This is a genomic window from Pseudomonas palleroniana, from assembly GCF_022836895.1.
GTDB lineage: Bacteria > Pseudomonadota > Gammaproteobacteria > Pseudomonadales > Pseudomonadaceae > Aquipseudomonas > Aquipseudomonas palleroniana.
In genome coordinates this window covers 747,227-859,042 of sequence record NZ_CP092411.1, presented here as the reverse complement: position 1 = coordinate 859,042, position 111,816 = coordinate 747,227, and the positions used below count along the sequence as shown (strand labels likewise).

Sequence of the window (111,816 nt, the reverse complement as noted above, 5' to 3'; positions counted from 1 at the left end):
AGCAAGCCCCCTCCCACAAGTTATTCATCGTCCGTTCTATCACTTAACTAACTGGCATTAGGGCTTGCCCCCTCCCACATGGAGTGTCAGAAGTTAGGTTTTTTGAACACGTAGAACAGGTTCGGCTCGCTGACCAGGTACAACGTACCTGTGTCATCCATGGCGATCCCTTCGGCCTGCGGCACCCGCTTTGTCAGGTCATGGCGCCCGCTGAGCAATGACAGACTGCTCAGCGGGCGACCGTCGATATCCAGCTCCAACACCAGGAACGACTCATCCGACAGCGCCAGCAGATGGCCGCTGCGCTCGTCGTATTGCAGGCTCGACAGGTCGCGCACAAACATCCCCGCATCACGCTTGGGGTTGTTGATCACGTGTACCGAGTAGGTTTTTTCCGGTTGACAATGGGGAAAGCCGCGCACCTCGTAGATCAGCATCGGGTCGCGCTCTTTGGCCACGAACAGGCGCTTGCCCACCGAATCGTAGGCCAGCCCTTCAAACCCTTTGTTACTGCCGCTGTGCACGCCCAACGTCATCTGCTCCGCATCGGCGGCGTCGAGAAACTGGGTGTCGTCGTTCACATGTACTTTGATCAGCCGCTGTTGGCGCTCATCGCTGATCACGTAGATGTTGTCGCTGATGAACTCCACGGCCTCGGCATCGCCAAATCCGATCAGCGGGATACGCCGCACAATCACGCCGTCCAGGGACAGTTCGATCAACTCGGGGTTTTTATTGGTCACCGTGAACAGGCTTTTACGCACCGGATCATAGGTGAGCGCCGAGACATCATCATCGAGCCCTTCGATGACCTTGGCCTCAAGGGTGACGCGGTAATCGGCCAGGCCAATGGAGCGCTCGTCAGCCGGATGACGCCACGTCTGGAGGTTGAACCAGGCCCGCTCTAACAAGCGAAAGTGCTGCGCGACCAGCCCGGTACAAACCAGGCCGGCCAGCAAGAGCAAGAACAACGCGGGTCTGGGACGGGCAAGTCGACGCATCAGGGAGTCTATTTCTGCTTTTCGAAGCGATAGAACAGGTTCGGCTCACTGACGATATACACCGTACCGTCCTCATCCATCGTGACACCTTCCGCACGCGGGATGGTGTGCTTGAGGCCGTTGAAACCACCGAGCAGGGTCATGAAGCTGACTTGCTTGCCCTTTTCATCCAACTCCAGGAGCAGGTGGGAGTCCGCCGACAGCACCAGCATGTGGCCGGTACGCGGGTCAATCGCCAGGGCGGACAGGTTGCGCATGTCCAACTCGGTGCTGGCAAGCTTTTGCTTGTCGCCCGTCAAGGTGGTGCCATCGGTTTTCCAGGTAAACAGCGCCGGTGGGCGCTCTTCGCCGAGTACGATCTGCTGGTTGCGCTTGTCCCAGGTGACACCCTCAAAGGCTTTGTTCTGATCCTTGGACGGCCCCAGGTCATAGCTGGTGAAATCTGCTTTGTTCAGCTGGGTGGTGGCGGCATCGACCTTGACGACGGTGAGGCTGTGGTCGCGTTCGTCAACCACCGCCATCAGGCCATTTTCCATCACCGTCACGCCTTCCGGGTTGCTCCAGCCATTGAGCGGCATCTTGCGCAGCACATCGCCCTGCAGGCTTAACTCGACGAGGAAGGCGTTCTTGCCCATGACCGAGAACAGGGTTTTGGTCTGCGGATTGTAGGAGACATCCGAAGCCTCATCCTTTTCCATGCCGGGCAGCAACTTGGCGTCAATCACCGCGTGATAGTCAGGCAGCCATACGCTGGCCTGACGCTCGAACGGCGTCTCGAAGCGTTCGGCAACCCACAACACGCCCCGATCATCCCAATGCATCGCCCAGGCGACGCCATAGGTGATCGTGCCAGCCAAAAACAGCCAGGAATACCAGCGCAGGGCAAAGCGTGAGCGAAGCTTGGGTTTCGACGAGGGGAGACACACGGCCATTGAGCGCTTTCCAGAAAGACAGCTATAGGAGATAGCACAGGATCAGAAAACCCGCGCGCAGGAGGCTACGGATTATCCGGATGGCGTGTGAAAAAAATGCAAAACCTTTACTGCAGCGGCGAGTGAGAGGCCGGATGTGTCGCCAAGAAGCGAGCTCGCTCCTTGGCGGCACATCCGCAGGCAATCAGCGAACGCTGCTTTCGAACTGGCTCACGCCCGGCAACTCCAGCACCAACTCATCACCCACGTTCAGTGGCCCCACGCCGGCCGGGGTGCCGGTGAGGATCACGTCGCCGGCCTGCAGCGAGAAACAGCCGGCCATGTGCTGGATCATCGGAATGATCGGGTTGAGCATCTGCGAACTGTTGCCGTCCTGACGCACTTCACCGTTGATGGTCAGGCGAATACCGATATCGGTCACGTCCGGGAAGGTGCTGCCGACCACGAATGGTGCAATCACCGCCGCGCCGTCAAAGGACTTGGCGATTTCCCACGGCAGGCCCTTGGCTTTCAGCTCGGCTTGCTTGTCGCGCAAGGTCAGGTCCAGGGCCGGGGCGAAGCCGGAGATCGCGTCGAGCACTTCTTCGCGGCTGGGCTTGTTCGACAGCGGTTTGCCGATCAGCACCGCGATCTCCGCTTCGTAATGCACCGAACCGCGTTCGGTCGGAATGCTGAAACCGCCTTCCAGCGGCACCACGCAGCTGCCCGGCTTGATGAACAGCAACGGCTCGGTCGGCACCGGGTTATCCAGCTCCTTGGCGTGTTCAGCGTAGTTGCGCCCAATACACACCACTTTACCCAGCGGAAAGTGGATGTTGGTGCCGTCGACATACTTGTGCTGATAGCTCATGAAACGACTCCTTCGGGGCGGTTAAACAGCGAAGATCTTGCCAGGGTTCATGATCCCGTTCGGGTCGAACACCGCCTTCACTGCTTTCATGTATTCGATCTCAACCGGCGAGCGGCTGTAAGTCAGGTAATCACGCTTGGTCATGCCCACGCCGTGCTCGGCGGAGATCGAGCCGTTGTATTTCTGGACGGTTTCGAACACCCACTTGTTCACGGTAGCGCACTTGGCAAAGAACTCATCCTTGCTCAGGTTTTCCGGCTTGAGGATATTCAGGTGCAGGTTGCCGTCGCCGATGTGGCCAAACCAGACAATTTCGAAATCCGGATAATGTTCGCCGACGATTGCGTCAATTTCCTGCAGGAACGCCGGTACTTTGGAGACAGTGACCGAAATATCGTTTTTGTACGGCGTCCAGTGGGAAATGGTTTCGGAGATGTACTCGCGCAGTTTCCACAGGTTGTGCAGCTGGGTTTCGCTCTGGCTCATCACGCCGTCCAGCACCCAGCCCTGCTCGACGCAGTGCTCGAAGGTTTCCAGGGCGTGGTTGGCGACTTCTTCGGTCGTCGCTTCGAATTCCAGCAGTGCGTAGAACGGGCACTCGGTTTCGAACGGCGCCGGCACGTCGCCACGCCCCAGGACTTTGGCCAGGGCCTTGTCGGAGAAGAACTCGAACGCAGTCAGGTCCAGCTTGCTCTGGAACGCATGCAATACCGGCATGATCGAGTCGAAATCGGTGGTACCCAGCACCATCGCGGTGAGGTTCTTCGGCGCACGGTCCAGGCGCATGGTGGCTTCAACCACGAAGCCCAGGGTGCCTTCAGCGCCGATAAACAGTTGACGCATGTCGTAGCCGGTGGCGTTCTTGATCAGGTCGCGGTTCAGTTCCAGCACATCACCCTTGCCGGTGACTACTTTCATGCCGGCGACCCAATTGCGGGTCATGCCGTAGCGAATCACCTTGATCCCGCCGGCATTGGTGCCGATATTGCCGCCAATCTGGCTGGAACCGGACGAAGCGAAGTCCACCGGATAGTACAGGCCATGTTCTTCGGCAGCGTTCTGCAACTGCTTGGTGACCACGCCCGGCTGGCACACGGCGGTACGGTCGGTGAGGTTCACGTCGAGGATCTGGTTCATATAGTCGAACGACACCACCACTTCGCCATTTGCCGCCACCGCTGCCGCCGACAGGCCGGTACGACCGCCGGACGGCACCAGCGCCACCTTGTGCGTGTTGGCCCAGCGGACGATGGCTTGCACCTGCTCGATGGTCTTGGGGAAGACGATGGCGGTAGGCGCAGGTGCGAAGTGCTTGGTCCAATCCTTGCCGTAAGCCTCCAGGGAGTCTGCATCGGTCAGCACTTTGCCGGGCTCAACCAGGGTCTTCAGCTCATCAATCAGGGCAAGATGGGTCATCGACAGAACTCTCGAACAATTCATGGTCATCCTGAGAACGCTTCACGTCGCAGGAATGAGTGTTAGCGGGGCGCGTATGCTAGCATACCGCCCCCGCAGGACAGAGCCCAAGGGCGTTTCTGCGGTGACGGCTTTCCTGCCGTCCGGGTCAGCTTGCGCTGCTCGACTCCCTGCCATTTTTCTCCGGGATACAGGTTTACGCAGATGAGCAAGACTTCTCTCGATAAGAGCAAGATCAAGTTCCTTCTTCTGGAAGGCGTCCACCCATCGGCTGTCGACGTTCTGAAAGCCGCCGGGTACACCAGCATTGAGTACATCACCAGTTCTCTGCCGGAAGCCCAGCTCAAGGAAAAGATCGCCGACGCGCACTTTATCGGCATTCGCTCCCGCACTCAGCTGACCGAAGAGATCTTCGATCACGCCAAGAAACTCGTGGCGGTCGGCTGTTTCTGCATCGGCACCAACCAGGTCGACCTCAACGCAGCGCGCGAGCGCGGCATCGCGGTGTTCAACGCACCGTACTCCAATACCCGTTCCGTGGCGGAACTGGTGCTGGCCGAGGCCATCCTGCTGTTGCGCGGTATTCCTGAGAAGAACGCATCCTGCCACCGTGGCGGCTGGATCAAGAGCGCGGCCAACTCCTTCGAAATCCGCGGCAAGAAGCTGGGTATCGTCGGTTACGGCTCGATCGGCACTCAGCTGTCGGTCCTGGCTGAAGGCTTGGGGATGCAGGTGTTCTTCTACGACACCCTGACCAAACTGCCGTTGGGCAATGCCACCCAAGTGGGCAGCCTGACCGAGTTGCTGGGCATGTCCGACATCGTGACCCTGCATGTTCCGGAAACCGCCGAAACCCAGTGGATGATCGGCGAGAAGGAAATCCGTGCGATCAAGAAAGGCGGCATCCTGATCAACGCCGCACGCGGCACCGTGGTCGAACTGGATGCCCTGGCTGCTGCGATCAAGGACAAGCACCTGATCGGCGCCGCCATCGATGTGTTCCCGGTAGAGCCTCGCTCCAACGATGACATCTTCGAAAGCCCGCTGCGCGGCCTGGACAACGTGATCCTGACCCCACACATCGGTGGTTCCACCGCTGAAGCCCAAGCCAACATCGGCCTGGAAGTGTCGGAGAAGCTGGTCAAGTACAGCGACAACGGTACATCCGTATCGTCGGTGAACTTCCCGGAAGTGGCCCTGCCGGCTCACCCTGGCAAGCACCGTCTGCTGCACATCCACCAGAACATCCCTGGCGTGCTGATGGAGATCAACAAGGTCTTCGCAGAGAACGGCATCAACATCTCCGGTCAGTTCCTGCAGACCAACGAGAAGGTCGGTTACGTGGTGATCGACGTCGACGCCGAGTACTCGGACCTGGCGCAAGAGAAGTTGCAGCACATCAAGGGCACGATTCGTAGCCGCGTTCTGTTCTAAGAACCCGCGCCTACCAATAAAAATGGGAGACCCGCAGGGGTCTCCCATTTTTTTGTCTGAACAAATCTTACTTGACGTTAACCGTGATCACTTTCGAGGCTACAGTCGGGTTGAACTGCATATGCAGTTTGTCGCCGGCCACCAATTGCAAGGTGTGCTTGCCTGGGGTGAGGGTCAACTCGGTCTCGGTCTGGGCCTTGCCGTAGTGGATCACGGTGTCGGTGGCCGGGATCGGTACGCTGGCGTCAGGCAGCTCTTTCTGGTCAACCAGCAGATGGTGGTGGCCGGTGCCCGGGGTCTGGTCAGTGGCCGGCGCGAGCTTCAAGCCTTCCATGCCGAATTTGACGGTAAAGGTTTTATCCACAGTGGCGCCATCTTTGGGCGACACGATAAACACTTTGGCACCTTCAGGTGGCGCGCTACGCGGGATGCCATCGGCGGCGGTGGCCAACATCGAGGCACCCAGCAACAGGCTGGCAATCGTTGCACGGGCGGATGTTGCTCGGACTGATAGGGCTTTCATTCGCTTCTCCAGTTTCTGCAGGAAATCTGTTGGGTTATGACAACTTCGCGACAAATTGCTGTCCAAGGCACTCAACACAATAGCAAAGCGATGCTGGACGGTGCCTCGTACAGCTCAATTCCTTAGGAGCGACCATGCGCTTTTCGCCTGGCCTTGTACTTTTACTGCCTCTTTTGAGCCCCTTGGCTCATGCCGAACTGATCGACGATGTGTTTGATCGCGGCGAACTGCGCATCGCAGTGCAAGCCAACACCCCGCCATTCAACTTCAAGGACGACAATAAGCTAACCGGCTTTGAAGTGGAGTTGGGTGAAGAATTGGCCAAGGAACTGGACGTGCGCCCCTCCTTTATCACCACCGATGACAGCGACCTGCTACCAGGCGTTGAAACCGGCAAATATGACGTGGCCATCAACCATATCGCTATGACTGCGCAGTTGCAGGATCGGTTCGATTTCAGCGAGGCTTACCTGGAAAAGCCGGAGCTGGCGATTCCGTTTCAGAAGGGCAACCCGGCGTTCAAGACCAGCCTGGACAGGGCGCTGCAGCAGATCAAGGCCGATGGCCGCTTGAAAGCGCTCTCGCATAAGTGGTTCAAGGACCAACCGCCTGCAATTGCGCCAATGCCTGAGCCGCTTCAGGCAACTCCTGCTCACTGAACACCAACACCCCATGGCGCTTGAGCAGCGCCGCAGTCACGCCCTCGCCGCTCACCTTGACGGCACTGAAGGTGCCGTCATAGATCAGCCGGTTGCCACAGGATGGGCTGTTGGCCTTGAGGATGGCAATGCGGATACCGTGGCGCTGCGCCAATGCCAACGCCTGGCGGGCGCCCTCGACGAAGGCGCCGCTGAAGTCTTCGCCCTCGGCGGTCAGCACTCGGGCACGCCCATCCCATACATCGATGCCCTGCCCACCCGCAATCTCGGCGGGTGGGCGTGGCGTCGGCAAGCCACCCGCCACCTCCGGGCAGATCGCGACCACACGCCCCTCGGCCTGCCACTGCGTCAATAGGTCGAACGTGCCACTGGCGCCACCGTCGTAGCGCACCTTGTGCCCAAGCAGGCAACGGCTGACGAGAATTTTTTCCATGTTTAAAACGGCTCGTTGCCCCGTCGACGAAACCAGCCGGTCAAGGACAAGCGCTCACGCGTGGCGGGCAGCACTTCGTGAGGGACTTCACCCGAGAGGAACACTACCAGGCAACCGCCGGTGGGCTGCACATCGTATTCCACGCCATCCTTGAGGTACATGCGCAGCTGGCCGCCATGCTCAGGCAACCAGGCGTCGTTCAAATAGACCACTGCCGACACCGTGCGCCGGTCATCATCGCGAAAACGGTCCAGATGCTTGAGATAAAACGCACCCGGCGGGTACATCGCGAAGTGGCTTTCGAAGTCTTCAAGGCCCAGGAACAGATGGCGGTTCATGGCCAGCCGCAGGCTGTCCATCAACCCCATGTAGGTCTCGCACACCGGCGCGTCGCCCTCTTCCAGCCACTGGATATGGTCACCGCGAATCCCCTCGCGGATTTCCTGGGCCGGCCCGCGCCCGACAGCGGCAGGCGCCAGCTCACCTTCGGCCGCACGTTTACGGCACTCGGCCGCCAGCTCCAGGGTCAGAGCCTGGGGCAGGAAGCCATTTTGCTGCGACCAGCCTTTTTCGGCCAGGTCGTCGACGATACGTTGCAGCAGCGGGTGATCGAGGGATATTTGCATGGCGCGCATAGTATCCATACGCCTGTGAATTCGACAGAGCCGCCGAGCGTCTGAATACACTTTAGTCAGGTGACTGATAGGACTTCTCGACAAATCCTACGCCTGACACGGACAATAGTGGCCGACTGACAGGAGTCCCTATGCGTCGTTTGTTTTTTTCCGTGCTGATGTTCTGCGTTTTGCCCGCCTGGGCAGACAGCCATGACCAGTTGTACAAGGTCGCCGGCTGGGCCGAACAACGTGCGCACTTCAATGACGCCCTCAGTGCCGCCCAACAACGCTACCGCAATAGCCTGCCGCCGGCGGTGTACCAGGCGCTGGTGGACAACAGCAACAAACGCTTTGCCGCCCAGGCCATGGACCAGCGCGCCGAAGCGCAATTGCGCCAGCACCTGGCAGACCCGAAGCCCGCGCTGGCGTTTTTTCAGTCGCCCCTGGGCCGCAAGATTGTCGACGCCGAACTGCTCGCCACCCGCCGCGACCAGTTGGCGAAAAACGCCCAGGGCTTGCCGCACATGGAAGCCGATGCAACCCGCAGCCTGATCATCGGCCACCTGGCCCAGGCCCTGCCGGCGCGCGAAGCTGGCGCGGAAGTCAGCCTGGCGATTGCCGGTGTCGCGGCTGACAGTTTGAGCCAGATGATTCCCGGCCTGCTGGGCGGCGGCCAGGCCCAGGGCATGTTGAATGGGCAGCGCGAGCGCCTGATGCGGCAGATCGGCAATGACCTGAACAACACGCTGTTGTACGTCTATCGGAACCTGTCCGACCCGGAGCTGGAAGAGTTCGCGACATTTGCCGAGTCGCCGGAGGGTAAGGCGTATTACCAGGCTGCCCTTGCCGCCATTCGCGCAGGGCTTGCAGTCGGGCAAAGCACCTCCAGCCTGTCGCAATAACCCATGTGGGAGGGGGCTTGCTCCCGATGGTGGTGGTTCAGCTGCACATTAGGTGACTGATATACCGCTATCGGGAGCAAGCCCCCTCCCACTGTTGGATTGTGCTACTTCAGATGCTCCGTGAGGAAACTGAAGTATTGCCGGCGGATCTCTGGAATTTCATTGGCCAGATGATGCCTTCCACGCGGCAGCATCAACACCTCAGGCTGATCGAACTTGCCCCGCAGCACCTGCAAGTTGTGCTGCCAGTCCACCGTCATATCCTCCTCGCCTTGCACGATCACTGGCCGCCGTGGGCTGCGCGGAGCGGCTTCGATGCGCTTGATCCAGCTCGCCAACGCGCCGACCCACGCCGTGGGCAGTTGGCGGGGTTGCAACGGGTCGGCTTCCAGGAACGGTTTGAAATCCGGATCATGGGTGTTCTCGCTGAACCGGCGGGCGATGCCTTTTACAAACGGGCGCAGCAGGTAATAGCTGACCTGCGACCAGCCCCAGGCGCGCGGCCGCACCAAGGGCGACAGCAGGAAGGTCTTGCCTTGGGCCGGGCTGTCGACGCCCTGGTTGAGCAAGTGGTCGACCACCACTGCACCGCCGGTGCTTTGCCCGAACAGGTGCCAGGGTTGCGGCAGTTGCAGGGTTTGAGCCTGGGCGAACAGCGCCTGCACCACCGCCTGGTACACCGCAAAATCATCGATGCTGGCACGGGCGCCACTGGACAAGCCATGGCCCGGCAAATCGCAGGCGATCACCACAAACCCCTGGTCCAGCGCCCAATCCACAACGTGGCGGTACAGTCCCATATGGTCGTAGAAGCCATGGAACATGAACATCGTCGCCACCGGCTGTGCCGGCCACCACACCTGCGCCACCACTTGGAAGCCTTGCACCTCGAAGCGCCCCAGGCGACTCACCGCCGGCACTTTGCGCGCAGGCAGGTCCAGCCCGTAGAAACGCTGGTAGACCCGGGCCTCCACAGAAAGCGGCTGCGCATCCACCAGGGGCCGCAAGCTTTCGCGTAGATGATCGGGGTCAAAAGTGACGGGCATAAAGGCTTCCAGACTGAGGGTGAAGATGAATATCGACCTGCGATATTCATCTGTCAGAGCAAGCATGGCAAGCTACGCGACCTCCGAGGATAGATCCGAATGCGACAGCACCTGCGCACTGCCCTGTTCGCCAGCCTGATTCTGGCCATTTGCACCGGTGTGCTGTGGACGGCCTATGACTGGTTCCAGGGCCGCTACCTGCGCGCCTTCAGCGAACACACGGCGGTGTTCTCCGGCGACACTCTGCGCCTGCCCGCCGAACTCGCGGGCCCGGGGCCGATCCGCCTGGTGCACTTCTGGGACCCGGCGTGCCCGTGCAACGTGGGCAACCAGCAGCATCTGGGCGAGCTGATCGAGCAGTACGCGCCTCAGGGCGTGGAGTTTTATGCCCTGCAAAAGGCCGGCAGCCACGGTCAACTGCCCGACAACCTGAACAGGATGAAAACGCTTGCCGCCCTGCCCGGCGCCGATCAGGTGCCGGCGACACCTGCCGTGGGTATCTGGGACCGCACGGGCAAGCTCGCGTATTTCGGCCCCTACAGTGAAGGGCTGACCTGTAATTCCAGTAACAGCTTTATCGAACCGATCTTGAAAGCCCTCGAGGCCGGGCGCGAAGTTGACGCCACCCACACCCTGGCAGTGGGCTGCTATTGCCAGTGGAACAAGACATCAAACTGAACACAGGCTGTTCGACCGGCAAACTCCAGTCACCCCGGCGACAGGCTACTGTATCGTACGTTTTCGGCAGGATTGTAAGCATAGGAACACATGAGCCAATTAACCATTATCCTCTGGATACTCAACGTCATCGTCGATACATCCGGCCAGTTGGCGTTCAAGGCAGCGGCTTCAGCCAGCGCCGAGCATGACGGCCTGGCCCACTGGAAACACATGCTCAAGCGGCCGTGGATCTGGATTGGCGTTCTCTGCTATGTCTTCGAATTCGTGTTGTGGCTGGCGTTCCTGACATTGGTGCCGTTGTCGGTCGGCGTGATGCTGGGCTCCATCAACATTGTGGTGATCATGATTGCCGGTCGCTTCCTGTTCAAGGAAAGCCTGAGCAAATGGCGGTTGATCGGCATCATGCTGATCGCCTGTGGCGTGACCGTCGTGGGGTTTGAATAATGAAACGCTTTTATATCCTGGGTTTTCTCGCGCTGATCATTTTCGACACCTTGGCGCAGGTCAGTTTCAAGTTCGCCTCGGTGCATGCAGAACCCCTGACGATGGACACCGCCTGGCTGATACGCGTATTTGGCGCCCCATGGATCTACGGCGCCTTCGTGGGTTATATCGGCGCTTTCTTCACGTGGATGACCTTGCTCAAATACGCCCCGGTGGGCCCGGCTTTTGCGGCCTCTCACCTGGAACTGATCAGCGTCACGCTGATTTCCGTGTGGCTGTTCGATGACAGCCTGACCCTGCCGAAAATCATCGGCGGCGCGTTGATCATTGCCGGCATTCTGTGCCTGGCACGCAGTGAAGACGAAGCCGGAAAAGTCATCGGTGCCGGTCGCTCCGAGACGCTTGCCTGATGATGCCTCGCGAGATTCCGCCCACCGCAGGGCTGCCCCTGCGCTGGCGGGACCTGCTCGGCCTCTCGGGCGACCTGGCCCCTGCCCTGGCCCGTCAACTGTCGATTCCGCTGCCGGCGCTGGCGTGCTCCGGGACCGCCGCACTGGTGATCGCCCTACGGGTTTTGCAACAGCGCATGCCGGGCCGCACCCGGCTCATCGTGCCGGCCTATACCTGCCCGCTGGTCGCCTTGGCCGCCCATTACTGCCCACCGTTGCAGGTGGTGCCCTGTGATTTGCAGCCCGACAGCATTGACCTGGACGAACAGCACCTGGCGCAGTTGTGCGACGAAACTACCCTGGCGGTGGTGGTCACCCATCTGGCCGGACGCGTGGCTGATGTCGACACCGCCAAGCGCATTGCCGGCGCCATCGGCGCAGCGGTCATCGAAGATGCCGCGCAAGCCATGGGCGCGCTGGACGATGGGCAGAGCGTCGGGCTCAAAGGCGACGTGGGCTTTTTCAGCATGGCGCTGGGTAAAGGCCTGACGACGGCAGAAGGCGGAGTGTTGTTCAGCCGTGACCCGGTGTTGCATCAAGCGCTGCATCGCCAATCTCGCCAGGACCTGCCCTTCAGCCTGCGCTGGGAGTTGCAGCGCAGCGCCGAGCTGTGGGGATACGCCCTGCTTTATCGGCCGTACGGCTTGTATTACGTGTATGGCAAGGCCTTGCGCACGGCGCTGGCGCAAGGCGATGAAGTCGCCGCCGTGGGTGATGATTTTTCGGTCAACGACATTCCGCTGCATGCCCTGGGTGGCTATCGCCGCAGGGTCGGCGCGGCGGCGCTGGCTCGCTTGCCCGATCACCTGCAACAAGGGCGCACTCGCGCGTTGCGCCGCGCCGCACGCTTGAATGCCTTGCCCGGTGTCTCGGTCATCCTGGACCGACCCGGGCAGCAAGGCACCTGGCCTTTTCTGATGGTGGTGATGCCCTCGGCACAGGCCCGGGATACGGCGATGGCGCAGCTCTGGACCGCGGGGCTGGGCGTGACGCGCCTGTTCATTCACACCTTGCCGGATTACCCCGACGTGGCCCCCTTGCTGGTGCCTGGCAGCCCGCTCCCCCAGGCCCAAGCTTTCGCCCGCCGCACCCTGTCGATCAGCAACAGCCATTGGCTGACCGACGAACACTTCGAACAGGTCCTCGCCCAGCTGAAGGTTATCGTTTCCAACCCTGATTGATGCGTGCGACCAAGCGACCATTCAACGCGTTCTGCTGTTGCTGCCAGATCTGCACCTGCGCCTCAGGCAGTTCTTCCTGACCATCGGATGCACTCAACCAGCGCTTGAACTTGCTTTCATAGTGGTAGGCCGATACGTCACCCGTGACGTCCGCGCCAATGATCTGGCCTTGGCAGGCGTCGATCAGGTCATTCAAATGCTGCTCCAGAAACTCACCCTGGTCCCAGTTGGTGTTCACCACCTGGGGGCTCAGCACATCTTTGTCGATGGACAGATAAACCGGCAGCGAACGATCAAGCTGCGCCAGGAACGTACGCATCAACTCATCCGGATGGCCGAACGCACGATTGCTCGATCCGGCGCCGATCCAGTTCATCCAGCGCGTATCGACGTTGACGTTCCAGTAGGTCAGCTTGCGCTTGAGCAGTGGCGACCAGTGATTCTCCCAGGCGTGGCCCAAGGCAATGTCCTGCGAACCGATCCCCAGCACATGCACATGCTCGACCTGAGGCAGACGGCTGGCCCAATACACCCACGAACCGCAGTGGATGCCGAACGGGTAGCGCATGTTGTCGGGGTGGTTGTCGCAGATGATCAGTTGGTACTTCTGCTGCGCGGGCAGGCGGTTCAACAGGAGCTGGCTGAGATGGTGATAGTCGCCGCTGCCGGTAAACACGCAACCGTAATCGCTGGGCATCTGCGCGTGCAGGGCGGTTTCCAGTTCCTTGAACTGGGCCCAACGGCAGCCGAAGCGGATTTTCTCCTGCCAGGCTTGCAACGGTAAGGTGATCGCGCCAGCAATGTCGCTGACGGCACCATCGAAATCGAGAATCAGCGGTGCTCGGTCCAGGCTCATGCGGTGTGCTCCTGGTGCCATTGGTTGTCGCTTTCAAAATGATGACGCAAGCGGTTGCCCAGCTTGCGCAACAACGGGTTGCGCACCCATACCAAGTGGCGCGTGAAGGTGAAGTCGGCACCGAGGTTGGCCTTGACCTGCGGGTCGGTCCAGCCCGCCACATAAAACTTCAGTCCGTTCGCCACCGCGTACTCCAGGTTCACGAACCAGCTGACGAAGTACAGGTTGAACTCCAGCGCCTGCGGGTAATTGAGCCCGATGTACTTGTCGAGCAGCTTGTCGCCCTCCACGTAGCACAGGTTGTAGCCGATCAGTTCGTCGCAGTGCCAGTAGCAGAACACGCGCCCGTCAGTACCGGCGTCCCTGAGCAAGCCGGTGAAAAACTCCGGCGTGAGCAGGTCAAAATGGATCTCGCTCTGGTCGTACACCGCCTTGTACAAACCGTACAACTGCATCAGCCAGGCATCATCGTTGAAGCGCTCATCGCCGGTGTCGAGGATTTCCACGCGCAACGCTTCGCGGCTGCGCAGTTTGCGTCGGATATTGCGCCGACGGCTGTGGGACAAGCGCCCAAGGTATTCGTCGATGGTGGTGAAGTTGATCGGAACATAAGCCAGTGCCTGGCCCTCGAGGCTGATGAAACCACGCCGCGTGCACTCATCGATCAAGGCTTGCGCGTAGCGGTTGTCGGCCTCGCTGAGCAGCGGGGAATCCTGAGGCACGTCTTTGACGATGGTGAGTTTGCACTGCGGGACGCATTCCTCTTGCAGCCACTGCGCAAGCTCCTGGGGCGATACACCCTGGGGGAACGGCGCATATTCACTGACCGTGGTGCCCACAAAGCAGCTGTCGATACGCAACCATGAATGCCACAAGGCATAGCCTGGCCAGCCGCGCACACGCTTCACGAAGTCCTCGTCGGCAGTGGTCAACAGGTCGAATGGCGTGAAGAAGTACGGCAACCCTTGGTCAGACAGCCGGGCGTCAAAGCCTGCCGGCGGATGCTGCAAAAAGCGGCTGATCAGCGATTGCGCTTCCAGGCTGCAGGCGTAGGTCACGCCTGAAGGGCTGGGAACTGGCTTGGGTTGCGTGGCGCAGGTCATGAAAAAAGGCTCAAGGACGACGGGCGCAATAGTAGCTCATCGGCAGCGCTGGCCGCTTGAACCTTGGCTGTCACAACGGCGCATCAGCATTTCCCTCAGTCGCCAACAAACCGATTAGACTCCGTTGACCTTCCAGGTGACTGACTCAAGGACCGTCCATGAAACGCAGCCTGACCGTGCTCGCCCTACTGATTACCGCCCTCCTGGCCGGCGCCGGCTGGTATGTCTACAGCAAGCAACCCACGCGTCAGGGCACGGTCATGCTCAACCATCTGCAAGGCTCCGTCACGGTGCGTTACGACGACCGTGGCGTGCCGCACATTCGCGCCGAGAACGAGGCCGACCTGTATCGCGCCCTGGGCTATGTGCATGCCCAGGACCGCCTGTTCCAGATGGAGATCATGCGGCGCCTGGCCCGTGGCGAGCTGGCCGAGGTGCTCGGCCCCAAGTTGCTGGAAACCGACAAACTGTTCCGCAGCCTGCGTATTCGTGAACGGGCCTTGAGCTACGTGGAACACATCGACCACGACTCGAACGCCTGGAAGGCCCTGCAAGCCTATCTGGACGGGATCAACCAATATCAGGACAGCCACGCCAGCCCCATGGAGTTCGATGTGCTGGGCATCACCAAGCGACCCTTTACACCCGAAGACACCATCAGCGTCGCCGGGTACATGGCCTACAGTTTTGCCGTCGCGTTTCGTACCGAACCTGTGCTGACTTATGTACGCGACCAGCTGGGTAGCGATTACCTGAAAGTCTTCGACCTGGACTGGCAACCCAAGGGCGCGCTCAACCTGGCCGCCGGCGACTGGAAAAGCCTCGGCGCCCTCGCCGCTCTGAGTGACAGGGCCTTGGCCGATAACGGCCTGCCGCAGTTCGAGGGCAGCAACGCCTGGGCCATCAGCGGCAGCCGCACCCAAAGCGGCAAACCGTTGCTGGCAGGTGACCCGCATATCCGCTTCTCGGTGCCATCGGTGTGGTACGAGGCGCAACTGTCGGCGCCGGGCTTTGAGCTGTACGGCTACCACAACGCGCTGGTGCCGGTGGCGTTCCTGGGGCACAACCTGGATTTCGGCTGGAGCCTGACCATGTTCCAGAACGACGATCTCGACCTGATCGCCGAAAAGGTCAACCCGGATAACCCCAACCAGATCTGGTACCACGGCCAATGGACCGACCTGACCAGCAGCGAACAGCAGATTGCCGTCAAAGGCCAGGAGCCGGTCATCCTGACGCTGCGCAGCTCGCCCCACGGTCCGATCATCAATGATGTACTCGGCGAAAATGCCGGCAAGACGCCGATTGCCATGTGGTGGGCGTTCCTCGACACCGAAAACCCGATCCTCGAAGGCTTCTACGAACTCAACCGTGCCGACACCCTGGCCAAGGCCCGTGCGGCAGCCGCCAAGGTTTCGGCCCCCGGGCTGAATATCGTGTGGGCAAATGCCATGGGCGATATCGGTTGGTGGGCCGCGGCGCAATTGCCGATCCGCCCGGCTGGGGTCAACCCGGCATTCATCCTCGACGGTAGCACCGCCCAGGCTGACAAGCCGGGCTTCTACCCGTTCAGCGCCAACCCTCAGGAAGAGAATCCGGCGCGCGGCTATGTGGTGTCGGCCAATGCCCAGCCGGCCTCACCCACCGGCATGGAAATCCCCGGCTATTACAACCTGGCCGACCGTGGGCAACAGTTGAATACACAGTTGAGCGACAACAGCGTGAAGTGGGACGTGAACAACAGCCAGGCCTTGCAGCTGGGCACCACCACCGCCTACGGCCCACGGTTGCTGGCGCCGTTGCTGCCGGTGTTGCGTGACGTCGTCAAGGATCCGGCCCAGTTGAAACTGGTGGAACAGCTTGCAAACTGGAAGGGCGACTATCCGCTGGGCTCCACCAGCGCCACGCTGTTCAACCAGTTCCTGTTCAACCTCACCGACGCCACCTTCCACCCGAAGCTGGGCGACGCCCTGTTCAAGACCCTGCTCACCACCCGGATGATCGACGCCGCATTGCCCCGCCTGGCCGCTTCAGCGGATTCGCCGTGGTGGAACGGCACGCGTGCCGACACCGTCAAGCTCGCCTGGGACAATAGCCTGGCGCACCTCAAGGCCACGCTCGGCGATGACCCCGGCCAGTGGCAGTGGGGTAAAGCGCACACCTTGACCCACGGGCACCCGCTGGGCATGCAGAAGCCCTTGGACAAGCTTTTCAACGTCGGCCCATTCCCCGCCCCCGGTACCCACGAGGTACCCAACAACCAATCGGCGATGATCGGCCCCGCGCCCTGGCCGGTGACCTATGGCCCGTCGACCCGCCGCCTGATCGACTTCGCCGATCCGGCCCACGCCCTGACCATCAACCCGGTGGGGCAAAGCGGCGTGCCGTTTGATCGACACTATAGTGATCAGGCGCAAACCTACATCGAGGGTGGGTATGAACAGGCACATTTCAGTGATGAGGAAGTCATGGCCAATACCCGTGGCACCCTGAAACTATTGCCCGCCCGATAACTCGATCAATGTGGGAGCAAGCCCCCTCCCACACTTGGATCTGCGTTCTATCAGCGACTACTGTGCCCGCATCCGCCCTGGCGCTTCGCCGTAGGTTTCCTTGGATTTCTTGCTGAACGCCGCCTGGAACTGGTAGCCCACTTGCGCGGCGATATCCATCAGGCTCAGGCGCGACTGGCGCAGCAGGTTGAACGCCAGCTCCATACACTGCGCGCCCTGGAAGCCTACGACACGCTCAAACCGGCGCCGCAAAGTTAAGCCGGAACTGTTGCGGGGTCACGCCCAGCCGGCGATTGAATACACTGCGCATGTGCTGGGCATCGCGAAAGCCACACTGGTAGGCCACCGTCTTGAGGGGTGCGGAGCTGCTTTCGAGCATCACCCGCGCCGCATCCACCCGGGCTCGCTCGACAAACTCAGCCGGCGTTATCCGTGCTTCACGGGCAAATACCCGGGAGAAATTGCGTGCACTCATATTGGCCGCCTTGGCCAGATCGGCGATGGTCAAATCCCCCGTCAGGTTCGCCAACACGTACAACTGCACCAGCGCCACCGCCGAGGTGTCTTCGGCGTGGGGCGTGAGGAACGGGCTGAACTGCGACTGCCCACCGGAACGCTGGGTGAACACCACCAGACGCTTGGCCACGCTCAGCGCGACTTCCGGGCCATGGTCCTGGGCCAACAGGTACAGCGACAAGTCGATGCCTGCGGTCACACCCGCCGACGTGTAAAGGTTGCCGTCCTGTGCGTAGAGGCGATCGGCATCGACCTGGGCTGTAGGGCACAGACGCACCAGATCTGCGGCGTCGTTCCAGTGGGTGGTGACGGTTTTTCCATCCAGCAGGCCAGCGCGGGCCAGCAGGAAGGCGCCGTTGCAGATCGAACCGAAGCGTTGTGCTCTCTGTGTTGCACCGCGTAGCCAGTCACCGAAGGGGGCACCGAAGTCCTCGAAGGGTAATTGCGGGCCGCCAGCGACCAGCAGCAAGTCGTAGGGTTCAAGGGCTTCGCGGTAATGCCGATGGGCCTGTAGTGACAGGCCGTTGGAGGCCGCCATCGTGCCATGGCCAAGGCCGATGACTTCCAACTGGTAATGGTCCTGCGGCGGCAAAAAGCGGTTGGCCTCGCAAAACACATCCATCGGCCCCGTCACATCCAGCGACTGGACGCCGGGAAAGATCAGAATGGCAACGGTTTTTTGCATGAGTAAACCTTATCTCTGGACTGGCGCGAATTCCTGTGGGAGCCGGGCTTGCCTGCGATGCAGGCGCCTCGGTGTGTCAGGTATACCCAGAGGTGATGCTATCGCACATTTGATCGCGTACAGCCTTGGCACGATGTGCAACCACATTGGCCGGGATCGCTCCCTCGCCGCGATGGCCCCTTTGCAGGCACACGACCAGACTGGAATCTTTCCAGAGGAGAGCCATCATGAGCACCACCATCGCCGGTATCCAGATCCCCGACAGCGCACTGGCCAAGGCCACCACCGAATACATTCGCGACGTCGAATCCGACCTGCTTTATCACCACTCCCGCCGCGTGTTCCTGTTCGGCGCCTTAAGCGGTGAACGCAAACAACTCGCTTACAACCCGGAGTTGCTCTACGTCGGCGCGATGTTCCATGACCTGGGCCTGGTCGAAGGCCATCGCAGTGACAACGAACGTTTCGAAGTGGACGGCGCCAATGCGGCGGCCACGTTTCTCAAGCCTTACGGGCTGAGTGACGACGACATCGAACAGGTGTGGCTATCCATCGCCCTGCATACCACGCCGGGCGTGCCGCAGCATCTACGCCCAACCGTTGCGCTGGTGACGGCCGGCGTCGAGATGGATGTCCTGGGTATGGATTACGCAGCGTTTTCCAGCGTGCAGCGCGAGGCGGTGGTGCATGCGCATCCACGGGGTGAAGGGTTCAAGGAGTGCATCATCTGCGCCTTTGCCGACGGCTTGCGCCATCGCCCACAGACCACGTTCGGCAACGTGAAGACGGATGTACTGGTGGATCAGGAGCCGGGGTTCAAGCCGATGAATTTTGTTGAAGTCATCCGCAAATCGCCCTGGGCTTGAAATGCAAACAACTGTGGGAGCGGGCTTGGCCGCTCCCACAGTTTGATCCAGTTTCTTCAGGTAGACCTGATTAGACCGGTGCTGCCGCGCGGCGCTTGTCCGGCTGCTGCCAGCCATCCGCCGCCGCTTCTTCGATGGCTTGCTGGATGGCTTTCTTGCGGTGCTCTTCGGCACGACGGCTGAAGAACCACACCAGGAAGGTCACCAGCGACACCGCCAACAGAATCAGGCTGGCCACGGCGTTGATCTCGGGTTTGACCCCAAGGCGCACCGCCGAGAACACTTCCATCGGCAAGGTCGTCGAGCCCGGGCCCGATACGAAGCTGGCCAATACCAGGTCATCCAGGGACAACGCGAACGACATCATGCCGCCCGCTGCCAACGATGGCGCGATCATCGGGATCGTGATCAGGAAGAACACCTTCCACGGTCGCGCCCCCAGGTCCATCGCCGCCTCTTCAATCGACAGGTCCAGCTCACGCAGGCGCGCCGACACCACCACCGCCACATACGCCGCACAGAAAGTGGTGTGGGCGATCCAGATGGTGACGATGCCACGCTCCTGGGGCCAGCCGATCATTTGCGCCATGGCCACAAACAGCAGCAACAGCGACAGACCGGTGATCACTTCCGGCATCACCAACGGCGCGGTCACCAGACCGCCGAACAGCGTGCGGCCCTTGAACTGGCTGATGCGCGTCAGCACGAAGGCTGCCAGGGTGCCCAGGGCCACCGCAGCCACCGCCGTATAGCAGGCGATTTCCAGCGAGCGGGCCACCGAGCCCATCAACTGGGTGTTGTCCAACAGGCCGACGTACCACTTGATCGACCAACCACCCCAGACTGTCACCAGCTTGGATTCGTTGAACGAGTAGATCACCAGGATCAGCATCGGCAGGTAGATGAACAGCAACCCCGCCACCAGCATGAAGCTTGAGAAACTGACGCGCTTCATATCTTGCCCTCCATCTCTTTGGCTTGGCTGCGGTTGAACAGGATGATCGGCACGATCAGGATCGCCAGCATCACCACCGCCAGGGCAGAGGCCACCGGCCAGTCACGGTTATTGAAGAACTCTTGCCACAACACTTTACCGATCATCAGGGTTTCCGGGCCGCCCAGCAGTTCCGGGATCACGAACTCGCCCACTACCGGGATAAACACCAGCATGCAACCGGCGATGATGCCGTTCTTGGACAGCGGCACGGTGATCTTCCAGAAGCTGTTGAAGGTGCTCGACCCCAGGTCGGACGCGGCTTCCAGCAAGCTCTGATCATGTTTGACCAGGTTGGCATACAGCGGCAGGATCATGAACGGCAGGTACGAATAGACCACGCCGATATACACCGCAATATTGGTATTGAGGATCTGCAGCGGCTCGTTGATCAACCCGATGGACATCAGGAAGCCGTTGAGCAAACCGTTGTTGCTGAGGATGCCCATCCACGCATACACACGGATCAGAATCGCGGTCCAGGTCGGCATCATGATCAGCAGCACCAGCACGGTCTGCATCTCTTTGCGCGCGCTGGCGATGGCGTAGGCCATCGGATAGCCGATCAACAGACACAGGAGCGTGCTGAAAAACGCCATCTTCAACGAGCCCAGGTATGCGGCGATGTACAACTCGTCGTCACCCAACATCGAGTAGTTGGCCAGGTTGAGCACCACCTGCAGTTTCTGCTCAACGAAGGTGTAGATCTCGGTGTAAGGCGGGATCGCGACGTCGGCTTCGGCAAAGCTGATCTTCAAGACGATGAAGAACGGCAGCATGAAGAACAGGAACAACCAAAGAAATGGAATCCCGATAACCACGTGTCGACCATCGGGAGTTATTCGTTGCAACTGGCGCTTGAGCTTCTTCATGTTCATGAGCGAAGTACCACGCCGCTGTCGTCTTCCCACCACACGTAGACCTGGTCGCCCCAGGTCGGACGCTGGCCACGGCGTTCGGCGTTAGCCACGAAGGACTGCACCAGTTTGCCGCTCGGCAGTTCCACGTAGAACACCGAATGGCCACCCAGGTAGGCAATGTCGTGCACTTTGCCGCTGGACCAGTTGTGCTCGCAGGTCGGCATTTCGGTGGTGACCAGCAGTTTTTCCGGGCGAATGGCATAAGTCACGGATTTGTCTTCCACCGAGGTGGCGATGCCGTAGCCCACGTAGATGTCGCGGTCCAGGTCCGGGCACTTGAGCACCGCGTGGCCTTCGGCGTCATCCACCACCTGGGTGTCGAAGATGTTGACGTTGCCGATGAATTCGCACACCAGGCGGCTGGTCGGGGTTTCGTAGATATCGATCGGGCTGCCGATCTGGGCGATCCAGCCCAGGTGCATGATCGCGATGCGTTCAGCCATGGTCATGGCCTCTTCCTGGTCGTGGGTCACCATGACGCAGGTCACACCCACGCGCTCGATGATCTCAACCAGTTCAAGCTGCATCTGCGAACGCAGTTTCTTGTCCAGCGCGCCCATCGGCTCATCGAGCAGCAGCAGTTTCGGGCGCTTGGCCAGGGAGCGGGCCAGGGCCACACGCTGACGCTGACCACCGGACAACTGGTGCGGCTTGCGCTTGGCGTACTGGCTCATCTGTACCAGCTTGAGCATCTCGGCCACCCGGGCGTCGATTTCGGCCTTGGGGATCTTGTCCTGTTGCAGGCCGAAGGCGATGTTCTGCGCCACGGTCATGTGAGGGAACAAGGCGTAGGACTGGAACATCATGTTGATCGGCCGCTCGTACGGCGGCATGTCGGTGATGTCCACACCGTCGAGGTAGATGCGACCTTCCGTTGGGCGCTCGAAGCCTGCGAGCATGCGCAGCAAGGTGGATTTGCCTGAGCCCGAACCGCCGAGCAAGGCGAAGATCTCGCCTTTCTTGATTTCCAGGGACACATCGTCCACGGCAATCGTCTCGTCGAACTTCTTCGTGACCCGGTCGATTTTGACCAACACCTTTTTCGGTGTCTGGTCGCCCTCGAGGGCTTTCTTATAGGCGCCGGAGGCAACTGCCATTTGCGAAACTCCCAACAAAGTTTTCTGTTCGACCAACACGGACGAAACCTTGGATAGTTTGAGCCTTACTTGCCCGTCTTGACCTTGGTCCAGCTACGGGTCATCAAACGCTGCACTTTCGGGGGTAACTCGAAGTTGACGAATGTCCGGTCGAGAACCGCCTGCGGTGGGTAAACCGCTGCGTCAGTGCGTATCGATTGATCCATCAGTTTGTCCGCCCCTGGGTTAGGGTTGGCATAACCGACGACATCACTGACCTGAGCGATCACCTCAGGTTGCAGTAAATAGTTGATGAAGGCGTGGGCCTCTTTGACGTTGGTGGCGTCCTTGGGGATCGCCAGCACGTCAAACCACAGGTTGCCGCCTTCTTTCGGAATCACGTAGGCAATGTTCACGCCCTTGCCCGCTTCAGCCGCGCGAGACCTGGCCTGGAACACATCGCCGGAGAAGCCTGCCGCCACGCAGATGTTGCCGTTGGCCAGGTCGGAAATGTATTTGGAAGAATGGAAATAGGTCACGTAGGGCCGCACTTTGAGCAGCTTTTCTTCGGCCTTCTTGTAGTCTTCGGGGTTGGTGCTGTTAGGGTTCAAGCCCATGTAGTTGAGCACCGCCGGCAGCATTTCATCCGCCGAGTCCATGAACGATACGCCGCAAGTGGCCAGCTTCTTCATGTTTTCCGGTTCGAACAGCACGGCCCAGGAGTCAATATGATCGACGCCGAGCACTTCCTTGACCTTGTCGACGTTGTAACCGATGCCATTGGTGCCCCACAGATACGGCACTGCGTACTGGTTACCCGGATCGTTCTTTTCCAGACGCTTGAGCAGCGCCGGGTCAAGATTGGAATAGTTCGTCAGTAAAGACTTGTCGAGTTTCTGGAACGCCCCGGCCTTGATCTGCTTGCCGAGGAAGTGGTTGGACGGCACGACCACGTCGTAGCCGGTACGCCCGGCCAGCAACTTGCCTTCCAGGGTTTCGTTGGAATCGAACACGTCATACACGGGCTTGATGCCGGTAGCCTTTTCGAAATTGGCCAGCGTGTCGGTGCCGATGTAGTCCGACCAGTTATAAATATGCACAGTCGGGGCGGCCTGCACGCTGACAGCCAGCGTGATACCTGCACCCACCAGCAAGGCTTTGCGAAATAAAGAAATTGGCAAGTGGAGGTCCTCTTAAATAGTTGGGCCCAAAAGTTGTTGCCCGGCAACAAAACCGGCGCGCAACTTACCCTCGATAAACCGATCCGGCAAAACTTTCTGTCATTTAAATGTGTGGGAGCGGGTCATGTGGGAGGGGGCTTGCTCCCGATAGCGGTCAATCGGATACCCATATGTTGGTTGATACACCGCTATCGGGAGCAAGCCCCCTCCCACACTCCCCTCCGGTTTAAGGCTTATTTACCGGATTTGATCTTGGTCCAGCTGCGTGTCATTTCACGCTGGGTCGCAGCCGGCAAGTCAGCAATGGCGTAGAGCTTGGCCTGCACATCGGCTGGCGGGTAGATGCCTGGGTCGCTGGTGATTTCCTTGTCGACCAGTGCGGTAGCCTTCTCGTTACCGTTCGGGAAACGCACGCTGTCGGTGATCGCAGCCATGACCTCCGGCTTGAGCAGGTAGTTCATGAACTTGTAGGCGGCGTCGACGTTTTCGGCATCTTTAGGGATGGCGACCATGTCATAGAAACTGCCTGCACCTTCTTTCGGAATATCGTAGGCCACCTTGACCTTGCCGCCGGCTTCGGCCGCACGGGACTTGGCCTGCTGGATATCACCCGAGTAACCCACGGCGACACAGATGTTGCCGTTGGCCAGGTCCGAGATGTACTTGGACGAGTGGAAGTAGCTGATCGACGGACGGATTTTCAGGAACAGGTCTTCGGCTTGCTTGAGCTGTTTTTTATCCTGAGTGTCGGTTGGCAGGCCCAGGTAGTGCAGAGCCACCGGCAGCATTTCGGTCGGCGAGTCGAGGAAGCTCACGCCGCAGCTCTTGAGCTTGGCAATGTTTTCAGGCTTGAGCAGCACGTCCCACGAATCGATCTTGTCCACGCCCAGCGCGGCCTTGACCTTCTCCGGGTTGTAGCCGATGCCGATCGAGCCCCACATGTAAGGGAAGGCGTGCTTGTTGTCTGGGTCGCTGACCGACACGGCTTTAAGCAGGGATTTGTTCAGGTTGTCGTAGTTGGACAGCTTGGACTTGTCCAGCTCCTGGTAGACACCGGCCTTGATCTGCTTGGCGAGGAAGTTGTTCGACGGAACGACGATGTCGTAGCCGGACTTGCCTGCCAGCAGCTTGGCTTCCAGGGTTTCGTTACTGTCGAAAACGTCGTACACCACTTTGATGCCCGACTCTTTTTCAAAGTTGGCGATGGTGTCCGGTGCAATGTAGTCAGACCAGTTGTAGACGTGCAGCACTTTATCGTCTGCCTGGGCCGCACCCGCCATTGCGCCCATCAGGGACAAGGCGAGGAGAGTCTTGCCAGCGTTCTTCAAACCTAATGCCTTCATTATGGTGATGCTCCAATTTTTCTTTTTTGGGCCACGTTCTTTTATGTTCGGCGGCCCTTCCGGAGGGCAACAAAACAGGGGGACAGTCTGGCAAGTTCAGGGGCCGGCTTTCAACCAAGGCCCCTACATTTATAACTGCTCAGTGAACCGCGTACTGAGCCTAGCACTTAGCCCTGCAATGCCGCCAAAGTCAGGTCCAGGCACGTCCGCGCCTTGGTCACCAGTTCGTCGATTTCGGCCTTGCTGATCACCAGCGACGGCGAAATGATCATGGTGTCACCCACGGCGCGCATGATCAGCCCGTTGTTGAAGCAGAAGTTGCGGCAAATCATGCCCACGCCTTTGCCTTCATAGCGCTTGCGGGTGGCCTTGTCCTGGACCAGCTCGATCGCACCCAGCATGCCTGCACCGCGAACTTCACCCACCAACGGGTGGTCAGCCAGTTCCCTCAGACGTTTCTGCAAATACGGTGCCGTTTCTTCGTGCACGCGATCCACGATTTTTTCATCGCGCAGGATGCGGATGTTTTCCAGGGCCACCGCCGCTGCCACCGGGTGCCCGGAATAAGTAAAACCGTGGTTGAAATCACCCCCTTCGTTCAACACGGCAACTACATCGTCGTGCACGATCAGGCCGCCCATGGGCACGTAGCCCGAGGTCAGGCCCTTGGCGATGGTCATCATGTGCGGCTTGAGGTCATAGAAGTCGCTGCCGAACCACTCACCGGTACGGCCGAAGCCGCAGATCACTTCGTCGGCGACAAACAGGATGTCGTACTTGGCCAGGATTTCCTTGATGCGCGGCCAGTAGGTATCCGGCGGCACGATCACTCCACCAGCGCCCTGGATCGGCTCGGCAATAAAGGCACCGACGTTGTCCACGCCCAGTTCCAGAATCTTCTCTTCCAGTTGGTTGGCGGCCCAGACCCCGAACTCCTCGGGACTCATGTCGCCGCCTTCGCCGAACCAGTAAGGCTGGGCGATATGGGTAATGCCCGGGATCGGCAAGTCGCCCTGTTCATGCATATACGTCATGCCGCCCAGGCTCGCGCCGGCCACGGTGGAACCGTGGTAGCCGTTCTTGCGGCTGATGATGACTTTTTTATTCGGTTGGCCCTTGATCGCCCAGTAGTGGCGGACCATGCGCAACATGGTGTCGTTGCCTTCGGAGCCGGAACCGGTGAAGAACACATGGTTCATGCCGGCCGGTGCAATGTCGGCAATCACCTTGGCCAGTTCCAGTACCGGCGGGTGAGCCGTCTGGAAGAACAGGTTGTAGTACGGCAGCTCTTTCATCTGCTTGGCGGCGGCGTCAGCCAGCTCATCACGACCGTAACCGACCGCCACGCACCACAGGCCGGCCATGCCGTCGAGGATCTTGTTGCCTTCGCTGTCCCACAGGTAAACACCGTGGGCTTTGGTGATGATCCGTGGGCCCTTCTCTTTCAATTGCTTGAAATCGCTGAACGGCGCCAAGTGATGATCGCTGCTCAAGGCTTGCCATTCACGGGTTTGCGGGTTGTTGCTGGACATACCAATCTCCTAGACTTTTCAGTGAAGGGCGCGCTGTTCCCACAGTGCGCCCGGCGCGTCAGACGGCGAAGAGCAGGAATTCCCGCTCCCATGAACTGATCACGCGCTTGAAGTTTTCATGCTCGGCCCGCTTGACCGCGACGTAGCCTGTGATGAATTTGCGACCCAGGTATTTCTCGATGGTCTTGCTGTTTTCCATGCGTTCCAAGGCATCTTCGATGGTCAACGGCAGGCGCAGATTGCGTCGCTCGTAACCACGGCCCACCACGGGCGCGCTTGGGTTATGGCCTTCGACCATGCCGATGAAGCCACACAGCAAACTGGCGGCAATGGCCAGGTACGGGTTGGCGTCGGCGCCCGGCAGGCGGTTTTCCACGCGGCGGTTCTGCGGGCCGGCATCCGGCACACGCAAACCGACGGTGCGGTTTTCTTCGCCCCATTCCACGTTGACCGGCGCCGAGGTGTCGGGCAGGAAACGGCGGAACGAGTTCACGTTAGGGGCAAACAGCGGCAGCAATTCAGGGATGAATTTCTGCAGGCCGCCAATGTGGTTGAGGAACAGCTGGCTCATGGTCCCGTCTTCATTGGAGAAGACGTTCTTGCCGGTGGCGATGTCGATGATGCTCTGGTGCAAGTGCATCGCGCTGCCGGGCTCGCCGGTCATCGGCTTGGCCATGAAGGTGGCGGCCACGTCGTGCTTGAGCGCGGCTTCGCGCATTGTGCGCTTGAACACCAGGATCTGGTCGGCCAGGGACAGGGCATCGCCATGACGGAAGTTGATTTCCATCTGCGCAGTGCCGTCTTCGTGGATCAGGGTGTCGAGGTCCAGTTCCTGCAGTTCGCACCAGTCGTAGACGTCTTCGAACAGCGGGTCGAATTCGTTGGCCGCTTCTATAGAGAAGGACTGGCGACCGGTTTCCGGGCGACCGGAACGGCCAATCGGCGGTTGCAGCGGGAAGTCCGGGTCTTCGCAGCGCTTGGTCAGGTAGAACTCCATCTCCGGCGCCACAATGGGCTGCCAGCCTTTATCGGCATAGAGCTTGAGGACTTTCTTGAGTACGTTGCGCGGCGACAGCTCGATCGGGTTGCCTTGCTTGTCGTAGGTGTCGTGGATCACCTGGGCGGTCGGTTCAATGGCCCAAGGCACCAGGAATACGGCGTTCTGGTCGGGGCGGCAGATCATGTCGATGTCGGCCGGGTCGAGCAATTCGTAATAGATGTCGTCTTCGACGTAGTCGCCGGTGACGGTCTGCAGCAGCACGCTCTCGGGCAGACGCATGCCTTTCTCGGCGATGAACTTGTTGGTCGGCGAGATCTTGCCCCGGGTGATGCCGGTGAGGTCGCCAATCATGCATTCGACTTCTGTGATCTTGTGGTCTTTCAACCAATCGGTGAGCTGGTCGAGGTTGTTACTCATAAATGCCTCTGGGCTGGGTTTCCTGACATCCATTAAAGGTCAGGCGTTGGTTGACGCAGCATCCGCGTCGCTTTTTCGTTCAGGGTAGGAGCTTACCCGTCATTTGCTGCTGCGTTGCATTCCTCAGGCCAAAGTTGTGCAGAATCATGATCGGCAGCGTGGACGGCAGCCGGTCAGTCACAGTTGAGAAGGCAAAAAGGAGGTCGGACAGGCCGTCAAGAATATTGGCCGGTACGCGGGCATTCACGCGGGGTGAACGGACTGCGGACAACGCCTGGCGCAAGCAGGCAAAGACGCCGAATGGCGGCAGGTGAAACATGAAACACCCCGGTATTATTGCTGTTATGGGTTTGAATCGAGCTTAGCCTTGTTCATTTTTTTACACAACACCCCCGTAAAAAATACAACACGGCCCGCTCAAGCCTGCGAGTCCCAAGCCCTTCAAACCCAAAAAACCGCCCCAAAAAGCCCCAAAAATGCCCTCGTGGCGCTTTTTTAGGGCGAAAAATGCCTCGCTTGACTTCGGCATGCCGTTCGGGTTGACTGAAACCAGAAAAGATCAATGATTGATATTTTTAACAACAAAGGTGTTGCATCATGTCGGTACCCCCGCGTGCCGTTCAGCTTAACGAAGCGAACGCGTTCCTTAAGGATCATCCTGAGGTTCTGTACGTAGACCTTCTAATTGCGGATATGAATGGTGTGGTGCGCGGCAAGCGCATCGAACGCACCAGCCTCCACAAGGTTTACGAGAAGGGCATCAACCTGCCTGCCTCTTTATTTGCCCTGGATATCAACGGCTCGACGGTGGAAAGCACCGGCCTGGGCCTGGACATCGGTGATGCTGACCGAATCTGTTATCCAATCCCCGATACCCTGTGCAATGAACCTTGGCAAAAGCGCCCAACCGCGCAACTGCTGATGACCATGCACGAACTTGAAGGTGAACCTTTCTTCGCCGATCCGCGCGAAGTGCTTCGCCAGGTTGTCAGCAAATTCGACGACCTCGGCCTGACGATCTGCGCCGCCTTCGAACTTGAGTTCTACCTGATCGACCAGGAGAACGTGAATGGCCGCCCACAACCGCCCCGCTCGCCGATCTCCGGCAAACGCCCGCACTCGACACAGGTCTACCTGATCGACGACCTCGACGAATACGTCGACTGCCTCCAGGACATTCTGGAAGGTGCCAAAGAGCAAGGCATCCCGGCCGACGCCATCGTCAAGGAAAGTGCCCCGGCGCAGTTCGAAGTGAACCTGCACCACGTGGCCGACCCGATCAAGGCTTGCGACTACGCCGTACTGCTCAAGCGCCTGATCAAGAACATCGCCTACGACCATGAGATGGACACCACCTTCATGGCCAAGCCTTACCCAGGCCAGGCAGGCAACGGTTTGCACGTACACATTTCGATCCTGGACAAGGACGGCAAGAACATCTTTGCCAGCGAGGATCCCGAGCAGAACGCCGCATTGCGTCACGCGATCGGCGGTGTGCTCGAGACCCTACCCGCCCAAATGGCGTTCCTGTGCCCCAACGTCAACTCCTACCGGCGTTTCGGCGCGCAGTTCTATGTGCCGAACTCGCCGTGCTGGGGCCTGGACAACCGCACCGTGGCGATTCGCGTACCGACCGGCTCGTCCGATGCCGTACGTATCGAACACCGTGTGGCCGGCGCCGACGCCAACCCCTACCTGCTGATGGCTTCGGTCCTGGCAGGCGTGCACCACGGCCTGACCAACAAGATCGAGCCTAATGCACCGGTGGAAGGCAACAGCTACGAGCAGAACGAGCAGAGCCTGCCGAACAACCTGCGCGATGCCCTGCGTGAGTTGGATGACAGCGAGGTGATGGCCAAGTACATCGATCCTAAATACATCGATATCTTCGTCGCCTGTAAGGAAAGTGAGCTGGAAGAGTTCGAACACTCCATCTCCGACCTTGAGTACAACTGGTACCTGCATACCGTATAAACGGTTGCTGCGCTGATAACGAACGCTGCCGACTTTGGTCGGCGGCGTTTTTTTATGCGTTTCTGCTAGGACACTGGGTTGGCCTCATCGGGAGCAAGCCTCCTCCCACACTTGAATGTATTCACAAATCAAACTGTGGGAGGGGGCTTGCTCCCGATGGCGGCCTGGAAGACAACACAGATTCCTGCTCATACAATGCCCGCTGCCTTGTAGGAGACGTCCATGACTACCCGCCCCACCGCCCCTCGCAAACCCCGCGCCCGCAGCCAGGCCCGGATTGATGCGATCCTCGACGCCGCCCGCACCTTGCTGGCCGCCGAAGGCGTGGCGAGTCTGTCGATCTACAGCGTGGCCGAGCGAGCACAGATCCCGCCGTCGTCGGTGTATCACTTCTTCGCCAGCGTGCCGGCGCTGCTGGAAGCGCTGACCGCCGATGTGCACGCCGCTTTCCGGGCCGCCATCCAGGCACCCATCGAGCATGAGTCTCTCAAGCACTGGCGCGACCTGTCCTACATCGTCGAACAGCGCATGCTGGCCATCTACGACCAGGACGCCGCCGCTCGCCAGCTGATCCTGGCCCAGCACGGGCTGACCGAAGTGACCCAGGCCGACCGTCAGCATGATCTGGAATTGGGCGACTTGATGCTCACCGTGTTCAATCGGCATTTCGAGGTGCCGACCTTACCCGCCGATGTGGATGTGTTTGCACTGGCACTGGAGCTGAGCGACCGCGTCTATGCGCGCTCGGTGCATCAGCATGGGCTGATTACGCCGCGCATGGCGGAAGAAGGAATGCGGGTGTTTGACGCGTATGTGGGGTTGTACCTGCCGGCTTACCTGCCCAAGCGTTGAGTTCCGGGGTGGTTGAAAGGGCCTCATCGGGGGCAAGCCCCCTCCCACACTTTGAATCTATTCACAGATCAAATGTGCGAGGGGGCTGCCCCGATGGCGGCCTCAAGAACGATCACAACTTGGCGATCGACACCTCGGTGGATTTCACAAAGGCAATCACTTCACTGCCAATCACCAGCTCCAGCTCTTTGACCGAACGGGTGGTGATCACGGACGTGACGATGCCCGATGCGGTCTGTACGTCAATTTCCGACAGCACATCGCCTTCGACGATTTCCTTGATGGTGCCTTTGAACTGGTTACGCACGTTGATAGCTTTAATAGTCATGGTCTTCTTCCTTCATGGGACAAGTGAGTTATTGAGCCCATCGCAATTGCGTAGGCAGCGGTGAAACAGGTTCCGGTTCCGGCGGCGAGCCAGGCAGCGACAGCACACGGTTGAGCACTTCGGCTTCGAGTGCGGCCAGGCGGTGCGAGCCTCGGGCTCGTGGGCGTGGCAGGTCGACAACGAGGTCCAGGCCGATTTCACCGTCTTCGATCAGGATCACCCGGTCGGCAATGGCCACGGCTTCGCTGACATCGTGGGTCACCAGCAACACGGTAAAGCCGTGCTTGCGCCAAAGGTTTTCGATCAGTTGCTGCATCTCAATGCGGGTCAGCGCGTCCAACGCGCCCAGCGGCTCGTCGAGCAGCAACAGGCGCGGCTGGTGAATCAACGCGCGAGCCAGGGCCACGCGCTGCTTCTGGCCACCGGACAAGGCCGCCGGCCACTCATTGGCACGTTCGGCCAGGCCCACTGCGTCCAACGCTTCCAGGGCCTGGGGACGCCAGTTGCCCTTGAGGCCGAGGCCCACGTTGTCGATGATCTTTTTCCATGGCAGCAAGCGCGCTTCCTGGAACATCAACCGCGTATCTTCAATCGCTTCATCAAGCGGCGCGGAACCCGCCAACAGCTCACCGCCACTGGCTTTGTCCAGGCCCGCCAACAGGCGCAGCAAGGTGCTTTTACCGCATCCGCTGCGGCCAACCACGGCCACAAACTGGCCAGCCGGGATATGCAGGTCTATTTCTTTGAGCACTTCCCGCGCACCAAAGGCCTTGCGCAATTTGCGCACCGCCAGCGGGATGCCTTTAAGCAGGCGCGGGGGTTGTTGAGCCGTCATGCCGCACCTCCTTTATTGACTTGGTAAGCCGGGTGCCAACGCAGCCACACACGTTCCAGGCCACGGGCGGCGAGGTCGGCCAGTTTGCCGAGGACCGCGTAAAGCACGATGGCCAGCACCACCACGTCGGTTTGCAGGAATTCGCGGGCGTTCATGGCCAGATAACCGATGCCGGAGCTGGCCGAGATGGTTTCCGCCACGATCAGCGTCAGCCACATGAAGCCCAAGGCAAAGCGCACCCCCACCAGAATCGACGGCAGCGCCCCCGGCAGGATCACCTGACGGAACAGGCTGAACCCGGACAGGCCATAGCTGCGCGACATTTCCACCAGCGCCGGGTCGACGTTGCGGATGCCGTGGTAGGTGTTCAGGTAGATCGGGAACAACGTGCCGAGCGCCACCAGGAAAATCTTCGCCGTCTCGTCAATGCCGAACCACAGGATCACCAACGGAATCAGCGCCAGGTGCGGCACGTTGCGGATCATCTGCACCGAACTGTCCAGCAGGCGCTCGCCCCATTTCGACAAACCGGTGATAAAGCCCAGGGCCAGGCCGATGCTGCCACCGATCAAGAACCCAAGGCCCGCACGCCAGCCACTGATCGCCAAATGCGTCCAGATTTCGCCGCTGCGCACCAGGTTGATCCCGGCTTCGATCACCGCGCTCGGCGCCGGCAGAATGCGCGTGGACAACCAGCCCGCCGACACCGACAACTGCCAGACCGCCAACAACAGGATCGGCAGCAGCCACGGCGCGATGCGCTGGCTCAATTTTTCAAGATTCATGGCGCCGCCTCAGCTCTGTGATGCAGCTTTGGGAAGGATGTCGTTGGCGACCATCTCACCGAACGGGCTGACGTAACCGGCGCTTTTCGGCAATTCGGGGCGTTCGATATCCAGGTGCGGGAACAACAGCTCGGCCACCCGATACGACTCTTCCAGGTGGGGATAACCCGAGAAGATAAACGTATCGATACCCAGGTCTGCGTATTCCTTGACCCGCGCCGCTACCGTCGGGCCATCGCCCACCAGTGCCGTACCGGCACCGCCGCGCACCAGGCCGACGCCGGCCCACAGGTTGGGGCTGACTTCGAGATTGTCGCGGCTGCCGCCGTGCAGCGCGGCCATGCGCTGTTGGCCAACCGAATCAAAGCGCGCCAGGGAAGCCTGGGCACGGGCAATGGTGTCGTCGTCCAGATGGGAGATCAGCTTGTCGGCGGCTTTCCAGGCTTCCTCATTGGTTTCGCGCACGATCACATGCAGGCGGATACCGAAGCGCACGGTGCGCCCAAGCTTGGCGGCCTTGGCGCGTACCTGTTCGATTTTCTCGGCGACGGCAGCAGGTGGCTCGCCCCAGGTGAGCACCATTTCCACCTGTTCGGCAGCCAGGTCCTGGGCCGCTTCGGAGGAGCCGCCAAAATACAGCGGCGGGCGCGGTTGCTGGATGGGTGGGTAGAGCAACTTGGCGCCTTTGACGCTGATGTGCTCGCCGTCGTAATCCACCGTTTCGCCTTCCAGCACGCGGCGCCAGATCCGAGTGAACTCCACCGAGGCCTGATAGCGCTCTTCGTGGCTGAGGAACAAGCCGTCACCGGCCAATTCTTCCGGATCGCCACCCGTGACCAGGTTGAACAGCGCACGACCACCGGACAGGCGATCCAGCGTCGCCGCCTGACGCGCGGCCACCGTCGGGGAAATGATCCCGGGGCGTAGCGCGACCAGGAATTTCAGACGCTGGGTCACGGGGATCAGCGAAGCGGCTACCAGCCAGGAATCTTCGCAGGAACGACCAGTGGGAATCAGCACGCCGCCGAAGCCCAGGCGGTCGGCGGCCTGGGCCACTTGCTGCAAATAACCGTGGTCGACGGCGCGAGCGCCTTCGGCGGTGCCAAGGTAATGGCCGTCGCCATGGGTAGGCAGAAACCAGAAAATATTGAGGCTCATGGAGTTGTCTCCTGAAGAAGTCGGATTACGGCGCTTTGGCGACGGCGGCGGGTGGAGTCCAGATCACGTCCTTGATGCTCAAGGGTTTGGGGATCAATTTGAGTTGGTAGAAGCTGTCGGCGATTTTCTGCTGAGCGGCGACCACCGCCGGCGTCAGGAACAATGCGCCGTAGCCTTGGCGCTTGACTGAGGTCAGGGTGATGTCGGCCGGCAGGCCAAGCAGCGGTGCGACCTGTTCGGTGACCTCCTGCGGGTTGGCCTTGGACCACTCGCCCACCGCACGCACTTCTTCCACCAGCGCCTTGATGACGTCCGGGTGCTGTGTGGCATAAGGCTTGGTGGCGAGGTAGAACTGATGGTTGTCGGCAATGCCGGTGCCGTCACGCAGGGTGCGCGCTTGCAGTTGTTTTTCAGCGGCGGCCTGGTAAGGGTCCCAGATCACCCAGGCATCCACGCTGCCACGCTCGAAAGCAGCACGGGCATCGGCGGGCGGCAGGAATACGGTTTGCACGTCGGTGTATTTGAGGCCGGCGTCTTCCAGTGCACGCACCAGCAGGTAGTGCACGTTGGAGCCTTTATTGAGCACAATTTTCTTGCCCTTGAGCTCGGCCACCGATTGGATCGACGAATACTTCGGCACCAGGATCGCTTCGCTGGTGGGCGCCGGTGGCTCGTAGGCGACGTAGAGCAGATCGGCACCAGCCGCCTGGGCGAAGACCGGCGGGGTTTCACCGGTGACGCCGAAGTCGATCGAGCCGACGTTCAAGCCTTCCAGCAATTGCGGGCCACCGGGGAATTCAGTCCATTGCACTTGCACGCCCTGGGCGGCCAGGCGCTTTTCCAGGGTGCCCTTGGCCTTGAGCAACACCAAGGTGCCGTACTTCTGATAACCGATCCGCAAGGTCTCGGCCGCTTGAGCTTGAACAATGGCGCCGAAGGACACAGCCGCAGCAAACAGTGCGACCAGACCACGACGCAAGATGACAGTGCGCATGGCGCTCTCTCCAATTTGCGATGAGGGGGTTGGCTGCACCTGCTTGGCCGTTGGCGGCTGAGTAAGGTGAGTACTACAAAAAACGGTACGGCTTAAATGCTCCAGCGAGCACTCAACAAACGTTCATTCAACACGTGGGGGTCCAGCGGTTTCGGGCGACGGGCCATGGCGTCGTAGAGTGTCTCCAGGGCCTCATGCAAACGCTGTTCGAGCACGGGCACCAGTTGCGCCTGGGCACTGCCTTCGCCGTAGGCGATCTGGCTGTCTTCGGCAAAGATGCCGTGCAGCAATTCTTGGGCTTTCAGGGCCGAGAGCACGGGCTTCAGGGCGTAATCCACCGCCAGCATGTGGGCGATGCTGCCACCGGTAGCCATGGGCAATACGATCTTGTGCGCCAGGGCGCGTTCGGGCAGCAAATCGAGCACGGTTTTCAGCGCGCCGGAAAATGAAGCCTTGTACACCGGCGTGGCGATGACCAGGCCGTCGGCGTTGGCCACTTGCTGCAACAGGTCGATGACTTTGGGGCTGTCGAAGCGGGCGTGCAGCAAGTCTTCGGCCGGGAAGTCCCGTACCTGATAACTCACCACTTCCACGCCTTTTTGCTGTAGCCACTGACGGGTTTTCTCCAGCAAGACCCCAGAGCGGGAACGCTGGCTGGGGCTGCCTCCAAGTGTTACGACCAGCATGCAGGTATTCCTTGAGCAAGTGTCGGCGGTTCGCTGGGTGGCGATTGCGCCAAGATGGTAGAGACCATATCAGCTGATTTATATATCTATAAATCTTATTTTTTCATTTATTTATTCCATAAATATATATGCAGTCCGTATTTCTCGAGGCGAAAAAAAAGGCCGTCGAAACGGCCTGAAATCCCCTGCTATGTGAGACTCGAAATGCGATTCAACTGTGGGAGGGGGCTTGCTCCCGATGGCGGTGTGTCAGTAGTGGATGTATTGACTGACACCCCGCCATCGGGAGCAAGCCCCCTCCACATAGGTCCTGTGTTAACGGTTGGGTTGCGGGGTGAGGCGCAGGTATGGCTTCACCGCCCGGTAGCCTTTGGGAAAGCGCTTCTTGATTTCTTCTTCATCCTTGAGCGACGGCACGATCACCACTTCATCACCGTCCTGCCAGTTGGCGGGGGTGGCGACCTTGTGGTTGTCGGTCAACTGCAACGAGTCGATGACCCGCAGGATTTCGTGGAAGTTGCGACCGGTGCTGGCCGGGTAGGTAATCGTCAGGCGAATCTTCTTGTTCGGGTCGATGACGAACAGGGAACGCACGGTGAGGGTGTCACTGGCGTTCGGATGGATCAGGTCGTAGAGGTCCGACACCTTGCGATCGGCGTCGGCCAGGATCGGGAAGTTGACGACCGTGTTCTGGGTTTCGTTGATGTCTTCGATCCACTTGTGATGCGAGTCCACCGGGTCGACCGACAGGGCAATCGCCTTGACGCCGCGCTGGGCAAATTCGTCCTTGAGCTTGGCGGTGAAACCCAGCTCGGTGGTGCACACCGGCGTGAAGTCCGCCGGGTGGGAAAACAGCACACCCCAGCTATCGCCCAGCCACTCATGGAAACGAATCTTGCCGGCGCTGGAATCCTGTTCGAAGTCGGGGGCGATGTCGCCCAGTCTTAGGCTCATGGTGTGGCTCCTGGTGAATGCTTATGGAGCCTACTGTGCATGGGTTGGAGATTATTTAAAAAGAATAAATATCGATTTATCTAGACGATAAAAGAATATTAAAAATCTGTTCATTGGACTTGGCGACGGGCGAGGATCAACATCGGTTTCAAGGTTCGAGAAGGCCTTGAGACGCTGTACAAAGAGGGGTTTCGGGAAGGGCTTGCGGGGGTTGAGCCCGACTTGAAAGCAAGACACCTTGCCCGGCATTGCGCCGGGCAAGGCTTTAAGCACTTACAACAGTGGAATCGAGTAGCTGACGATCAGACGGTTTTCGTCCTGGGAACGGGTGTTCGCCAGGTCGGTACGCCACATCGCGTTTTTCCAGGCAACGCCCAGGTTTTTCAGTGGGCCTTCCGGGATTACGTAGGCAACGGTGATGTCGCGTTCCCACTCGGATTGACCGGTCAGCTCGGCACGCGAGGCAGTAACGGTGTCGATATTGCTACCCTTGAGGTAGACAACACCGGCGGTCAGGCCAGGTACGCCAACCTTGGCGAAGTCGTAAGCGTAGCGAGCTTGCCAGGTACGCTCGCCGGCACGGGCGAACTTCTGGATTTGCATGTCAGTGGTGATGTAGGCCGACGAACCGTCGCCCTGGTTCAACCAAGGGAAGTCGCTGCTGCCATTGCTGACCTGGTAACCACCACCGAAGGTGTGACCGGCAACGGTGTACAGGAACAGGCCGCTGTACAGGTTGTTATCGACCTTGCCTTTACCCGAGGCAAAACCTTGGTAGTTACCGCTGGAATAGTAAGCGGCGGTATCACCGTTTTTACCATCGTCAGTGCTGTGGAAATAACGCAGGTCAGACTTCAAGACGCCCGGGCCGATTGCCCAGTTGTGGGTCAGACCCAGGAAGTGCTGCTTGTAGAAGTCTTCCAGATTGCCGTAGTAGTACTGGGCAGTCAGGTCCTTGGTCAGCTTGTAGTCGCCACCGGCGTAGTAGAACTTGTTGCTGAACCTGCCGGCATTGTAGTTGGAGCTGGCGTTGGCACCGCCGATCGACAGGTTTTCGTTGTTGCTGGAGTTACGGCCCTTGGCTTTTTCTACCTGACCGGCAACCAAGGTCAGATCCTTGATGTCGTTGGTAGTGATCTGGCCACCTTGGAAGGTTTGCGGCAGCAGACGGCCATCGTTGGTCACGATAACTGGCAGCTTAGGCTGCAGAGTGCCGAGTTTCAGTTCGGTTTGGGAGACCTTCACCTTGCCGGTCACGCCCAGGCTGGCGTAATCGTCGACAGCCTTGTTGCCGTCGCTCGGGAAGACGGTGCCGCCGGAAGCAGTGCCGGAATAGTTGCCGTGGTTTTCGCGGCTGGAATCCAGACGCACGCCGTACAGGCCAATGGCGTCAACACCAAACTGAACGGTACCTTGGGTGTAACCCGAGATGAAACGCAGGTCGAAGCCTTGGCCCCATTCAGCGTTCTTGCTGCGGCTGCTCGCTGTAGGAGCGCCATCGCGGTTGTCAGTGTTGATGTAGAAGTTACGCAGACCCAAAGTGGCCTTGCTGTCTTCGATGAAACCGGCGGAGTGTGCCTGTTGTGCAATTGCAGCCACAGCCACGGCCAACGCCAATGTTGACTTCTTCATGTACCGCTCCTCTCATTTCTAATTTTTGTATTTCTAAGGTCTCGGGTCTGACGCCCGTGATCCACAGATGCGCGATTAGCGCCAGATAGTGACTACCAAGTCAATCGTAACCTGATATGTCTACTACCTTCGTCTAATCGCAGTTAATTTGGTCCCTGCAGGGTAATGAGTTTTTCATACACCCAAAAAGAATTATTTCATTCTTTTTCATACGATTCAGGAATAAGCCTGGCCGATGAGCGAGATGGTCAGCGTAGACCAATCGCTCCAAAAGCTAATACCTGAATAGTCTTTACCAGCCTTTTTTTAGATCGATTTGTGTGGCCGTACCTTTGCATACGTCACCCACGATCAAAAAGGCGACGCCATCATGGCCAAAGGCACATCCTCCCGTCAATTTGTTACAGTTTTTGTGTCACTAATAATTTCTTTTGCTGTCAAAGCGCCCCGCCCCATGAGCAGCCGACGGCGCCCGCCCCCTCGCAAAGGCGCGGCTTCACGCAATCTATCGAATGTGATGTTTATCGTATCGGCGCAGAACAATGCTTCTGAAGTGCTAGTGATGCGCAACGACGAAAGCCGCTGGGGTGGCAAGGCATAAGGGAGGGGCAGGTCTAATGCCTGTCAGTTAAGCGATAGAGCAGACGATGGATAACCTGTGGGAGGGGCGGTGCCCTCCCTCCTTAATTGAGGGCCTAGAGCGCTTTCTCGAAAATCTTCGAATTACGCTGGTAGTTGTACAGCGACGCCCGCGCCGACGGCAGGCGATCCACGCTGCTTGGCACAAAACCGCGCTCGCGGAACCAGTGAGCGGTGCGGGTGGTGAGAACAAACAGCGTCTTCAGCCCCTGCGCCCGGGCACGGGTCTGGATGCGTTCGAGCAACACGTCACCCCGCGCACCGTGACGGTACTCCGGGTTCACCGCCAGACACGCCAGCTCACCGGCATCCGAATCCGCGATCGGATATAACGCCGCGCAGGCGATGATCATGCCTTCACGCTCGACCACGCTGAACTGCTCGATTTCACGCTCCAGCACTTCACGCGAGCGGCGCACCAGAATGCCCTGCTCTTCCAACGGGCTGATCAGGTCGAGCAAGCCGCCGACGTCTTCAATCGCCGCCTCGCGCACCTGTTCGAATTGTTCCTGGGCCACCAGCGTACCGCCGCCGTCGCGGGTGAACAGCTCCGTGAGCAGAGCGCCGTCTTCGGCGTAGCTGACGATATGACTGCGCCCTACTCCACCGCGGCAAGCCTCGGCAGCGGCATCGAGCAATTCGGCCTGATAGTTGTTCGCGCCCAGGCGTTGCAAATGCGCCGGTACTTGCTGCGGGCGCAGTTCGCGCACCAGCCGGCCGTTTTCATCGATCAGGCCCATGTCGGCGCCGAACAGCAACAGCTTGTCGGCACCCAGGTCGATGGCGGCGCGGGTGGCGACGTCTTCGCAGGCCAGGTTGAAGATCTCACCGGTGGGCGAGTAGCCCAAGGGCGACAACAGCACAATGGAGCGCTCGTCCAACAGACGGTTGATGCCCTTGCGATCGACCCGGCGCACTTCGCCGGTGTGGTGGTAATCCACGCCTTCGAGCACGCCGATAGGGCGGGCAGTCACCAGGTTGCCACTGGCGACACGCAGGCGCGAACCCTGCATCGGTGAAGAGGCCATGTCCATGGACAGGCGCGCTTCGATGGCAATACGCAGGTGGCCAACGGCGTCGATCACACATTCCAGCGTCGCAGCATCAGTGATGCGCAAGCCTTCATGGTAGGCCGGGGTCAGGCCGCGGGCCGCAAGGCGCGTTTCGATCTGAGGGCGCGAACCGTGTACCAGCACCAGCCGCACACCCAGGCTGTGCAGCAGCACAAGGTCGTGGACGATATTGCCGAAGTTCGGATGCTCTACACCATCGCCAGGCAGCATGACCACAAAGGTACAGTCGCGGTGGGCGTTGATATAGGGCGAAGCGTGACGAAGCCAATTGACGTATTCGGGCATAAAACCTGGGCCTGTAATAAGTAGCAGCCAAACAAGGATGAATCGTGAAAGCGCACAGCGGGCTGATGGTTATCGTCGGAACAGGCTTGGCGACACGCTCGCTCTCCTTCTATGTACGAATGGGCAGGGGGTAAATTATGCGGGTTTCAGGCAGTAATGCTCGATCAGCTCCCGCAATAGACGCACTGTAGGCGTCAAGCGTGACATTTCGAGGTACTCGCCCGGTTGATGGGCGCAGGCGATGTCGCCGGGGCCCAGCACCAGGGTTTCACAACCAAGGCGCTGAAGATAAGGCGCTTCGGTGCCGAACGCTACTGCTTCGGCACGATGGCCGGTCAATCGCTGAGCGACCCGGACCAGTTCGGCGTCTTCCGGCTGCTCGAACGGGGGGACTTCGGGGAACAACGGCGCGTAGTCGATCTTGACCTGATGGCGCTCGGCCACGGGTTGCAGCTTTTGCCGGATCGCATCACGCAGCACCTGGGGGTCCATGCCCGGCAGGGGCCGCAGGTCGAACTCCAGGGAACATTGGCCGCAGATGCGATTAGGGTTGTCGCCACCATGGATACAACCGAAATTCAGGGTCGGCTGGGGCACGCTGAATTGCGGGTTGCGGTACTCACGCTGCCAGGCCAGGCGCAGGCCGCGCAATTCGCCAATGGCATCATGCATGGCTTCAAGGGCGCTATGGCCCAGGCTCGGGTCCGAGGAGTGGCCGCTTTGGCCAAGGATATCGATGCGTTCCATCATTACGCCTTTGTGCAGGCGGATCGGCTTGAGGCCGGTGGGCTCACCAATCACCGCCGCACGCCCCAACGGGCGGCCCGCTTCGGCCAGCGCGCGGGCGCCGGACATCGAGCTTTCTTCGTCACAGGTCGCGAGGATCAGCAACGGTTGCTTGAACGGTTGATCCAGCAGCGGCAATACGGCTTCGATTGCCAGCGCAAAAAAGCCTTTCATGTCACAGCTGCCCAGTCCTACCCAACGGCCATCGACTTCCGTCAGCTTCAACGGATCGGTCTTCCACAAGGCCGCATCATAAGGAACGGTGTCGCTATGCCCCGCCAGCACCAGGCCACCCGGGCCGCTGCCGAAACTGGCGAGCAGGTTGAATTTACCGGGGCTGACTTGCTGGATGTCAATGGCAAAACCCAGGTCGCCCAGCCAGCCGGCGAGCAAATCGATCACCGGGCGGTTGGTCTGGTCGAGAGACGCTTGGGTGCAACTGACCGACGGTGCGGCAATCAGCGCAGCGAATTGCTCTTTCAGGGTAGGTAACGGCATACGCGGTCTCTCAACTTCCCGGATGAGCCCCACTATAGAGCCATCTGCACAACACAATAAACCGTTGCGGCGCGTTGCCGGGCTCAGTCCTGTACACTGCACGACCTTGGCAGCCACTCTTTTCCCCGGCTGCGCTCCCGATCCTGGATGTTCCGGCCATGCAAAAAGAAACCGAAATCAAGCTCCGCGTCAGCCGCGAGACCCTCGCCGCGTTGCGTGAGCACCCGCTCCTGAAAAAACGCAACAAAAGTGGCTGGGAACGCCGTGAGTTGATGAATCAGTACTTCGACACCCCAGAGCGTGACCTGGCCCAGGCCAAAGTCGCCCTGCGCCTGCGCAAGGACGGTGACGACATCATCCAGACCCTCAAGACCCGTGGCCAGAGTGTCGCCGGCTTGTCGGAACGTAACGAATACAACTGGGATTTGCCCAAAGCCAAGCTCGACGTGAAGAAACTCGACGGCGAGTGCTGGCCCGAGCAACTGGCCGAGCTGGACAAAAAGACCCTCAAGCCGATCTTCACCACCGACTTTGTCCGCGAACGCGCCGAAATCGCCTGGGGCCGCGGTAAAGCCAAGGTGGTCATCGAGGCCGCCCTGGACCTGGGGCATGTTGTCGTCGGCAAGCAGAAAGAAGAAATCTGCGAACTGGAACTGGAATTGCGCGAAGGCGAACCGGCCGCCCTGCTGGAACTGGCCGCCGAACTGGCCGCAACCCTGGCGCTGATGCCTTGCGATATCAGCAAGGCCGAGCGCGGCTACCGTCTGTACGACGCCGGCAGTTATTCGCTGAGCCTGCCGGCGCCGCAGATTCACGCCGAAATGCCGTTGGACGACGCCTTCGCCGCCATCATGTGGCATCTGCTGGGCAGCAGCCAGCGCCTGGCGGAGCAGTACCGCTTCAATGGCCACTGGCGGCTGTTGCAGGACTGGGTCGACAACCTCGGCGAATTGCGCGCCCTGGTCGGCAGCCTCGGCCAGGCTGCACCGCGTCAATCCACCAGCGAGCTGCGCAGCGCACTGGATGCATTGCTGGAAGACTGGCGCCCGCTGGTACAGGCCGGTGACGATGATGAAGACATCCGCAAAGCGGCGCCGGAACAATTCATCGAAGAATTGGAAGACGTGCGCTGGGGCCTGTTCTCGCTGAACGCTTCCCGCTGGCTGCTGGCCCGCACCTGGACCACCGACCGCAATGTGCGGGGCAACCGCCAGGGCGCCGCGCAGATCACCAACTGGCTGCCACGCCTGCTGGCCGAAGATGCTGTCGCCCTGCAACTGCCACGCTACCAGCAACAACCGGAAGACCTGGCCGAGCAACTGCCGCGCCTCGAACGCATCCAGGCCTGGCTGCATCATGCACGTCAGGTGGTGGATATTCCGGAACTGGACCGCCTGTACGGCGAGCTGAACAAGTTGGTGCAACTGGCCAACCAGCCGATCACCGATGAATCCCTGGATGCGCGTATGCATCAGGCGATTGCGGTGTATCAGAATCGCGCCTGGAAAACCTTGCTGCGCCTGTAAGGGCGCTTTCGCGAGCAAGCCCGCTTCCACATTGGCATGTATTCACACATCAAAATGTGGAAAGGGGCTTGCTCCCGATGAGGTGCGCCTTGTCAGCGCAACACTGGCAGGCTGGTGGTGGATTTGATCTCCGACAACGCCACAATCGAATTGACCTCCTGAATACCCGGCACCATTGAGAGTTTCTCGAAGAAAAACCGCTCATACGCCTCGATGTCCGACGTCACGATGCGCAGCAGGAAATCCACCGCCCCCATCAGCACATAACACTCCAACACTTCCGAAAACCCGCGAATCGCCTCGGTGAACTCGGTGAAGTTGGAACGACCGTGGGCGTTGAGTTTGACCTCGGCAAAGATCTGCGTGTTGAGGCCGATCTTCTTGCGATCCAGCAAGGTGACCTGACCACGAATCACCCCCTCTTCTTTAAGCCGTTGAATGCGCCGCCAGCAAGGTGACTGCGACAGGCCCACCTGTTCGGCGACCTGCGCACTGGACAGCGAAGCATCCTCTTGCAGCAAGGCCAGGATACGGCGGTCGTACGCGTCCAATTCACTGTGCATAAAAATACTCATTTTGAAGAATGGATTGAATTGATCCATTCAATTAATCGCTATTTATGCTCATTTTAGATAAGAAATCTCCGCTGACGAATGTAAAAATTTCTCCAACCTGATTTGGAGATTTCCCATGCACGCCGTCGAAGCCACCCAACCTGCTGCCCGCGTCGATGCCTGGGCCGTCAACAGCGCCCATTGCCAGGCGCATTACCGCATCATTGCCGAGGCTGAGCCCGATGTGTTGTGCCGTGTGCTCAACTATTTCGCTTTGCAATGCCTGACGCCACGGCAGGTACACCTGAACCGCGAGGACGACCTGTTGAGCCTCGATATCGTGATGGATGGTTTGAGCTGGCACCGTGCCCAAGTGATCGGCGAAAAGATTCGAAACCTGATCAGCGTGTGCTCGCTGGACCTATGGCCAGCTGATTCTGCGCAGCCTCCAGCGCGATTGGCGGCCGCTCAGTAAAGGTATGAAATACACGCGGGCAGAAGAATGTTCAGGGGCTGGCTAGCCTGGGGTTGACCTCCACTGCCCCCAGGAAAATCCACCATGCCCGTCGATCAACGATTGGAACTTCACCCGATGCTGCCGGCATTGATCGACGCCGGGCTGATCACATCCGACGTGGCGCAGCGCTTGGCGAGGGTACCGGCCGACAACACCCAGCACCCCCTTGAATGTATCGCTGCCCATGGCCCCTGCCTGGAAACCCTGACCCAATGGCTGGCCCGCCACACCGGGCAGCCCTATTGGCGTATCGACCCGCTGAAGATCGACGTGGCGGCGGTCGTGCCATTGATGTCCCACGCCTTCGCACAACGCCACACCATACTCGCGGTGGCCGTCGACGCGCAGACCGTCACCGTCGCCAGCGCACAGCCCTATGTCACCGGTTGGGAGGCCGGGTTGGCGCAAGTACTCAAGCGCTCGATCAAACGCGTAGTCGCCAACCCCCAGGATATTCAGCGCTGCATCGCCGAGTTCTACCGGCTGGCCAGGTCGGTCAGCGGCGCAGATCAGAAGGCGGCGGCGCCCGGTAACTTCGAGCTGCTCAACCTGAGTGCCTGCGACGAGGAGCCGGATGCCAACGATGCGCATATCGTCAACATCGTCGACTGGCTGCTGCAGTACGCCTTTGCCCAACGGGCCAGCGATATCCATATCGAACCCTGCCGCGACCAGAGCCGTGTGCGTTTTCGTATCGACGGGTTATTGCACGACGTCTACCAGTTCCCGCCGCAGGTCACCATGGCGGTGGTCAGCCGCTTGAAAAGCCTGGGCCGGATGAATGTGGCAGAAAAACGCAAACCCCAGGACGGTCGGGTCAAAACCAAGAGCACGACGGGCGCGGAAGTAGAACTGCGCCTTTCCACCTTGCCGACGGCCTTTGGCGAAAAGCTGGTGATGCGGATTTTCGACCCGCAGGTATTGCTCAAGGATTTTGATCAATTGGGCTTGTCGCCCGCAGATCAGCAGCGCTGGCACGCGATGACCGGCCAAGCCAACGGCATCATTCTGGTCACCGGCCCTACCGGCTCGGGCAAGACCAGCACGCTTTACGCCACGCTCAAGCAACTGGCGACCCGCGAGGTCAACCTGTGCACGGTCGAGGACCCGATCGAGATGGTCGAACCCGCCTTCAACCAGATGCAGGTGCAGCACAAAATCGGCCTGACCTTCGCCAGCGGCATACGCGCACTGCTGCGTCAGGACCCGGATATCATCATGATCGGCGAAATTCGCGACCAGGAAACCGCAGAAATGGCGATCCAGGCCGCGCTTACCGGGCACCTGGTGCTGTCGACCTTACACACCAACGATGCCCCCAGCGCCATCAGCCGCCTGCAGGAATTGGGCATTGCTCATTATTTGATCAAAGCTACGCTGATAGGAGTGATGGCGCAGCGTTTGGTGCGCCTCTTGTGCCCTCACTGCAAGCAAAGAGTAAATGCACCGGAAACTGCCCACGAGGCGGTCGGATGCGTGGAATGTCGCGACAGCGGATATAGAGGCCGAGCCGGGCTCTACGAAATCATGCTGATGGACGAACCGCTCAAGGGATTGATCACGCCCGGGGCCGACGTGCAGGCGTTGCGCCGGGCGGCTGTCGAGCGCGGCATGTGCAGCCTGCGCATGGCCGGCCTGGAGAAAGTGAATGCCGGCCTGACCACACTGGCGGAAGTGTTACGGGTCACGCCTGGGGATTCAGAAACAAATCCTTTGATTGTGCAGCCGTGAAACCGTCCTTATCCGTGACCAGACCGTTACAATCGGTCGAACATCGTTTTACTGACACCTTCAGATAGGGAATCGCCATGCAGATCGGAACCGTACTGCTTTTGTTCGTGGGGTTGGCCGCCGCCATCCTGTTCATGGGTTTTAAAGTGGTGCCCCAGGGCTACCAGTGGACAGTCGAGCGTTTCGGCCGCTACACCAACACCCTCAAACCCGGCCTCAACATCATCATCCCGGTCATGGACCGCATCGGTCGCAAGATCAACGTGATGGAAAGCGTGCTGGATATTCCCCCTCAGGAAGTGATCACCGCCGACAACGCCACCGTGCAGATCGACGCCGTGTGCTTCTTCCAGGTGGTCAACACCGCCCAGGCGGCCTACGAGGTCAACAACCTCGAACACGCCATCCGCAACCTGCTGCAAACCAATATTCGTACCGTGCTCGGCTCCATGGAGCTGGATGCCATGTTGAGCCAGCGTGACGGCATCAACGAAAAACTGCTGCGCACCGTCGATGAAGCGACGGCACCTTGGGGCATCAAGATCACCCGCATCGAGATCAAGGACATCAGCCCACCTGCCGACCTGATGGCCGCCATGTCGGGCCAGATGAAGGCCGAGCGGATCAAGCGTGCGCAAATCCTGGAGGCCGAGGGCCTGCGGGCATCGGCGATCCTGACTGCCGAAGGCAAGAAGCAGGCGCAGATCCTTGAGGCCGAGGGTAGCCGTCAGGCGGCGTTCCTGGAGTCCGAAGCCCGTGAGCGTCAGGCCGAAGCGGAAGCCCGTGCGACCCAGGTGGTTTCGCAGGCTATCGCGTCGGGCGACGTGCAGGCGGTGAACTACTTCGTCGCGCAAAAATACATCGATGCGCTGGGCAAACTGGCTTCGGCCAACAACAGCAAGGTGATCCTGATGCCTCTGGAGGCCAGCCAAGTGATCGGCGCCGTCGGTGGCATCGGCGAAATCGTCAAGGCCACCTTCGACAACAAGAAAGGCTGAGGCACTCGTCATGTGGGATTTCCTGCAGCATCTGTCGTTCTGGGATTGGCTGGCACTGGGCACGGTGTTGTTGATCCTTGAGGTCTTCGGCGCCGGTGGTTACCTGCTGTGGATGGGCATCGCGGCGGCGGCCGTGGGCGTGATCAAGTTCCTGATCCCGCCGCTCGGGCTGGAATGGCAACTGCTGCTGTTCGCCGTGTTGTCGATCCTGACAGCGGTGTACTGGTGGAAACGCCAGCGCAGCAGCGCCAAGGTCAGCGATCAGCCGGGGCTGAACATGCGTGGTTCGGAGTTGATCGGTCGCACATTTGTGGTGCACCAGGCCATCGTCGATGGCCGGGGCAAGATAAAAGTCGGCGATGGGGTGTGGATGGTGACCGGGCCGGACAGCGCCGTAGGCGCTCAAGTACGCGTTACCGCGCAGAACGGGGCAGTTTTGCAAGTCGAAACTGTTTAGTCAGTGATGGAACTCGGTTGGGTTAACTACAATCAAATCGTTCAGATAACCCACCCGGAGTCACCCATCATGCGTCTTAAATATGCTGTCGCAACCCTTGCCGTGCTTTCTCTTCCTGTCGGCTCAGCCATGGCCGACAGCTTCTGGCGTAACGTCATCTCATCGGGTGCTACCACCGGCTCGACCTACCTGACCTTCAAGGACCACAAGATGGTCGTTGCCGCGCAAGACGACGCCGGCAGCTTCGTTGCCAGCGATGGTGGTATTCGCGGCCCGTACCTGGAAGCCGCCATGCAGAAAGTCCGCGCCGACAACCCTGGCCTGAAGGCCACCGACATGGAACTGGCTAACGCCATCCTGGCGAAAAATGCCGTTACCGAGTAATAGCACTCGCTGAAAAAATGCCGCTTTTTGAAGCGGCATTTTTTTGCCCGTACCATGACGATTCATTCACGTGTGACAGCCTATATTCAGTCAAACCGTGCAACCATGCGGTATTGATACGTCTATTATTCATCGTTTACCTGAAACGGATGCCTTCTTCGTCATGAGCCAACAGCCTTTTCTGCCGTTCTCCAAACCTACCATTGATGAAGCCACCATCGCGGCAGTCGGCGATGTACTGCGCTCCGGCTGGATCACCAGCGGGCCGAAGGTGCAGGCATTCGAGGCTCAGCTATCGGAGTACTTTGGTGGCCGCCCGGTGCGCACTTTCAACTCGGGCACCTGCACCATGGAGATCGCCTTGCGCATCGCCGGTATCGGTGCCGGGGACGAAGTCATCACCACTCCGATCTCCTGGGTCGCTACAGCCAACGTGATCCTGGAAGTGGGCGCCAAGCCGGTGTTTGCCGATATCGACCCGGTCACCCGCAATATCGACCTGGCTCAGGTAGAAGCTGCAATTACCCCGCGCACCAAGGCGATCATCCCGGTGTTCCTGGCGGGTCTGCCCCTGGACATGCCAATGCTTTATGCGCTGGCCAACAAGTACAACCTGCGCATCATCGAAGACGCCGCTCAGGCGTTGGGTTCCAGCTGGGACGGCGAACGTATCGGCGCTACCGGTGACTTCGTGTCGTTCAGCTTCCAGGCCAACAAAAACATCACCTCTTCTGAAGGCGGTTGCCTGGTGTTGAACAACGCCGAGGAAGCGCGCCTGGCAGAAAAATATCGCCTGCAGGGCGTGACGCGTACAGGTTTCGATGGCCTGGACGTCGACGTGCTGGGCGGCAAGTTCAACATGACCGACATCGCCGCCGCCATCGGCCTTGGGCAGTTCGCTCATATCGAGAAGATCACCGCCCATCGCCAGAACCTGGCACGACACTACTTCAAATGCTTCGGCAGCGATTTTGAAGATAAATACGGCGCACAACTGCCACCCGCGGATTTCGAAAACAGCAACTGGCACCTGTTCCAACTCGTGCTGCCTGAGCGCCAGGACGGCCTGCCGGCACGTGCGACATTCATGGAGCAGATGCAGGCCCACGGCGTCGGCATTGGCTACCACTACCCGCCGATCCACCTGCTGAGCCTGTATCGGGCACAGGGGTTCAAGGAAGGCATGTTCCCGGTAGCCGAGCGTGTTGGACGTTTGATCGTGTCGTTGCCGATGTTCACGGCGATGACAGAGGCGGATGTCGAGCGGTCTGTAGCCGCTGTAAAAGCGGTATTGCAGCGCTGAAAAGCGTCGCTGGAGCCGGGTTGCCCGGCTCCAGCGGCAGCATCACTCGCCGATGGCGGCCTTGTAGCCGGCGGCATCCAGCAGTTTTTCCAGATCAGCCGGGTTGCTTGGCTTGAGCTTGAAGATCCATGCGCCGTAAGGATCGGAGTTCAACAATTCAGGGCTGGCACTCAGCTCTTCGTTGACCGCAATCACTTCGCCAGCAATCGGCGAGTAGATATCCGAAGCCGCTTTCACCGACTCGACCACCCCCGCCTGGGCCTCTGCGGCAAACACGTTGCCGACTTCCGTCAGCTCAACGAACACCACATCACCCAGCGCTTCCTGAGCATGGTCAGAGATCCCGACGGTCACCGTGCCGTCAGCTTCCAGACGGGCCCATTCGTGGCTTTCGGCAAAACGCAGTTCGGCAGGGATATCACTCATAGTCTGTGTCCTCAAGAAGAAATGTCAGCGGCCTTCGGCCTGCCGGAAATAGGTTAGATCAAGGTTTTGCCATGGCGCACGAAGGTCGGCTTGACCACTCGAACCGGGTACCACTTGCCGCGGATTTCCACTTCGGCCCGATCGGCGGTGGCCGTCGGTACACGCGCCAAGGCAATGGATTTACTCAGCGTAGGAGAGAAACTACCACTGGTGATCTCTCCTTCGCCAACATTGGCGATACGAACCACTTGATGAGCGCGCAAAACCCCGCGTTCCTCCAGCACCAGCCCGACCAATTTGAACTGCACACCTGCGGCTTTTTCCGCCTCCAGTGCCGCGCGGCCGATGAAATTGCGCTCGACAGGCTCCCAGGCAATGCTCCACGCCATATTGGCCGCGAGCGGTGAAACGTCCTGGTGAATATCCTGGCCATACAGGTTCATACCGGCTTCCAGGCGCAACGTATCGCGGGCGCCAAGGCCGATCGGTGAAATGCCGGCGCCGACCAGGTCGTTGAAAAAGCCCGGAGCCTGATCGGCAGGCAGGACAATCTCCAGGCCGTCTTCACCGGTATAACCCGTGCGGGCAATAAACCAGTCGCCGTCGGCCTGACCCTCAAACGGCTTGAGCTGGTGGATCAGGTTGCTGCGGGACTGGGTCACCAGTTCGGCGATTTTCTGCCGGGCATGCGGGCCTTGGATAGCCAGCATGGCCAACTCGGACCGCTCCTGCAGCTGTACCGAAAAATGCCCCAGCTGCGCCTGCATCCAGGCCATGTCCTGGTCGCGGGTGGCGGCATTGACCACCAGCCGGTAACCGGTTTCGGTGCGGTAGACGATCATGTCGTCGACCACCCCGCCCTGCTCGTTGAGCATGGCGCTGTACAACGCACGGCCGCAGCCGTGCAAACGATCCACATCATTGGCCAGTAAATACTGAAGCCATTCCTTGGCCTGACGGCCTGTGACATCGATCACGGTCATATGGGATACATCGAACACCCCGCAGTCGCGTCGCACCTGGTGGTGTTCTTCAACTTGCGAACCGTAATGCAGAGGCATATCCCAACCGCCAAAATCGACCATTTTCGCGCCGAGGGCGAGATGCAGGTCATACAGAGGCGTACGCTGTCCCATGGGTTTCTCCTTCCGGGCTTGGCGAAGGTGCGCGGAGCAGCTGTTCGCGCCTGAACGCCTTGAATTACAAGGCCCGCAGCCACGTCCAGCGACCCGCTCCGAAAGACGAAGCGCACCGAATGCCGCGCATTGTAGCCGCAAGCCGTAGTACTGACACCTAACCGATTTGCCTCGCAGACCTGCGGATCAGCCCAATTACCGGCAAAAGGCCAACCAGTACCAGCGTCAGCGCCGGCAAGGAGGCCCGTGCCCATTCGCCCTCGCTGGTCATTTCAAAGATGCGCACCGCCAAGGTATCCCAGCCGAACGGGCGCATCAGCAAGGTAGCGGGCATTTCCTTGAGGACATCCACGAACACCAGCAGTGCTGCGCTCAACGCCCCGGGCAGCAATAACGGCAGATACACTTTGAAAAACAGTCGCGGGCCACCGACGCCGAGACTGCGTGACGCTTCCGGCAACGATGGGCGTATTCGCGCCAGGCTGCTTTCCAACGGCCCGTAGGCCACCGCCAGGAACCGCACCAGATACGCCAACACCAACGCCGACAAACTACCCAGCAACAGCGGCTTGCCCGCGCCACCCAACCAGCCTGACAGCGGCACCACCAGCTCACGGTCCAGATAACTGAACGCGAGCATGATCGACACCGCCAGTACCGAGCCCGGCAAGGCATAGCCGACATTGGCCAGGCTGATGCCGGAGCGAATCGTTCGTGTCGGTGCCAGACGGTTAGCGAAGGCCAGGATCAACGCCACGCTGACCGTTATCAGCGCCGCAATGCCCCCTAGGTAGAGCGTGTGAACAATCAGCCCGGCGTAGCGCTCATCCAGGTCGAACCGGCCTCGCTGCCAGAACCAGGCAATCAGTTGCAGCATCGGAATCACAAACGCGCAGGCGAACACCAGCACGCACCAGCCGCTGGCCGCCAGGGCCTTGAACCCGTGCAGTTGATACAGCGCCTTGCCCCGCGGCCGCTCGTTGCTCGGTCGACTCGCGCCACGGGCGCGCCGTTCGCCGTAGAGCACCAACATGACGACCAGCAACAACAAGCTGGCAAGCTGTGCCGCGCTGGACAGGCTGAAAAATCCGTACCAGGTTTTGTAGATCGCGGTGGTGAAGGTATCGAAATTGAACACCGATACCGCGCCAAAATCCGCCAGTGTCTCCATCAGGGCCAAGGCGACGCCGGCGCCAATCGCCGGCCTGGCCATGGGCAACGCCACGCGCCAGAACGCTTGCCACGGCGACTGCCCCAACACGCGCGCGGCCTCCATCAAGCCTTTGCCTTGGGCGAGAAAAGCGGTGCGCGCCAGCAGGTAGACATACGGGTAGAACACCAGCACCAGCACGATAATCACACCGCTGGTGGAACGCACCCGTGGCAGGCGCAAGCCCGCGCCGAACCACTCACGCAACAGCGTTTGCACCGGGCCTGCGAAGTCCAGCAGGCCGACAAACACAAAGGCCAGCACGTAGGCGGGAATCGCAAAGGGCAGCATCAGCGCCCAGTCGAGCCAGCGGCGTCCGGGGAATTCACACAGGCTGGTCAACCACGCCAGGCTGACACCCAGCAGCGTCACGCCAACACCCACGCCCAGCACCAAGGTCAAGGTATTGCCCAGCAGGCGTGGCATCTGGGTTTCCCAGAGGTGGGACCAGATCTGCGGGTCGATGCTTTGCCAGGACAACAGCAGCACGCTCAGCGGTAGCACCACCAGCGCCGCTACGGTGAAGACCGGCAGGTACCAGCGGCGTTGGGCGGGGTGGGCCAAAATCAGTGCTCAGTCAATAAATTGCATGCCATCACCGCAGTCCGATGTGGGAGGGGGCACCCCCTCTCACATTTGCAACTGCGGTGCCGTTCAGTTCCAGCCGGCGCGGTCCATCAACCGAATGGCCTCGGCCTGACGCTTGCCCGCCACTTCAACCGGCAAGGTGTCCGCCACGAATTTGCCCCAGGTCGCCACTTCGGCCGAAGGGGGCACCGCCGGGTTGGCTGGGAACTCCTGGTTCACATCCGCAAAGATCTGCTGAGCTTCGGGCGTGGTCATCCATTCCACCAGCGCCTTGGCCGCTTCCGGGTGAGGTGCGTGCCGGGTCAGGCCGATGCCCGACAAGTTCACATGCACGCCACGGTCGCCCTGGTTCGGCCAGAACAGTTTCACCGCCAGGTTCGGGTTCTGCTTATGCAGGCGGCCGTAGTAGTAGGTGTTGACGATACCCACGTCGCACTGCCCGGCGTTGATGGCTTCGAGCACGGCAATGTCATCGGAGAACACGTCGGTGGACAGGTTGTTGACCCAGCCCTTGACGATTTCTTCGGTCTTGGCCGCGCCATGGGTTTCGATCAACGTGGCGGTCAGCGACTGGTTATAGACCTTCTTCGCCGTGCGCAGGCACAGGCGGCCTTCCCAATGCTTGTCGGCCAGGGCTTCGTAGGTGGTGAGGTCGCCCGGTTTTACCCGGTCGGTGGAATAGGCGATGGTCCGCGCGCGCAGGCTCAAGCCGGTCCAGGTGTGCTTGGACGAGCGGTATTGCAGGGGAATGTTCTTATCGATCACCGGGGAAGTGAACGGTTGCAGGATGCCCATTTGCTCAGCCTGCCAGAGGTTGCCGGCATCGACGGTGAGCAGCAGGTCGGCGGTGGCATTTTCACCTTCGGCCTTGATGCGCTGCATCAACGGAGCTTCCTTATCGGTGATGAACTTCACCTGCACACCGGTCTTCTGGGTGTAGGCGTCGAACACCGGCTTGATCAGTTCGTCGATGCGCGAGGAGTAGACCACGACTTCGTCGGCGGCCTGCACGGTGGTGCTGCCGATGAGGGTGAGTGCCAGGGCAGTCAGGAGGCGCTTGGGTGCCAACATGGGTGCGGTCTCTCATTTGCAAAAAGAGGGCAAATGATAAGGACTCACATTTGGTAGCGCTCAGCGGAGGCGTTACCAGATGTTGCACATCGGCCTCAGGGCCTGGCCAGCTCCGGCAGATCTCCGCTCAATCCCAAAGCCTGGCGCACAAACACCGCCTTGGCCTCAGGCATCTGGTCGACCATTTTCAAGCCTGCATTACGCAGCCAGCGCAACGGCAGCTGGTCGGCCTGGAACAACCGCTCAAACCCTTCCATCGCCGCCATCAGCGCCAGGTTATGCGGCATACGCCGACGCTCGTAACGACTCAGTACCTTCACATCCGCCAGACGCTCACCACGCTCGGCGGCCGACAACAACACTTCGGCCAGCACCGCTGCATCGAGAAAGCCCAGGTTCACGCCCTGCCCCGCCAGCGGGTGGATCACATGGGCCGCGTCGCCGATCAATGCCAGGCCTTCGGCTACGTAGCGCTTGGCATGACGCTGGCGCAACGGCACGCAGACACGTGGGTCGGCGCTGACCACCGTGCCGAGACGCCCTTCAAAGGCACGCTCCAGCTCACGGCAGAAGCCTTCATCATCCAGCGCCATCAGGCGTTCAGACTCAGCCGGTGTAGTCGACCAGACGATCGAACACCAATCCTCCTGCCCATCACGCACCAAGGGCAGGAACGCCAGCGGCCCGGTATCGGTAAATCGCTGCCACGCCGTGCGCTGATGCGATTGGCTGCTGCGCACGCTGGTGACGATGGCGTTATGCAGGTAATCCCATTCACGGGTCGGCGTGCCGGTCAGGCGGCGCACGGCAGAGTTGGCGCCATCGGCGGCGATCACCAGTGGCGCACGCAACATGCGGCCGTCGGCCAGGGTCAGCAGCCAGTCATCGCCGGAGCGGCGCATCTGTTCCAGGCGCGCATTGGCCAACAGGCCCAGGTCGCAGTCATGCAGCCGGTCGAGCAAGGCATCCTGAACCACGCGGTTCTCGACGATATGCCCCAGTACGTCAGCGTGCACGCTGGCCGCCGAAAAGTGGATCTGCCCCGTACCGCTGCCATCCCACACCTGCATCTCGCCGTAGGGGCTGGCACGCCGTTCGACGATGCCTTCCCACACGCCAAGTCGCTCGAGAATGCGCTGGCTGGCGGCCGACAAGGCGCTCACGCGAGGCTCGAAGGCCGCCTCAAGGTCGAACGGCTTGACACTCAGCGGGCTGCCGTCGAGCAACAGCACCTGCAGGCCACTGCCCTGCAACGCCAGCGCGAGCGCGCTTCCGACCATTCCGGCCCCGACAATCAGCACATCTGCGCGCATGTCCATGCTTTAAGCCTTGTCTCGTGTGCGGCACAGGCCGCGAATAAAGAAGTGGGCCGGTTCAAACATCGGGACGCGTGCCCAGCCCCATGGCCTGGCGGGCGAACCAGCGTTTGGCCGGTGGCAGTAGATCCAGCCCCAGCAGCCCGAGGTTGCGGCCCAAGGCCACTACCGGTTGTGCGCTGCCAAACAAACGCGTGACCTGGTCGGAGAAGCCCACGGTCAGGTTCTGGTCCAGGCGCTGGCGCTCGCGATAGCGCTGCAGGGTCGCCAGGTCACCCGGTATCGCCGGCCCGGCCAACAACGCCTCGGCCAGGGCACTGGCATCGCGCAGGGACAGGTTGAACCCTTGCCCGGCGATCGGGTGCAGGCTGTGGGCGGCATTACCGAGGATGACCAGGTGCGAACGTACCTGCTCTTCGGCCTCCACCAACGTCAATGGGTACAGGTGACGGGCGCCGACTTGCTTGAGGGTACCCAGGCGATAGCCGAACACGCCCTGCAGCTCGCTCAGGAAACTGCGCTCGTCGAGGTTGGCCAAGCGCTGGGCGTCCATGCCAAGCCGCGTCCAGACCAGTGCGCAACGATTGTCCGGCAACGGCAGCAGGGCCATCGGGCCTTCATCGGTGAAGCGTTCGAAGGCCTCGCCGTTGTGAGCTTCGCTCGGCGTGATGTTGGCGATCAAGGCGCTCTGGTTGTAGGGGCGGGTTTTGACTCCGATGCCCAGTTGCTCGCGCAAACCGGAGCGGCCACCGTCGGCCAGCACCGCCAGGTCGCATTCCAGCACGGTCTCATCGTTGAGCGTCAGGCGATAGCCGTCGGGCAGCGGCTCCAGGCGGGTCACTTCCGCCGGGCAGCGCCAGCTGATCACGTCTTTGTCCAGACCTTGCCACAGGCATTGGCCGAGCCAGGCGTTTTCCACCACGTAACCCAGGGCAGGCACGCCCTCCTCCAACGCGGACAACCGCGCGGTGGAGAAACGGCCACGGTCCGACACATGAATCTGCTTGATCGGCTCGGCGCGTCGGGAGATTTGCTGCCACAGGCCCAGGCGCTGATAAATCTGCCGGGCACCAAACGACAGCGCCGATGAACGCGCGTCATAGCTGGGTTGGTAAGTGTCACCGGGGGCGAACGGCTCGATCAGCACGATCTTCCAGCCCCGTGCCTTGGCCCCGGCCTGCAGGGCCAGCGCCAGGCTGGCACCTACCAGGCCGCCACCGATAATCGCCAGGTTGACGCGGCTCATCGGGCAGCCGCCATCAACGCTTCGATGTCAGCGACGGTCTTGGGCACGCCGCCGGTCAGGATTTCACAGCCTTGCTTGGTCACTACCACGTCGTCCTCGATGCGTACGCCAATGCCACGCCACTTCTTTGCCACGTTCTGGTTGTCCGGCGCGATATAAATCCCCGGCTCCACGGTCAATGCCATGCCGACTTCCAGCACACGCCATTCACCGCCCACCCTGTATTCGCCCACATCGTGCACATCCATGCCCAGCCAATGGCCGGCGCGATGCATGTAGAACGCGCGGTAGGCCTCGCTGGCGATCAGTTCATCGACATCGCCCTGTAACAACCCCAGGTCCACCAGCCCCGTAGTGATGACGCGCACCGTCGCCTCATGGGCCTGATTCCAATGCTTGTTCGGCGCGATCTCGGCAAAGGCGGCTTCCTGGGAGGCCAGCACAATTTCGTAGATCGCCTTTTGCTCGGGCGAAAACTTGCCGTTGACCGGCCAGGTGCGGGTGATGTCACTGGCATAGCAGTCGATTTCGCAACCGGCGTCGATCAGCACCAGGTCACCGTCCTTGAGCAGTGCGTCATTGCGCTGGTAATGCAGGATGCAGCTGTTGCGCCCGGCGGCGACGATGGAGCCATAGGCCGGCATCTTGGCACCGCCCTTGCGGAACTCGTAATCCAGCTCGGCTTCCAGGCTGAACTCATACAAGCCGGCGCGACTGGCCTGCATCGCCTTCACGTGGGCCGCACAGGAGATACGTGCAGCCTCACGCATCACCTTCACTTCTGCCGCCGATTTATACAGGCGCATGTCGTGCAGCAGATGATCCAGGGCAACAAATTCGTTCGGCGGCTGCGCGCCCAGGTGCGCTTTGGAGCGGATCACGTTGATCCACTCCATCAGGTGCCGGTCGAACTCGGCGTTGCTGCCCATGGCCGAATACACCCGGTCGCGGCCTTCGATCAGGCCGGGCAGGATGTCGTCGATATCGGTGATGGGAAAGGCGTCGTCGGCGCCAAAGTCACGCACTGCGCCTTCGGTGCCGGCGCGCAGGCCGTCCCACAATTCGCGTTCGGCATTGCGCTCGCGGCAGAACAGCACGTACTCGCCGTGCAGGCGACCGGGCATCAGCACAATCACCGCTTCAGGCTCGGGGAAGCCGCTCAGGTACTGGAAGTCGCTGTCCTGGCGGTATACGTGCTCGACATCACGGTTGCGGATCGCCACGGCGGCGGCCGGCAGTATCGCGATGCTGTTGGGTTCCATCTGCGCCATCAGCGCCTTGCGGCGCCGGGTGTATTCCGCTCTGGGGATATGAATCATGGGCAGATGGGCGTCCTTTCTTAATGCAGCGAAGGCTTGGGGGCAGCCGGCTCAGCGGACTTGCGGGTCTCGGTGAACAGCAGCAGCGGAGCGACGCGCAGGTATTCCATCACTTCCATATAGTCGCTTTCACCGTCTTCGGACTCTTCCAGGGCGTCTTGCACCTGGGAGATGGCTGCCAGGTCCTGCAACACCTCCTTGGCGTCGGTGCTCAACTCCAGGCCGGCGGCGTTGACGCCAAAACCGTGGAGGAAGCCCTGGCACCATTGGCCCAGCGCTGCAGCGCGCTCGGTGAGTGGCGCGTCGTCGGTCGGCAGCAGCAGCACCACGGTGACATCGTCTCCCGTCAGCTCGCCCTTGACCATTTCCTGCAGGCCGATCAGCGCGTTGCGCACGTTATCTTCTGGCTCTTTCTCCAGCAGCTCGGCCACATCGGCCAGCCAATTGTCCGCGTCAAAGCCGACACCTGTGCAGCTGCGGCCCACGAGCACACCGTGCAGTTCGGCAGGCGAGCAAGGATGACCGCTGGTGCTCAGCAGTTTGGAAAAAGCATCATACGGGGAGTTCTGAATAGGCATGGTGAGCTAGGCGCCAGCCGGCGCAATGTCTAGAATGAAGCGCTGTATCCTAGCACCGGCAGACGTACCAAGACTATCGAGGGCGTCAGATCGTTTATCCTGAAGTTGCCATTCATCAGACAAATCCAGTGGAACCCAATGGAAGACACCGACCTGCAAGCGCTGATGGCCAGACTCGAACTGCTAATTGATCGGGTCGAGCAACTTAAGAGTCAAAACGGACTCCTATTAGCTCAGGAAAAGACCTGGCGCGAGGAACGCGCTCACCTCATTGAAAAAAACGAAATCGCCCGGCGTAAGGTCGAATCGATGATTTCGCGCCTGAAGGCCCTGGAGCAAGACTCATGAGTTCAAGCAATAGCGTAACCGTGCAGATCCTCGATAAAGAATATTCGATCATTTGCCCCCAGGAAGAGCGCAATAACCTGGTGAGCGCCGCCCGTTACCTGGATGGCAAGATGCGTGAGATCCGCAGCAGCGGCAAAGTGATCGGTGCCGACCGTATCGCGGTGATGGCCGCGCTGAATATTACCCACGACTTGCTGCATAAGCAGGAACGGCCTGACGTACAGGCCAGCGGGTCGACGCGTGAGCAGGTGCGTGACCTGCTGGAACGCGTGGATCTGGTGCTTTCCAGCGATTCGGACGCACCCAAGGGCTGATTGACGCCTCGGTTTAAGGTATACTCGCCCCACTCCCTGGCGTGTTTGCCAGTCGGCGATGTCCCTGAGCCGATTCGCACTACCCTGGAAGTTGCACGTTGGGCTGGTGTGCATGTCCGCTAGACGGAAAGCCTTAAAGCCTACTGCTTCTTCCACCTTGAACTTTCGGGTTCAAGGGCTAAGTCGACAGCGGCTCTGTCGGGGAGCCTGAATTCCCAAACTCAATGCCAGTCTCAGGACTGGCATTGTTTTATGAGCCGAAAAACCATGACCGAACCTGCGCCGCTTTCCCGTCCGCAACTTCGACGCATGTTGCGCAAGGCCCGCCGCGAACTATCGCCGAGCGAGCAGCGCAAGGCCGCCCATGGCTTGTATCGGCAACTGGCACAGCATCCGCTGTTTCGCCGGGCCAGGCATATCTCCTTGTATCTACCGACAGACGGCGAAATCGATCCGCGCTTGCTCTTGCGCGCCGCTCAGCGTAGGGGCAAGGCCACCTATCTACCGGTACTCAGCGCCTGGCCACGGACCAAAATGGTGTTCCAGCGTGTGCGACCTGGGGATAAGTTGTCGCCTAATCGCTTTCGCATTCTTGAACCGCAAGTGAATGCCAACCGCCAACGCCAGGTCTGGGCGCTGGATCTGGTGCTGTTACCGCTGGTGGGGTTCGATGATGTGGGCGGGCGCCTGGGCATGGGCGGTGGGTTTTATGATCGCAGCCTGGCTTACCTGTCGCGCCGTCAGGGCTGGCGCAAGCCGACGCTGTTGGGGCTGGCCCACGAATGTCAGAAAGTCGATCGCCTGGCGCAGGCAAGCTGGGATGTGCCGCTGGCGGGCACCGTCACCGATAGGCAGTGGTATGTCGCGCAAGCGCCGCTGCAAACAGCGACGCCTTGAAAGGAAGGGTTAACGCTTGAACGGTTGCTGCTGAGCCAATTCAATCGGCGCATCGGTCTTGTTCGACCACAGGCTCTGGGCATATCCCGTGGTCACGACGCCCAGACCAAACAAAATAACCAAAATCCATAGTAAATCCGGTTTACGTTGCATCGATTGCCCCCCTTCAGGCACCTCGTACACGATGACAACAACGTTCCAAAGTAGTCCGTTGCAGCTGCGTCAAGCTTTAAAAGGCGGCATTCTGCGATAACGTGAACCAACACGCAAACCTTGACGCCAACCGACTGTCGGTTTGTCATGGAATTGCCTGACAACTTGCCCAATGCCTTTTTCAGGAGCCTAAAAATGGCCTATTGGCTGATGAAATCCGAGCCCGATGAACTCTCCATCAACGGCCTGGAAAAGCTCGGCGAAGCCCGCTGGGACGGGGTGCGCAACTATCAGGCGCGAAACTTCCTACGAGCCATGGCCGTGGGCGATGAGTTTTTCTTCTACCACTCCAGTTGCCCCGAGCCGGGCATTGCCGGCATCGGCAAAATCATCGAAGCGGCGTATCCAGACCCGACGGCACTGGAACCTGAAAGCCACTATTTCGACGCCAAGGCCAGCGCGGAAAAAAATCCGTGGAGCGCCATCAACGTCGCTCACGTGAAAACCTTTCCCAAAGTACTGAGCCTCGGCTACCTGAAACAGCAAGCGGCTCTTGCCGAACTGCCATTGGTGCAAAAAGGCAGCCGCCTTTCAGTGATGGCCGTCACGCCTGAGCAATGGGCCGCCGTGATCAATCTGCTTTAACTGACCGGCATCAAGTCCTCGCCAGGGCACACCGGTCACACTAGGACGTTAATGCCGCAGGATGCAGCCATGTCAACGAACCACACTCTGTCGCGCCTGTTTGCCATCGCCCTGATAGCCCTGCTGATCGGTGCCGGTGGCTTCGGTTACTGGCGCTCCACCCAGGACCGCTTGCCCGCCGGCTTGAGCATGGGCAACGGTCGCCTGGAATCCACCGAAGTGCAGATCGCCGCCAAGATCCCCGGACGCCTGGCCGAAGTGCGGGTGGATGAAGGCGACAAAGTGCTCAAAGGCCAACTCCTGGCGCGCATGGACACCCGCACCCTTGAAGCCCAACGCGCCCAGGCCGAAGCCGAAGTACTGCGCGCCAAGGAAAACTTCGCGGCCGCCGAGGCCAATGTGCAATTGCGCCAAAGCGAGCAACTGCTGGCCAACCAGGAACTCAAGCGTACCCAGGAGCTGTACAAGCGGGGCTTCGCCAGCAGCCAGTTGATCGACCAACAGCAGGCGCGCCAAAACACCGGCAATGCTGCCGTGATTGCCGCACAAGCCCAGGTCAACTCAGTGAAGGCCGCCATCGGCGCCGCCGAGGCCCAAGTCGCCCAGCTCACCAGCGAGATTGACGACAGCAGCCTGCGCGCGCCCATCGACGGGATTATTCAGCTCCGCCTGGCCGAACCTGGCGAAGTGCTTGGCGCGGGTGGACGCGTGTTGTTGCTGATCGATCCGAATGATCAGTACATGAACCTGTACCTGCCCGCCTCCGTCACCGGGCGCCTGACCGTCGGCAGTGACGCACGCATCGTGCTCGACGCCCTCCCTCAGCAACCGCTGCCGGCAACCATCAGCTTTGTTGCCGCCAAATCCCAGTTCACCCCCAAAGAGGTGGAAACCCGTGACGAACGCCAGAAGCTGGTGTTTCGCGTCAAATTGCGCCTGACCCAACCCAGTGCCGTGCCCCAAGCCAAACCAGGCATGCCCGGTGCCGGCTATGTGCGCACCGCTGACATCGCCTGGCCGGCCAATCTGCAATGACCGGCCTGGCGCTGCATGCCACGGGGATCAACCACCGCTACGGCAAGCAACCGGCACTGGTCAACATCGCCTTCAGCCTGCCCGCCGGCACCCGCTGCGGGTTGATCGGCCCGGATGGTGCCGGCAAATCGAGCCTGCTGGGGTTGATCGCCGGAGTCAAAAAACTCCAGGAAGGCCAACTGGAAGTACTCGGCGGCTCCATCGAAGACCGCCGCCACCGTAACAGCCTGTACCCGCGCATCGCCTTCATGCCCCAGGGCTTGGGCGGCAACCTGTACCCCGAGTTGTCCATCAACGAAAACATCCGCTTCTTCGCCACGCTGTTCGGCCTGTCGCAAGCCGATTGCGAACAGCGCATGCACAACCTGCTGCTGGCCACCGACCTCGCACGCTTCGCCGAGCGCCCCGCCGGTAAACTCTCCGGCGGCATGAAACAAAAGCTCGGCCTGTGTTGCGCGCTGATCCATGACCCGGACGTGTTGATCCTCGACGAGCCCACGACGGGCGTCGACCCACTGTCACGCCGACGCTTCTGGGAACTGGTTGAAACCGTACGTAGCCAACGCCCACAGCTGACACTGCTGGTGGCCACGGCCTACATGGAGGAAGCCGAGCAGTTCGAACACTGCCTGATGCTTGATCGCGGCAAGCTGATTGCGGACGGCCTGAGCCGCGAGCTGGCCTCCGCCACGCCCAGCGGCAAACTGGACGATGCCTTCACTCACTTCCAGGGTGACAGCGCCCACGACAACCAGCCGCTGGTGATTCCATCGCGTGCAGGCGACAACGCCGCAATCGCCATCGAAGCCCACGACCTGACCCTGCGCTTCGGCGACTTCACTGCCATCGATAAAGTCAGTTTCGCCATCGGTCGTGGCGAGATTTTTGGCTTCCTCGGCTCCAACGGCTGCGGCAAGACCACCACCATGAAAGTGCTCACCGGGCTGATGCCGGCCACCGAAGGCAGCGCGACGCTGCTGGGCAACCCGGTGAACGCCAAGGACCTGGCGACCCGCAAGCGCGTGGGGTTCATGTCGCAAAGCTTCTCGCTGTACGGCGAACTCAGCGTGCGGCAAAACCTGGTGCTTCATGCGCAATTGTTCGACTTGCCCAAGGCCGACAGCGGCCCACGCATTGATGAACTGATCCAGCGCTTCGACCTGGGGGATGTGGCCGAGCAACCTTCCGGCGAATTACCCCTCGGCCTGCGCCAGCGCTTGTCGCTGGCCGTGGCGGTGCTGCATCGCCCTGAAGTGCTGATCCTCGATGAACCGACCTCGGGCGTCGACCCGGCCGCCCGGGATGACTTCTGGCGGCTGCTGATTGAGCTGTCCCGGGAGCAGGGCGTGACGATCTTCCTGTCCACCCACTTCATGAACGAAGCCCAGCGCTGCGACCGTATTTCCCTGATGCACGCGGGTAAAGTGCTGGCCTGTGACACACCCCAGGCACTGCAACAGCAGTTCCACGGCGACACCCTCGAAGCAGCCTTCGTCACCTGCCTGGAGCAGGCCCAAGGTGGGCCGGAACCCACCGCACCCAGCGCCACCGTCAGCGAAGCCGGCGCGCCGCCCGTCAGCAAGCGCGGTTTCAGCCTGGCCCGGCTGTTGGCCGTGGCCAGTCGCGAAGGCAAGGAGTTGCTGCGCGACAAAGTGCGCATGGCCTTCGCCCTGCTCGGGGCGATGTTCATGATGGTGATCTTCGGCTACGGCATTTCCCTGGACGTGGAAAACCTCGCCTTCGCCGTCTATGACCAGGATCAGAGCCCACAAAGCCGCGCCTACCTGGAAGCCTTTCGCAGCTCGCGCTACTTCGCCGAACAAGCGCCGATTCACGACGCCAACGAACTGCACCGGCGCCTGCAACGCTCGCAAATCAAACTGGCCCTGGAGATCCCACCCGGTTTTGGCCGCGACCTCTATGCCGGGCGTCAGCCCACGGTGGCCGCCTGGCTCGACGGCGGCATGCCGTTTCGTGCGGAAACCAGCCGCAACTATGTAGAGGCGGTGCACCTGGGCAATCTCCAACAGTTGGCCGAACTGAGTAGCCTGCCTCGTGGCAATCAGGCCGCGGCCAAGCTGGAAACGCGCTTTCGCTACAACCAGGACGTGGTCAGCGTCAATGCCATCGGCCCGGGAGTAATGGCACTGATTCTGGCGTTTATCCCAGCCATGCTCACGGCCCTGGGCATTGTGCGCGAAAAAGAATTGGGCTCGATCACCAACTTCTATGCCACGCCCCTGACGCGCCTGGAGTTCCTGCTGGGCAAGCAGGCACCGTACCTGGCCGTCAGCCTGGTCAACCTGGCGCTGCTGGTGGCGATGAACCGTTGGTTGTTCGGCGTGCCCTTCAAGGGCAGCGGTGTGGCCCTGGCATTCGGCGGTTTGTTGTATGTGCTGGCCACCACCAGCATGGGTCTGCTGATTTCTGCGTTCACCCGCACCCAGATCGCGGCGATCCTAGGCACCATGATTATCACCAGCCTGCCGACCATCCAGTTTTCCGGGCTGATCGTGCCACGTTCGTCCCTGGAAGGCGCGGCCGCGTTGATGGGCACGCTGTTCCCGGCGGGACACTTCCTGGACATCGCCGTAGGCACCTTCACCAAAGCCCTGGACCTGCGCCAGTTGTGGCCACAGTGCCTGGCGCTGTTCGGGTTTTTCGTCGGGTTCACCGGGTTGAGCCTGATCATGCTCAAGAAGCAGGAGGCCTGATGCACAGGTTCGCGCATATCCTGCGCCTGGGGATCAAGGAACTGACCAGCCTGCGCCACGACAGCGTGTTGCTGTTGTTTCTGTTCTACGCCTTCACGGTGGCCATCTACATGCCCGCCGCCGGTTCGGTGATCGGTGTGCATAACGCCAGCGTGGCCATTGTCGATGAGGACCACAGCGCGCTCTCGCGGCAGATGGCCGAAGCGTTGCAGCCGCCCGAGTTTCAGCCGCCTGTACCGTTGGCCTACGATCAGTTGGACAAGGTCATGGATAGCGGCGCGTACACCTTTGTGATCAATGTGCCGGCCAACTTCCAGTCGGACCTGTTGGCGGGTCGCCAACCGGACATCCAAGTGAACGTCGACGCCACGGCGATGAGCCAGGCATTCATGGGCGCAGGCTATATCGGCAGGATTTTCCAGCGTGAACTGCAGCGCTACAGCGACCAGGCCAATGCCGCCGGCAAGGTACCGGCGCAACTGACCACGCGCGCATTATTCAACACCAACCTGGAAGGTGGCTGGTTCCTGGCGGTGATCCAGATCGTCAACAACATCACCATCCTCGCCATCGTATTGACCGGCACCGCGCTGCTGCGTGAGCGTGAACACGGCACCCTCGACCATTTGCTGGTGCTGCCACTGACCGCTCTGGAAATCATGCTGGCGAAAATCTGGAGCAACATGCTGGTGGTGGTGCTGTGTACCTGGCTGTCCGTGGAATGGGTGGTCAAGGGCCTGCTCGGTGTGCCGCTGGCCGGTTCCCTGAGCCTGTTCCTGCTGGTCACGGCGCTGTATCTGTTTGCCAGCACCGCCCTGGGAATTTTCCTCGCCACCCTCGCCCGCTCGACGCCCCAATTCGGCTTGCTGGCGATCCCGGTGATCATCCCGATGCTGCTGCTCTCCGGTGGCAGCACGCCGCTGGACAGCATGCCCGAATGGTTGCAGTGGGTGATGCAGGGCTCGCCGTCGACGCACTTTGTGAGCCTCAGTGCAGCGATCCTGTTCAGGGATGCCGGCGTGAGCGTGGTGTGGCCGGACCTGTTGGCACTGGCGGGAATCGGGCTGGTGTTCTTTGCGGTGGCGTTGGCCAGGTTTCGTAAAAGCCTGGCTTCCTGAGGCACCTGTACCGCCGTCATCGGGGGCAAGCCCCCTCCCACACCCGAGCAAATGTGGGAGGGGGCTTGCTCCCGATAGTCGCGCAGCGACTTACTGGATGATCAGGTTGTTGAACAACAGGTCTTCCACCATCGGCTTACCGGTTTCGTCGTTCATGACTTGCTGGGTCTGCTTCAAGGCTTCCTGGCGCAGTTTCTCTTTGCCTTCGACCGTGCTCATGGCCTCGTTGGTCTGCTGGGTGAACAGCGCCACCAATTGGTTACGAATCAATGCATCGTTGGCTTTGACCGCAGCAGCGGCTTCAGGCCCGGTCACACGCAGCGCGATGTCGGCCTTGTACACCTTGAGTTTCGCCGTGCCGTCCAGGCCGTAGTTGCCCACGAACGGCGGCGTCAGGCTGATATAGCTGACCTTCGGCGCCTCGCCTTCTTTGGCTTCTTCGGCCTGGGCCGCCATCGGCAAGGTCAGGGCCAGCATCAACAGAATCCACGCTTTCACAGTTCAATCCTCACATTCGATTGCCCGGTAGCATAACGCTAGCAAGGCTGAGCACAAGCTTATGGCGGCTTATCAGGCCCGGGCATGCTCGTTGACCCACCGGCGTACCCTCCTACACTTATCGGCCACGACGCCAAAAGGAATAGTCCGATGAAAGCTGTGCTGTGCAAAGCCTTCGGCCCCGCCGAAACCCTGGTGCTGGAAGAGATCGAGAGCCCGGCGCTCAAGAAGAACGAAGTCCTGCTGGACGTGCACGCTGCCGGGGTGAACTTTCCGGACACCTTGATCATCGAGGGTAAATATCAGTTCAAGCCGCCCTTCCCATTCTCGCCGGGTGGCGAAGCGGCAGGCGTCATCAGTACGGTCGGTGAAAACGTCAGCCACTTGAAAGTCGGTGACCGGGTCATGGCGCTGACGGGCTGGGGCAGCTTTGCCGAGCAGGTCGCTGTGCCGGGCTACAACGTGCTGCCGATTCCACCGAGTATGGATTTCAACACCGCCGCCGCATTCAGCATGACCTACGGCACCTCGATGCACGCCCTGAAACAACGCGCCCACCTGCAACCCGGTGAAACCCTGCTGGTGCTCGGTGCCTCCGGTGGCGTGGGCCTGGCGGCCGTGGAGATCGGCAAGGCCATGGGCGCCCGCGTGATCGCCGCCGCCAGCAGCGCCGATAAACTGGCCGTGGCCAAGGCCGCCGGCGCCGATGAGCTGATCAACTACAGCGAGGCGAGCCTCAAGGAAGAAATCAAACGCCTGACCAACGGTAACGGCGTCGATGTGATTTACGACCCGGTGGGCGGCGATCTATTTGATCAGGCCATTCGCTCGATTGCCTGGAACGGCCGCCTGCTGGTGGTGGGTTTTGCCAGTGGGCGCATTCCCGAACTGCCGGTGAACCTGGCCCTGCTCAAGGGCGCGGCCGTGGTCGGGGTGTTCTGGGGCTCGTTCGCCCAGCGCCAGCCACAGGACAATGCGGCGAACTTCCAGCAATTGTTCACCTGGCATGGCGAGGGCAAGTTGAAGCCGTTGGTGTCGCAGGTGTACCCGCTGGAGCAAGCGGCTCAGGCGATCAATGACTTGGGGCAGCGCAAGGCAGTGGGCAAAGTGGTCGTCCAAACCCGCTAATCAACTTGAAATGCGGGCAAATGTGGGAGGGGGCTTGCTCCCGATAGCAGGGTGTCAGTCACTGTATTTATTGACTGACCCACCGTTATCGGGGGCAAGCCCCCTCCCACATTTTGATCTGTATTATTGCTAAGAAGCAGATTACGACCCACGCTTATCTATTAGCGACATGTTCGTAAGAGAACATGCAATCGCTCCGTTTTCCTGTGTTTGCAGATAAGAGGCGATGCTATTTTCGGTAACGAAACTGTAACATTCGCATCCGCAGTCAAAACAAGAAATTTGGAGCTCTTGAATGTTTGCTTTCTTTCGTCCTGCCGCACACCAGGCACCCCTGCCTGAAGAAAAAATAGACAGTACCTACCGACGGCTGCGCTGGCAGATCTTCGCCGGTATCTTCTTCGGTTACGCCGGGTACTACCTGCTGCGTAAAAACTTCTCGCTGGCCATGCCCTACCTGATCGACGAGGGTTACACCCGTGGCGAACTGGGCCTGGCGATGTCGGCGATCGCGATTGCCTACGGTCTGTCCAAGTTCCTGATGGGCCTGGTGTCCGACCGCTCCAACCCCCGCTACTTCCTGACCTTCGGCCTGCTGGTCTCAGCGGGGGTGATGTTCATTTTCGGTTTCGCACCTTGGGCAACGTCCAGCGTGACCATGATGTTCATTTTGCTGTTCATCAACGGCTGGGCCCAGGGCATGGGCTGGCCACCCAGTGGCCGGACCATGGTGCACTGGTGGTCGCAGAAAGAACGCGGCGGCGTGGTATCGGTATGGAACGTGGCGCATAACGTCGGCGGCGGTTTGATCGGCCCGCTGTTCCTGCTGGGCATGGCCTGGTTCAATGACTGGCACGCGGCGTTCTACGTCCCGGCCACCGTGGCATTGCTGGTGGCGGCCTTTGCCTTCATTACCATGCGCGACACGCCGCAATCGGTGGGCCTGCCACCGATCGAGCAATACAAGAACGATTACCCGGAAGGCTACAGCGCCAGCCACGAAGAAGAGTTCAGCGCCAAGGAAATCTTCGTCAAATACGTGCTGCGCAACAAAATGCTGTGGTACATCGCCTTCGCCAACGTGTTTGTCTACCTGCTGCGCTACGGCGTATTGGACTGGGCACCGACGTACCTCAAGGAAGCCAAGCACTTCGACGTGGACAAAACCTCGTGGGCGTACTTCTTCTACGAGTGGGCCGGTATTCCCGGTACTCTGCTGTGCGGCTGGATGTCGGACAAGATCTTCCGTGGCAATCGTGGCCTGACCGGCGTGGTGTTCATGGCGCTGGTGACCGTGGCGACCCTGGTTTACTGGCTCAACCCAGCGGGCAACCCGACCATCGATATGATCGCGCTGTTTTCCATCGGTTTCCTGATCTACGGCCCGGTCATGCTGATCGGCCTGCAGGCGCTCGAACTGGCGCCGAAGAAAGCTGCGGGAACCGCTGCGGGTTTCACCGGGCTGTTCGGTTACCTGGGGGGCTCGGTGGCGGCGAGCGCGGCCATGGGCTACACCGTCGACCATTTCGGCTGGAACGGTGGGTTTGTGTTGTTGGTAGGCGCGTGCCTGCTGGCCATCGCGTTCCTGGTTCCTACGCTGTGGCATACCAACAGCGTCAGCGAAGCGCGATCAGCTACCGCTTGAGCAATCCTTGGTACAACGCTTGAGCCGCGCCTCCAGATTCTTATCTGGCATGGCGTGGCTACGCAGGGCGTTCACGGTCTGCTCGACATAATCGCGAGTAGTGCCGTAACGCCCGCAAGCGCTTTGCAGCACATGATTGAGTACGATATCCGGCAAGTTTCCGGCATAGCTGGGTAAATGCCGCTCCAACACAAACCCCAGCGCCTGCACCTGCTTGCCATCTTCCAGGCGGCAACTGAGCCAGTGCGGCCGGTACGAGGGGTAAGGCATTTCGCGCTGCCATAAGGCGTACAACGAGGCTTCCAGTTGGTCTTCCGGCAAACGGTAGGCAAACCCGCTGCAGGAACCCCCGCGATCCAGGCCAAACACCAACCCCGGCAATTCCGGCGTGCCACGGTGCTCGTGAGACCACAGGTACAGGCCGCGGTGATAACCGTGGACTCGCGCCCGCACCCGCTCGGTCGACGAACATTCAGGACGCCAGATCAGCGAACCATAAGCAAATAGCCAGACCGGCCCTCCCTTATGCCGAGCCATAGTGGCCTGCATGGAGCTCATCAATTGTTCGTGAGTCAGTTGCGGCCCCAGATCGAGCCGCGGAGGGTAAGCCAATTGCAAAAGATCGGTTTCAATGGCGGTCATGGCGAAAAACAGTGCGCCCCCTGTGTATTACCAGTTGTAAGCAACTTTACCGTAATAAAACGCGCCGCTGTAACCGTACGGCGAAAAAGTGCTGTAGGCGAGATTGCCGCCGCTGCTGGCGTATGCATTGACTTTCTCCGGGTATTTGTCGGTGATGTTGTCGCCGCCCAGGGTGAAGGTCCAGTTCTTCAACTTGTAGTCCGCCGAAAGGTCGAGCACCCAGGCGGCCTTGAAGGTCTGGTCGTTGACCTTGTCCGCCTGGTAACTGGTGAACTCGCCATAGCGCACCAGGTTGCTGTGCAGTGCCCAGTTGCCATAGGTGAAATCGTTGCCCAGGCTCAACTTGTGCTGCGGTGTGGTATCGCCGAGCAAACCGATGCGCTCACGACGATCAACCCGCACCAGGTTGGCTCCCAGGCTGTCCAGGATCGCCGGGTTGGCTTTCACGTCAGTAACCTGGGTGTGGTTGTAGTTGTAGCCGACGGTGCTGTTCCAACGAATGCCGTTATCGAACAGGTAGCGATAGTTGGCCACCAGGTCGACGCCGTCGGTGCTGGTGTCAGTGGCATTGGTGAAGTAACGGGCGCTGGTGTAGTTGATGTTGCCGACACCGTTGGCTTGCAGGTACGCGATGGTCGCCGGGTTCAGGTTGAGGTTGGAGGACAGACTGATGCGGTCGCGGATATCGATGCGGTAGACGTCGAGCGTCACGGTCAGGTCATCGGTCGGCTCCAGCACCAGGCCGAGACTGTAGTTGCGCGATTTCTCGGGCTTCAGGTCTTCAGCACCGAGCAAGCGGGCGACTTGGCTGCTGGCCGGAAAGGTGCCGGCCTCCTGGACAGTGCTGCCGATCAGTTGCGACGAGGTGTAGGCAAAGTTCTGTTGGGCCAGGGACGGCGCGCGGAAACCGTTGGAAACGCTGCCGCGCAAGGCCACTTGCGGGGTGAAGTCATAGCGGGCCGACAGCGAACCGCTGACGTTGGAGCCGAAATCGCTGTAGTCCTCATGCCGCACGGCGGCCGAGGCGCTGAGTTTTTCGGTGAAATTGGTTTCCAGGTCCAGGTATTGCGCCCAGTTATGACGAGAGGTGCTGCCGGCGTCGGCATCGCGGAACCCACCTAATCCCGAACTGCCGGTCTGATAGTAGGACGCCGGCTCGCCCGCTTCGATTTGATAACCCTGGCGCAGGTATTCGCCACCCAAGGCCACCGAGACAGGATAGGGCAAGAACCCCACGTCGAACTCACGCGACAGGTCCAGGCTGACTTGGCGCTGGTCGTTGCTCAGGGTGCCGTTGTTGAATTTGCGCGGCGTGGCCAGGCCAAGGGAGGTGTTGATGGTTTCGGTCCCCAACTCGTATTGGTTCTTGCCGTAGTTGGCCGACAGGTCGTAATGCCAGTCATAGGCCAGCAAGCCGCGCAAGCCCACGACCAGTGAGGTATCTTCCAGGTTGCCTTTGATCAACGGCAGGTAGCCATTAGGGTTGAGCGCCGCAATGTTGTTGGACGCATTGCTCGCCCGGTAAAACGCAGCCGTCTCGCCGCGCCGCTTGCTGTAGCCGCCAAAGCTATAGAGTTCGGCCGCATCGCTGAACGCATATTCGCCGTTGAACTGGAACTTGCCTTCATCCGTGGCCGGTTCGCCCTGGCGGAACACTCGTTGGCCATAGGTCGTGGAGCCTATGCTGGCGGGGCGAAAATCATGGCCGGCGCGGTTGGTGTAATCGTTGTCGGCCCCTTCGCCCGAGAGATTGATAAAGCCGTTATCGCCCAGCGCCAGCCCGGTATTGCCACTGACGTTGCGCTGGATGCCATCACCTTTTTTGTATTGGCCGAATTTGCTGGAGATCGAGCCGCCGTGGTCGGCGTGCTTGAGGATTACGTTGATCACCCCGGCAATCGCATCCGAGCCATAACGGGCGGACGCGCCATCGCGCAGCACTTCGATATGGTCTATCGCCGACAGCGGGATCGCATTCAAATCCGCCGGCGCAGAACCACGCCCCACGGCACCGCCGAGATTGACGAAAGCGCTGGTATGCCGCCGTTTTCCGTTAACCAGCACCAGGACTTGATCCGGCGACAGGCCGCGTAACTGTGCCGGGCGCACCAGTTCGGCACCGTCCACCAGGCTCGGACGGGGGAAGTTGATCGATGGAATCAACCGTGCGAGTACCGCGCCCAACTCATCGGAGCCGGTGCTGCGCAGGGCTTCACCGGAAATCACATCGACAGGCGACAGCGATGCGCTGGCGGTGCGCTCTTGGGCGCGGGTGCCGGTGACGATCACGGTATCGAGTTTCGGTGCCTCAGCGGCGGCTTCGGCCGCGTGGACTGGATTAAATCCCACAGCGGTCAGCAAATTGGCCGACAAAAGTGCTGTGTACAACCTGTACGTCTTGTAGCTCCCCATACCGCTCCCCTTGGAATCTACTCGGAACTTCAATGCTCTGAGTTCTGACGATCGATCCGGCTGGCGGGCGGTGGCGGTCATTTATTGGTTATTGGCAGAAAGTCGGTAGTCCGTTGCTTATAGCTTAATAAGATATTTCTTACTTAAAAAATACCGAAATTGCATAAGCATAGGCGACCTGATTGTCAGCTCAGGTTCAGGCCACGCAGGACGCCAACCGTCAAACTGTAGGCGTTCAGCGACCCACCCTAGCCGCCCCTTCAAACGACTACCGAGGTCGAACCATGAAATATCTTATTACCGGTCTGCTGCTATTGGCGCCGGCTGCCACAACGCTGGCCAGCGAAGACGAAAAAGGTTTCTGGTACGCACAGACCAGCCTGTACACCCGGCATTTTTCACCGGATCCACAGCACAATAACCATCAGGATCTGATCAACCTGGAGCGTAACGAAGCATCAGGGCGGGTATATGGCGCAGCGACGTTTCGTAACTCGTTCAGTCAGCGCTCTTACTATATCTACGCCGGCAAGCGCTACGATCTTGCTCAATCACCGCTCTACGTGAAGGTGACAGCGGGCGCACTCCAGGGTTATCGCGGCCAATACCGCGATAAAATACCGCTCAACCGATTCGGCGTGGCCCCGGCGATCATCCCCTCAGTGGGCGTGCATGTCGGCCCGGTGGCCAGTGAGTTCGTGCTGCTGGGTTTCAATGCCGCAATGCTCACGGCCGGCGCGCGTTTTTAAGGGCGAGGTGCGTAGGCAAATACGTCGGCACGCATCTGGTGTGCATCCATGCCGGCCTCGACCAGCGCATCCAAAGTGCCATAGATCATGGCCGGAGAGCCGCTGGCGTAGACATGGACGGCCTTGAGGTCGGCAATGTCTTCACACACGGCTTCATGCAACAACCCGCAACGCCCTTCCCAGCCGCATAGATCGCTGACCACTTTGTGCAGGAACAGGTTGGGCAGTTGCTGCCACTGTGGCCAGTGTTCGATTTCGTAGAAGTCTTCGGGTCGGCGCACGCCCCAATAGAGATGTACCGGGTGCTTGAAGCCAGAGGCGCGGCAATGCTCGATCAGGCTGTGCATCTGCGCCATGCCGGTACCGGCGGCGATCAACACCAGCGGCCCGTCGGGCAATTCGGCCAAGTGAGTGTCACCAAATGGCAGTTCGACGCGAGCCATCTGGTTACGCTGCAACTGGTCCAGCAGGTTGCGGGCACTGTCTTCGCGCGCCAGTACATGCAGCTCCAGATCGCGCCCGGCGTGGGGCGCTGAAGCCAGGGAGAATGCCGATTTCTCGCCGTTCTCCCGCTCGATCATCAGGTACTGGCCGGCGTGGTAACGCACCGCCTTACCGGCCGGCGCACGCAGGCGTACACGCCATACATCGCCGCCCACCTCCACGCACTCGCTCAGCTGGCACGACAATTTGCGCAACGGCAACTCTCCCGGCGCCAGCACGCCATCCCACAACACAATGCAATCTTCCAGCGGTTCTGCGATGCACGTGTAGAACTCACCGTGGTCACGCACCTCACCGGCCTGCCGCACGCGGCCCTCCACCAACAGCGCCGCACACACATGGCACACGCCATTGCGACAGGCCTGAGGGCACTCATAGCCGAGGCGGCGCGCGCCTTCGAGGATTCGCTCGCCAGGGACCAGCTCCAGCACGGCGCCGGAAGGTTGCAGGGTTACACGCATCAATCTATTCCCAATTCTTTCCAGATCGCATCGACACGGGCAGTGACGGCCTCATCCTTGACGATTACTCGGCCCCACTCGCGGGTGGTCTCACCCGGCCATTTGTGGGTGGCATCCAGCCCCATCTTCGAGCCCAGGCCCGATACCGGCGAGGCGAAGTCGAGATAGTCGATCGGCGTGTTGTCGATCATCACCGTGTCGCGCTTGGGGTCCATGCGCGTGGTGATGGCCCAGATCACGTCGTTCCAGTCGCGGGCATTGATGTCGTCGTCGGTGACGATAACGAACTTGGTGTACATGAACTGTCGTAAAAACGACCATACACCCAGCATTACCCGCTTGGCATGCCCTGGGTATGACTTCTTCATGGTCACAACGGCCATGCGGTACGAACAGCCTTCCGGCGGCAGGTAGAAGTCGGTGATCTCCGGGAATTGCTTTTGCAGGATCGGGACAAACACTTCGTTCAATGCCACGCCGAGAATGGCCGGCTCATCCGGCGGACGGCCGGTGTAGGTGCTGTGGTAGATCGGCTTGATCCGGTGAGTGATGCGCTCCACGGTGAACACCGGGAAGCTATCGACTTCATTGTAATAACCGGTGTGGTCGCCGTAGGGGCCTTCATCGGCCATCTCGCCTGGATGAATCACGCCTTCAAGGATGATTTCCGCGGTGGCTGGTACTTGCAGGTCATTGCCACGGCACTTCACCAGTTCGGTACGGTTACCGCGCAGCAGGCCGGCGAACGCATATTCGGACAAGCTGTCAGGCACCGGGGTCACGGCGCCCAGGATGGTGGCCGGGTCAGCGCCGAGGGCCACGGAAACAGGGAACGGTTTACCCGGGTGTTTTTCGCACCATTCACGGTAATCCAGGGCGCCGCCACGATGGCTCAGCCAGCGCATGATGACCTTGTTACGGCCAATCACTTGCTGACGGTAGATGCCGAGGTTCTGACGTTCCTTGTTCGGGCCTTTGGTGACGGTCAGGCCCCAGGTGATCAGGGGGCCGACATCGCCGGGCCAGCAGGTCTGCACCGGGAGCATGGCCAGGTCGACGTCGTCGCCTTCGATGACCACTTCCTGGCAGACCGCGTCCTTGACCACTTTAGGGGCCATGGCGATGATCTTGCGGAAGATCGGCAGCTTCGACCAGGCATCCTTCAAGCCCTTCGGCGGCTCGGGCTCCTTGAGGAAGGCCAGCAGCTTGCCGATCTCGCGCAACTCGCTGACCGACTCGGCGCCCATGCCAAAGGCCACGCGCTCGGGTGTGCCGAACAGGTTGCCGAGCACCGGGATATCAAACCCGGTCGGGTTCTCGAACAGCAGCGCCGGGCCCTTGTTACGCAAGGTGCGGTCGCAAATCTCAGTCATTTCCAGCACCGGCGAAATCGGCATCTGGATACGTCTCAACTCTCCGCGCTGCTCAAGTTGCTGCACGAAATCCCGAAGATCCTTGAATTTCATTAACCATGCCACCCGTAAAATAGGCGTACATCCTACCTGCTCTGAGGGCGGCTGGCAGCTTATTGCACGCCATTATCCGTCACGGCAGAGGCATGCGACGCGTTGAACAAGGGTTCGAGGAACGCCTCGACAAACCGCGCGCCCACATCCGAGAGGTGATTGTCGTCGGTGTACAAGGAATGCCCCTCAAGTTCGACGCCGCACCATCCCCCGGCGTCGCACAGCCTGGAGGCCGGGTCCAGCAACATGACACCGGAGTCCGCCTTGGCAAGCTGCTCGAACACATCATTGATATAGGCTTGACGCTGGAGGTGATCCGCGACAGGCATGCCTTCTCTATCCGTCGGTCGCCCCAGCATTGCCAGGCGACTCAGACGATAAGGCGCGCTGAAGGGCAGCAGCGGCACCTCTTTGACCAACCACACCCGATGGCCGCCGGCGCGCAGCCGCTGGACTTGTGCACGCACAGCAGCGGCAAAAAGCTGCTCGGCGACAGCACGGTCATACTTGCCGGTCGCCGGGTCGTGAATCGAGGCGCCGGTATCACCGGAGTGTTCGCCATAGACATAGAGGCTCCAGCGCGCGGCCAGAACCACGTCGCTGAACGCCCCCTGCTCCAGCACTTTGGCGACGCGCTGATTGAACGCCTGGCATCCCGGTGTGCTTTCCTTGCGGTAGAACGGCGTACAACCTGAATACCCGGCCTGGGTAATGCTCAAGCCGTACCTGCTTGCGCCATCCTTGAGTGCGGGAATCAAGGCCGAAGCATGACTGTCGCCCCAGACCAGAACACGGCTGGTGGAGTCCGGGCCAAAATGACATAGCTCTCGATGATCGTTTTTCTTGTCATCCGACAGGCAATTCATCAGTTTAGGGCTCCAGACCCGCGCCTGGGCGAACTGCAACGCCTGCGGCGATAGCCGCCAAGGCGCGCCGTCCGTCCAGGTCATGCTTTTGCCGACAAGCCCCAGGCCGACCAACCCGATAACCGCCGCAACCAGAATTGAGCGCCGCCCAGCCAACAGCCGCTTCTCACGAAACGGCGCCTCGACGAAACGCCAGGACATATAACCCAAGACCATACTCAAACCCAGCAATCCGCCAAGTTCCCATGCCGCCAGACCATCAAGGCTGGCGTATTTGCCATAGACCAGCACAGGCCAATGCCACAGGTACCACGAGTAGGAGATCAGCCCTATACCCACCATCACCCGGCTGCCCAGCAATTGCCCGACCAGTGTGACTTGCTGGCCGTTGGCCCAGATCAGCCCTACCACGCCCAATACCGGCAACAGCGCGGCAGCCCCCGGAAAATCCGTGGTGGCGTCATAACCGAACACCGCCACCAGGATCAGGGCCAGGCTGGCAAGACTGATACCTTGAGCCAATATTGGGCTTGCTCGATATGCCCGCAGCGGCATCACCGCCAGCAGGGATCCGGCCAGCAGCTCCCAGGCCCGCATGGGCAGCAGGTAAAAAGCTTTTTCTGGATAACGGGGCAGTGTCCAGACACAGGCGGCAAAGGACGCCAGCGCCAGGACCAACAAAGCCATGCGCCAGCGCTTTACCTGACTCGAGAGCAACGTCAGTAACAGCGGAAAAACAATGTAGAACTGTTCTTCAACCGACAGCGACCACGTATGCAGCATGGGCTTCATATCGGACGCTACATCGAAGTAGCCATCCTGGCGCATGAAAAACAGGTTTGAGATGAAAATTACCTGGTTGTGAATCGAACGCCCCAGTTCCTCGTAGTCCTTGGGCGCCAGCAGGAACCAGCCCACAACCACTGCCGTCAGCATCATCACGCACAGCGCCGGCAGGATACGTCGGGCGCGCCGGGCCCAAAAATCCACAAAGCTGAAACGCCCGGCTTCACGCTCGCGCCAAATGATCGTAGTGATCAGATAACCGGAAATCACAAAGAAAACATCAACGCCGACAAAGCCGCCAGTGAAGCCCGGCACGCCGAAATGAAACAGCACGACCGCAAGCACTGCGATGGCACGTAACCCGTCAATGTCTCGTCGATAAGCAAGGGTGGTCATAAATCAGTGAGCCAGTCAGGTAAAAAGTACAAAGATTAACAATGAAAGAGATTTTTTTGTTTCTTAACTGACACGTTCACGATGAAAAGCTCCCTTTCTCGATAAAAAAAAGGCGCCCCTGGGGGCGCCATTCTTTCAGACCTGAAACGTCGTATTACTTACGCTTCATCGACAAGAAGAACTCGTCGTTGGTCTTGGTGGTTTTCAGCTTGTCGACCAGGAACTCGATGGCGGCGACTTCGTCCATCGGGTGCAGCAACTTGCGCAGAATCCACATGCGTTGCAGTTCGTCGTCGGCGGTCAGCAACTCTTCACGGCGGGTGCCGGAACGGTTGATGTTGATCGCCGGGAACACACGTTTCTCGGCAATACGACGGTCCAGGGGCAGTTCCATGTTGCCGGTACCCTTGAACTCTTCGTAGATCACTTCGTCCATCTTCGAGCCGGTTTCAACCAGCGCGGTGGCGATAATGGTCAGCGAGCCGCCTTCTTCGATGTTCCGCGCAGCGCCGAAGAAACGTTTCGGTTTCTCCAGGGCGTGGGCATCGACACCACCGGTCAATACTTTGCCGGAGCTTGGGATCACAGTGTTGTAGGCACGGGCCAGACGGGTGATGGAGTCGAGCAGGATCACCACGTCTTTCTTGTGTTCAACCAGGCGCTTGGCCTTCTCGATCACCATTTCGGCAACCTGCACGTGGCGGGTTGGCGGCTCATCGAACGTCGAGGCGACCACTTCGCCGCGCACGGTGCGCTGCATTTCAGTCACTTCTTCCGGACGCTCATCGATCAACAGCACGATCAGATGAACTTCAGGATTGTTACGTGCGATGTTCGCTGCAATGTTCTGCAGCATGATGGTCTTACCGGCTTTCGGCGGTGCGACGATCAGACCACGCTGGCCTTTGCCGATCGGGGCGCACAGGTCGATTACACGACCGGTCAAGTCTTCGGTGGAGCCGTTACCGGCCTCCATCTTCATGCGCACAGTCGGGAACAGCGGGGTCAGGTTCTCGAAGAGAATCTTGTTTTTCGCGTTCTCGGGACGATCGAAGTTGATCGTGTCGACCTTGAGCAGGGCGAAATAACGCTCGCCTTCCTTCGGAGGACGGATCTTGCCAACGATGGTGTCACCGGTACGCAAGTTGAAGCGACGGATCTGGCTCGGCGAGACATAAATATCGTCAGGGCCGGCGAGATAGGAAGCGTCTGCAGAGCGGAGGAAGCCGAAGCCGTCCTGGAGAATCTCCAGCACGCCATCACCGGAGATTTCCTCGCCGCTTTTCGCGTGCTTTTTCAGCAGGGAGAAAATCACGTCCTGCTTGCGCGAACGGGCCATATTTTCTATGCCCATCTGTTCGGCCAATTCGAGCAGTTCGGTAATCGGCTTTTGCTTGAGTTCAGTCAGATTCATATAGGAATGACGTAATCATTTATGGAGGGGGGAAATTAAGCTTTTGGCTTAATGAGGCCGCGCCGCAGAGAAGGCGACAGGATCGCGTACTAATCGAAAAGGAATGCGTCGGCGACGGCTTGCAGGGGGCAGTGGAGAAACCAGTGCGGGGCCGAATGTACCACCTGAGTTTCGGAGCGTCTAGCCCTGTTTAACGAAAAAGCCCCGCGATTTGCGGGGCTTTTTTCACGACGCTTAGATGTTTGCGTCGAGGAAAGCTTGCAACTGGGACTTCGACAGCGCGCCCACTTTAGTAGCCGCAACCTCACCGTCCTTGAACAGCATCAGGGTCGGGATACCACGTACGCCATGCTTGGCCGGGGTTTCCTGGTTGTCGTCGATGTTCAGCTTGGCAATGGTCAACTTGCCTTCGTAAGTGGTTGCAATGTCGTCCAGGACCGGAGCGATCATTTTGCAAGGGCCGCACCATTCAGCCCAGTAGTCAACCAGCACCGGGCCTTGAGCCTTGAGTACTTCGGCCTCAAAGGTCGCGTCGGTGACGTGCTTGATAAGATCGTTGCTCATGGATGTCTCCGGATTGTAAGCAAAAAAAACGTTGCCCATCATAGCCGCCCTTCCCCCGTTCAGGAAGCCGCCTCTGATTGAGTCTTCCTATGACGGCGCATGAGTTTGGGTATAGCCCAACTCACGGCGCTACCGGGGTGACGAAGGCGATACCGGTACGCAACGCCGCGTTGCGCACGTGCTCCTGCATGCTTTTCTGCGCCGCCGCACTGGCGCGCCGCGCCAGGGCACGCAGGATCCTGCGGTGCTCCTGCCAGGTTTCCATGGCACGCTCCGGCCGGATGAACGGTAGTTTCTGGCTTTCCAGGAACACGTCGGCGCTGGCGCTCAGGATGCTCACCATCGCCTGATTACCACTGGCCAGCAAGATGCGTTGATGGAATTCGAAGTCCAGCCGGGCGGCGGCTTCAAAGTCTCCCGCCTTGAGCACCTTGCGCATCGCCTCAAGGTTATCTTCCAACGTGTCCAGTTCATCAATCGTCAACATGACCGCCGCCAACCCCGCGGCAAACCCTTCAAGGGCATAGCGCAATTGGAAGATATCCAACGGCGTGGCCTGGGCGGCGAAGGGCCAGGCAAACCCCGGGGTCTCCTGTACCTCTTGAACGAACACGCCTTTACCTGGCTGCACACTGACCACGCCCAAGGCACTCAAGGATGACAACGCCTCACGCAACGAGGCTCGGCTCACGCCCAACTGCACCGCCAGGTCGCGTTGGGACGGCAGCGCATCACCGGCGGCGAAGCCCTGCTCCTTGATCAGTTTACGGATGGCCTGCAGGGCCGCTTCCGGTACGGCTTGGGCGATGGAATTCATAGAAGACTCAAGGTTCCAGAGAGCTGAGCAGCTAGTTGTAAAGCTATTCGCAGCCCTCGGCAAGCCACGCCCCAAAGGGGCTCGCGCGGTTTTGGCAGCGCTCGAAAAGGGTGCGAAACGCCAGCCGACTGTTCAGACCAGTAAGACCACAAGACTCAACAAACTCCAGCGTTCCAGAGCATTGGCAGTGTCATGGCATGGGCCGTGCAATAGCTCCAGACAGAACATTCCCCCGTATCTTCCGGAGAGTTGCCATGACCAAGCGCTACAGCGCCCTGCTCACTGCCTTGTTTGCCAGCCTGATGCTGGGCCAGGCACCCGCCCAGGCCAACGGTCTGGACGATATCGTTGCCCGCGGCACCCTCAAGGTCGCCGTACCCCAGGATTTCCCCCCCTTCGGCTCGGTCGGCCCCGATATGAAGCCTCGCGGCCTGGACATTGATACCGCCAAGCTGGTGGCCGACCAGCTCAAGGTCAAGCTGGAGCTGACCCCGGTCAACAGCACCAACCGCATCCCGTTTCTCACCACCGGCAAGGTCGACCTGGTGATTTCCAGCCTGGGCAAGAACCCCGAGCGAGAAAAAGTCATCGATTTCTCCAAGGCCTACGCGCCGTTCTACCTGGCCGTGTTCGGCCCGCCTGACGCCCCCATCAGCACCACCGACGACCTCAAGGGCAAGACCATCAGCGTGACCCGCGGCGCCATTGAAGACATCGAGCTGACCGCCGTGGCGCCCAAGGAAGCCACCATCAAACGCTTCGAAGACAACAACTCGACCATCGCTGCTTACCTTGCCGGCCAGGTCGATCTGATCGCCAGCGGCAACGTGGTGATGGTGGCAATCAGCGAGCGCAACCCGAAACGCGTACCGGCGCTGAAGGTGAAACTCAAGGACTCGCCGGTGTATGTGGGGGTGAACAAAAACGAGCCGGCCCTGCTGGAGAAGGTCAATCAGATTCTGGTCGCGGCCAAGGCTGACGGCAGCCTGGAAAAGAACGCGATGCAATGGCTCAAAGAGCCGTTGCCTGCCGATCTCTGAAGCGGAGCTGATCCATGGCCTATCAATTCGACTTTGTGCCGGTGCTGGCCAATACCGATCTGCTGTTGCGTGGCGCCTTGTTCACCCTTGAGCTGACAGCCATCGGCGCAATCCTGGGGGTGGCCCTGGGCACAGTCGGTGCCGTGGCGCGGGCGTGGAAGATTCAGCCATTTGCCTGGCTGTTCGGTGTGTATGTCGAGTTGATCCGCAACACGCCGTTCCTGGTGCAGTTGTTTTTCATCTTTTTCGGCCTGCCGTCCCTGGGGCTGAAAATCACCGAGTGGCAAGCCGCCGTGCTGGCAATGGTGATCAACCTGGGCGCTTACTCAACCGAGATCATCCGCGCCGGTATCCAGGCCATCCCTCGCGGGCAACTGGAAGCCGCCGCCGCGCTGGCAATGACGCGCTTCGAAGCGTTTCGCCACGTGGTATTGCTGCCGGCGCTGGGCAAAGTCTGGCCGGCCCTGAGCAGCCAGATCATTATCGTGATGCTCGGTTCGGCGGTGTGTTCGCAGATCGCCACGGAGGAACTCAGCTTTGCCGCCAACTTTATCCAGTCGCGCAACTTCCGAGCCTTTGAAACCTATGCCCTGACCACCTTGGTCTACCTGTGCATGGCACTGATGATTCGTCAGTTGCTCAACTGGATCGGTCGCCGATTTGTGATGAGGAACAGCCGATGAGTGATTTTTCCTTCTGGGATATCGTGCGCAACCTGGCCACCGGCCTGCAGTGGACCTTGATATTGTCGCTGGTGGCATTCATCGGCGGCGGCGTGATCGGCCTGCTGGTCATGACGATGCGTATCAGCCGCAAGGCCTTCCCGCGCAATGTCGCCCGTACCTACATCGAACTGTTTCAGGGCACGCCGCTGCTGATGCAACTGTTCCTGGTGTTTTTCGGCATCGCCCTGCTCGGGGTGGATATCTCACCGTGGCTGGCGGCGGCGATTGCCCTGACCCTGTTCACCAGCGCCTACCTCGCTGAAATCTGGCGCGGCTGCGTCGACTCCATCGCCCATGGGCAGTGGGAAGCGTCGGCCAGCCTGGCGCTGAACCCGCTTGAACAACTGCGCTACGTGATTCTGCCCCAGGCCCTGCGCATTGCAGTGGCCCCCACCGTGGGTTTCTCGGTGCAAGTGGTCAAAGGCACCGCCGTGACTTCGATCATCGGCTTCACCGAATTGACCAAGACCGGCGGCATGCTCGCCAACGCCACCTTCGAGCCCTTCATGGTCTATGGCCTGGTGGCCCTTGGTTACTTTTTGCTCTGCTACCCCTTGTCCCTCAGTGCGCGCTACCTGGAAAGGAGACTGCATGCCTCTGCTTAGAATTTCCGCCCTGCATAAGTATTACGGCGACCATCATGTACTCAAGGGCATCGACCTGACGGTGGATGAAGGCCAAGTGGTAGCCATCATCGGCCGCAGCGGCTCGGGTAAATCCACCCTGCTGCGCACCCTCAATGGTCTGGAGTCGATTAACGATGGCGTGATCGAAGTCGATGGCGAGTACCTGGACGCCGCCCGCGCCGACCTGCGCAGCCTGCGACAGAAAGTCGGCATGGTGTTCCAGCAATTCAACCTGTTCCCGCACCTGACGGTCGGTGAGAATGTGATGCTGGCACCCCAGGTGGTGCAGAAAGTGCCCAAGGCCAAGGCGGCACAACTGGCCCGCCAGATGCTGGAGCGGGTCGGCCTTGGGGAAAAATTCGACGCATTCCCCGATCGCCTCTCTGGTGGCCAACAACAGCGAGTAGCGATTGCCCGTGCCCTGGCCATGTCGCCCAAAGTGTTGCTGTGTGATGAGATCACCTCGGCCCTCGACCCGGAGCTGGTCAATGAAGTACTCAGCGTCGTGCGCCAACTGGCCAAGGACGGCATGACCTTGATCATGGTGACCCACGAAATGCGCTTTGCCCGGGAAGTCGGCGACAAGCTGGTGTTCATGCACCAGGGCAAAGTGCATGAAGTGGGCGATCCCAAGGTGTTGTTTGCCAACCCGCAAACCCCGGAGTTCGCCAATTTCATCGGCTCAGTGGAACAGCCGGACTGACCAGTTCGAAACTGCCCTGGCTTTCCAGTACCGTCTGATAGCGCACCTCAAAGGCATCGGCAGGCAGGTCAGTGTCGACATCGACCTGGGCCGTCAGCCTTTTGCCCAACGCTCGTGCCACCAGGACCTGGCCCGGTAACAACTGCCCGCGAGTGGCCTCACCGGGCAGGTGTGCCAGCCCCCAATCGACGGCGCGCCCATCCATCAGGGCATGCTTGAGACTCAGCCGCAGGCGCCCCTGTTGCCCGAACCGGAAACCTCGCCCATCTGCCGCGCCAATGAATCGCAACGCGATGGCCGAAGGCTCTGCACACAGCACGCTCAAGTGCAGCGTGCGCGAACCGAGCGTCACCGTCGGGCTTTCGCGCAACGCCTCGCGGTGAACAACGCCATAGTCGATGCGCGACTGGCTCAGCGAGAGCCGACAGTTTTCTGCTCGAACGCCCTGGGCCACCGATACCGTGCAGAACAGTGCAAGCCCCATGCATTTCAGCTTAACGGCCATGGCACACCGCCGAGGCTGTCTCGTAGAACTTGTCATTGTCGGGCTGGGCATTTACGGCAAGGTCCAACACACACGAGGAAGAGTCCGACAAGGAAACCCGCAAATCTTGCGCGTCGTTAAGGTCGTTCAGGAAAATCATGCCCTCTCCCACCACACTGGTCAGAAAACGATTGTGCTTGTCGAAGACCGCAGCCCCCTGGGGCAGAGGTCGACCTTGTGAGTCACTGGCAGTCAGCAGGACGCGGCGCACTTTGACCACCTCGAACGCCACGGTATTGACCGACCCTCGCCCGGCCGCGAGCACCTGGGTGCCGTTCTTCAAGTCAACACGCTTGGGCAAGGACCGGGTCTGAACTTCAAGACGGCTGCTGGTGTACGCGGGCAAGCCAGGGATCACCGCCTGCCCTTTGAAATCGGTCCACACCGGCCCCTGCGGGGTGTCGATTCTTGCAGCGCCGATGTCGCCCACCGAGGCGATCCCAAACGTGTCCTGCACGGTGTAAGGCGAGAATGTCAGCCCGCCGGCGTGGGCCACGACGCCTCCTTGCAACTGCCCTGTATAGCTACTGCCCTGGGCATCTCGGCTGACACCCAGACCGAGTCGGGTATAACGGGGCGTCAGGTCCACCTGGCCACGAACCGACTGCTCCCGATTACTGAGGTCACGCTCGGTGCCCACCTCGTAACGCACGTAGTCATTGACCCGCTCACTGAACGCAGTGCCGGCACGGGCCTGATTCCCACGCCGGCTGACGTAACTGTTTACACGGCGCTCGCCACCCAGGGGCATGCTGACCTGCAGTCGCACGGACAAGTCATTGTCCAGGTCACGCTCACGGCGGCGGTCATCGCGCCCGGCGTCATGGCGGGACTGAGAGCCACCCACCTGTGAATCAGCGACCAACGCCACATCGGCGTAGCGGAACGACTTGTTCCAGGCAGCAAACACATGCTCGGCGGTTTGCCCGTCAAATTGAGCACTGCGGGTATAGCCCAGGGAGAACACTCCCAACGTAGGTTCAACCCAGCTCACACCCGCCGTGTACTGATGCTTGAAGCGCGACCCCAGCTCATCGGCCGTGGTTCGGCGGCCCGCTTCAACGACCTCGCGGTAACCCCGGGTCTGCTGGGTCGAACTGAGGTTGAGATCAACGTTGGCGGCCACCGGGCTGCTTACGGTGACGCTGCTGCGCGAGCCGGATACCGCGTTGCGACTGTCCCGGGACAGGTTATGACGTGCCCCGACGGAAACCCGCTGGAAAAATACACTGCTCAGCGTACCGCCGGCCGCCCCGTATTCAGCGGTGCCCAACACACCGAACCCGGCTGACGAATCGCGCCCCAAACCCCAAGTGCCACTGCCCATGGCGACGACGGGTGATGGCGCCTCATCCAGCGTGTTATCCCGTATCTTGCCGAGGGAAAAATAGTAACCGGGCGCAGCCGGGGCAGCTCCCGCGAAAGAGGCCGCGGGCACCACGAAGTTGCGCTTGGCGCCACGCACATCGATGACGCTGACCTCCAGGTCGCTGGTACCGTTGAGCAGAGGCAAGCCCGTAAGCCTGAAAGGCCCTTCAGGCACCAGCGTGCTGTGGATCAAGACGCCCGACTGACGCACCTCAATTCGCGACTGGCTTTGGGCCAGCCCCTCCACCACGGCGTTGTTGCTGCCTGCCGGCGCTCGCGACTGGCCATCAGGAGAAAACTGCACACCCGATAACTGGATACCGCCAAACAGCGGGTTATTCGTGGAAATCTGGCCGGCCTGGAAAGTCGACTGCAGTGCAGCGATGTCCCGCTGGGCGTAAGCATAGAGATGCTCGGTTCGGGCGTTCCCGTTGTCGGATACATAGAATTGACGACTGCGAACAATCCAATCGCCCAAGTTGAAACCTGCCTCGGTATAGGCCGAAACGAATCGGCTCGGCCCGCTGCGCGAGCGGCTGTCAAACCCCTGCACGTCATAGTTGAACAACGCCGCGGCGCCGCCTCGGGAAAAGTCTGCGGCTTCCCATTGCGGCTCACGCAGTGATTGAGTGGGTACCACCAGCGCCACTTCATTGCTGCCGGGCCGAAGCCGTACCATCGTCGTCGGGAAGGCGCCAAGGAAATCATGGCAGGCCGCACTCGAGGCGTCGCCTTCACGGACAAGACCGGCGGGCTTCACCAAGCCTGCTTTATCCAGCAAGCCCGGGGTAAAACACAGCTGCCCTTGTGCGTCGAACTGCGCATCCACCAACCCAAGCGGGTTTCCATTGATCCGCAATCCCACCCCATGCACACCTTCGCGAAAACGCGCGGCACTGCGAAAGTAGTCGGAAACCTTCGGATCAATACCGTGCGTGGTCAGCGCCGCCAAGTCGAAACCTTCCCCCAGCTCCAGTGCGGGGACGAGGCCGGGCAAGCTCCATAGCGTCGCAACCCCCACAAACAGGCTGGGTCGCCTGGGCCATAACGATGCGACAAGTCTGTTACTCGATGTCATGGGTCAATCAACCCCACTGACATTGATAGGGGCCCGATAGCTGTCCGCCGAAAACCCATAGACCGTGGCCGGTTGAATCTCGACCTCAGTCAAGCCCTCTAGCCCGCCGTCAACCCTCACCGTCAGGGTTTCACCCGGCAAAATGTAGGTCCGTGGCAAAGTAGCCGCAGACCTTCGTGGCAGTAATTGCACCTCCGGCGCAAGGCGCACCACATAAAGGCTGTCGTTGTGAACGGTGAGGCGCTCCCCCGCCTGTACCCACTTCAGCAGTTCCCAAGGAGTTTGATGTACCGGCAGGTCTCGCGGATGCAGGATCAGCGGTAAATTCTGCCGCAGGGTGATACCAATGGTCGCACCACCCGCCGCACGTGCCTGGGGAATCCCCTCGAAGGTCACTCGCTTCAGCCGCTGGGCCTGGAGTGGCGCCTCAAGGGTACTGATGAAACGCACCAACTGAGTCTCACCGGCCTCCACACGCGTAATGGGCGGTGTAACAATCAATAGCGGCTCAGGATCTTCCGGTATGTTTTCAATGACCGAATGCAGCAGCGCCGGCGTCGCATCGGTATTTTTTATATTGATGGTGGCTTCGCCCTGCGCTTCATAAAGCACAACCACTGTAGTTTCCGGCAACATACCGTCCGCAGTTGCAACGCCGATAAAACACAAGAACAACCCTGCATATAACAACCACGAATGACTTACTACTGAAAGACTGGGCACTCAGTACGCTCCACGACAGGGAAGTGACAATTGATAAACTGAAATCCACTTAGAAACAGCCGACAAGAAACGAGTCAGTTTCCTGATCGGCTGTATTCCAGTCGCTTAGATGTAGCTCAGTTCAAGTGTCGCGCGCCCATCCAGGGTAATGTCGCGACTCAGGTCCAGATCCTGGCCTTTATTGATCACCGCCCTGACAGCGATAGTCCCGGTCAGTTGTGCGACCGGAGCGGGAACGGCAGTGACGCCGGATCGCCAGGAGTATTGGGTAGGCGACTGCGCGACTTTTCCGTCACTGTTCTGCCAGGCACCGGCGCCGATACGCATGATGGGGTTGAGCACAACGGCCGAAGCCCTGAGATCCTTCAGGGTGACGGCAAAACCGCCGGTCTTGCGGCCAGACACAAGGCCCAGGCCAAAGTTATGCGTCTCGGTATAGCCCGCGCCAAGCGCATTCAGGATGCCAGGCACCTTGCTGCCGGCCTGCAGGTCGACAAATTTCAGCCCGAACTTGGCGGGCGTGGTACCGCAACTGACGGTCAGCGGGGTAGTCCTTTCCGCAAGCGGATTGAATGCCGTCGGGAGCAGTTGACCCGAAGGAATTTCGCCGTAGTTGATAATGCCGCCGCCGGTCATGCTGAGGTTACACGCCGCCGGTTTGATCGTACCCCTGACGATCAGCTCGGCAGTAGTGGAAGCCTGTGCATTGAGGGTTGCGGCCAGGCAAGCGATACCAAGAGTCAATCCAACAATTTTTTTCATATTCAACCTGTCACAAAAAGTTATCAGGTGTATTTATTTTTCTTTACAAGACAAGCCATAAATAAATAACACCACGGCAAAATTGCCGAGTGACAGTCTGTTCGCTTGGTAGTTGACTAAAGAATAAGACGGCACCTCAATTATTGTGGGAGCGGTAAAAAGAAACTGTCAGCGTGGCAACCTCCAACGGTAGGTTCAACTAACATAAGGAATAAAAACTGCACGCCTGGATTGTAGGCAAAATCATAATCGGACTTAAAACCTACACTAGTTAAATATCCTACGCCGCCCCAGAAGCACTTCTACAAAAGCCTGGAAAGACAACCTACATTTCCTACAAAAAAGTCTCACATACAGCCTCAGAGAAATTCCCGAAGCACAACGCGTTGGCGCCAGCGGTCGATCGTGGCACGATGGCAAGGTTATCGACCGAGACCCCAAACCATGCCGCAATCCCAAGCCAAGAATCTGTCCCTGATCGCCGCCATCGACCTGGGCTCCAACAGCTTTCACATGGTCGTGGCCAAGGCCCAGAACGGCGAAATCCGCATCCTCGAGCGGCTCGGCGAAAAAGTACAGCTGGCTGCCGGGATCGACGACGAGCGTCAACTCAATGAAGAATCCATGCAGCGCGGGCTCGACTGCCTCAAGCGCTTTGCCCAACTGATCAACGGAATGCCCCCGGGCTCCGTACGGATCGTGGGCACCAACGCATTGCGCGAAGCGCGTAACCGCAACGACTTCATCCATCGCGCCGAAGAAATCCTCGGGCACCCGGTAGAAGTCATCTCCGGCCGTGAAGAAGCCCGCCTGATCTACCTCGGCGTTTCCCACACCCTGGCCGACACTCCGGGCAAACGCCTGGTGGCGGACATCGGCGGCGGCAGTACCGAGTTCATCATCGGCCAGCGCTTCGAACCACTGCTGCGTGAAAGCCTGCAGATGGGTTGCGTCAGTTACACCCAGCGTTATTTCAAGGACGGCAAGATCACCCCGGCGCGCTACGCCCAGGCCTACACGGCGGCACGGTTGGAGATCATGAGCATCGAGCACGCCCTGCACCGCCTGACCTGGGATGAGGCCATCGGCTCGTCCGGCACCATCCGCGCCATCGGCCTGGCCTTGAAAGCCGGCGGCCATGGCACCGGCGAGGTCAACGCCGAAGGGCTGGCGTGGCTCAAGCGCAAATTGTTCAAGCTGGGCGATGCCGAGAAAATCGACTTCGATGGCATCAAGCCCGACCGTCGCACCATCTTCCCGGCCGGCCTTGCGATTCTCGAAGCGATCTTCGACGCCCTCGAACTGCAACGCATGGACCACTGCGATGGCGCCCTGCGCGAAGGCGTGCTCTATGACCTGTTGGGGCGCCATCACCATGAGGACGTGCGTGAGCGTACCCTCAGCTCGCTGATGGAGCGCTACCACGTCGACCTGGAACAAGCGATTCGCGTAGAGCGCAAGGCTTTGCATGCGTTCGACCAGGTGGCCGCGGATTGGGACCTGGAAGACGGCGTATGGCGCGAGTTGCTCGGCTGGGCCGCCAAGGTGCATGAAGTGGGTCTGGACATCGCCCACTATCATTACCACAAGCACGGCGCCTACCTGATCGAGCACTCCGACCTCGCAGGCTTCTCGCGGGAAGACCAGCAGATGCTCGCCCTCCTGGTGCGCGGCCACCGCCGCAATATTCCCAAGGACAAGTTTGCCGAATTCGGCGACGACGGCATCAAGCTGATACGCCTGTGTGCGCTGCTGCGCTTTGCGATCCTGTTCCACCACATCCGTGGCACCCAGGAAATGCCTCAAGTGACCCTGAGGGCCAACGGCGACAGCCTCGACGTGGTATTCCCCAAAGGCTGGCTGGATGAAAACCAGTTGACCCAGGCGGATTTCGCCCAGGAAGCGGAGTGGCTGACGCGGGTGGGGTTCAGCCTGAACGTGCGCTGACCCAAAGAACAAAACAAATTGTGGGAGGGGGCTTGCCCCCTCCCACACTTTTTAGTTCACGGTGAGAATCGGGCTACCCAACTTCTCCAGCAACGTCGCCTGCGCACTGCGCGGGTTCTGGTTGCCGGTTGGCGTGTTGCGCACGTAGCGGCCGTCCGATTGCAGGCTCCAGCTATGCGTGTTGTCGGTGAGGTAGCTTTCCAGCTCCTTCTTGACCCGCATGATCAGCTTCTTGCCTTCCACCGGGAAGCATGTCTCTACACGCTTATCGAGGTTGCGCTCCATCCAGTCGGCGCTGGAGAGGAACATCTGCTCTTCGCCTCCGTTGAGGAAGTAGAAGACCCGCGTGTGCTCCAGGAAACGACCGATGATCGAGCGCACATGGATGTTATGCGACACCCCCACAATGCCTGGGCGCAGGCAGCACATGCCACGCACCACCAGGTCGATGCGCACACCAGACTGGCTGGCCTTGTAGAGCGCGCGGATGATTTTCGGATCGGTCAGCGAGTTGAACTTGGCGATGATGTGCGCCGGCTTGCCGTCGAGGGCGAACTGGGTCTCGCGGGCAATCATGTCGAGCATGCCCTTCTTGAGCGTAAACGGCGCATGCAGCAGCTTCTTCATGCGCAGGGTCTTGCCCATGCCGATCAACTGGCTGAACAACTTGCCAACGTCTTCACACAACGCATCGTCGGAGGTCAGCAGGCTGTAGTCGGTATAGAGCTTCGCGTTGCCGGCGTGGTAGTTACCGGTACCCAAGTGGGCATAACGGACGATCTCACCGGCTTCGCGGCGCAGGATCAGCATCATCTTGGCGTGGGTCTTGAAACCGACCACACCGTAGATCACCACCGCACCGGCCGCTTGCAGGCGGCTGGCCAGTTGCAGGTTGGACTCTTCGTCAAAGCGTGCACGCAGTTCGATCACCGCGGTGACTTCCTTGCCGTTACGCGCAGCGTCGACCAATGCATCCACGATTTCCGAGTTGGCGCCGGAACGGTACAGCGTCTGGCGCACAGCGAGCACATGCGGGTCCTTGGCAGCCTGGCGCAGCAGGTCGACCACCGGGGTGAAGGACTCGAACGGGTGCAGCAGCAGGATGTCCTGCTTGCTCACGACGTTGAAGATGTTCTCGCTGTTTTGCAGCAGTTTCGGGATCTGCGGGGTGAACGGCGTGTATTGCAGCTCCGGGTGGCTGTCCAGGCCGGTGATGCTGAACAGGCGCGTCAGGTTCACAGGGCCATTGACCTGATACAGCTCGGTCTCGCCCAGGTTGAACTGCTTGAGCAAATAGTCCGACAGGTGTTTCGGGCAGGTATCGGCCACTTCCAGGCGCACCGCATCGCCGTAGCGCCGCGAGAACAGCTCACCGCGCAGGGCACGGGCCAAGTCTTCGACGTCTTCGGAATCCAGCGCCAGGTCGGCGTTACGGGTCAGGCGGAACTGGTAGCAGCCCTTGACCTTCATGCCCTGGAACAGGTCATCGGCGTGTGCATGGATCATCGACGACAGGAATACATAGTTGTCGCCAGCCCCACCGACCTCTTCCGGTACCTTGATGATCCGTGGCAGCAAGCGCGGCGCCGGGATAATCGCCAGGCCCGAGTCGCGACCGAAGGCGTCGATGCCTTCGAGTTCCACGATGAAGTTCAGGCTTTTGTTCACCAGCAACGGGAACGGGTGCGTCGGGTCGAGGCCAATCGGGGTGATGATCGGTGAAATCTCGTCGCGGAAGTAGCGGCGCACCCAGGTCTTGATCTTGGTGGTCCAGTGACGACGACGGATAAAACGGACCTGATGCTTCTCCAGTTCCGGCAACAGGATGTCATTGAGGATCGCGTACTGGCGATCCACTTGGCCGTGAACCAGCTCGCTGATGCGGGCCAGGGCCTGATGCGGCTGCAGGCCATCGGCACCGGCTTGCTCGCGGGCGAAAGTGATCTGTTTCTTGAGGCCGGCGACACGGATCTCGAAGAACTCGTCCAGGTTGCTGGAGAAGATCAGCAGGAACTTGAGCCGCTCCAGCAGCGGGTAGGACTCATCCAGCGCCTGCTCCAGCACGCGGATGTTGAATTGCAGTTGCGACAGCTCGCGGTGGATGTACAGGCTGCTGTCATCCAGGTTGGTCACGACGGGAACCGGAGCCGGCACAGGTGGCTCAGTCGCCACGGCAGGCGGTGCCGGCTCCAGCTCCGGCGGGGTCTCGGTGACTTGTTCAACCACCGGGTGAGCGTCTTTTACGGCAACTTCTGTAAGTCCTTCGGTATTCATCGAGTGTTCCTGTGAGGGCTATTGTTGCTCTCTAAGCAATTGGGCAGCGCGGGCGGCGAAGTAGGTCAGAATGCCATCGGCGCCGGCACGTTTAAAGGCTGTCAGGGATTCGAGGATCACCCCTTCACTCAACCAACCATTCTGGATCGCGGCCATGTGCATGGCGTATTCACCGCTGACCTGATAGACAAAGGTCGGCACCTTGAATTCCTCTTTGACCCGGTAAAGGATGTCCAGGTAAGGCATCCCTGGCTTGACCATGACCATGTCGGCGCCTTCGGCCAGGTCGGCCGCCACTTCGTGCAGGGCTTCATGGCTGTTGGCCGGGTCCATCTGGTACGAAGCCTTGTTGGCCTTGCCCAGGTTCAGCGCCGAACCCACCGCATCGCGGAATGGGCCGTAATAGGCACTGGCGTACTTGGCCGAATAGGCCATGATCCGCACATTGACGTGGCCGGCCAGTTCCAGGGCTTCGCGAATCGCCTGGATGCGGCCATCCATCATGTCCGAGGGCGCAACGACCTGGGCACCTGCCGCAGCGTGGGACAATGCCTGTTTGACCAGCGCATCGACAGTGATGTCGTTCTGAACATAGCCGTCTTCGTCAAGAATGCCATCCTGCCCGTGGGTGGTGAACGGGTCCAGGGCCACGTCGGTGATCACCCCCAACTCCGGGAACCGTTCACGCAGGGCGCGGGTAGCGCGCTGGGCGATCCCGTCGGGGTTCCAGGCTTGCGCAGCATCCAGCGACTTGAGTTCAGGTGGGGTCACGGGGAACAGCGCCAACGCCGGGATCCCCAATTCAACCCAACCGGCGGCTTCTTCAAGCAGCAAATCAATGGTCAAGCGCTCCACACCCGGCATCGAGGCCACTGTTTCCCGACGATTTTCCCCGTCCAGCACAAAGACCGGCAAGATCAGATCATTCGTAGTCAGTACATTTTCACGCACCAGACGGCGGGAAAAATCATCACGACGATTGCGACGCAGACGGGTGGCGGGAAACAGGCGATGGGCAGGGGTAAAGCTCACGACAGACTCCTGAGCCCGCGTTTACGGGCGAGCGTTGCAGTTATAAGCGGCCATTATGACGAAGGAATGACAGTTGTGCTTATCGATGCGACCTGTAGTCGCATTCGTCGTTTATGTAGGATTTGTTCACTTCGTGACACATCTCGATACTTTCATGAATGTTCGCGAAGGCGTAGGCTGCGCGTTCATTTCGCCAGCATCCCCAGACCATGCTTCAACAATTTCTGCATGACTTCGGCTACTTTGCGCTCTTCCTGGGCACCTTTTTCGAAGGCGAGACCATTCTGGTCCTCGCAGGCTTCCTGGCTTTCCGTGGCTACATGGATATCAACCTGGTGGTCGTCGTTGCCTTTTTCGGCAGCTACGCCGGTGACCAGCTTTGGTACTACATGGGCCGCAAACACGGTCGCAAGCTGCTGGCGCGCAAACCGCGCTGGCAATTGATGGGCGACAAGGCCCTGGAACATATCCGCAAACATCCGGATATCTGGGTGCTGAGTTTCCGCTTCGTCTACGGGTTGCGCACGGTAATGCCCGTGGCGATTGGCCTTTCCGGCTACCCGCCGTTGCGCTACCTGATCCTCAACGGTATTGGCGCCGCTGTGTGGGCGGTGGCCCTGGGCGCTGCGGCGTACCACTTCGGCGCAGTGTTGGAAGGCATGCTGGGCAGCATCAAGAAGTACGAGCTGTGGGTATTGGGCGCGTTGCTGGCACTGGGCTTCGGCCTGTGGCTGCGTCGTCGGATCAAAAACGCCCGCATCGCCCGCGAGGCCTGCGCCGAGGCCAAGGCCCGACTGGCAGCCGAGCCGGTCCCTGTCGCCCCCCCTAAGACACCAGTCGAGTAACCTGGCTTCTGCAGCAGTAGAGGCCAATCACGCTGAGCAGGCTGTAGCTCAACAGGCCCAGCCAGCCCAGATGGCTGGCCGGCCATAGCCCGACCAGCGGCGCCAGCCATACCAGCGGCACATTCAACACCAGCCGCAAGAGTTCGGCCTTCAGTGCCCACGGGCGATTCTCAAGGGCCACGCCCAAGGTAAACAGCCCCAGCGCCATGGCACTCCAGCCCAGTATCAACGCGGCCGTGGGCAAGCCCTCGCCGAAATTCATCAGATAACTGCCAAACCCGACATACGCGGCAAATTGCAGGGCGATATAAACCTGCTGTCGCGTATCCAACGGCACTTCGAATTTGCGGAACTGGCTCAGGTCATGCCTGGCCATTGGATACTTGGCCTTTACATCCGCCGGGCGCCAGCCGGTGCGCATGAACCAGATGCGCAGCTTGTCCCACCAGCGCTCGGTGCGCCGCGCATCGTTCCACAGCTGTGCATAAAACTGCAGGTTGGCCCAGAGCGGGTTCCAACTGGCCAGGGGCGTGGTGACGCCAAAGATCACCGGCTCGTTATCGTCCTCTTCCTGGAACGAGCCGAACAGCCGGTCCCAAATAATGAACACGCCGCCGTAATTGCGATCCATGTAAAGCGCGTTCTGTGCATGGTGGGCGCGGTGATTGGAGGGCGTCACGAAGAACCACTCGAACCAGCCAAGCTTGGGCACATGACGGGTGTGCACCCAGAATTGGTACAGCAGGTTGAGCGACGCCACACTGATAAACACCACCAGCGGCACCCCGAGCACGGCCAGGGGCAGATAGAAGATCCAGCTCAACAGAAAGCCGGTGCTGGTCTGACGCAGTGCGGTGGTGAGGTTGTAGTCCTCGCTTTGATGATGCACCGAGTGCGCGGCCCACAGGATATTGCGCTCATGCCCCATGCGATGGAGCCAGTAGTAACAGAAGTCGTAGAACACGAAGGCGAACACCCAGGTCCACACGCTGTGGGCCGACAGTTCGATCAACGCCAGGTGCTTGAGAGCGAAGGCGTACGTCAACAGCCCCACGCCTTTGGTCAGGAGCCCCGTAGTGGTCGATAACACGCCGGTGCTGAGACTGTTGATGGCGTCCGCCACCCGATAGTTGCGTGCGCCACGCCAGCGGTCGGCGAGCAGCTCGATCACGATCAAGGCGATGAAAAACGGTACCGCGTAAGGCACGAAGTCCATGGGCTAGTCCGATGTATTTTTGTTACATCAAGGTTAGGTGTAGCGGCAGGAGATCCCATTGGCAACAGGTGACAAATTAGTAGACATTTAACGCCACGAAATAGGGAGAAGTACTCATGAGCAAAAAGATTGCAGTGATCCTTTCGGGCTGTGGCGTATACGACGGCGCAGAGATCCACGAAAGCGTGATCACCCTGCTGCGCCTCGATCAGCGTGGCGCCCAGGTTCAATGCTTTGCCCCGGATGTCGCGCAATTGCATGTGATCAACCACCTCACCGGCGCGGAAATGCCCGAGTCGCGCAATGTGCTGGTGGAGTCGGCGCGCATCGCCCGTGGTGAAGTGAAGGACATTCGCGAAGCGAGCGTCGACGACTTTGACGCGCTGATCGTGCCCGGCGGATTTGGCGCGGCAAAAAACCTGTCGAACTTTGCGGTGGAAGGAGCCGGTTGCAGTGTCAACCCGCAACTGCTGGCATTGGCGGAAGCTTTTGCAGAGGCCGGCAAACCCGTGGGGCTGATCTGCATCGCCCCTGCCCTGGCCGCAAAAATCTACGGCCCTGGCGTAACCTGCACCATCGGTAACTGTCCCGACACCGCAGCGGCACTGGACAAGATGGGCGCCACCCACCAGGAATGCGCGGTGGAAGATATCGTTGAGGACAAGGCCCGCAAGCTGGTGAGCACGCCGGCCTATATGCTTGGCAAACGCATCAGCGAGGTCGCTTCAGGCATCAACAAGCTCGTGGATCGCGTCTTGGAACTGACCCACGAGAACGAACACCCCTTGTAGTGAGCGGGCTTGCCCCGCGCTGGGCGGCATAGCCGCCCTAATCCAGCCATCGCGGTGACTCAGCTAAAACGCGGTGGCTGGGTTTGGGGCGGCTTCGCCCCCCAGCGCGGGGCAAGCCCGCTCACTACAAGGTGACGGCTCGGCGTTTTTCGGCCAGGCGACTACGGCCATACAGCACCATAATCGCCAGAATCGCCACCGCCTGTGCACTCAGCGAATACGCATCGGCATGAATGCCCAGCCAGTCGAAGTCAAAAAACGCCACCGGCCGGGTGCCGAAGATACCGGCTTCCTGCAAAGCCTTCACACCGTGCCCGGCGAATACCACCGACAGTGCGCACAACAGCGCGGCGTTGATGCCGAAAAACAGCGCCAATGGCAGTTTCGCCGAGCCGCGCAAGATCACCCAGGCCAGGCCCACCAGCAGCACCAGCGCCGTGGCGCCACCGGCCAACACGGCGTTGTGCCCTGCCGGGCCGGCTTGCAGCCACAAGGTTTCGTAGAACAGGATCACTTCGAACAGCTCGCGATAGACCGAGAAGAACGCCAGCACGGCAAACCCAAACCGCCCACCGCCGCCCACCAGGCTACTCTTGATGTAATCCTGCCAGGCTGCCGCGTGGCGGCGGTCATGCATCCACACGCCCAGCCACAACACCATCACACTGGCGAACAATGCGGTGCAGCCCTCAAGCAATTCGCGCTGGGCGCCGCTCACGTCAATCACATACGCCGCCAATGCCCAAGTGCCCAGCCCGGCCAACAGCGCCAGGCCCCAACCTACGTTGACACTGCGCACTGCCGATTGCTGGCCGGTGTTACGCAGGAAGGCGAGGATCGCCGCCAGTACCAGGATCGCCTCCAGACCTTCGCGCAGCAGGATCAGCAAACCCGAGATGTAACTCAGAGACCAGCTCAGGCCATCACCGCCCAACAGGCCGGCAGACTCGGTGAGTTTGCCCTTGGCCACATCCAGGCGCTGCTGCACCTGCTCGATCGGCAAACCATCCTGCAGAGACTGTCGATAGGCCATCAACGCCTTCTCGGTGTCCTTGCGTACGTTGGCGTCGACGTTATCCAGGGAGCTTTCCACCAGCTCGAAGCCCTCCAGGTAAGCCGCTACCGACAGGTCATACGCCTGCTCGTGGTCACCGTTGCGGAACGCGATGAGGCTCTTGTCCAGGGTGGCGGCGGTGTAGTCGAGCAACTGCGCCGGACCACGCTTGACCTGCGGCGGTTGCGCGCGCTGGGCACGGAAGGTGGCGGCGACCGTCGGGCCGTCTGCTGCCAGCACTTCATTGGGGGTCTGGCGAGCGAGGTCGGCAAGGTTGAACGCTTGCTCGCTTTTGGCGGCAGCCGGGTCGGCGGTGAAACCCGCGATGTAGGTGGCCAGGTCCCAGCGTTGACGGTCGTCCAATTGGTCGGCAAAGGACGGCATGTCAGTGCCTTCAACACCCAGGCCGAGAGTGTTGTAGATCGCGTAGAGGCTCAGGCGGTCCAGGCGCGTGGCATCGCGCAGGTTGGCGGGTGGCGGGGTCATGCCGGTGCTGGCCGGGCCGTCACCGGCGCCGGCAGTGCCGTGGCACACCGAGCAATGCTGGGCATAGAGCGGTGCGCCGCGGGTCGGGTCGGGAGTGATGGCCGGTGCCTGGCTGACTTCATAAGCCACTGCTAGTTTTGCCCCCAATTGACGGGCTTGATGGGCAACAGCCACACCGTCTTCATGCGCGGTAACCGCCGCCAGCAATTCATCGACGCCTTTGATCAGCTCTGCACGCTCAGGCCGTTCCGGCAACTGCGCGACCAAACCTTGCAGTACCCCCAGGAACTCAACCTGTTCCTGGTATTCCGACTCGTCAACCACCTTGCCGGCTTCCACCGTCGGGGGGTAGTCAGCGCCAATATAGTCCAGCAAATGCAGGGCTTGTGGGGCGCCCTCGGCTGTCGCAGCCAGCAGATTGAAGCTGCACGACATCAGCGCCGGCAACAGCAGGCAGGCGAGAAAACGAAAGGGGGCAATCATGAATGAATCTCAAAGCTAAACACGAAGTAACACATTGTTGTGCTTTAGAGGGTTTGACTCAAGGCGTAAGTGAATTGATGTGTGCAGGCTAGGGCTTTTTGAAGCCAGATGGGAGGGAATTGCTCCCTCTCACCTTTCTAATGAATTTCGTCAGTTACGCGGTTGCGCGATGCAGGCTGGCCAGGAAACCCGCGGCCCCCACGAACAACCCGGCAAACGTACGATTCATGCGTTTTTGCTGCTTCGGCGTACGCAACAGGCGCAGGACTTTCGAGGCCAGCCCCGTGTAGCCCGCCATCACGATCATGTCGACACTGATCATCGTCGCGCCCAGGATCAGGTACTGGATCAGCAACGGCGCCTGCGGGTTCACGAACTGTGGCAGCACCGCCAGCATGAACACCAGCGCCTTGGGGTTGCTGGCGTTAACCAGGAACCCACGGAACATCATCGCCACCGGCCTGCCGATCGGGCGCCCCGCCGCATCATCGGTCATGTCCATGGGCAAGGCGCGCCATTGCTTGATCGCCAGGTACACCAGGTACGCCACACCAAACCATTTGATGGCGTAGAACGCCGTGGAAGACGCCGCCAGAATCGCGCCAAGGCCACCCGCGACCACGGCGATCTGCATCGCCAGGCCAATCTGCAGGCCCAGGGCGTTCCAGTAGCCGCGCAAAAAGCCATATTGCAGGCCACTGGACATCGAGGCGATGGCACCTGCGCCAGGCGAAAGGGAGATGATCCAACTGGCCAGGAAAAAGGCCAGCCATGTATCGAGAGCCATTACCCACCTCGTTGCAAATTCGTCGTAAGCGCTAAGCTAACTCCGACCACCGAAGCCTGGCTATCAATTTTTATACAGGCGTGTTCCAGCGTCGCACCGAGCGCTGGAAGAACAAGCTGTTGGGCACCTGCACCGTTGCGCAGTGAGTACCGGCTTCTTCCAACTCGACCAGCGTGGTGTAGAGCAGGTTGATCGCCACGACACGCCCCTTCACGCCTGGCTTGTCGAGGGTGTCTATCAGTTCGACGATGTCACCCAGACGGAAGGGCCCGACGGTAAAAATCAAAATCGCGCACAACAGATTGGACAGCACCGACCACATGGCAAAAAACGCCACGGCAGCGACCGCGACAAAACCCGACAGCGCCGTCCACAGCACCGTGGCGGAGACACCCAGGCGCTCCAACACGAAGATCAGCGCACTGCCCATGATCAGCCAGCGCAAACCACCGCGCAGGGGCATCAGCAGTTGTGGAGGGAATGGGTAGCGCTCACCCAGGCGGGTGAGCCCTTTGGCTACAAAGCGTTGCGCGAGGTAGCCGGCCAACAGGATCAGCAGGATTTGCACGCCAATCCACACCGGCTCGACCCACTGCGCCGGTAACGGCAATTGCAGCGCCTCCATCAGGACAGCGCCTCCAACTCCGCTTGCAAGGTTTCCAGCAGTTCGAGAGCCTCCATCCAGGCTTCCTCCAACTGCCCTTCACGCACCTTGAGCTTGGCCTGTTCGGCCAGCAGGTCGCGCAGTTCGTCCTTGCGTGCGGCTTCATACACGGCGCTGTCGCCCAGGCTGGCCTCGATCTTGGCCAGACGCTCGTGCACCTTGCCCAGTTCAGCTTCCAGCTTGTCGGCTTCACGCTTGTGCGGCGCCAACTGTTGGCGCAGCGCGGCGGCAGCCTGGCGCTGGGCCTTCTTGTCAGTCTTGTCCGGGTTGATCGGCGTGTTGCTGACCGGTGCGTTGCGCAGGCGGTAGTCCGTCAGCCAGCGTGCGTAGTCATCCAGGTCGCCGTCGAACTCTTCAACTTTGCCGTCAGCCACCAGCAGGAAGTTGTCGGTCGTGCTCTTGAGCAAGTGGCGGTCGTGAGACACCACCAATACCGCGCCACTGAACTCCTGCAGGGCCATGGTCAGCGCCAGGCGCATTTCGAGGTCCAGGTGGTTGGTGGGTTCGTCGAGCAGCAACAGGTTGGGCCGATCCCAGGCAATCAACGCCAGGGCCAGGCGGGCTTTTTCGCCGCCGGAGAAGTTCAGCACCGGCTCGTCGATGCGCGCACCGCGGAAGTCGAAACCACCCAGGAAGTCGCGCAAGGTCTGCTCGCGCTCGGTTGGCGCCAGGCGTTGCAGGTGCAGCAAAGGGCTGGCCTTGGCGTCGAGCGAATCCAGTTGATGCTGGGCGAAGTAACCCACCACGGTGTTCTCGCCACGGGTCAAACGACCCGCCAAGGGCGACAGCTCCCCGGACAGGTTCTTGATCAGCGTCGACTTGCCCGCACCGTTGGGACCGAGCAAACCAATGCGCGCACCGGGCGTGAGCTGCAGCTTGACCTTCTCCAGGATGGTTTTGTCGCCATAACCCAGGCGAGCATCCGAGAGGTCCAGCAGCGGGCTCGAGATCTTGGCCGACTCGCGGAACACGAAATCGAACGGCGAATCGACGTGGGCCGCCGACAGCTCTTCCATGCGCTCCAGGGCTTTGATTCGGCTCTGGGCCTGGCGAGCCTTGGTGGCCTGGGCCTTGAACCTTGCGATATAGCTTTCCATGTGCGCACGCTGCGCCTGCTGCTTCTCGTAGGCCTGTTGCTGCTGGGCCAGACGCTCGGCACGCGCACGCTCGAACGCGGTGTAGCCGCCACGATAGAGGGTGATTTTCTTCTGCTCGACATGGGCGATGTTATCGACCACGGCGTCGAGGAAATCCCGGTCGTGGGAAATCAGCAACAAGGTGCCCTGATAGCTCTTGAGGAAGTCTTCCAGCCACAGAATCGCATCGAGGTCCAAGTGGTTGGTCGGCTCATCGAGCAGCAACAGATCCGAGGGGCACATCAGCGCCTGGGCCAGGTTCAGGCGCATGCGCCAGCCACCGGAGAAGTCGGCGACCGGACGGTCCATCTGTTCGTTGGTAAAACCGAGGCCGGCGAGCATCTTGCGAGCGCGGGCGTCGGCGGTGTAGCCGTCGGCGCTGTCGAGTTCCGAGTGCAGGCGGGCCTGGGCAGCGCCGTCCTGGGCTTTCTCGGCCTCGGCCAGGTCGTTTTGCACCTGGCGCAGACGCAGGTCGCCATCGAGCACGTAGTCGATCGCGATGCGGTCCAGCGTGTCGATCTCCTGGCGCATATGGGCGATACGCCAGTCTGCCGGCAGCAGGCAGTCCCCGGAATCCGGGGTCAGCTCACCCAGCAACAAGGCGAACAACGTGGATTTTCCGGCGCCGTTGGCGCCGATCAGGCCGGCTTTGTGACCGGCGTGCAGGGTCAGCTCGGCGTCTTCGAGAAGACGTTGCGGGCCACGCTGTAATGTTAGGCTTTGAAGTCGGATCATAATGGCGGCGGAGTCTACCAGCTTCGTTGGCCGCTGGCTTGGGTGTGAATATGTGTGCTGACCTGTGGAGCTTTGCCCTCTCGACTTACGCCCGCCCGGGCGTCGAGGCCGCTTGCCTGCGCCTGCAGGAACGGGGAGCGAATGTGTGCCTGTTGCTCTGCGGAGCATGGCTGGAACAGCGCGGCGTGGAAGTGCGCACCGAACGAATTCAGGCCCTGAAACACATCGCCGAACCTTGGCAGACGCAGGTGGTTGAGCCGTTGCGGCAGGTGCGTGTGCAATGGCGTGCGTTATCGCAGCAGGATGAGTCGTTGGCGTCGTTACGCGAGCGGGTCAAAGCCCTGGAGCTGGAGGCGGAACACGAGTTGCTGGTGCGACTGGAAGCTGTGTCACAAGAGTGGCCGACAGAGGCGCAGGCAAATCACCAGCCGTGGCTGGAAAGACTGGCGGCTGAAGCTGCCGCCAACCTTGACCACGACGCGCAGCGGCTGCGCGCCGTGATCACCAACACTTAGGAAGCGCTGGTTGGAGTGGTGCTGGGTGCTGCCGGTGCAGGGGTGCTGCTGGTCGGAGCAGATGGTGCGGTAGACGCTACCGGAGCAGCGGCAGGTACTGCTGGCTTGGCCGGGGCTGGTTTAGCGGCAGCAGGTTTGGCTACTGGCTTGGCCGCTGGTTTTGCAACAGCAGGTTTGGCAGCTGGCTTGGCGACTGGTTTCGCAGTAGCAGGTTTGGCAGCCGGTTTCGCAGCGGCGGTTTTAGCAGCTGGCTTGGCGGCTGGTTTCGCTGCAACGGTTTTAGCAGCTGGCTTGGCGGCTGGTTTTGCAGCAGCGGTTTTGGCAGCTGGCTTGGCGGCTGGTTTTGCAGCAGCGGTTTTAGCAGCTGGCTTGGCGGCTGGTTTTGCAGCAGCGGTTTTAGCAGCTGGCTTGGCGGCTGGTTTTGCAGCAGCGGTTTTAGCAACTGGCTTGGCGGCTGGTTTCGCAGCAGTGGTTTTAGCAGCTGGCTTGGCGGCTGGTTTCGCAGCAGCGGTTTTGGCAGCTGGCTTGGCGGCTGGTTTTGCAGCAGCGGTTTTGGCAGCTGGCTTGGCGGCTGGTTTTGCAGCAGCGGTTTTAGCAGCTGGCTTGGCGGCTGGTTTCGCAGCAGCGGTTTTGGCAGCTGGCTTGGCGGCTGGTTTCGCAGCAGCGGTTTTGGCAGCTGGCTTGGCGGCTGGTTTTGCAGCAGCGGTTTTAGCAGCTGGCTTGGCGGCTGGTTTCGCAGCAGCGGTTTTGGCAGCTGGCTTGGCGGCTGGTTTCGCAGCAGCAGTTTTAGCAACTGGTTTTGTCACTGGCTTGGCTACCGCTTTTGCAGGGGTACGAGAGCCCAGTACTTTAGCGACGGCTTCCTTCACACGCCCCACGCCCTGTGCCAATTTCAGGCTTTCCTGAGCATCTTTTTTGAGTTGGGAAATGTAGGTGCGGGTTTCAGCTTGGCGATCCTTGAGGGCGTCGAGCAAGTCCTCAAGTTCTTTGACAGCGTCTTTAGCTTTGGCTTGAGCCTTGGCCTTGCCGGCAGTAGCGGCGTCTTGCAGTTTGGTGCGGGATTTGTGCAGTTTCTCTTGCGCTTTACCGCGTTGTTTTTCCAGTTTGGCGAGCAGCTTTTCTGCATCGGCCAAAGCTTGGGAACACGCGCTTTCAAGATGTTCGAGCAAGCTGCCCGAAAGTTGTTGGAGCAAGTGCAACGGGGTATTTACAGGCTTCTGTTTGGCCGACATGGTTTACCTCCTGGCTGACGTGGGTGCGGCTCATACTAGCCCTCTGCTCTTACCGCCGCTAGGGCATGTTGACAGTATCATTTGCCTCGCGTTGCAACGTGAGAAAATTCTTATCGATATAACGAAAAACCACGGCCCTTTTTACCGACTCACACTGGCATAATCCGTCGCACTTTCGCCGGGAGAATGCCCATGTCGCGTTACCTTTTTCTAGTGCTTGGCTTGGGGATTTGCGTGGCCAACGCGAACGAGCAATCCGCCTCCAAAACCACCGCGCCCGACCCGCACGACCTCGCATACAGCCTGGGTGCGAGCCTCGGCGAACGACTGCGCCAGGAAGTCCCGGACCTGCAGATCCAGGCGCTCGTCGACGGCCTCAAGCAGGCTTATCAAGGCAAGCCGCTGGCGCTGGATAACACGCGTATCGAACAGATCCTCGCCCAGCATGAGGCACAGAGCGAAGCCGACGCCCAAGCTCCGCAGAGCGAAAAAGCCCTCGCCGCCGAACAGCAATTCCTGGCCCAGGAAAAATCAGCCAAGGGCGTGCGCGAATTGGCGGATGGCATCCTGCTCACCGAGTTGATGCCAGGCACGGGCAACAAGCCGTCAGCGTCTGATGAGGTGCAGGTGAAATATGTAGGGCGGTTGCCCGACGGGACAGTTTTCGATCAGAGCACGCAACCGCAGTGGTTCCGCCTGGACAGCGTGATCAGCGGCTGGCGTTCAGCGTTACAACAGATGCCGGTAGGCGCGAAATGGCGTCTGGTCATTCCATCTGCACAGGCCTATGGCGCAGACGGCGCGGGCGAGTTGATACCGCCGTATACACCGTTGGTATTCGAGATCGAACTGCTGGGTACGCGCCACTGACCCAATAAAAAACGGTGCGCCATGCGCACCGTTTTTTGTACGGCGATCAAGGGTCAAGCCTGAGTAACAGGTTCTTCCTTGTGAGCGTTGTGCAGCACTTCGATCAAGCAGTCTTCCAGCTCGAAACGCTCATGCAACAGCGCGCCCAGTTCTTTGAATTTTTCCGCAACACATTGTCCTGCATCGCACAGGTCAGTGAACGCCAGCAGTTTCTCAGTGATGGCATCGATCCGCGGGTAGATCGTCTCGGCCAGTTCCAGCCCACGCTGATCGTCAAAGGCTTGCGCCTCCTCGGTCAGTTGCTCGTAGACACCAAAATGGCCAGCAGACACATAGTCCACCAACACACCACAGAAGTCCTGCAACGGTTCGCGGTTCTCAGCCAGAGCTTCGGGCTTGGCACCGAGAGCATCAAAGGCCCGAACCAGTTCGTGACGTGCCTTCAGCCAGCTATCGATCAGCTTGTGCACCCCACCCCAGCGTTCCTGAGCATTCTGACAACTTTCCAGCATGATGATCTCTCTTCCCTATAGGGGCGCTGCTGCCTTGTGCCCGCGCAACATTCAAGGATAAAGCAGCAGCCGGACAAGGCCGCGTCCGATAAACAGATTTGATAACGCGTGCGGGCCAGATTATGCCCGCATGACTATGGCTTCAAGGTACGCAGGAGAGAAAGTTCATACAAGTGTTTAATCCCATCCTACAACTTGAACCTCATATTCATGGCAGTGCAATGCGCAAACGTTGGCTGAACAACAGCCGCGAAAACTGCATGATTCCCAAAATAAGCATCGCTAAAAAGAACAACAGACTCCATTCGGGCAGGCTCAGGTCGAACAGCGTCCAGTTGATCTCGACGCAGTCGACGGTGCCGTTGAAGACCGACCGTACCGCCTGCCAAAAGGAAAGGTTTTCAATCATGTACTGGAGGCTCGGCCAACAATCTTGAATCTGGTCCGATGCCGCGTTCTGCAGTAATACCTGACGCACTGCGGTGATGGCGCCGAAGCATGCGCACGCCATGCTCGCCAGCCCGTACAGGTAGAGGCCCGGCCGCGCTGGGTTATGAAGGGCCGCGATCAGGTTGATCAGCGCATAGGCAGCGAGAAACAGCCGCTGTACCTGGCACAGGAAGCAAGGCTGTAACAGCGCGCCGTATTCCAGGTAGAAAGACGCGCCCAACGTCAGCCCACCAACCATGAACGCCAGGAAAAACATAGAGCGTAAGGGGGCCAAAGACATTGTTTATCCGTACCACGAAAGATAGGTCGCTACGGTAGAGGAAAGGCCCGACCCCTTTCAATACGCGCTAGAGCAGACAATTCCGCGAAACCGTAGAGACATCCCGCCAGAATCGGGAGGAAACTCCGCAATTGCACGTAGGAATTGAAGAGCAGGACATTTACAACAAGGGTTTGTGCAAAGTTCAGGGCTGGCTGTCAGATAGCTCCGCACCAACCCTTCCCCCTTTTCGACCTCAAACCCGCGCGGGCACGGGTAATGGAGCGGCCAACAGACGGTTGTCGAGCAACCCCAGGCCCTCCTGGAACAGCTGGTTGCTGCGCTCGGTATCACCCAATTGGGCCAGCAGGCGGGCCAGCTCGGCGCAAGCCTCTGGGTTGCGCTGTACCTGCAGGCTGCTCTCCAGGTAATCCCGCGCTTTGCCCCACAAACTATTTTGCAGGCATAGGCGACCCAACGTCAGAAGCAGGCTGGCGTCACCCGAATGATCCTTGAGCCAGCTTTCGGCAAACTTGAGCTGACGGGCCGGGTCGCTGCCGCGCAACAACCCATAAAGCCGCATGAGATGACTGTCGTAGCCGCGCTTGATCGCACCGCGCAGCACTTCTTCGGCCTTGGCATCAGCGCCCAGTCGACGCAGTTGGTCGGCGTAGGCCAACACCAGTTGCGGCTCCTGGCGCTGGGCGGAAGTCAGTTGCTCCCAGGCCCGTTCAAGCGACTGCAAGCCGGCTTCGCCATGCTCTTCACGCTGGGCCGCCACGCCCAGGTTTTCACCCCAGGCGCGACGCTCCAATTCAGCCAGCTCGCTGGCAGGAAGCACCTTGTCCTTGCGCAGCTCCGGTAACAAGCGAATGACCGACGCCCAATCACCTCGCTGCTGATGCAGGCGCTGCAACTGGCGCAATACCTGAGCGTTATGCGGGTGGCGCTCGTGCATGGCCTGCAGAGTGACCAGGGCGCCGTCGGTATCGCCACGGTCCATCTGCAATTGCGCATGGCTCAAGGCAATGGCCAGTTCCGCCTGGGGCTGGCGCTCCAAAGCGCGTTCCAGCAAACCGTCGGACTCTTCGTAACGCCCCTGCTCATTGGCCGCACGTGCTGCGCCAAGGTAATGCAGCAAGGGTTGGCGCTCGGCCTCGGCGGCGCGATGCAGATGGCGCTCGGCGCTGGCCCAGCGGCCCTCGGCAAGGTCCATCTGGCCCTGCTCGATCGCAATCTGTACCCGACGACTGCGATTGCGCCGCGACCATGGGTTGACCACCCCCCCGGAGGTGGTGATCAGGCTCAATAAAACGCGGGCCAGGTAGATCGCCAGGCCAATGGCACACACCGCCACCAACGTGGCCCACAAGCTCGACTCGTAATGCAGCACATGGGGATAGGTAATCAGCACGTAGCCGGTGTGTTTCGAAATGCCCACTGCCAATGCCAGGGCGATTGCAATCGCCAGCACCAGGACCACATAGAAACGTTTCATCGGCTCTACTCCTGGGTCGCCGGCGTGCCCGCCGATGCTTTGGCTTCATCGGCAGACAGGTGACGACGCTCAAGATACGCCTGCACTGCCGCGAGACTTGCCGCCAGGTCCGGCGTCACCACCGAAACTGCCTTGGGCTCCAGTTCAGCGATACGCGCCAGCATCGCTTTGCTCTGCGGGTTGTCCTGGTTGAAGTTGTCCTGCAGCACGCTGCGCGCCTCAGCCAGAGAACGGCTGTACACCGCCGCCTCACCGTTGAGCGCCGCCCATTGGGCTTGCTCCAGAGCCAGGCTCAGGGCCAGGCGTACCTGGTTCAAGCCCTGGCCGGCCAGCAGTGGGCGAATATTATCGTCGGGGTTGAAGTCGATGCGGAAGTAGCGGGAAATCTGCTCCCACCATTCGCTCAAGCGGTTGTCTGTATCGGTGGTCGGACGCCCTTGGGAGGCAGGCTCGGTGAGCTGGTATTCAGGTGCGACAGCCGCCAGTTGCACAATCTGGTCACGCAGCGCGGCCAATTGCAAGTACAGCCCGGTGCGGTCCGGCTGCTCGGTGCTACGCAGCGCGGCAAGGCTCTTGGCCAACTGCTCGCGGGCGGCGAAGGAGCCGGGATCGCTCTGTTCGCGAATAATTTCGTCGGCGCCCTGGACCAGCGACTGAGCGCTGTTGATGTCCTGCAGGGCGGACAAACGCAAACTGGCCAGACGAATCAAGTGCTCGGCCTCGGCCAGACGCCAATCCTTGCGGCTGGCGCCCAGCACCGTTTCCAGGCGCTGGCTCAAACGTTGCTGGTCGCCCTGCAACTGGGCCACCAGGCGGCGGCGCTCCTCCAGCTCGTCAGCACTGGGCAACTGCGCCAGCCGCGCCGTCAGCTGTTGCTGGCTCTGCTTGAAGGATTGGGATTGGTCGTCGAGGCTTTGCACTTGGCTCAACTGCTGCTGGTTACTGGCCTGCAGGCTGCGCACCTGCCAGATTCCCCAGCCGCCGGCGGCAACACCTGCGGCGCCCAGCAGCAGGGCGAGGATCGCCAGGCCATTGCCACGGCGTGGTTCGGTGACCGGTGCAACCGGCGCATCGAGCGCGGGCTGAGCTTCATCTTTAGGCAAGGCTGTTTCGCTCACGTATCCGTCCTTTGCGTATCAGAGAGTGGGAACGGGAAAGCTCCGTAACGCCACTAACAAAGCCGCGGCACTCGCACCGCGACAATCCACAACTTTTTCTGCGCCCGCAGCCCGCGCCATCTCAAAGACTCGCGGGCTGGGCACGAACAATGGCAGCCGTGCCACCTGTGGCCAGTCCGGCCCAGCCAGGGCTTGCAGGTGCAGCAAACCCTGCCCACTGCTGACCACCACGCCGTTCAAGCGTTCCAACTGGATGCGTTGCATCAGCACCCCAGTGTCATAAGCCGGCAAGAAACGGCGATACAACTCCAGATAGTCGACACTAGCACCTTGTTCGCGCAAACGCTCAGCCAGCAGCTCTCGGCCGCCCTCACCCCGCAGGATCAATACACGGGCGCCTGGGCCTGCGATAGCCTCACGCAGGGTCGGCAATGCAAGCAAGGCCTCGCTGTCGTCGCCGGTTTGCGGATATTGAACGTTGAGGCCGTGATCGGCCAGTACCTGTGCGGTGGCCGCGCCGACACTGAACCAGGACAGTTGCGGCCAGACTCGATCCAACTGCTGCAAGGCCAGGCGTGCGGCAGGCTTGCTCACCACAATCACCGCACAATAGCGGCCCAGGCCACTAAACACAGCTTGTTGCTCAGCCGTGACCGGCAAAGCTTCGATATCCAGCAAGGGCAGGCTGCTGCTGAAAATGCCGGCCTCGGACAATGACGCCGCCAGCGCCATCGACTCTTCGGCTGGCCGCGTCAGCAGCACACGCCACTGGGTCACTGCGGACCCGCCTCACCGTAGACCTTTTGCAGAATGGCGCCGGCACCCTTGGCCAACAGTTCCTCAGCCACCTGGATGCCCAAGGCTGTGGCGTCACGCTGTGCCCCACGCACTTGAGCGGTGAGCAACGTGCCGCCGTCCGGGTCGCCTACCAAGCCACGCAGCCAAAGGTTTTCACCTTCAAGCACGGCATAACAGGCAATCGGCACCTGGCACCCCCCGTTAAGATGCTTGTTCAGGGCGCGCTCGGCGGTGACACGGACTTCAGTATCCGGATGATCAAGGGGCTTGAGCAGGGCGTGAATTTCACTGTCGGCGGTACGGCATTCGATGCCCACGGCGCCCTGCCCGCCTGCGGGCAAGCTGTCTTCGACGCTGATCGGCGAAGTGATGCGGTCTTCGAAGCCCAGGCGGATCAAACCGGCGGACGCGAGAATGATCGCGTCGTACTCTCCGGCGTCCAGCTTGGCCAGGCGGGTATTGACATTGCCACGCAGGAAGCGGATCTGCAGGTCCGGGCGACGGGTGAGCAACTGCGCCTGGCGACGCAGGCTGGAGGTGCCGACGATACTGCCCAACGGCAGTTCGTCCAGAGACTTGTAGGTATTGGAAACAAACGCATCACGCGGGTCTTCGCGTTCGCAGATGCAATACAGGCCCAGGCCTTCGGGGAAGTCCATGGGCACGTCTTTCATCGAGTGCACGGCGATATCGGCTTCGTTTTCCAGCAGTGCGGTTTCCAGTTCCTTGACGAACAAACCCTTGCCGCCGATCTTCGACAGGGGCGAATCCAGCAGTTTGTCGCCGCGACTGACCATGGGCACCAGGGTCACCTTGAGACCCGGATGGGCCTGTTCAAGACGTGCTTTGACGTATTCGGCCTGCCACAAGGCCAAGGCGCTTTTACGGGTGGCGATGCGGATTTCGCGAGAGGACATGGATCAATCCGTACTGAATAGATACGGCAGATAATAACAGCTCAGGCAGACACGCTTTGATTTGAATCAGCAAGTGCGGGGCCTCCCTGGCCGCATCGCACCGGGATCGGGGCTGAAAACCTCGCCGCAGCCTTTGGGCTAAAGCTGCTGCATCATCTTGCGCACACCCGCGACATGGCGTCGGCTGACGATCAGGGCATCACCGTTAAGCCCTTTCAAAAACAGCTGAAAGTGCCCAAGGGGGGTGCGCTGCAGGCGCTCTATTCGCTCACGGGCCACCAACGCGTTGCGATGGATACGCACGAAGCGGTCGCCGAACTCATCCTCGAGGGCCTTGAGGGGCTCATCAAGCAACACCTCGCCCGCCTCGTGCCGCAGGGTCACGTATTTGTGGTCGGCAATAAAGTAGACCACCTGGTCCAAGGGGATCAGCTCGATACCCTTGCGGGTGCGCGCACTGATATGGCTGCGCGGCCCGTTGCCACTTTGGGCGGCGGGCAGCGTCAGGGCACCGAGTTGGACGCGGTTTGGGCGCTCGGCCTTTTTCAGGGCCTTGAGCAAGGCTTCGCCAGTCACCGGCTTGACCAGGAAGCTGACGCCACTGGCCTCAAGCGTGGGTGCGGCGAACTCTTCGTGAGCGGCGCACAACACCACTGCGGGTGGCGACTCTCGCTCGCTCAAGCGAGCCGCGACTTGCAGGCCATCCAGGCCTGGCATGCGGATATCGAGCAACACCACATCCGGCTTGAGGCTGTCGATCAGCGTCAACGCCTCCTCGCCGTTGGTGGCGCTCGGTTCAAGGACTGTATAACCCTCGAGTTCACTGACCAAACGGCTCAGTCGCTCGCGGGCTTGGGGTTCGTCATCAACGATCAGGACATTCATATTGCGCTGGATTCCTGCGTGAGTCTCGCACAAGGATAGCGTAGACAGGTGCGGTGACTTGCGTCACAGCGATCCACGCTAAGACTAGCGCGAGCGGCAAAAAGTGCCCCAAGAGTGGCACCCATATTTACCCGGACCTGTTCAATTGCGCCCAAGACCGCCTGCCTCAGGGCATCGTCGTAGGGTTTACTGATACACAATCCGAATACCCCCCTTTTCTAATGGATAGTCAGGGCTTCGACCGCATCACCCGACTTTGGTGCATTCACGCTCTATCAGTGCAACTGTAGACGCTCACTGAGACCACATTGCTCAATCGTCAAATATCGTTTCAATAAACATCTGGCTCCAGTCTCTTCCCGGACGCGTTCGGCGGCAAGGCACTTAGCCACCCTTTGTACAAATAAAAATGCCGACCACCCGCAGCACCGCCTCCCCAGGCAACCCTGTTATTATCGCCGGTACACCTCCATGCCTCTTTTAAGCAGATCACGAGCGAATCCATGAGCACCGACAAGACCAACCAGTCCTGGGGCGGCCGCTTCAGTGAACCCGTCGACGCCTTCGTCGCCCGCTTCACCGCCTCCGTCACCTTCGACCAGCGCCTGTACCGCCACGACATCATGGGCTCGATCGCCCACGCCACGATGCTGGCCAAGGTGGGCGTGCTGACCGACGCCGAGCGCGACAGCATCATCGACGGCCTGACCACCATTCGCGGTGAGATCGAAGCCGGTACGTTCGACTGGCGCGTCGACCTGGAAGACGTGCACATGAATATCGAAGCGCGCCTCACTGATCGCATCGGTGTGACCGGCAAGAAGCTGCATACCGGTCGCAGCCGTAACGACCAGGTGGCCACCGATATCCGCCTGTGGCTGCGCGACGAAATCGACCTGATCCTGTCCGAGATCACCCGCCTGCAAAAAGGTTTGCTGGAGCAGGCCGAGCGCGAATCGGACACCATCATGCCCGGCTTCACCCATCTGCAGACTGCACAGCCTGTAACCTTCGGCCACCACCTGCTGGCCTGGTTCGAAATGCTCAGCCGCGACTACGAGCGCCTGGTGGATTGCCGCAAACGTGCCAACCGCATGCCGCTGGGCAGCGCCGCGCTGGCCGGTACCACGTACCCGATCGATCGTGAGTACACCGCACAACTGCTAGGTTTTGACGCCGTTGGCGGCAACTCCCTGGACGGCGTGTCGGACCGTGACTTCGCCATCGAATTCTGCGCCGCAGCCAGCATCGCGATGATGCACCTGTCGCGCTTTTCCGAAGAGCTGGTGCTGTGGACCAGCGCGCAATTTCAATTCATCGACCTGCCAGACCGCTTCTGCACCGGCAGCTCGATCATGCCGCAAAAGAAAAACCCCGATGTGCCCGAGCTGGTGCGCGGCAAGAGCGGTCGCGTGTTCGGTGCACTGATGGGCCTGCTGACCCTGATGAAAGGCCAGCCGCTGGCCTACAACAAGGACAACCAGGAAGACAAGGAGCCGCTGTTCGACGCGGCCGATACCCTGCGCGACTCGCTGCGCGCCTTTGCCGACATGATCCCGGCGATCAAGCCCAAGCACGCAATCATGCGTGAAGCGGCCCTGCGTGGGTTCTCCACCGCGACCGACCTGGCGGACTACCTGGTGCGCCGTGGCCTGCCGTTCCGTGACTGCCATGAAATCGTCGGGCATGCCGTCAAATACGGCGTGGATACCGGCAAGGACTTGGCGGAAATGAGCCTGGAAGAGCTGCGCCAGTTCAGCGACCAGATCGAGCAGGACGTGTTTGCCGTGCTGACCCTGGAAGGCTCGGTCAACGCCCGCAACCACGTGGGCGGCACTGCGCCGGCGCAGGTCAAGGCAGCCGTCGCGCGCGGCCAGGCACTGCTCGCCAGCCGCTGATGCATGCTTGTGGGAGGGGGCTTGCTCCCTCCCACATTTTGAACAGCACCCATGCTGACTATTTCTTGGCAGCGATCATCGCCAAAAATGCTGGCATCGCCGCTTCCCTGTCCGCCGCCACCTTCTGGGCATTAGGCATGGCGTGCAGTCGCTCCAGCAACGCCTTGGCCTTCTCCAGACCTTCCAGAAAATCCAGCCCGAACAGCTTTTCGCCTACCGCACAGGCAAGGTTCACGCTGTACATGAAATAGAGGTCGGCAATCGTCAAACTCTCACCCGCCACATACGGTGCAAATTTGCCGTGGCGCCCTAATGATGCGATCCCCAACAGCAAATCAGCCTTGGATTTCTCCTTGATTGCGTCCGGCACCGGCATACCGAAAAATGCCTCGGCAAAACACGCGCGGGCCGGTAACTCGATATACAGTTCAATTTCCCGGCACAGCGCCAACACCTGGGCGCGCTGAAACGGCTCGCCCGGCAACAGGGCAGGGCCTTCCTGGGTTTGCTCGATATATTCAAGGATCACGCTGGTCTCATTGATGAAACCCTGCTTCACGCCCAGCACCGGCACTTTGCCACGCGGGCTTACCGCCAGTGCCTCTGGAGTCTGACTTGGGAAAAACAGCACTTCCTCAAACGGCAGTCCTTTCTCCATCAGCGCCAGTTTGACCATGTTGTAGTAGTTACTGACCGAAAAACCGTAAAGCTTGAGCATTGCGCGTGCCTCCATGCCATGTGTGGGGTTGGCTGCAAGCGTTATAGCCTCCCGAACCCGACCTTGCCAGCAGCATCACTTGCCTGAATGGGCGTAGACTGGCGTCCTTTCCTTGAGGAGCCTGCCATGAGCGAGCCGACCGATAT

The 111,816-nt window shown here is 60.2% G+C and carries 106 protein-coding genes, 1 other RNA gene and 3 pseudogenes (1 of these 110 running past the window's edge); 41 read left to right on the top strand and 69 right to left on the bottom strand.

Annotated elements, in window-relative coordinates; translation table 11 throughout:
• Nucleotides 1-86 precede the first annotated feature (86 nt).
• The 4 genes from MJP36_RS03745 to MJP36_RS03730 all read right to left on the bottom strand — a co-directional run bounded on the left by MJP36_RS03745 (nucleotide 87) and on the right by MJP36_RS03730 (nucleotide 4,199).
• Nucleotides 87-1,001, bottom strand: a complete 915-nt coding sequence (locus MJP36_RS03745) for an SdiA-regulated domain-containing protein (RefSeq protein ID WP_244384903.1) — start codon at nucleotides 999-1,001, stop codon at nucleotides 87-89.
• 8 nt (nucleotides 1,002-1,009) lie between these two features.
• Nucleotides 1,010-1,933, bottom strand: coding sequence for an SdiA-regulated domain-containing protein (locus MJP36_RS03740; RefSeq protein WP_244384902.1), 924 nt, complete (start codon nucleotides 1,931-1,933; stop codon nucleotides 1,010-1,012).
• Nucleotides 1,934-2,117: 184 nt separating this feature from the next.
• A complete protein-coding gene (locus MJP36_RS03735) occupies nucleotides 2,118-2,783 on the bottom strand; it encodes a fumarylacetoacetate hydrolase family protein (RefSeq protein ID WP_090368141.1) in 666 nt (221 codons plus the stop codon).
• Nucleotides 2,784-2,804: 21 nt separating this feature from the next.
• Nucleotides 2,805-4,199 carry an FAD-binding oxidoreductase gene (locus MJP36_RS03730; protein ID WP_244384901.1) on the bottom strand — a complete coding sequence of 465 codons (1,395 nt, stop codon included), beginning with the start codon at nucleotides 4,197-4,199 and terminating at the stop codon, nucleotides 2,805-2,807.
• Between the two features lie 204 nt (nucleotides 4,200-4,403).
• On the opposite strand from MJP36_RS03730, the gene serA reads away from it, so the two are divergent.
• Nucleotides 4,404-5,633, top strand: a complete 1,230-nt coding sequence (serA, locus tag MJP36_RS03725; protein WP_060753519.1) for a phosphoglycerate dehydrogenase — start codon at nucleotides 4,404-4,406, stop codon at nucleotides 5,631-5,633.
• Nucleotides 5,634-5,700: 67 nt separating this feature from the next.
• Here serA and MJP36_RS03720 read toward each other — a convergent pair whose 3' ends face one another.
• Complete coding sequence (locus MJP36_RS03720; protein ID WP_060753520.1) at nucleotides 5,701-6,156, bottom strand: DUF4399 domain-containing protein; 456 nt, start codon at nucleotides 6,154-6,156, stop codon at nucleotides 5,701-5,703.
• A gap of 134 nt (nucleotides 6,157-6,290) precedes the next feature.
• Between MJP36_RS03720 and MJP36_RS03715 the strand changes: the two genes are divergently transcribed.
• Nucleotides 6,291-6,815 carry a transporter substrate-binding domain-containing protein gene (locus MJP36_RS03715; RefSeq protein WP_060753521.1) on the top strand — a complete coding sequence of 175 codons (525 nt, stop codon included), beginning with the start codon at nucleotides 6,291-6,293 and terminating at the stop codon, nucleotides 6,813-6,815.
• On the opposite strand, the gene MJP36_RS03710 is transcribed toward MJP36_RS03715, so the two are convergent.
• Nucleotides 6,751-7,248 carry a 2-thiouracil desulfurase family protein gene (locus tag MJP36_RS03710; protein ID WP_161548630.1) on the bottom strand — a complete coding sequence of 166 codons (498 nt, stop codon included), beginning with the start codon at nucleotides 7,246-7,248 and terminating at the stop codon, nucleotides 6,751-6,753. The genes MJP36_RS03715 and MJP36_RS03710 overlap by 65 nt on opposite strands.
• 2 nt (nucleotides 7,249-7,250) lie before the next feature.
• Nucleotides 7,251-7,883, bottom strand: coding sequence for a 2OG-Fe(II) oxygenase (locus MJP36_RS03705; protein WP_161548629.1), 633 nt, complete (start codon nucleotides 7,881-7,883; stop codon nucleotides 7,251-7,253).
• 131 nt (nucleotides 7,884-8,014) lie between these two features.
• Here MJP36_RS03705 and MJP36_RS03700 point away from each other — a divergent pair, with 131 nt between their 5' ends.
• On the top strand, nucleotides 8,015-8,767 hold the full coding sequence (locus MJP36_RS03700) for a DUF2059 domain-containing protein (protein WP_090368135.1): 753 nt from the start codon (nucleotides 8,015-8,017) through the stop codon (nucleotides 8,765-8,767).
• A gap of 104 nt (nucleotides 8,768-8,871) precedes the next feature.
• Here the strand turns inward: MJP36_RS03700 and bipL are convergent, their stop codons facing one another.
• Complete coding sequence (gene bipL, locus MJP36_RS03695; RefSeq protein ID WP_104994961.1) at nucleotides 8,872-9,813, bottom strand: phospholipase BipL; 942 nt, start codon at nucleotides 9,811-9,813, stop codon at nucleotides 8,872-8,874.
• Between the two features lie 99 nt (nucleotides 9,814-9,912).
• Between bipL and MJP36_RS03690 the strand changes: the two genes are divergently transcribed.
• From MJP36_RS03690 to MJP36_RS03675, 4 genes are all read left to right on the top strand, one after another.
• A complete protein-coding gene (locus MJP36_RS03690) occupies nucleotides 9,913-10,491 on the top strand; it encodes a DUF6436 domain-containing protein (protein ID WP_060753526.1) in 579 nt (192 codons plus the stop codon).
• Between the two features lie 90 nt (nucleotides 10,492-10,581).
• Nucleotides 10,582-10,938: an EamA family transporter gene (locus MJP36_RS03685; protein WP_060753527.1), complete on the top strand. Its 357-nt coding sequence runs from the start codon at nucleotides 10,582-10,584 to the stop codon at nucleotides 10,936-10,938.
• Nucleotides 10,938-11,348, top strand: a complete 411-nt coding sequence (locus MJP36_RS03680; protein ID WP_060753528.1) for a DMT family transporter — start codon at nucleotides 10,938-10,940, stop codon at nucleotides 11,346-11,348. The genes MJP36_RS03685 and MJP36_RS03680 overlap by 1 nt, the downstream gene beginning before the upstream one ends.
• Nucleotides 11,348-12,568 carry a DegT/DnrJ/EryC1/StrS family aminotransferase gene (locus MJP36_RS03675; RefSeq protein WP_244384900.1) on the top strand — a complete coding sequence of 407 codons (1,221 nt, stop codon included), beginning with the start codon at nucleotides 11,348-11,350 and terminating at the stop codon, nucleotides 12,566-12,568. The genes MJP36_RS03680 and MJP36_RS03675 overlap by 1 nt, the downstream gene beginning before the upstream one ends.
• Here the strand turns inward: MJP36_RS03675 and MJP36_RS03670 are convergent.
• Together MJP36_RS03670 and MJP36_RS03665 are read right to left on the bottom strand one after the other, a co-directional pair.
• Nucleotides 12,546-13,424, bottom strand: coding sequence for a hypothetical protein (locus tag MJP36_RS03670; protein ID WP_244384899.1), 879 nt, complete (start codon nucleotides 13,422-13,424; stop codon nucleotides 12,546-12,548). The two genes, MJP36_RS03675 and MJP36_RS03670, sit on opposite strands and share 23 nt — an antisense overlap.
• Nucleotides 13,421-14,527, bottom strand: a complete 1,107-nt coding sequence (locus MJP36_RS03665; protein WP_244384898.1) for a GNAT family N-acetyltransferase — start codon at nucleotides 14,525-14,527, stop codon at nucleotides 13,421-13,423. Before MJP36_RS03665 ends, MJP36_RS03670 begins: the two co-directional genes overlap by 4 nt.
• 158 nt (nucleotides 14,528-14,685) lie before the next feature.
• On the opposite strand from MJP36_RS03665, the gene MJP36_RS03660 reads away from it, so the two are divergent.
• Nucleotides 14,686-17,040: a penicillin acylase family protein gene (locus MJP36_RS03660; protein WP_244384897.1), complete on the top strand. Its 2,355-nt coding sequence runs from the start codon at nucleotides 14,686-14,688 to the stop codon at nucleotides 17,038-17,040.
• A gap of 57 nt (nucleotides 17,041-17,097) precedes the next feature.
• On the opposite strand, the pseudogene MJP36_RS03655 reads toward MJP36_RS03660, so the two are convergent.
• Together MJP36_RS03655 and MJP36_RS03650 are read right to left on the bottom strand one after the other, a co-directional pair.
• Nucleotides 17,098-17,244 (bottom strand): annotated as a pseudogene (locus tag MJP36_RS03655) (helix-turn-helix domain-containing protein); the annotation flags it as partial.
• Nucleotides 17,245-17,275: 31 nt separating this feature from the next.
• The gene (locus MJP36_RS03650) at nucleotides 17,276-18,241 is read right to left on the bottom strand and encodes a GlxA family transcriptional regulator (RefSeq protein WP_244384896.1); all 966 of its coding nucleotides are present in this window, start codon (nucleotides 18,239-18,241) and stop codon (nucleotides 17,276-17,278) included.
• Between the two features lie 227 nt (nucleotides 18,242-18,468).
• Between MJP36_RS03650 and MJP36_RS03645 the strand changes: the two genes are divergently transcribed.
• Entirely contained in the window at nucleotides 18,469-19,107 is a 639-nt protein-coding gene (locus tag MJP36_RS03645) for an HD domain-containing protein (RefSeq protein WP_060753533.1), read from the top strand.
• A gap of 70 nt (nucleotides 19,108-19,177) precedes the next feature.
• On the opposite strand, the gene MJP36_RS03640 is transcribed toward MJP36_RS03645, so the two are convergent.
• The 8 genes from MJP36_RS03640 to MJP36_RS03605 form a co-directional block, all read right to left on the bottom strand.
• Nucleotides 19,178-20,062, bottom strand: coding sequence for an ABC transporter permease subunit (locus MJP36_RS03640; protein WP_244384895.1), 885 nt, complete (start codon nucleotides 20,060-20,062; stop codon nucleotides 19,178-19,180).
• The gene (locus MJP36_RS03635) at nucleotides 20,059-20,979 is read right to left on the bottom strand and encodes an ABC transporter permease subunit (RefSeq protein ID WP_060753535.1); all 921 of its coding nucleotides are present in this window, start codon (nucleotides 20,977-20,979) and stop codon (nucleotides 20,059-20,061) included. The genes MJP36_RS03640 and MJP36_RS03635 overlap by 4 nt, the downstream gene beginning before the upstream one ends.
• Nucleotides 20,976-22,118: an ABC transporter ATP-binding protein gene (locus tag MJP36_RS03630; RefSeq protein ID WP_028618367.1), complete on the bottom strand. Its 1,143-nt coding sequence runs from the start codon at nucleotides 22,116-22,118 to the stop codon at nucleotides 20,976-20,978. Before MJP36_RS03630 ends, MJP36_RS03635 begins: the two co-directional genes overlap by 4 nt.
• Nucleotides 22,119-22,183: 65 nt before the next feature.
• Nucleotides 22,184-23,278, bottom strand: a complete 1,095-nt coding sequence (locus MJP36_RS03625) for a polyamine ABC transporter substrate-binding protein (protein WP_060753537.1) — start codon at nucleotides 23,276-23,278, stop codon at nucleotides 22,184-22,186.
• A 233-nt stretch (nucleotides 23,279-23,511) separates the two neighbouring features.
• Entirely contained in the window at nucleotides 23,512-24,606 is a 1,095-nt protein-coding gene (locus MJP36_RS03620) for a polyamine ABC transporter substrate-binding protein (RefSeq protein ID WP_090372294.1), read from the bottom strand.
• 182 nt (nucleotides 24,607-24,788) lie between these two features.
• Nucleotides 24,789-26,153 (bottom strand): aspartate aminotransferase family protein, encoded by a 1,365-nt coding sequence (locus tag MJP36_RS03615; protein WP_090368105.1) that lies wholly within the window; start codon nucleotides 26,151-26,153, stop codon nucleotides 24,789-24,791.
• A 58-nt stretch (nucleotides 26,154-26,211) separates the two neighbouring features.
• Complete coding sequence (locus MJP36_RS03610) at nucleotides 26,212-27,570, bottom strand: glutamine synthetase family protein (protein WP_060753539.1); 1,359 nt, start codon at nucleotides 27,568-27,570, stop codon at nucleotides 26,212-26,214.
• A 79-nt stretch (nucleotides 27,571-27,649) separates the two neighbouring features.
• The gene (locus MJP36_RS03605) at nucleotides 27,650-27,889 is read right to left on the bottom strand and encodes a hypothetical protein (protein WP_090368103.1); all 240 of its coding nucleotides are present in this window, start codon (nucleotides 27,887-27,889) and stop codon (nucleotides 27,650-27,652) included.
• Between the two features lie 278 nt (nucleotides 27,890-28,167).
• On the opposite strand from MJP36_RS03605, the gene MJP36_RS03600 reads away from it, so the two are divergent.
• Together MJP36_RS03600 and MJP36_RS03595 are read left to right on the top strand one after the other, a co-directional pair.
• A complete protein-coding gene (locus MJP36_RS03600) occupies nucleotides 28,168-29,544 on the top strand; it encodes a glutamine synthetase family protein (protein ID WP_010207341.1) in 1,377 nt (458 codons plus the stop codon).
• A gap of 222 nt (nucleotides 29,545-29,766) precedes the next feature.
• Nucleotides 29,767-30,396 carry a TetR/AcrR family transcriptional regulator gene (locus MJP36_RS03595; protein WP_060753542.1) on the top strand — a complete coding sequence of 210 codons (630 nt, stop codon included), beginning with the start codon at nucleotides 29,767-29,769 and terminating at the stop codon, nucleotides 30,394-30,396.
• A 112-nt stretch (nucleotides 30,397-30,508) separates the two neighbouring features.
• On the opposite strand, the gene MJP36_RS03590 is transcribed toward MJP36_RS03595, so the two are convergent.
• The 8 genes from MJP36_RS03590 to MJP36_RS03555 form a co-directional block, all read right to left on the bottom strand.
• Complete coding sequence (locus tag MJP36_RS03590) at nucleotides 30,509-30,724, bottom strand: TOBE domain-containing protein (protein WP_003213899.1); 216 nt, start codon at nucleotides 30,722-30,724, stop codon at nucleotides 30,509-30,511.
• A 28-nt stretch (nucleotides 30,725-30,752) separates the two neighbouring features.
• A complete protein-coding gene (gene ssuB, locus MJP36_RS03585; RefSeq protein WP_060753543.1) occupies nucleotides 30,753-31,559 on the bottom strand; it encodes an aliphatic sulfonates ABC transporter ATP-binding protein in 807 nt (268 codons plus the stop codon).
• Nucleotides 31,556-32,344 (bottom strand): aliphatic sulfonate ABC transporter permease SsuC, encoded by a 789-nt coding sequence (gene ssuC, locus MJP36_RS03580; protein ID WP_244384894.1) that lies wholly within the window; start codon nucleotides 32,342-32,344, stop codon nucleotides 31,556-31,558. Before ssuC ends, ssuB begins: the two co-directional genes overlap by 4 nt.
• 9 nt (nucleotides 32,345-32,353) lie before the next feature.
• Nucleotides 32,354-33,502, bottom strand: a complete 1,149-nt coding sequence (gene ssuD / locus MJP36_RS03575) for an FMNH2-dependent alkanesulfonate monooxygenase (RefSeq protein ID WP_060753545.1) — start codon at nucleotides 33,500-33,502, stop codon at nucleotides 32,354-32,356.
• Nucleotides 33,503-33,527: 25 nt separating this feature from the next.
• The gene (locus MJP36_RS03570; protein ID WP_244384893.1) at nucleotides 33,528-34,496 is read right to left on the bottom strand and encodes a sulfonate ABC transporter substrate-binding protein; all 969 of its coding nucleotides are present in this window, start codon (nucleotides 34,494-34,496) and stop codon (nucleotides 33,528-33,530) included.
• Between the two features lie 92 nt (nucleotides 34,497-34,588).
• Nucleotides 34,589-35,182: an NADPH-dependent FMN reductase gene (gene ssuE / locus MJP36_RS03565; RefSeq protein ID WP_060753547.1), complete on the bottom strand. Its 594-nt coding sequence runs from the start codon at nucleotides 35,180-35,182 to the stop codon at nucleotides 34,589-34,591.
• 315 nt (nucleotides 35,183-35,497) lie between these two features.
• On the bottom strand, nucleotides 35,498-36,136 hold the full coding sequence (locus MJP36_RS03560) for a peroxiredoxin (protein WP_015886425.1): 639 nt from the start codon (nucleotides 36,134-36,136) through the stop codon (nucleotides 35,498-35,500).
• 273 nt (nucleotides 36,137-36,409) lie between these two features.
• The gene (locus MJP36_RS03555; RefSeq protein ID WP_244384892.1) at nucleotides 36,410-37,768 is read right to left on the bottom strand and encodes an OprD family porin; all 1,359 of its coding nucleotides are present in this window, start codon (nucleotides 37,766-37,768) and stop codon (nucleotides 36,410-36,412) included.
• A gap of 370 nt (nucleotides 37,769-38,138) precedes the next feature.
• On the opposite strand from MJP36_RS03555, the pseudogene tauA reads away from it, so the two are divergent.
• Nucleotides 38,139-38,339, top strand: a pseudogene (gene tauA / locus MJP36_RS28020) (taurine ABC transporter substrate-binding protein); the annotation flags it as partial.
• 124 nt (nucleotides 38,340-38,463) lie between these two features.
• On the opposite strand, the gene argA reads toward tauA, so the two are convergent.
• Together argA and argE are read right to left on the bottom strand one after the other, a co-directional pair.
• On the bottom strand, nucleotides 38,464-39,765 hold the full coding sequence (gene argA, locus MJP36_RS03550) for an amino-acid N-acetyltransferase (RefSeq protein ID WP_060753549.1): 1,302 nt from the start codon (nucleotides 39,763-39,765) through the stop codon (nucleotides 38,464-38,466).
• 135 nt (nucleotides 39,766-39,900) lie between these two features.
• Nucleotides 39,901-41,049: an acetylornithine deacetylase gene (argE, locus tag MJP36_RS03545; protein ID WP_244384891.1), complete on the bottom strand. Its 1,149-nt coding sequence runs from the start codon at nucleotides 41,047-41,049 to the stop codon at nucleotides 39,901-39,903.
• 158 nt (nucleotides 41,050-41,207) lie between these two features.
• On the opposite strand from argE, the gene MJP36_RS03540 reads away from it, so the two are divergent.
• Complete coding sequence (locus MJP36_RS03540) at nucleotides 41,208-42,575, top strand: CYTH domain-containing protein (RefSeq protein ID WP_104994970.1); 1,368 nt, start codon at nucleotides 41,208-41,210, stop codon at nucleotides 42,573-42,575.
• Between the two features lie 92 nt (nucleotides 42,576-42,667).
• On the opposite strand, the gene MJP36_RS03535 is transcribed toward MJP36_RS03540, so the two are convergent.
• A complete protein-coding gene (locus MJP36_RS03535; RefSeq protein WP_244384890.1) occupies nucleotides 42,668-43,138 on the bottom strand; it encodes an Lrp/AsnC family transcriptional regulator in 471 nt (156 codons plus the stop codon).
• Between the two features lie 127 nt (nucleotides 43,139-43,265).
• Between MJP36_RS03535 and MJP36_RS03530 the strand changes: the two genes are divergently transcribed.
• From MJP36_RS03530 to MJP36_RS03505, 6 genes are all read left to right on the top strand, one after another.
• On the top strand, nucleotides 43,266-43,604 hold the full coding sequence (locus MJP36_RS03530) for a hypothetical protein (RefSeq protein WP_060753553.1): 339 nt from the start codon (nucleotides 43,266-43,268) through the stop codon (nucleotides 43,602-43,604).
• An 84-nt stretch (nucleotides 43,605-43,688) separates the two neighbouring features.
• On the top strand, nucleotides 43,689-45,377 hold the full coding sequence (locus MJP36_RS03525) for a GspE/PulE family protein (RefSeq protein ID WP_244384889.1): 1,689 nt from the start codon (nucleotides 43,689-43,691) through the stop codon (nucleotides 45,375-45,377).
• 77 nt (nucleotides 45,378-45,454) lie between these two features.
• Nucleotides 45,455-46,375: an SPFH domain-containing protein gene (locus MJP36_RS03520; RefSeq protein WP_060753555.1), complete on the top strand. Its 921-nt coding sequence runs from the start codon at nucleotides 45,455-45,457 to the stop codon at nucleotides 46,373-46,375.
• 10 nt (nucleotides 46,376-46,385) lie between these two features.
• Nucleotides 46,386-46,832, top strand: a complete 447-nt coding sequence (locus MJP36_RS03515) for an NfeD family protein (RefSeq protein ID WP_060753556.1) — start codon at nucleotides 46,386-46,388, stop codon at nucleotides 46,830-46,832.
• 69 nt (nucleotides 46,833-46,901) lie between these two features.
• Nucleotides 46,902-47,216, top strand: coding sequence for a DUF2388 domain-containing protein (locus MJP36_RS03510; RefSeq protein ID WP_060753557.1), 315 nt, complete (start codon nucleotides 46,902-46,904; stop codon nucleotides 47,214-47,216).
• 163 nt (nucleotides 47,217-47,379) lie between these two features.
• Nucleotides 47,380-48,519 carry a DegT/DnrJ/EryC1/StrS family aminotransferase gene (locus tag MJP36_RS03505; protein ID WP_244384888.1) on the top strand — a complete coding sequence of 380 codons (1,140 nt, stop codon included), beginning with the start codon at nucleotides 47,380-47,382 and terminating at the stop codon, nucleotides 48,517-48,519.
• A gap of 42 nt (nucleotides 48,520-48,561) precedes the next feature.
• Here MJP36_RS03505 and gcvH read toward each other — a convergent pair whose 3' ends face one another.
• The 8 genes from gcvH to MJP36_RS03465 form a co-directional block, all read right to left on the bottom strand.
• On the bottom strand, nucleotides 48,562-48,945 hold the full coding sequence (gene gcvH, locus MJP36_RS03500) for a glycine cleavage system protein GcvH (RefSeq protein WP_060753559.1): 384 nt from the start codon (nucleotides 48,943-48,945) through the stop codon (nucleotides 48,562-48,564).
• Between the two features lie 53 nt (nucleotides 48,946-48,998).
• Entirely contained in the window at nucleotides 48,999-50,081 is a 1,083-nt protein-coding gene (gene gcvT, locus MJP36_RS03495) for a glycine cleavage system aminomethyltransferase GcvT (protein ID WP_060753560.1), read from the bottom strand.
• Between the two features lie 157 nt (nucleotides 50,082-50,238).
• Nucleotides 50,239-51,855, bottom strand: a complete 1,617-nt coding sequence (locus MJP36_RS03490; protein ID WP_244384887.1) for an ABC transporter permease — start codon at nucleotides 51,853-51,855, stop codon at nucleotides 50,239-50,241.
• Between the two features lie 90 nt (nucleotides 51,856-51,945).
• Complete coding sequence (locus tag MJP36_RS03485; RefSeq protein ID WP_060753562.1) at nucleotides 51,946-52,950, bottom strand: extracellular solute-binding protein; 1,005 nt, start codon at nucleotides 52,948-52,950, stop codon at nucleotides 51,946-51,948.
• A gap of 95 nt (nucleotides 52,951-53,045) precedes the next feature.
• A complete protein-coding gene (locus MJP36_RS03480) occupies nucleotides 53,046-54,263 on the bottom strand; it encodes a 2-octaprenyl-3-methyl-6-methoxy-1,4-benzoquinol hydroxylase (RefSeq protein WP_244385601.1) in 1,218 nt (405 codons plus the stop codon).
• 61 nt (nucleotides 54,264-54,324) lie between these two features.
• Nucleotides 54,325-55,512, bottom strand: a complete 1,188-nt coding sequence (ubiH, locus tag MJP36_RS03475) for a 2-octaprenyl-6-methoxyphenyl hydroxylase (RefSeq protein ID WP_060753564.1) — start codon at nucleotides 55,510-55,512, stop codon at nucleotides 54,325-54,327.
• Nucleotides 55,509-56,831, bottom strand: a complete 1,323-nt coding sequence (gene pepP / locus MJP36_RS03470; protein ID WP_104994976.1) for a Xaa-Pro aminopeptidase — start codon at nucleotides 56,829-56,831, stop codon at nucleotides 55,509-55,511. Before pepP ends, ubiH begins: the two co-directional genes overlap by 4 nt.
• Before the next feature lie 20 nt (nucleotides 56,832-56,851).
• Nucleotides 56,852-57,409 (bottom strand): YecA/YgfB family protein, encoded by a 558-nt coding sequence (locus tag MJP36_RS03465; RefSeq protein WP_060753566.1) that lies wholly within the window; start codon nucleotides 57,407-57,409, stop codon nucleotides 56,852-56,854.
• A 138-nt stretch (nucleotides 57,410-57,547) separates the two neighbouring features.
• On the opposite strand from MJP36_RS03465, the gene MJP36_RS03460 reads away from it, so the two are divergent.
• The 4 genes from MJP36_RS03460 to MJP36_RS03445 all read left to right on the top strand — a co-directional run bounded on the left by MJP36_RS03460 (nucleotide 57,548) and on the right by MJP36_RS03445 (nucleotide 58,968).
• Nucleotides 57,548-57,757, top strand: a complete 210-nt coding sequence (locus MJP36_RS03460) for a TIGR02449 family protein (RefSeq protein WP_003177365.1) — start codon at nucleotides 57,548-57,550, stop codon at nucleotides 57,755-57,757.
• Nucleotides 57,754-58,071, top strand: a complete 318-nt coding sequence (locus MJP36_RS03455; RefSeq protein WP_003176812.1) for a cell division protein ZapA — start codon at nucleotides 57,754-57,756, stop codon at nucleotides 58,069-58,071. Before MJP36_RS03460 ends, MJP36_RS03455 begins: the two co-directional genes overlap by 4 nt.
• A gap of 30 nt (nucleotides 58,072-58,101) precedes the next feature.
• Nucleotides 58,102-58,280, top strand: a non-coding RNA gene (gene ssrS, locus MJP36_RS03450) — 6S RNA.
• Between the two features lie 58 nt (nucleotides 58,281-58,338).
• Nucleotides 58,339-58,968: a 5-formyltetrahydrofolate cyclo-ligase gene (locus MJP36_RS03445; protein ID WP_244385600.1), complete on the top strand. Its 630-nt coding sequence runs from the start codon at nucleotides 58,339-58,341 to the stop codon at nucleotides 58,966-58,968.
• 9 nt (nucleotides 58,969-58,977) lie between these two features.
• Here MJP36_RS03445 and MJP36_RS03440 read toward each other — a convergent pair whose 3' ends face one another.
• Nucleotides 58,978-59,121, bottom strand: coding sequence for a hypothetical protein (locus MJP36_RS03440; RefSeq protein WP_090368070.1), 144 nt, complete (start codon nucleotides 59,119-59,121; stop codon nucleotides 58,978-58,980).
• Between the two features lie 195 nt (nucleotides 59,122-59,316).
• Between MJP36_RS03440 and MJP36_RS03435 the strand changes: the two genes are divergently transcribed.
• The 4 genes from MJP36_RS03435 (at nucleotide 59,317) to MJP36_RS03420 (ending at nucleotide 64,633) form a co-directional block, all read left to right on the top strand.
• On the top strand, nucleotides 59,317-59,766 hold the full coding sequence (locus MJP36_RS03435) for an EVE domain-containing protein (protein ID WP_090368068.1): 450 nt from the start codon (nucleotides 59,317-59,319) through the stop codon (nucleotides 59,764-59,766).
• A 69-nt stretch (nucleotides 59,767-59,835) separates the two neighbouring features.
• Nucleotides 59,836-60,801, top strand: coding sequence for an HlyD family secretion protein (locus MJP36_RS03430; RefSeq protein WP_244384886.1), 966 nt, complete (start codon nucleotides 59,836-59,838; stop codon nucleotides 60,799-60,801).
• A complete protein-coding gene (gene rbbA, locus MJP36_RS03425; protein ID WP_244384885.1) occupies nucleotides 60,798-63,515 on the top strand; it encodes a ribosome-associated ATPase/putative transporter RbbA in 2,718 nt (905 codons plus the stop codon). Before MJP36_RS03430 ends, rbbA begins: the two co-directional genes overlap by 4 nt.
• Nucleotides 63,515-64,633 (top strand): ABC transporter permease, encoded by a 1,119-nt coding sequence (locus MJP36_RS03420; RefSeq protein ID WP_060753571.1) that lies wholly within the window; start codon nucleotides 63,515-63,517, stop codon nucleotides 64,631-64,633. Before rbbA ends, MJP36_RS03420 begins: the two co-directional genes overlap by 1 nt.
• Nucleotides 64,634-64,723: 90 nt before the next feature.
• On the opposite strand, the gene MJP36_RS03415 is transcribed toward MJP36_RS03420, so the two are convergent.
• Nucleotides 64,724-65,131 carry a flagellar basal body-associated protein FliL gene (locus tag MJP36_RS03415; protein WP_060753572.1) on the bottom strand — a complete coding sequence of 136 codons (408 nt, stop codon included), beginning with the start codon at nucleotides 65,129-65,131 and terminating at the stop codon, nucleotides 64,724-64,726.
• Between the two features lie 150 nt (nucleotides 65,132-65,281).
• Here MJP36_RS03415 and MJP36_RS03410 point away from each other — a divergent pair, with 150 nt between their 5' ends.
• Both MJP36_RS03410 and glpT read left to right on the top strand, forming a co-directional pair.
• Nucleotides 65,282-66,259, top strand: coding sequence for an NADPH:quinone oxidoreductase family protein (locus tag MJP36_RS03410; RefSeq protein ID WP_244384884.1), 978 nt, complete (start codon nucleotides 65,282-65,284; stop codon nucleotides 66,257-66,259).
• Between the two features lie 295 nt (nucleotides 66,260-66,554).
• Nucleotides 66,555-67,904 carry a glycerol-3-phosphate transporter gene (glpT, locus tag MJP36_RS03405; RefSeq protein WP_060753574.1) on the top strand — a complete coding sequence of 450 codons (1,350 nt, stop codon included), beginning with the start codon at nucleotides 66,555-66,557 and terminating at the stop codon, nucleotides 67,902-67,904.
• On the opposite strand, the gene MJP36_RS03400 is transcribed toward glpT, so the two are convergent.
• Together MJP36_RS03400 and MJP36_RS03395 are read right to left on the bottom strand one after the other, a co-directional pair.
• Nucleotides 67,890-68,546, bottom strand: coding sequence for a gamma-glutamylcyclotransferase (locus MJP36_RS03400; RefSeq protein ID WP_244384883.1), 657 nt, complete (start codon nucleotides 68,544-68,546; stop codon nucleotides 67,890-67,892). The two genes, glpT and MJP36_RS03400, sit on opposite strands and share 15 nt — an antisense overlap.
• 27 nt (nucleotides 68,547-68,573) lie before the next feature.
• Nucleotides 68,574-70,958 (bottom strand): TonB-dependent receptor plug domain-containing protein, encoded by a 2,385-nt coding sequence (locus MJP36_RS03395; RefSeq protein ID WP_244384882.1) that lies wholly within the window; start codon nucleotides 70,956-70,958, stop codon nucleotides 68,574-68,576.
• A gap of 284 nt (nucleotides 70,959-71,242) precedes the next feature.
• Between MJP36_RS03395 and MJP36_RS03390 the strand changes: the two genes are divergently transcribed.
• Complete coding sequence (locus MJP36_RS03390) at nucleotides 71,243-71,707, top strand: sn-glycerol-3-phosphate transporter (protein WP_244384881.1); 465 nt, start codon at nucleotides 71,243-71,245, stop codon at nucleotides 71,705-71,707.
• Here MJP36_RS03390 and MJP36_RS03385 read toward each other — a convergent pair.
• From MJP36_RS03385 to MJP36_RS03360, 6 genes are all read right to left on the bottom strand, one after another.
• The gene (locus MJP36_RS03385) at nucleotides 71,704-72,672 is read right to left on the bottom strand and encodes a CDP-6-deoxy-delta-3,4-glucoseen reductase (RefSeq protein WP_060753578.1); all 969 of its coding nucleotides are present in this window, start codon (nucleotides 72,670-72,672) and stop codon (nucleotides 71,704-71,706) included. The genes MJP36_RS03390 and MJP36_RS03385 overlap by 4 nt on opposite strands.
• Nucleotides 72,672-74,138 carry a 4-hydroxy-3-polyprenylbenzoate decarboxylase gene (gene ubiD / locus MJP36_RS03380; protein WP_244384880.1) on the bottom strand — a complete coding sequence of 489 codons (1,467 nt, stop codon included), beginning with the start codon at nucleotides 74,136-74,138 and terminating at the stop codon, nucleotides 72,672-72,674. Before ubiD ends, MJP36_RS03385 begins: the two co-directional genes overlap by 1 nt.
• Nucleotides 74,139-74,197: 59 nt before the next feature.
• Complete coding sequence (locus tag MJP36_RS03375) at nucleotides 74,198-76,186, bottom strand: acyltransferase family protein (RefSeq protein WP_244384879.1); 1,989 nt, start codon at nucleotides 76,184-76,186, stop codon at nucleotides 74,198-74,200.
• 154 nt (nucleotides 76,187-76,340) lie between these two features.
• Nucleotides 76,341-77,600 carry a transcription termination factor Rho gene (gene rho, locus MJP36_RS03370; RefSeq protein ID WP_003206716.1) on the bottom strand — a complete coding sequence of 420 codons (1,260 nt, stop codon included), beginning with the start codon at nucleotides 77,598-77,600 and terminating at the stop codon, nucleotides 76,341-76,343.
• Between the two features lie 234 nt (nucleotides 77,601-77,834).
• Nucleotides 77,835-78,164, bottom strand: coding sequence for a thioredoxin TrxA (trxA, locus tag MJP36_RS03365; RefSeq protein WP_060753581.1), 330 nt, complete (start codon nucleotides 78,162-78,164; stop codon nucleotides 77,835-77,837).
• A gap of 121 nt (nucleotides 78,165-78,285) precedes the next feature.
• On the bottom strand, nucleotides 78,286-78,981 hold the full coding sequence (locus tag MJP36_RS03360) for a FadR/GntR family transcriptional regulator (protein WP_104994986.1): 696 nt from the start codon (nucleotides 78,979-78,981) through the stop codon (nucleotides 78,286-78,288).
• Between the two features lie 254 nt (nucleotides 78,982-79,235).
• Between MJP36_RS03360 and MJP36_RS03355 the strand changes: the two genes are divergently transcribed.
• The 4 genes from MJP36_RS03355 to MJP36_RS03340 are packed head-to-tail and all read left to right on the top strand — an operon-like array spanning nucleotide 79,236 to nucleotide 82,075.
• Complete coding sequence (locus MJP36_RS03355) at nucleotides 79,236-80,021, top strand: transporter substrate-binding domain-containing protein (RefSeq protein WP_060753583.1); 786 nt, start codon at nucleotides 79,236-79,238, stop codon at nucleotides 80,019-80,021.
• A gap of 14 nt (nucleotides 80,022-80,035) precedes the next feature.
• Nucleotides 80,036-80,704, top strand: a complete 669-nt coding sequence (locus MJP36_RS03350) for an amino acid ABC transporter permease (protein WP_104994987.1) — start codon at nucleotides 80,036-80,038, stop codon at nucleotides 80,702-80,704.
• Nucleotides 80,701-81,351, top strand: a complete 651-nt coding sequence (locus tag MJP36_RS03345) for an amino acid ABC transporter permease (RefSeq protein WP_060753584.1) — start codon at nucleotides 80,701-80,703, stop codon at nucleotides 81,349-81,351. The genes MJP36_RS03350 and MJP36_RS03345 overlap by 4 nt, the downstream gene beginning before the upstream one ends.
• Nucleotides 81,338-82,075 (top strand): amino acid ABC transporter ATP-binding protein, encoded by a 738-nt coding sequence (locus MJP36_RS03340; protein ID WP_060753585.1) that lies wholly within the window; start codon nucleotides 81,338-81,340, stop codon nucleotides 82,073-82,075. The genes MJP36_RS03345 and MJP36_RS03340 overlap by 14 nt, the downstream gene beginning before the upstream one ends.
• On the opposite strand, the gene MJP36_RS03335 is transcribed toward MJP36_RS03340, so the two are convergent.
• From MJP36_RS03335 to MJP36_RS03320, 4 genes are all read right to left on the bottom strand, one after another.
• Nucleotides 82,047-82,580: a DUF1120 domain-containing protein gene (locus tag MJP36_RS03335; protein ID WP_244384878.1), complete on the bottom strand. Its 534-nt coding sequence runs from the start codon at nucleotides 82,578-82,580 to the stop codon at nucleotides 82,047-82,049. The genes MJP36_RS03340 and MJP36_RS03335 overlap by 29 nt on opposite strands.
• The gene (locus MJP36_RS03330; protein ID WP_244384877.1) at nucleotides 82,570-85,065 is read right to left on the bottom strand and encodes a fimbria/pilus outer membrane usher protein; all 2,496 of its coding nucleotides are present in this window, start codon (nucleotides 85,063-85,065) and stop codon (nucleotides 82,570-82,572) included. The genes MJP36_RS03335 and MJP36_RS03330 overlap by 11 nt, the downstream gene beginning before the upstream one ends.
• A 3-nt stretch (nucleotides 85,066-85,068) precedes the next feature.
• The gene (locus tag MJP36_RS03325; protein WP_425226337.1) at nucleotides 85,069-85,701 is read right to left on the bottom strand and encodes a fimbria/pilus chaperone family protein; all 633 of its coding nucleotides are present in this window, start codon (nucleotides 85,699-85,701) and stop codon (nucleotides 85,069-85,071) included.
• Between the two features lie 192 nt (nucleotides 85,702-85,893).
• The gene (locus MJP36_RS03320) at nucleotides 85,894-86,550 is read right to left on the bottom strand and encodes a DUF1120 domain-containing protein (protein ID WP_060753589.1); all 657 of its coding nucleotides are present in this window, start codon (nucleotides 86,548-86,550) and stop codon (nucleotides 85,894-85,896) included.
• 444 nt (nucleotides 86,551-86,994) lie between these two features.
• Here MJP36_RS03320 and ppx point away from each other — a divergent pair, with 444 nt between their 5' ends.
• Nucleotides 86,995-88,497: an exopolyphosphatase gene (ppx, locus tag MJP36_RS03315; RefSeq protein WP_090368040.1), complete on the top strand. Its 1,503-nt coding sequence runs from the start codon at nucleotides 86,995-86,997 to the stop codon at nucleotides 88,495-88,497.
• A 51-nt stretch (nucleotides 88,498-88,548) separates the two neighbouring features.
• Here the strand turns inward: ppx and ppk1 are convergent, their stop codons facing one another.
• Complete coding sequence (gene ppk1, locus MJP36_RS03310) at nucleotides 88,549-90,771, bottom strand: polyphosphate kinase 1 (protein ID WP_060753591.1); 2,223 nt, start codon at nucleotides 90,769-90,771, stop codon at nucleotides 88,549-88,551.
• Between the two features lie 18 nt (nucleotides 90,772-90,789).
• Complete coding sequence (gene hemB / locus MJP36_RS03305) at nucleotides 90,790-91,803, bottom strand: porphobilinogen synthase (protein ID WP_060753592.1); 1,014 nt, start codon at nucleotides 91,801-91,803, stop codon at nucleotides 90,790-90,792.
• Between the two features lie 209 nt (nucleotides 91,804-92,012).
• On the opposite strand from hemB, the gene MJP36_RS03300 reads away from it, so the two are divergent.
• The gene (locus MJP36_RS03300) at nucleotides 92,013-92,648 is read left to right on the top strand and encodes a DedA family protein (protein ID WP_104994993.1); all 636 of its coding nucleotides are present in this window, start codon (nucleotides 92,013-92,015) and stop codon (nucleotides 92,646-92,648) included.
• Here the strand turns inward: MJP36_RS03300 and MJP36_RS03295 are convergent.
• Nucleotides 92,629-93,864, bottom strand: coding sequence for a sterol desaturase family protein (locus MJP36_RS03295; RefSeq protein WP_244384875.1), 1,236 nt, complete (start codon nucleotides 93,862-93,864; stop codon nucleotides 92,629-92,631). The two genes, MJP36_RS03300 and MJP36_RS03295, sit on opposite strands and share 20 nt — an antisense overlap.
• 116 nt (nucleotides 93,865-93,980) lie before the next feature.
• Here MJP36_RS03295 and elbB point away from each other — a divergent pair, with 116 nt between their 5' ends.
• Nucleotides 93,981-94,655 (top strand): isoprenoid biosynthesis glyoxalase ElbB, encoded by a 675-nt coding sequence (gene elbB, locus MJP36_RS03290; protein WP_060753595.1) that lies wholly within the window; start codon nucleotides 93,981-93,983, stop codon nucleotides 94,653-94,655.
• A gap of 124 nt (nucleotides 94,656-94,779) precedes the next feature.
• On the opposite strand, the gene MJP36_RS03285 is transcribed toward elbB, so the two are convergent.
• The 4 genes from MJP36_RS03285 to MJP36_RS03270 form a co-directional block, all read right to left on the bottom strand.
• Nucleotides 94,780-96,678, bottom strand: a complete 1,899-nt coding sequence (locus tag MJP36_RS03285; protein WP_090368032.1) for an FTR1 family protein — start codon at nucleotides 96,676-96,678, stop codon at nucleotides 94,780-94,782.
• Between the two features lie 154 nt (nucleotides 96,679-96,832).
• The gene (locus MJP36_RS03280) at nucleotides 96,833-97,465 is read right to left on the bottom strand and encodes a LysE family transporter (protein ID WP_104994996.1); all 633 of its coding nucleotides are present in this window, start codon (nucleotides 97,463-97,465) and stop codon (nucleotides 96,833-96,835) included.
• Between the two features lie 70 nt (nucleotides 97,466-97,535).
• Nucleotides 97,536-98,090 (bottom strand): mechanosensitive ion channel family protein, encoded by a 555-nt coding sequence (locus MJP36_RS03275; protein ID WP_060753598.1) that lies wholly within the window; start codon nucleotides 98,088-98,090, stop codon nucleotides 97,536-97,538.
• Complete coding sequence (locus MJP36_RS03270; protein ID WP_060753599.1) at nucleotides 98,090-100,000, bottom strand: ATP-binding cassette domain-containing protein; 1,911 nt, start codon at nucleotides 99,998-100,000, stop codon at nucleotides 98,090-98,092. The genes MJP36_RS03275 and MJP36_RS03270 overlap by 1 nt, the downstream gene beginning before the upstream one ends.
• 50 nt (nucleotides 100,001-100,050) lie before the next feature.
• Here MJP36_RS03270 and MJP36_RS03265 point away from each other — a divergent pair, with 50 nt between their 5' ends.
• Nucleotides 100,051-100,515 (top strand): TIGR02444 family protein, encoded by a 465-nt coding sequence (locus tag MJP36_RS03265; RefSeq protein ID WP_104994998.1) that lies wholly within the window; start codon nucleotides 100,051-100,053, stop codon nucleotides 100,513-100,515.
• 167 nt (nucleotides 100,516-100,682) lie between these two features.
• Here the strand turns inward: MJP36_RS03265 and MJP36_RS03260 are convergent.
• Nucleotides 100,683-101,747: pseudogene (locus tag MJP36_RS03260) on the bottom strand (AlgP family protein); the annotation flags it as partial.
• Nucleotides 101,748-101,939: 192 nt separating this feature from the next.
• Here MJP36_RS03260 and MJP36_RS03255 point away from each other — a divergent pair.
• On the top strand, nucleotides 101,940-102,617 hold the full coding sequence (locus MJP36_RS03255; protein WP_060753602.1) for an FKBP-type peptidyl-prolyl cis-trans isomerase: 678 nt from the start codon (nucleotides 101,940-101,942) through the stop codon (nucleotides 102,615-102,617).
• A 53-nt stretch (nucleotides 102,618-102,670) separates the two neighbouring features.
• Here MJP36_RS03255 and MJP36_RS03250 read toward each other — a convergent pair whose 3' ends face one another.
• The 7 genes from MJP36_RS03250 to MJP36_RS03220 form a co-directional block, all read right to left on the bottom strand.
• Nucleotides 102,671-103,129 carry an Rsd/AlgQ family anti-sigma factor gene (locus tag MJP36_RS03250; RefSeq protein ID WP_060753603.1) on the bottom strand — a complete coding sequence of 153 codons (459 nt, stop codon included), beginning with the start codon at nucleotides 103,127-103,129 and terminating at the stop codon, nucleotides 102,671-102,673.
• A 208-nt stretch (nucleotides 103,130-103,337) separates the two neighbouring features.
• A complete protein-coding gene (locus tag MJP36_RS03245; protein ID WP_060753604.1) occupies nucleotides 103,338-103,859 on the bottom strand; it encodes a disulfide bond formation protein B in 522 nt (173 codons plus the stop codon).
• Nucleotides 103,860-104,094: 235 nt separating this feature from the next.
• Entirely contained in the window at nucleotides 104,095-105,336 is a 1,242-nt protein-coding gene (locus tag MJP36_RS03240; RefSeq protein WP_244384873.1) for a heme biosynthesis protein HemY, read from the bottom strand.
• A 5-nt stretch (nucleotides 105,337-105,341) separates the two neighbouring features.
• Complete coding sequence (locus tag MJP36_RS03235; protein WP_090368016.1) at nucleotides 105,342-106,454, bottom strand: uroporphyrinogen-III C-methyltransferase; 1,113 nt, start codon at nucleotides 106,452-106,454, stop codon at nucleotides 105,342-105,344.
• Nucleotides 106,455-106,472: 18 nt separating this feature from the next.
• Nucleotides 106,473-107,231, bottom strand: a complete 759-nt coding sequence (locus MJP36_RS03230; protein ID WP_161548617.1) for a uroporphyrinogen-III synthase — start codon at nucleotides 107,229-107,231, stop codon at nucleotides 106,473-106,475.
• Nucleotides 107,228-108,169 carry a hydroxymethylbilane synthase gene (hemC, locus tag MJP36_RS03225; RefSeq protein WP_104995002.1) on the bottom strand — a complete coding sequence of 314 codons (942 nt, stop codon included), beginning with the start codon at nucleotides 108,167-108,169 and terminating at the stop codon, nucleotides 107,228-107,230. The genes MJP36_RS03230 and hemC overlap by 4 nt, the downstream gene beginning before the upstream one ends.
• A gap of 138 nt (nucleotides 108,170-108,307) precedes the next feature.
• Complete coding sequence (locus tag MJP36_RS03220) at nucleotides 108,308-109,054, bottom strand: LytR/AlgR family response regulator transcription factor (protein ID WP_060753609.1); 747 nt, start codon at nucleotides 109,052-109,054, stop codon at nucleotides 108,308-108,310.
• A 503-nt stretch (nucleotides 109,055-109,557) separates the two neighbouring features.
• Between MJP36_RS03220 and argH the strand changes: the two genes are divergently transcribed.
• Nucleotides 109,558-110,952 carry an argininosuccinate lyase gene (gene argH / locus MJP36_RS03215; protein ID WP_034110688.1) on the top strand — a complete coding sequence of 465 codons (1,395 nt, stop codon included), beginning with the start codon at nucleotides 109,558-109,560 and terminating at the stop codon, nucleotides 110,950-110,952.
• A gap of 58 nt (nucleotides 110,953-111,010) precedes the next feature.
• On the opposite strand, the gene MJP36_RS03210 is transcribed toward argH, so the two are convergent.
• On the bottom strand, nucleotides 111,011-111,670 hold the full coding sequence (locus MJP36_RS03210) for a glutathione S-transferase family protein (RefSeq protein ID WP_060753610.1): 660 nt from the start codon (nucleotides 111,668-111,670) through the stop codon (nucleotides 111,011-111,013).
• A gap of 126 nt (nucleotides 111,671-111,796) precedes the next feature.
• On the opposite strand from MJP36_RS03210, the gene MJP36_RS03205 reads away from it, so the two are divergent.
• Nucleotides 111,797-111,816 carry the 5' end (the start) of a hypothetical protein gene (locus MJP36_RS03205; RefSeq protein ID WP_060753611.1) on the top strand. 265 nt of this gene lie beyond the right edge of the window, so the window shows 20 of its 285 coding nt (coding positions 1-20); the start codon lies at nucleotides 111,797-111,799; the stop codon falls past the right edge of the window.

Bases quoted from the DNA above. Each gene is read 5' to 3' on its own strand.
- MJP36_RS03745 (WP_244384903.1), bottom strand. From the start codon at position 1,001: ATGCGTCGACTTGCCCGTCCCAGACCCGCGTTGTTCTTGCTCTTGCTG.
- MJP36_RS03740 (WP_244384902.1), bottom strand. From the start codon at position 1,933: ATGGCCGTGTGTCTCCCCTCGTCGAAACCCAAGCTTCGCTCACGCTTT.
- MJP36_RS03735 (WP_090368141.1), bottom strand. From the start codon at position 2,783: ATGAGCTATCAGCACAAGTATGTCGACGGCACCAACATCCACTTTCCG.
- MJP36_RS03730 (WP_244384901.1), bottom strand. From the start codon at position 4,199: ATGACCCATCTTGCCCTGATTGATGAGCTGAAGACCCTGGTTGAGCCC.
- serA (WP_060753519.1), top strand. From the start codon at position 4,404: ATGAGCAAGACTTCTCTCGATAAGAGCAAGATCAAGTTCCTTCTTCTG.
- MJP36_RS03720 (WP_060753520.1), bottom strand. From the start codon at position 6,156: ATGAAAGCCCTATCAGTCCGAGCAACATCCGCCCGTGCAACGATTGCC.
- MJP36_RS03715 (WP_060753521.1), top strand. From the start codon at position 6,291: ATGCGCTTTTCGCCTGGCCTTGTACTTTTACTGCCTCTTTTGAGCCCC.
- MJP36_RS03710 (WP_161548630.1), bottom strand. From the start codon at position 7,248: ATGGAAAAAATTCTCGTCAGCCGTTGCCTGCTTGGGCACAAGGTGCGC.
- MJP36_RS03705 (WP_161548629.1), bottom strand. From the start codon at position 7,883: ATGCGCGCCATGCAAATATCCCTCGATCACCCGCTGCTGCAACGTATC.
- MJP36_RS03700 (WP_090368135.1), top strand. From the start codon at position 8,015: ATGCGTCGTTTGTTTTTTTCCGTGCTGATGTTCTGCGTTTTGCCCGCC.
- bipL (WP_104994961.1), bottom strand. From the start codon at position 9,813: ATGCCCGTCACTTTTGACCCCGATCATCTACGCGAAAGCTTGCGGCCC.
- MJP36_RS03690 (WP_060753526.1), top strand. From the start codon at position 9,913: ATGCGACAGCACCTGCGCACTGCCCTGTTCGCCAGCCTGATTCTGGCC.
- MJP36_RS03685 (WP_060753527.1), top strand. From the start codon at position 10,582: ATGAGCCAATTAACCATTATCCTCTGGATACTCAACGTCATCGTCGAT.
- MJP36_RS03680 (WP_060753528.1), top strand. From the start codon at position 10,938: ATGAAACGCTTTTATATCCTGGGTTTTCTCGCGCTGATCATTTTCGAC.
- MJP36_RS03675 (WP_244384900.1), top strand. From the start codon at position 11,348: ATGATGCCTCGCGAGATTCCGCCCACCGCAGGGCTGCCCCTGCGCTGG.
- MJP36_RS03670 (WP_244384899.1), bottom strand. From the start codon at position 13,424: ATGAGCCTGGACCGAGCACCGCTGATTCTCGATTTCGATGGTGCCGTC.
- MJP36_RS03665 (WP_244384898.1), bottom strand. From the start codon at position 14,527: ATGACCTGCGCCACGCAACCCAAGCCAGTTCCCAGCCCTTCAGGCGTG.
- MJP36_RS03660 (WP_244384897.1), top strand. From the start codon at position 14,686: ATGAAACGCAGCCTGACCGTGCTCGCCCTACTGATTACCGCCCTCCTG.
- MJP36_RS03650 (WP_244384896.1), bottom strand. From the start codon at position 18,241: ATGCAAAAAACCGTTGCCATTCTGATCTTTCCCGGCGTCCAGTCGCTG.
- MJP36_RS03645 (WP_060753533.1), top strand. From the start codon at position 18,469: ATGAGCACCACCATCGCCGGTATCCAGATCCCCGACAGCGCACTGGCC.
- MJP36_RS03640 (WP_244384895.1), bottom strand. From the start codon at position 20,062: ATGAAGCGCGTCAGTTTCTCAAGCTTCATGCTGGTGGCGGGGTTGCTG.
- MJP36_RS03635 (WP_060753535.1), bottom strand. From the start codon at position 20,979: ATGAACATGAAGAAGCTCAAGCGCCAGTTGCAACGAATAACTCCCGAT.
- MJP36_RS03630 (WP_028618367.1), bottom strand. From the start codon at position 22,118: ATGGCAGTTGCCTCCGGCGCCTATAAGAAAGCCCTCGAGGGCGACCAG.
- MJP36_RS03615 (WP_090368105.1), bottom strand. From the start codon at position 26,153: ATGTCCAGCAACAACCCGCAAACCCGTGAATGGCAAGCCTTGAGCAGC.
- MJP36_RS03610 (WP_060753539.1), bottom strand. From the start codon at position 27,570: ATGAGTAACAACCTCGACCAGCTCACCGATTGGTTGAAAGACCACAAG.
- MJP36_RS03605 (WP_090368103.1), bottom strand. From the start codon at position 27,889: ATGTTTCACCTGCCGCCATTCGGCGTCTTTGCCTGCTTGCGCCAGGCG.
- MJP36_RS03600 (WP_010207341.1), top strand. From the start codon at position 28,168: ATGTCGGTACCCCCGCGTGCCGTTCAGCTTAACGAAGCGAACGCGTTC.
- MJP36_RS03595 (WP_060753542.1), top strand. From the start codon at position 29,767: ATGACTACCCGCCCCACCGCCCCTCGCAAACCCCGCGCCCGCAGCCAG.
- MJP36_RS03590 (WP_003213899.1), bottom strand. From the start codon at position 30,724: ATGACTATTAAAGCTATCAACGTGCGTAACCAGTTCAAAGGCACCATC.
- ssuB (WP_060753543.1), bottom strand. From the start codon at position 31,559: ATGACGGCTCAACAACCCCCGCGCCTGCTTAAAGGCATCCCGCTGGCG.
- ssuC (WP_244384894.1), bottom strand. From the start codon at position 32,344: ATGAATCTTGAAAAATTGAGCCAGCGCATCGCGCCGTGGCTGCTGCCG.
- ssuD (WP_060753545.1), bottom strand. From the start codon at position 33,502: ATGAGCCTCAATATTTTCTGGTTTCTGCCTACCCATGGCGACGGCCAT.
- MJP36_RS03570 (WP_244384893.1), bottom strand. From the start codon at position 34,496: ATGCGCACTGTCATCTTGCGTCGTGGTCTGGTCGCACTGTTTGCTGCG.
- ssuE (WP_060753547.1), bottom strand. From the start codon at position 35,182: ATGCTGGTCGTAACACTTGGAGGCAGCCCCAGCCAGCGTTCCCGCTCT.
- MJP36_RS03560 (WP_015886425.1), bottom strand. From the start codon at position 36,136: ATGAGCCTAAGACTGGGCGACATCGCCCCCGACTTCGAACAGGATTCC.
- MJP36_RS03555 (WP_244384892.1), bottom strand. From the start codon at position 37,768: ATGAAGAAGTCAACATTGGCGTTGGCCGTGGCTGTGGCTGCAATTGCA.
- argA (WP_060753549.1), bottom strand. From the start codon at position 39,765: ATGCCCGAATACGTCAATTGGCTTCGTCACGCTTCGCCCTATATCAAC.
- argE (WP_244384891.1), bottom strand. From the start codon at position 41,049: ATGCCGTTACCTACCCTGAAAGAGCAATTCGCTGCGCTGATTGCCGCA.
- MJP36_RS03540 (WP_104994970.1), top strand. From the start codon at position 41,208: ATGCAAAAAGAAACCGAAATCAAGCTCCGCGTCAGCCGCGAGACCCTC.
- MJP36_RS03535 (WP_244384890.1), bottom strand. From the start codon at position 43,138: ATGCACAGTGAATTGGACGCGTACGACCGCCGTATCCTGGCCTTGCTG.
- MJP36_RS03530 (WP_060753553.1), top strand. From the start codon at position 43,266: ATGCACGCCGTCGAAGCCACCCAACCTGCTGCCCGCGTCGATGCCTGG.
- MJP36_RS03525 (WP_244384889.1), top strand. From the start codon at position 43,689: ATGCCCGTCGATCAACGATTGGAACTTCACCCGATGCTGCCGGCATTG.
- MJP36_RS03520 (WP_060753555.1), top strand. From the start codon at position 45,455: ATGCAGATCGGAACCGTACTGCTTTTGTTCGTGGGGTTGGCCGCCGCC.
- MJP36_RS03515 (WP_060753556.1), top strand. From the start codon at position 46,386: ATGTGGGATTTCCTGCAGCATCTGTCGTTCTGGGATTGGCTGGCACTG.
- MJP36_RS03510 (WP_060753557.1), top strand. From the start codon at position 46,902: ATGCGTCTTAAATATGCTGTCGCAACCCTTGCCGTGCTTTCTCTTCCT.
- MJP36_RS03505 (WP_244384888.1), top strand. From the start codon at position 47,380: ATGAGCCAACAGCCTTTTCTGCCGTTCTCCAAACCTACCATTGATGAA.
- gcvH (WP_060753559.1), bottom strand. From the start codon at position 48,945: ATGAGTGATATCCCTGCCGAACTGCGTTTTGCCGAAAGCCACGAATGG.
- gcvT (WP_060753560.1), bottom strand. From the start codon at position 50,081: ATGGGACAGCGTACGCCTCTGTATGACCTGCATCTCGCCCTCGGCGCG.
- MJP36_RS03485 (WP_060753562.1), bottom strand. From the start codon at position 52,950: ATGTTGGCACCCAAGCGCCTCCTGACTGCCCTGGCACTCACCCTCATC.
- MJP36_RS03480 (WP_244385601.1), bottom strand. From the start codon at position 54,263: ATGCGCGCAGATGTGCTGATTGTCGGGGCCGGAATGGTCGGAAGCGCG.
- ubiH (WP_060753564.1), bottom strand. From the start codon at position 55,512: ATGAGCCGCGTCAACCTGGCGATTATCGGTGGCGGCCTGGTAGGTGCC.
- pepP (WP_104994976.1), bottom strand. From the start codon at position 56,831: ATGATTCATATCCCCAGAGCGGAATACACCCGGCGCCGCAAGGCGCTG.
- MJP36_RS03465 (WP_060753566.1), bottom strand. From the start codon at position 57,409: ATGCCTATTCAGAACTCCCCGTATGATGCTTTTTCCAAACTGCTGAGC.
- MJP36_RS03460 (WP_003177365.1), top strand. From the start codon at position 57,548: ATGGAAGACACCGACCTGCAAGCGCTGATGGCCAGACTCGAACTGCTA.
- MJP36_RS03455 (WP_003176812.1), top strand. From the start codon at position 57,754: ATGAGTTCAAGCAATAGCGTAACCGTGCAGATCCTCGATAAAGAATAT.
- MJP36_RS03445 (WP_244385600.1), top strand. From the start codon at position 58,339: ATGACCGAACCTGCGCCGCTTTCCCGTCCGCAACTTCGACGCATGTTG.
- MJP36_RS03440 (WP_090368070.1), bottom strand. From the start codon at position 59,121: ATGCAACGTAAACCGGATTTACTATGGATTTTGGTTATTTTGTTTGGT.
- MJP36_RS03435 (WP_090368068.1), top strand. From the start codon at position 59,317: ATGGCCTATTGGCTGATGAAATCCGAGCCCGATGAACTCTCCATCAAC.
- MJP36_RS03430 (WP_244384886.1), top strand. From the start codon at position 59,836: ATGTCAACGAACCACACTCTGTCGCGCCTGTTTGCCATCGCCCTGATA.
- rbbA (WP_244384885.1), top strand. From the start codon at position 60,798: ATGACCGGCCTGGCGCTGCATGCCACGGGGATCAACCACCGCTACGGC.
- MJP36_RS03420 (WP_060753571.1), top strand. From the start codon at position 63,515: ATGCACAGGTTCGCGCATATCCTGCGCCTGGGGATCAAGGAACTGACC.
- MJP36_RS03410 (WP_244384884.1), top strand. From the start codon at position 65,282: ATGAAAGCTGTGCTGTGCAAAGCCTTCGGCCCCGCCGAAACCCTGGTG.
- glpT (WP_060753574.1), top strand. From the start codon at position 66,555: ATGTTTGCTTTCTTTCGTCCTGCCGCACACCAGGCACCCCTGCCTGAA.
- MJP36_RS03400 (WP_244384883.1), bottom strand. From the start codon at position 68,546: ATGACCGCCATTGAAACCGATCTTTTGCAATTGGCTTACCCTCCGCGG.
- MJP36_RS03395 (WP_244384882.1), bottom strand. From the start codon at position 70,958: ATGGGGAGCTACAAGACGTACAGGTTGTACACAGCACTTTTGTCGGCC.
- MJP36_RS03390 (WP_244384881.1), top strand. From the start codon at position 71,243: ATGAAATATCTTATTACCGGTCTGCTGCTATTGGCGCCGGCTGCCACA.
- MJP36_RS03385 (WP_060753578.1), bottom strand. From the start codon at position 72,672: ATGCGTGTAACCCTGCAACCTTCCGGCGCCGTGCTGGAGCTGGTCCCT.
- ubiD (WP_244384880.1), bottom strand. From the start codon at position 74,138: ATGAAATTCAAGGATCTTCGGGATTTCGTGCAGCAACTTGAGCAGCGC.
- MJP36_RS03375 (WP_244384879.1), bottom strand. From the start codon at position 76,186: ATGACCACCCTTGCTTATCGACGAGACATTGACGGGTTACGTGCCATC.
- rho (WP_003206716.1), bottom strand. From the start codon at position 77,600: ATGAATCTGACTGAACTCAAGCAAAAGCCGATTACCGAACTGCTCGAA.
- trxA (WP_060753581.1), bottom strand. From the start codon at position 78,164: ATGAGCAACGATCTTATCAAGCACGTCACCGACGCGACCTTTGAGGCC.
- MJP36_RS03360 (WP_104994986.1), bottom strand. From the start codon at position 78,981: ATGAATTCCATCGCCCAAGCCGTACCGGAAGCGGCCCTGCAGGCCATC.
- MJP36_RS03355 (WP_060753583.1), top strand. From the start codon at position 79,236: ATGACCAAGCGCTACAGCGCCCTGCTCACTGCCTTGTTTGCCAGCCTG.
- MJP36_RS03350 (WP_104994987.1), top strand. From the start codon at position 80,036: ATGGCCTATCAATTCGACTTTGTGCCGGTGCTGGCCAATACCGATCTG.
- MJP36_RS03345 (WP_060753584.1), top strand. From the start codon at position 80,701: ATGAGTGATTTTTCCTTCTGGGATATCGTGCGCAACCTGGCCACCGGC.
- MJP36_RS03340 (WP_060753585.1), top strand. From the start codon at position 81,338: ATGCCTCTGCTTAGAATTTCCGCCCTGCATAAGTATTACGGCGACCAT.
- MJP36_RS03335 (WP_244384878.1), bottom strand. From the start codon at position 82,580: ATGGCCGTTAAGCTGAAATGCATGGGGCTTGCACTGTTCTGCACGGTA.
- MJP36_RS03330 (WP_244384877.1), bottom strand. From the start codon at position 85,065: ATGACATCGAGTAACAGACTTGTCGCATCGTTATGGCCCAGGCGACCC.
- MJP36_RS03325 (WP_425226337.1), bottom strand. From the start codon at position 85,701: ATGTTGCCGGAAACTACAGTGGTTGTGCTTTATGAAGCGCAGGGCGAA.
- MJP36_RS03320 (WP_060753589.1), bottom strand. From the start codon at position 86,550: ATGAAAAAAATTGTTGGATTGACTCTTGGTATCGCTTGCCTGGCCGCA.
- ppx (WP_090368040.1), top strand. From the start codon at position 86,995: ATGCCGCAATCCCAAGCCAAGAATCTGTCCCTGATCGCCGCCATCGAC.
- ppk1 (WP_060753591.1), bottom strand. From the start codon at position 90,771: ATGAATACCGAAGGACTTACAGAAGTTGCCGTAAAAGACGCTCACCCG.
- MJP36_RS03300 (WP_104994993.1), top strand. From the start codon at position 92,013: ATGCTTCAACAATTTCTGCATGACTTCGGCTACTTTGCGCTCTTCCTG.
- MJP36_RS03295 (WP_244384875.1), bottom strand. From the start codon at position 93,864: ATGGACTTCGTGCCTTACGCGGTACCGTTTTTCATCGCCTTGATCGTG.
- elbB (WP_060753595.1), top strand. From the start codon at position 93,981: ATGAGCAAAAAGATTGCAGTGATCCTTTCGGGCTGTGGCGTATACGAC.
- MJP36_RS03285 (WP_090368032.1), bottom strand. From the start codon at position 96,678: ATGATTGCCCCCTTTCGTTTTCTCGCCTGCCTGCTGTTGCCGGCGCTG.
- MJP36_RS03280 (WP_104994996.1), bottom strand. From the start codon at position 97,465: ATGGCTCTCGATACATGGCTGGCCTTTTTCCTGGCCAGTTGGATCATC.
- MJP36_RS03275 (WP_060753598.1), bottom strand. From the start codon at position 98,090: ATGGAGGCGCTGCAATTGCCGTTACCGGCGCAGTGGGTCGAGCCGGTG.
- MJP36_RS03270 (WP_060753599.1), bottom strand. From the start codon at position 100,000: ATGATCCGACTTCAAAGCCTAACATTACAGCGTGGCCCGCAACGTCTT.
- MJP36_RS03265 (WP_104994998.1), top strand. From the start codon at position 100,051: ATGTGTGCTGACCTGTGGAGCTTTGCCCTCTCGACTTACGCCCGCCCG.
- MJP36_RS03255 (WP_060753602.1), top strand. From the start codon at position 101,940: ATGTCGCGTTACCTTTTTCTAGTGCTTGGCTTGGGGATTTGCGTGGCC.
- MJP36_RS03250 (WP_060753603.1), bottom strand. From the start codon at position 103,129: ATGCTGGAAAGTTGTCAGAATGCTCAGGAACGCTGGGGTGGGGTGCAC.
- MJP36_RS03245 (WP_060753604.1), bottom strand. From the start codon at position 103,859: ATGTCTTTGGCCCCCTTACGCTCTATGTTTTTCCTGGCGTTCATGGTT.
- MJP36_RS03240 (WP_244384873.1), bottom strand. From the start codon at position 105,336: ATGAAACGTTTCTATGTGGTCCTGGTGCTGGCGATTGCAATCGCCCTG.
- hemC (WP_104995002.1), bottom strand. From the start codon at position 108,169: ATGTCCTCTCGCGAAATCCGCATCGCCACCCGTAAAAGCGCCTTGGCC.
- MJP36_RS03220 (WP_060753609.1), bottom strand. From the start codon at position 109,054: ATGAATGTCCTGATCGTTGATGACGAACCCCAAGCCCGCGAGCGACTG.
- argH (WP_034110688.1), top strand. From the start codon at position 109,558: ATGAGCACCGACAAGACCAACCAGTCCTGGGGCGGCCGCTTCAGTGAA.
- MJP36_RS03210 (WP_060753610.1), bottom strand. From the start codon at position 111,670: ATGCTCAAGCTTTACGGTTTTTCGGTCAGTAACTACTACAACATGGTC.